Origin of the sequence: Marinomonas sp. FW-1 (genome assembly GCF_005222245.1) — a bacterium.
GTDB lineage: Bacteria > Pseudomonadota > Gammaproteobacteria > Pseudomonadales > Marinomonadaceae > Marinomonas > Marinomonas alcarazii.
The window spans coordinates 3695001-3810343 of the sequence record NZ_CP025987.1 but is presented as its reverse complement, the minus strand read 5'-3'; the positions used below and the strand labels follow the sequence as shown (position 1 = coordinate 3810343).

At 45.1% G+C, this 115343-nt stretch carries 107 protein-coding genes, 5 tRNA genes, 3 rRNA genes and 1 riboswitch (2 of these 116 cut by a window edge); of the genes, 91 read left to right on the top strand and 24 right to left on the bottom strand.

Translation table 11 applies throughout. From position 1 onward, the window contains the following. The 10 genes from C1X04_RS17690 to C1X04_RS17645 form a co-directional block, all read right to left on the bottom strand. Positions 1–402, bottom strand: partial view of a DUF294 nucleotidyltransferase-like domain-containing protein gene (locus C1X04_RS17690; RefSeq protein WP_137170595.1) — the 5' end (the start) only. Its footprint begins 1455 nt before the window's first position; 402 of the gene's 1857 nt are visible here — the first part of the coding sequence; its start codon is at positions 400–402; its stop codon lies off the left edge, out of view. A gap of 26 nt (positions 403–428) precedes the next feature. Then, positions 429–995, bottom strand: coding sequence for a TMEM165/GDT1 family protein (locus C1X04_RS17685; RefSeq protein ID WP_110577048.1), 567 nt, complete (start codon positions 993–995; stop codon positions 429–431). A gap of 7 nt (positions 996–1002) precedes the next feature. Then, positions 1003–1199: riboswitch (yybP-ykoY riboswitch) on the bottom strand. A 69-nt stretch (positions 1200–1268) separates the two neighbouring features. After that, entirely contained in the window at positions 1269–2852 is a 1584-nt protein-coding gene (locus tag C1X04_RS17680) for a BCCT family transporter (RefSeq protein WP_110577047.1), read from the bottom strand. A 414-nt stretch (positions 2853–3266) separates the two neighbouring features. Next, positions 3267–4436: a radical SAM family heme chaperone HemW gene (gene hemW / locus C1X04_RS17675; protein ID WP_137170594.1), complete on the bottom strand. Its 1170-nt coding sequence runs from the start codon at positions 4434–4436 to the stop codon at positions 3267–3269. Next, positions 4433–5056: an RdgB/HAM1 family non-canonical purine NTP pyrophosphatase gene (rdgB, locus tag C1X04_RS17670; protein ID WP_137170593.1), complete on the bottom strand. Its 624-nt coding sequence runs from the start codon at positions 5054–5056 to the stop codon at positions 4433–4435. Before rdgB ends, hemW begins: the two co-directional genes overlap by 4 nt. Positions 5057–5142: 86 nt before the next feature. Continuing rightward, on the bottom strand, positions 5143–5733 hold the full coding sequence (gene metW, locus C1X04_RS17665; protein WP_110577044.1) for a methionine biosynthesis protein MetW: 591 nt from the start codon (positions 5731–5733) through the stop codon (positions 5143–5145). Continuing rightward, complete coding sequence (locus tag C1X04_RS17660) at positions 5733–6890, bottom strand: homoserine O-acetyltransferase (RefSeq protein WP_110577043.1); 1158 nt, start codon at positions 6888–6890, stop codon at positions 5733–5735. Before C1X04_RS17660 ends, metW begins: the two co-directional genes overlap by 1 nt. Positions 6891–7091: 201 nt before the next feature. Continuing rightward, entirely contained in the window at positions 7092–8978 is a 1887-nt protein-coding gene (locus C1X04_RS17655; protein WP_110577042.1) for a methyl-accepting chemotaxis protein, read from the bottom strand. A gap of 229 nt (positions 8979–9207) precedes the next feature. Next, positions 9208–9807, bottom strand: a complete 600-nt coding sequence (gene rsmD, locus C1X04_RS17650; RefSeq protein ID WP_110577041.1) for a 16S rRNA (guanine(966)-N(2))-methyltransferase RsmD — start codon at positions 9805–9807, stop codon at positions 9208–9210. Beyond that, complete coding sequence (locus tag C1X04_RS17645) at positions 9804–11123, bottom strand: insulinase family protein (protein ID WP_137170592.1); 1320 nt, start codon at positions 11121–11123, stop codon at positions 9804–9806. Before C1X04_RS17645 ends, rsmD begins: the two co-directional genes overlap by 4 nt. 161 nt (positions 11124–11284) lie before the next feature. Here C1X04_RS17645 and ftsY point away from each other — a divergent pair, with 161 nt between their 5' ends. The 4 genes from ftsY to rpoH all read left to right on the top strand — a co-directional run bounded on the left by ftsY (position 11285) and on the right by rpoH (position 15221). Then, positions 11285–12505 (top strand): signal recognition particle-docking protein FtsY, encoded by a 1221-nt coding sequence (gene ftsY / locus C1X04_RS17640; protein WP_110577039.1) that lies wholly within the window; start codon positions 11285–11287, stop codon positions 12503–12505. Positions 12506–12545: 40 nt separating this feature from the next. Beyond that, positions 12546–13217, top strand: coding sequence for a cell division ATP-binding protein FtsE (gene ftsE, locus C1X04_RS17635; RefSeq protein WP_110577038.1), 672 nt, complete (start codon positions 12546–12548; stop codon positions 13215–13217). Continuing rightward, entirely contained in the window at positions 13218–14225 is a 1008-nt protein-coding gene (gene ftsX / locus C1X04_RS17630; protein ID WP_110577037.1) for a permease-like cell division protein FtsX, read from the top strand. A 129-nt stretch (positions 14226–14354) separates the two neighbouring features. After that, a complete protein-coding gene (rpoH, locus tag C1X04_RS17625; protein WP_110577036.1) occupies positions 14355–15221 on the top strand; it encodes an RNA polymerase sigma factor RpoH in 867 nt (288 codons plus the stop codon). Positions 15222–15303: 82 nt separating this feature from the next. On the opposite strand, the gene C1X04_RS17620 is transcribed toward rpoH, so the two are convergent. The 5 genes from C1X04_RS17620 to metK all read right to left on the bottom strand — a co-directional run bounded on the left by C1X04_RS17620 (position 15304) and on the right by metK (position 20981). After that, positions 15304–16164 (bottom strand): energy transducer TonB, encoded by an 861-nt coding sequence (locus tag C1X04_RS17620; RefSeq protein WP_110577035.1) that lies wholly within the window; start codon positions 16162–16164, stop codon positions 15304–15306. A 6-nt stretch (positions 16165–16170) separates the two neighbouring features. Beyond that, on the bottom strand, positions 16171–17118 hold the full coding sequence (gene gshB / locus C1X04_RS17615; protein WP_137170591.1) for a glutathione synthase: 948 nt from the start codon (positions 17116–17118) through the stop codon (positions 16171–16173). A 252-nt stretch (positions 17119–17370) separates the two neighbouring features. Beyond that, positions 17371–18876 (bottom strand): TolC family outer membrane protein, encoded by a 1506-nt coding sequence (locus C1X04_RS17610; protein WP_137170590.1) that lies wholly within the window; start codon positions 18874–18876, stop codon positions 17371–17373. 86 nt (positions 18877–18962) lie between these two features. Continuing rightward, the gene (locus C1X04_RS17605; protein WP_137170589.1) at positions 18963–19709 is read right to left on the bottom strand and encodes a 16S rRNA (uracil(1498)-N(3))-methyltransferase; all 747 of its coding nucleotides are present in this window, start codon (positions 19707–19709) and stop codon (positions 18963–18965) included. Positions 19710–19817: 108 nt separating this feature from the next. Beyond that, the gene (gene metK, locus C1X04_RS17600; protein ID WP_137170588.1) at positions 19818–20981 is read right to left on the bottom strand and encodes a methionine adenosyltransferase; all 1164 of its coding nucleotides are present in this window, start codon (positions 20979–20981) and stop codon (positions 19818–19820) included. Between the two features lie 369 nt (positions 20982–21350). Between metK and tkt the strand changes: the two genes are divergently transcribed. The 11 genes from tkt to serA all read left to right on the top strand — a co-directional run bounded on the left by tkt (position 21351) and on the right by serA (position 35515). Continuing rightward, complete coding sequence (gene tkt, locus C1X04_RS17595; RefSeq protein WP_110577031.1) at positions 21351–23351, top strand: transketolase; 2001 nt, start codon at positions 21351–21353, stop codon at positions 23349–23351. A 111-nt stretch (positions 23352–23462) separates the two neighbouring features. Next, positions 23463–24494: a type I glyceraldehyde-3-phosphate dehydrogenase gene (locus tag C1X04_RS17590; protein ID WP_110577030.1), complete on the top strand. Its 1032-nt coding sequence runs from the start codon at positions 23463–23465 to the stop codon at positions 24492–24494. Positions 24495–24528: 34 nt separating this feature from the next. Then, positions 24529–25692: a phosphoglycerate kinase gene (locus C1X04_RS17585; protein WP_110577029.1), complete on the top strand. Its 1164-nt coding sequence runs from the start codon at positions 24529–24531 to the stop codon at positions 25690–25692. Positions 25693–25989: 297 nt separating this feature from the next. Next, a complete protein-coding gene (gene fba / locus C1X04_RS17580; protein ID WP_110577028.1) occupies positions 25990–27057 on the top strand; it encodes a class II fructose-bisphosphate aldolase in 1068 nt (355 codons plus the stop codon). Positions 27058–27197: 140 nt separating this feature from the next. Then, positions 27198–27282: transfer RNA gene (locus tag C1X04_RS17575), tRNA-Leu, on the top strand. A 266-nt stretch (positions 27283–27548) separates the two neighbouring features. Continuing rightward, positions 27549–28580: a substrate-binding domain-containing protein gene (locus C1X04_RS17570; RefSeq protein ID WP_245927075.1), complete on the top strand. Its 1032-nt coding sequence runs from the start codon at positions 27549–27551 to the stop codon at positions 28578–28580. Continuing rightward, entirely contained in the window at positions 28568–31165 is a 2598-nt protein-coding gene (locus tag C1X04_RS17565) for a hypothetical protein (protein ID WP_110577026.1), read from the top strand. Before C1X04_RS17570 ends, C1X04_RS17565 begins: the two co-directional genes overlap by 13 nt. Further along, positions 31162–31857 (top strand): 5'-methylthioadenosine/S-adenosylhomocysteine nucleosidase, encoded by a 696-nt coding sequence (mtnN, locus tag C1X04_RS17560; RefSeq protein WP_110577025.1) that lies wholly within the window; start codon positions 31162–31164, stop codon positions 31855–31857. Before C1X04_RS17565 ends, mtnN begins: the two co-directional genes overlap by 4 nt. Positions 31858–31860: 3 nt before the next feature. Further along, positions 31861–32850: a hypothetical protein gene (locus C1X04_RS17555; protein WP_137170587.1), complete on the top strand. Its 990-nt coding sequence runs from the start codon at positions 31861–31863 to the stop codon at positions 32848–32850. Positions 32851–32962: 112 nt separating this feature from the next. Then, positions 32963–34066, top strand: a complete 1104-nt coding sequence (gene trmA, locus C1X04_RS17550; protein ID WP_110577023.1) for a tRNA (uridine(54)-C5)-methyltransferase TrmA — start codon at positions 32963–32965, stop codon at positions 34064–34066. A 219-nt stretch (positions 34067–34285) separates the two neighbouring features. Next, entirely contained in the window at positions 34286–35515 is a 1230-nt protein-coding gene (serA, locus tag C1X04_RS17545) for a phosphoglycerate dehydrogenase (protein WP_110577022.1), read from the top strand. Between the two features lie 91 nt (positions 35516–35606). Here the strand turns inward: serA and C1X04_RS17540 are convergent, their stop codons facing one another. Next, entirely contained in the window at positions 35607–37580 is a 1974-nt protein-coding gene (locus C1X04_RS17540) for a methyl-accepting chemotaxis protein (RefSeq protein ID WP_254682292.1), read from the bottom strand. Between the two features lie 337 nt (positions 37581–37917). Here C1X04_RS17540 and C1X04_RS17535 point away from each other — a divergent pair, with 337 nt between their 5' ends. The 8 genes from C1X04_RS17535 to C1X04_RS17500 all read left to right on the top strand — a co-directional run bounded on the left by C1X04_RS17535 (position 37918) and on the right by C1X04_RS17500 (position 48989). Then, positions 37918–39027 carry an extracellular solute-binding protein gene (locus C1X04_RS17535; RefSeq protein WP_137170586.1) on the top strand — a complete coding sequence of 370 codons (1110 nt, stop codon included), beginning with the start codon at positions 37918–37920 and terminating at the stop codon, positions 39025–39027. 74 nt (positions 39028–39101) lie between these two features. Next, a complete protein-coding gene (locus C1X04_RS17530; protein ID WP_137170585.1) occupies positions 39102–40184 on the top strand; it encodes an ABC transporter ATP-binding protein in 1083 nt (360 codons plus the stop codon). Continuing rightward, on the top strand, positions 40177–41064 hold the full coding sequence (locus C1X04_RS17525) for an ABC transporter permease (RefSeq protein ID WP_110577018.1): 888 nt from the start codon (positions 40177–40179) through the stop codon (positions 41062–41064). Before C1X04_RS17530 ends, C1X04_RS17525 begins: the two co-directional genes overlap by 8 nt. Next, positions 41061–41861: an ABC transporter permease gene (locus tag C1X04_RS17520; RefSeq protein ID WP_110577017.1), complete on the top strand. Its 801-nt coding sequence runs from the start codon at positions 41061–41063 to the stop codon at positions 41859–41861. Before C1X04_RS17525 ends, C1X04_RS17520 begins: the two co-directional genes overlap by 4 nt. A 457-nt stretch (positions 41862–42318) precedes the next feature. After that, positions 42319–43856: ribosomal RNA gene (locus C1X04_RS17515) — 16S ribosomal RNA — on the top strand. A gap of 302 nt (positions 43857–44158) precedes the next feature. Beyond that, a 23S ribosomal RNA gene (locus tag C1X04_RS17510) occupies positions 44159–47045 on the top strand. A gap of 185 nt (positions 47046–47230) precedes the next feature. After that, positions 47231–47345 (top strand): 5S ribosomal RNA (gene rrf, locus C1X04_RS17505). Together the 16S, 23S and 5S rRNA genes form the textbook arrangement of a ribosomal RNA operon. Before the next feature lie 789 nt (positions 47346–48134). Beyond that, entirely contained in the window at positions 48135–48989 is an 855-nt protein-coding gene (locus C1X04_RS17500) for a CPBP family intramembrane glutamic endopeptidase (RefSeq protein ID WP_137170584.1), read from the top strand. A gap of 91 nt (positions 48990–49080) precedes the next feature. Here the strand turns inward: C1X04_RS17500 and C1X04_RS17495 are convergent, their stop codons facing one another. Beyond that, positions 49081–50316, bottom strand: a complete 1236-nt coding sequence (locus C1X04_RS17495) for a uracil-xanthine permease family protein (RefSeq protein WP_110577345.1) — start codon at positions 50314–50316, stop codon at positions 49081–49083. Between the two features lie 220 nt (positions 50317–50536). Here C1X04_RS17495 and C1X04_RS17490 point away from each other — a divergent pair, with 220 nt between their 5' ends. Then, entirely contained in the window at positions 50537–52252 is a 1716-nt protein-coding gene (locus tag C1X04_RS17490; protein ID WP_137170583.1) for a glucan biosynthesis protein, read from the top strand. Positions 52253–52344: 92 nt separating this feature from the next. Here C1X04_RS17490 and C1X04_RS17485 read toward each other — a convergent pair whose 3' ends face one another. Both C1X04_RS17485 and C1X04_RS17480 read right to left on the bottom strand, forming a co-directional pair. Next, positions 52345–53688 carry a GH1 family beta-glucosidase gene (locus C1X04_RS17485; RefSeq protein ID WP_137170582.1) on the bottom strand — a complete coding sequence of 448 codons (1344 nt, stop codon included), beginning with the start codon at positions 53686–53688 and terminating at the stop codon, positions 52345–52347. Between the two features lie 139 nt (positions 53689–53827). Continuing rightward, on the bottom strand, positions 53828–54262 hold the full coding sequence (locus tag C1X04_RS17480; RefSeq protein WP_137170581.1) for a GNAT family N-acetyltransferase: 435 nt from the start codon (positions 54260–54262) through the stop codon (positions 53828–53830). 99 nt (positions 54263–54361) lie between these two features. On the opposite strand from C1X04_RS17480, the gene C1X04_RS17475 reads away from it, so the two are divergent. The 49 genes from C1X04_RS17475 to rplQ all read left to right on the top strand — a co-directional run bounded on the left by C1X04_RS17475 (position 54362) and on the right by rplQ (position 89635). Beyond that, positions 54362–55558, top strand: coding sequence for a carboxylesterase (locus tag C1X04_RS17475; RefSeq protein WP_137170580.1), 1197 nt, complete (start codon positions 54362–54364; stop codon positions 55556–55558). Positions 55559–55567: 9 nt separating this feature from the next. After that, positions 55568–56455, top strand: coding sequence for a phytanoyl-CoA dioxygenase family protein (locus tag C1X04_RS17470; RefSeq protein WP_137170579.1), 888 nt, complete (start codon positions 55568–55570; stop codon positions 56453–56455). A 22-nt stretch (positions 56456–56477) separates the two neighbouring features. Next, positions 56478–57431, top strand: a complete 954-nt coding sequence (locus tag C1X04_RS17465) for a biotin--[acetyl-CoA-carboxylase] ligase (RefSeq protein WP_137170578.1) — start codon at positions 56478–56480, stop codon at positions 57429–57431. Further along, positions 57415–58149, top strand: a complete 735-nt coding sequence (locus C1X04_RS17460) for a type III pantothenate kinase (RefSeq protein WP_137170577.1) — start codon at positions 57415–57417, stop codon at positions 58147–58149. Before C1X04_RS17465 ends, C1X04_RS17460 begins: the two co-directional genes overlap by 17 nt. Next, a complete protein-coding gene (locus C1X04_RS17455) occupies positions 58146–58844 on the top strand; it encodes an SPOR domain-containing protein (RefSeq protein ID WP_137170576.1) in 699 nt (232 codons plus the stop codon). Before C1X04_RS17460 ends, C1X04_RS17455 begins: the two co-directional genes overlap by 4 nt. A gap of 74 nt (positions 58845–58918) precedes the next feature. Continuing rightward, positions 58919–59002 (top strand) — tRNA-Tyr (locus C1X04_RS17450). Positions 59003–59005: 3 nt separating this feature from the next. Next, positions 59006–59080, top strand: a tRNA-Gly gene (locus C1X04_RS17445). A 2-nt stretch (positions 59081–59082) separates the two neighbouring features. Then, positions 59083–59158, top strand: a tRNA-Thr gene (locus C1X04_RS17440). 115 nt (positions 59159–59273) lie between these two features. Next, positions 59274–59349: transfer RNA gene (locus C1X04_RS17435), tRNA-Trp, on the top strand. A gap of 40 nt (positions 59350–59389) precedes the next feature. Then, on the top strand, positions 59390–59758 hold the full coding sequence (gene secE, locus C1X04_RS17430; protein ID WP_110577353.1) for a preprotein translocase subunit SecE: 369 nt from the start codon (positions 59390–59392) through the stop codon (positions 59756–59758). A gap of 9 nt (positions 59759–59767) precedes the next feature. Then, positions 59768–60301 carry a transcription termination/antitermination protein NusG gene (gene nusG, locus C1X04_RS17425; RefSeq protein ID WP_012071948.1) on the top strand — a complete coding sequence of 178 codons (534 nt, stop codon included), beginning with the start codon at positions 59768–59770 and terminating at the stop codon, positions 60299–60301. Between the two features lie 48 nt (positions 60302–60349). Further along, entirely contained in the window at positions 60350–60784 is a 435-nt protein-coding gene (gene rplK / locus C1X04_RS17420; protein ID WP_110577354.1) for a 50S ribosomal protein L11, read from the top strand. After that, complete coding sequence (rplA, locus tag C1X04_RS17415; protein ID WP_110577355.1) at positions 60784–61485, top strand: 50S ribosomal protein L1; 702 nt, start codon at positions 60784–60786, stop codon at positions 61483–61485. The genes rplK and rplA overlap by 1 nt, the downstream gene beginning before the upstream one ends. Positions 61486–61720: 235 nt before the next feature. Further along, positions 61721–62221: a 50S ribosomal protein L10 gene (gene rplJ, locus C1X04_RS17410; protein WP_110577357.1), complete on the top strand. Its 501-nt coding sequence runs from the start codon at positions 61721–61723 to the stop codon at positions 62219–62221. A gap of 82 nt (positions 62222–62303) precedes the next feature. Next, on the top strand, positions 62304–62675 hold the full coding sequence (gene rplL / locus C1X04_RS17405) for a 50S ribosomal protein L7/L12 (RefSeq protein WP_110577358.1): 372 nt from the start codon (positions 62304–62306) through the stop codon (positions 62673–62675). A gap of 189 nt (positions 62676–62864) precedes the next feature. Continuing rightward, the gene (gene rpoB, locus C1X04_RS17400) at positions 62865–66965 is read left to right on the top strand and encodes a DNA-directed RNA polymerase subunit beta (protein WP_110577359.1); all 4101 of its coding nucleotides are present in this window, start codon (positions 62865–62867) and stop codon (positions 66963–66965) included. Between the two features lie 65 nt (positions 66966–67030). Continuing rightward, positions 67031–71233, top strand: a complete 4203-nt coding sequence (rpoC, locus tag C1X04_RS17395) for a DNA-directed RNA polymerase subunit beta' (protein ID WP_110577360.1) — start codon at positions 67031–67033, stop codon at positions 71231–71233. 137 nt (positions 71234–71370) lie between these two features. Continuing rightward, positions 71371–71742 carry a 30S ribosomal protein S12 gene (gene rpsL, locus C1X04_RS17390; protein WP_013659444.1) on the top strand — a complete coding sequence of 124 codons (372 nt, stop codon included), beginning with the start codon at positions 71371–71373 and terminating at the stop codon, positions 71740–71742. Positions 71743–71841: 99 nt separating this feature from the next. Then, on the top strand, positions 71842–72315 hold the full coding sequence (gene rpsG / locus C1X04_RS17385) for a 30S ribosomal protein S7 (RefSeq protein WP_110577361.1): 474 nt from the start codon (positions 71842–71844) through the stop codon (positions 72313–72315). A 21-nt stretch (positions 72316–72336) separates the two neighbouring features. Then, entirely contained in the window at positions 72337–74430 is a 2094-nt protein-coding gene (fusA, locus tag C1X04_RS17380; RefSeq protein ID WP_110577362.1) for an elongation factor G, read from the top strand. Between the two features lie 35 nt (positions 74431–74465). After that, on the top strand, positions 74466–75689 hold the full coding sequence (gene tuf / locus C1X04_RS17375) for an elongation factor Tu (RefSeq protein WP_110577363.1): 1224 nt from the start codon (positions 74466–74468) through the stop codon (positions 75687–75689). A gap of 209 nt (positions 75690–75898) precedes the next feature. Next, entirely contained in the window at positions 75899–76210 is a 312-nt protein-coding gene (gene rpsJ, locus C1X04_RS17370; protein ID WP_012071937.1) for a 30S ribosomal protein S10, read from the top strand. Between the two features lie 127 nt (positions 76211–76337). Further along, the gene (gene rplC, locus C1X04_RS17365) at positions 76338–76976 is read left to right on the top strand and encodes a 50S ribosomal protein L3 (RefSeq protein WP_110577364.1); all 639 of its coding nucleotides are present in this window, start codon (positions 76338–76340) and stop codon (positions 76974–76976) included. A gap of 12 nt (positions 76977–76988) precedes the next feature. After that, a complete protein-coding gene (gene rplD / locus C1X04_RS17360) occupies positions 76989–77594 on the top strand; it encodes a 50S ribosomal protein L4 (protein WP_110577365.1) in 606 nt (201 codons plus the stop codon). Next, on the top strand, positions 77591–77887 hold the full coding sequence (gene rplW / locus C1X04_RS17355) for a 50S ribosomal protein L23 (RefSeq protein ID WP_012071934.1): 297 nt from the start codon (positions 77591–77593) through the stop codon (positions 77885–77887). Before rplD ends, rplW begins: the two co-directional genes overlap by 4 nt. A 14-nt stretch (positions 77888–77901) precedes the next feature. Next, the gene (gene rplB, locus C1X04_RS17350) at positions 77902–78726 is read left to right on the top strand and encodes a 50S ribosomal protein L2 (RefSeq protein ID WP_110577366.1); all 825 of its coding nucleotides are present in this window, start codon (positions 77902–77904) and stop codon (positions 78724–78726) included. Between the two features lie 15 nt (positions 78727–78741). Continuing rightward, the gene (gene rpsS / locus C1X04_RS17345) at positions 78742–79017 is read left to right on the top strand and encodes a 30S ribosomal protein S19 (RefSeq protein WP_012071932.1); all 276 of its coding nucleotides are present in this window, start codon (positions 78742–78744) and stop codon (positions 79015–79017) included. Positions 79018–79031: 14 nt separating this feature from the next. After that, on the top strand, positions 79032–79364 hold the full coding sequence (gene rplV, locus C1X04_RS17340; RefSeq protein WP_110577367.1) for a 50S ribosomal protein L22: 333 nt from the start codon (positions 79032–79034) through the stop codon (positions 79362–79364). 14 nt (positions 79365–79378) lie between these two features. Further along, entirely contained in the window at positions 79379–80059 is a 681-nt protein-coding gene (rpsC, locus tag C1X04_RS17335; RefSeq protein WP_110577368.1) for a 30S ribosomal protein S3, read from the top strand. Between the two features lie 10 nt (positions 80060–80069). Further along, entirely contained in the window at positions 80070–80483 is a 414-nt protein-coding gene (gene rplP / locus C1X04_RS17330; RefSeq protein ID WP_110577369.1) for a 50S ribosomal protein L16, read from the top strand. Beyond that, entirely contained in the window at positions 80484–80675 is a 192-nt protein-coding gene (gene rpmC / locus C1X04_RS17325; RefSeq protein ID WP_110577370.1) for a 50S ribosomal protein L29, read from the top strand. It begins immediately after the preceding gene. A gap of 1 nt (position 80676) precedes the next feature. Continuing rightward, positions 80677–80937 (top strand): 30S ribosomal protein S17, encoded by a 261-nt coding sequence (gene rpsQ, locus C1X04_RS17320; RefSeq protein ID WP_110577371.1) that lies wholly within the window; start codon positions 80677–80679, stop codon positions 80935–80937. A gap of 51 nt (positions 80938–80988) precedes the next feature. Next, positions 80989–81357, top strand: coding sequence for a 50S ribosomal protein L14 (gene rplN / locus C1X04_RS17315; protein WP_067020125.1), 369 nt, complete (start codon positions 80989–80991; stop codon positions 81355–81357). Positions 81358–81374: 17 nt separating this feature from the next. After that, the gene (gene rplX, locus C1X04_RS17310; RefSeq protein ID WP_110577372.1) at positions 81375–81692 is read left to right on the top strand and encodes a 50S ribosomal protein L24; all 318 of its coding nucleotides are present in this window, start codon (positions 81375–81377) and stop codon (positions 81690–81692) included. Between the two features lie 17 nt (positions 81693–81709). Continuing rightward, the gene (rplE, locus tag C1X04_RS17305; protein ID WP_012071924.1) at positions 81710–82249 is read left to right on the top strand and encodes a 50S ribosomal protein L5; all 540 of its coding nucleotides are present in this window, start codon (positions 81710–81712) and stop codon (positions 82247–82249) included. Between the two features lie 12 nt (positions 82250–82261). Continuing rightward, positions 82262–82567: a 30S ribosomal protein S14 gene (gene rpsN, locus C1X04_RS17300; RefSeq protein ID WP_110577373.1), complete on the top strand. Its 306-nt coding sequence runs from the start codon at positions 82262–82264 to the stop codon at positions 82565–82567. A 130-nt stretch (positions 82568–82697) separates the two neighbouring features. Beyond that, positions 82698–83090 carry a 30S ribosomal protein S8 gene (gene rpsH, locus C1X04_RS17295; RefSeq protein WP_110577374.1) on the top strand — a complete coding sequence of 131 codons (393 nt, stop codon included), beginning with the start codon at positions 82698–82700 and terminating at the stop codon, positions 83088–83090. An 8-nt stretch (positions 83091–83098) separates the two neighbouring features. Then, on the top strand, positions 83099–83632 hold the full coding sequence (gene rplF, locus C1X04_RS17290; RefSeq protein WP_110577375.1) for a 50S ribosomal protein L6: 534 nt from the start codon (positions 83099–83101) through the stop codon (positions 83630–83632). Between the two features lie 10 nt (positions 83633–83642). Then, positions 83643–83993 carry a 50S ribosomal protein L18 gene (rplR, locus tag C1X04_RS17285; RefSeq protein ID WP_110577376.1) on the top strand — a complete coding sequence of 117 codons (351 nt, stop codon included), beginning with the start codon at positions 83643–83645 and terminating at the stop codon, positions 83991–83993. A gap of 10 nt (positions 83994–84003) precedes the next feature. After that, positions 84004–84504: a 30S ribosomal protein S5 gene (rpsE, locus tag C1X04_RS17280; protein ID WP_110577377.1), complete on the top strand. Its 501-nt coding sequence runs from the start codon at positions 84004–84006 to the stop codon at positions 84502–84504. Between the two features lie 6 nt (positions 84505–84510). Continuing rightward, positions 84511–84696 carry a 50S ribosomal protein L30 gene (gene rpmD, locus C1X04_RS17275; protein WP_110577378.1) on the top strand — a complete coding sequence of 62 codons (186 nt, stop codon included), beginning with the start codon at positions 84511–84513 and terminating at the stop codon, positions 84694–84696. A gap of 1 nt (position 84697) precedes the next feature. Then, entirely contained in the window at positions 84698–85132 is a 435-nt protein-coding gene (gene rplO / locus C1X04_RS17270; RefSeq protein WP_072841824.1) for a 50S ribosomal protein L15, read from the top strand. Next, a complete protein-coding gene (gene secY / locus C1X04_RS17265) occupies positions 85133–86464 on the top strand; it encodes a preprotein translocase subunit SecY (RefSeq protein ID WP_114412697.1) in 1332 nt (443 codons plus the stop codon). 19 nt (positions 86465–86483) lie between these two features. Next, positions 86484–86597: a 50S ribosomal protein L36 gene (rpmJ, locus tag C1X04_RS17260; RefSeq protein ID WP_110577380.1), complete on the top strand. Its 114-nt coding sequence runs from the start codon at positions 86484–86486 to the stop codon at positions 86595–86597. A gap of 128 nt (positions 86598–86725) precedes the next feature. Then, a complete protein-coding gene (gene rpsM / locus C1X04_RS17255) occupies positions 86726–87082 on the top strand; it encodes a 30S ribosomal protein S13 (RefSeq protein WP_110577381.1) in 357 nt (118 codons plus the stop codon). Between the two features lie 65 nt (positions 87083–87147). Next, positions 87148–87540: a 30S ribosomal protein S11 gene (gene rpsK / locus C1X04_RS17250; protein WP_009836290.1), complete on the top strand. Its 393-nt coding sequence runs from the start codon at positions 87148–87150 to the stop codon at positions 87538–87540. Positions 87541–87556: 16 nt separating this feature from the next. Further along, positions 87557–88177: a 30S ribosomal protein S4 gene (gene rpsD / locus C1X04_RS17245; RefSeq protein ID WP_110577382.1), complete on the top strand. Its 621-nt coding sequence runs from the start codon at positions 87557–87559 to the stop codon at positions 88175–88177. 33 nt (positions 88178–88210) lie between these two features. Then, positions 88211–89215 (top strand): DNA-directed RNA polymerase subunit alpha, encoded by a 1005-nt coding sequence (gene rpoA, locus C1X04_RS17240; protein WP_110577383.1) that lies wholly within the window; start codon positions 88211–88213, stop codon positions 89213–89215. A gap of 42 nt (positions 89216–89257) precedes the next feature. Next, positions 89258–89635, top strand: a complete 378-nt coding sequence (gene rplQ / locus C1X04_RS17235) for a 50S ribosomal protein L17 (protein WP_110577384.1) — start codon at positions 89258–89260, stop codon at positions 89633–89635. A 131-nt stretch (positions 89636–89766) separates the two neighbouring features. Here rplQ and uvrA read toward each other — a convergent pair whose 3' ends face one another. Continuing rightward, positions 89767–92589: an excinuclease ABC subunit UvrA gene (gene uvrA, locus C1X04_RS17230; RefSeq protein ID WP_110577385.1), complete on the bottom strand. Its 2823-nt coding sequence runs from the start codon at positions 92587–92589 to the stop codon at positions 89767–89769. A gap of 156 nt (positions 92590–92745) precedes the next feature. Here uvrA and C1X04_RS17225 point away from each other — a divergent pair, with 156 nt between their 5' ends. The 6 genes from C1X04_RS17225 to C1X04_RS17200 all read left to right on the top strand — a co-directional run bounded on the left by C1X04_RS17225 (position 92746) and on the right by C1X04_RS17200 (position 100550). Next, positions 92746–94104 carry an MFS transporter gene (locus tag C1X04_RS17225; RefSeq protein ID WP_137170575.1) on the top strand — a complete coding sequence of 453 codons (1359 nt, stop codon included), beginning with the start codon at positions 92746–92748 and terminating at the stop codon, positions 94102–94104. Positions 94105–94140: 36 nt separating this feature from the next. Then, entirely contained in the window at positions 94141–94854 is a 714-nt protein-coding gene (gene ssb, locus C1X04_RS17220; RefSeq protein ID WP_110577387.1) for a single-stranded DNA-binding protein, read from the top strand. A gap of 109 nt (positions 94855–94963) precedes the next feature. Continuing rightward, positions 94964–95545 (top strand): DNA endonuclease SmrA, encoded by a 582-nt coding sequence (gene smrA / locus C1X04_RS17215; RefSeq protein ID WP_137170574.1) that lies wholly within the window; start codon positions 94964–94966, stop codon positions 95543–95545. Between the two features lie 152 nt (positions 95546–95697). Next, complete coding sequence (locus C1X04_RS17210) at positions 95698–98619, top strand: insulinase family protein (RefSeq protein ID WP_137170573.1); 2922 nt, start codon at positions 95698–95700, stop codon at positions 98617–98619. Positions 98620–98670: 51 nt separating this feature from the next. Next, entirely contained in the window at positions 98671–99777 is a 1107-nt protein-coding gene (locus C1X04_RS17205; protein WP_110577390.1) for a 1-acyl-sn-glycerol-3-phosphate acyltransferase, read from the top strand. Positions 99778–99809: 32 nt separating this feature from the next. Then, a complete protein-coding gene (locus C1X04_RS17200) occupies positions 99810–100550 on the top strand; it encodes a 1-acyl-sn-glycerol-3-phosphate acyltransferase (protein ID WP_254682291.1) in 741 nt (246 codons plus the stop codon). A 62-nt stretch (positions 100551–100612) separates the two neighbouring features. On the opposite strand, the gene fabB is transcribed toward C1X04_RS17200, so the two are convergent. Together fabB and fabA are read right to left on the bottom strand one after the other, a co-directional pair. Then, positions 100613–101827, bottom strand: coding sequence for a beta-ketoacyl-ACP synthase I (fabB, locus tag C1X04_RS17195; protein ID WP_110577392.1), 1215 nt, complete (start codon positions 101825–101827; stop codon positions 100613–100615). 26 nt (positions 101828–101853) lie between these two features. Further along, the gene (gene fabA, locus C1X04_RS17190) at positions 101854–102369 is read right to left on the bottom strand and encodes a 3-hydroxyacyl-[acyl-carrier-protein] dehydratase FabA (protein WP_110577393.1); all 516 of its coding nucleotides are present in this window, start codon (positions 102367–102369) and stop codon (positions 101854–101856) included. A 299-nt stretch (positions 102370–102668) separates the two neighbouring features. Between fabA and C1X04_RS17185 the strand changes: the two genes are divergently transcribed. Continuing rightward, entirely contained in the window at positions 102669–103562 is an 894-nt protein-coding gene (locus C1X04_RS17185; RefSeq protein WP_110577394.1) for an alpha/beta fold hydrolase, read from the top strand. A gap of 48 nt (positions 103563–103610) precedes the next feature. Here C1X04_RS17185 and ispB read toward each other — a convergent pair whose 3' ends face one another. Further along, entirely contained in the window at positions 103611–104591 is a 981-nt protein-coding gene (gene ispB / locus C1X04_RS17180; RefSeq protein ID WP_110577395.1) for an octaprenyl diphosphate synthase, read from the bottom strand. 282 nt (positions 104592–104873) lie between these two features. Here ispB and rplU point away from each other — a divergent pair, with 282 nt between their 5' ends. From rplU to C1X04_RS17155, 5 genes are all read left to right on the top strand, one after another. Next, positions 104874–105182 (top strand): 50S ribosomal protein L21, encoded by a 309-nt coding sequence (gene rplU, locus C1X04_RS17175; RefSeq protein WP_110577396.1) that lies wholly within the window; start codon positions 104874–104876, stop codon positions 105180–105182. A 31-nt stretch (positions 105183–105213) separates the two neighbouring features. After that, the gene (gene rpmA, locus C1X04_RS17170) at positions 105214–105471 is read left to right on the top strand and encodes a 50S ribosomal protein L27 (RefSeq protein ID WP_110577397.1); all 258 of its coding nucleotides are present in this window, start codon (positions 105214–105216) and stop codon (positions 105469–105471) included. A 108-nt stretch (positions 105472–105579) separates the two neighbouring features. Then, complete coding sequence (cgtA, locus tag C1X04_RS17165; protein WP_110577398.1) at positions 105580–106770, top strand: Obg family GTPase CgtA; 1191 nt, start codon at positions 105580–105582, stop codon at positions 106768–106770. A 26-nt stretch (positions 106771–106796) separates the two neighbouring features. After that, complete coding sequence (gene proB / locus C1X04_RS17160; protein WP_137170572.1) at positions 106797–107921, top strand: glutamate 5-kinase; 1125 nt, start codon at positions 106797–106799, stop codon at positions 107919–107921. Between the two features lie 10 nt (positions 107922–107931). Next, positions 107932–108294 (top strand): diacylglycerol kinase, encoded by a 363-nt coding sequence (locus C1X04_RS17155; RefSeq protein ID WP_110577400.1) that lies wholly within the window; start codon positions 107932–107934, stop codon positions 108292–108294. Positions 108295–108364: 70 nt separating this feature from the next. Here the strand turns inward: C1X04_RS17155 and rpsT are convergent, their stop codons facing one another. Then, the gene (gene rpsT / locus C1X04_RS17150; RefSeq protein ID WP_012071893.1) at positions 108365–108628 is read right to left on the bottom strand and encodes a 30S ribosomal protein S20; all 264 of its coding nucleotides are present in this window, start codon (positions 108626–108628) and stop codon (positions 108365–108367) included. 230 nt (positions 108629–108858) lie between these two features. On the opposite strand from rpsT, the gene murJ reads away from it, so the two are divergent. The 6 genes from murJ to ispH form a co-directional block, all read left to right on the top strand. Further along, the gene (gene murJ / locus C1X04_RS17145) at positions 108859–110427 is read left to right on the top strand and encodes a murein biosynthesis integral membrane protein MurJ (protein ID WP_110577401.1); all 1569 of its coding nucleotides are present in this window, start codon (positions 108859–108861) and stop codon (positions 110425–110427) included. Positions 110428–110566: 139 nt separating this feature from the next. Further along, positions 110567–111496, top strand: coding sequence for a bifunctional riboflavin kinase/FAD synthetase (gene ribF, locus C1X04_RS17140; protein ID WP_110577402.1), 930 nt, complete (start codon positions 110567–110569; stop codon positions 111494–111496). A gap of 32 nt (positions 111497–111528) precedes the next feature. After that, positions 111529–114351 carry an isoleucine--tRNA ligase gene (ileS, locus tag C1X04_RS17135; RefSeq protein ID WP_137170571.1) on the top strand — a complete coding sequence of 941 codons (2823 nt, stop codon included), beginning with the start codon at positions 111529–111531 and terminating at the stop codon, positions 114349–114351. Next, on the top strand, positions 114351–114857 hold the full coding sequence (lspA, locus tag C1X04_RS17130; RefSeq protein WP_110577404.1) for a signal peptidase II: 507 nt from the start codon (positions 114351–114353) through the stop codon (positions 114855–114857). Before ileS ends, lspA begins: the two co-directional genes overlap by 1 nt. Then, on the top strand, positions 114854–115285 hold the full coding sequence (locus C1X04_RS17125; RefSeq protein WP_137170570.1) for a peptidylprolyl isomerase: 432 nt from the start codon (positions 114854–114856) through the stop codon (positions 115283–115285). Before lspA ends, C1X04_RS17125 begins: the two co-directional genes overlap by 4 nt. Further along, positions 115282–115343 carry the beginning of a 4-hydroxy-3-methylbut-2-enyl diphosphate reductase gene (ispH, locus tag C1X04_RS17120; RefSeq protein ID WP_110577406.1) on the top strand. The gene runs 889 nt beyond the window's last position, so 62 of the gene's 951 nt are visible here — the first part of the coding sequence; it begins with the start codon at positions 115282–115284; its stop codon lies beyond the right edge, outside the window. The genes C1X04_RS17125 and ispH overlap by 4 nt, the downstream gene beginning before the upstream one ends.

Sequence of the window (115343 nt, the reverse complement as noted above, 5' to 3'; positions counted from 1 at the left end):
TCTTGCTTCTCTAGCCAGCTGAAAAAAGTCAGAAAAATTATCATTTTCTTGGTGCAGCTTTAGGAACCAGCGTGCTGGAATACGATACAGCAAGCTGTCTTCTATGGTTCGCATCGCCTGAGAGGATTTACCGCCGCGCAAAATAGAGGCGTAGCCAAACAGCTCGCCTTCGTTCATGCGTCGAATTAACTTTTTATCTTTGCTGAGAATTTCTATTGCACCGCTGCGAATAAAGAACAAGGTGTTGTTTAAGGCACTTTGAGCAATAACCATTTCCCCAGCGCGAACATACTGGATCTCTATTTCTTTTGCCATGTCCTTGAGTTGCGGGTCGTCAGCAATCTCATTGAATGGAGCATGTTGGCAAAGCGCTTCAAGTATTTCTGTTAATTCGACGTCCATAATACATTCCTGTTTATTAGAGCCTTTTAATGAAGTAATGGCGAAGCAATGGTGACCACGCCTAAGATAAGAAACAACAAACAAGCAAGCTGACGAGTTCGATCTGCATTAATTCTATCCATGATCCAGTTGCCAGCAAAGACAACAGGCACATTGGCTAACATCATGCCAATCGTGGAACCGATCAATACCATCCAAACACTACCGTAGTTTGCGCCTAGCAAAACAGTGGCAATTTGAGTTTTATCACCAATTTCCGCAAGGAAAAACAATACAAAAGTGGCACCAAATGCGCCGTATTTCAGCATGCTATTATCATCGCTGTCGTCTTTGTCTGGAATCAATAGCCATAGACCCACTGCTATAAAGCTTAGACCAACTACCCAACTAATGGCACTTTCTGGAATCCATTGTGCGACTTCAACACCGATCCAAGCTGATAACGCATGGTTGAGTAGTGTGGCGGCAAGAATACCAAGAACAATAGATGATTTAGACGCGAAGCGCGTAGCAAGGAATAGAGCGAGAAGTTGGGTTTTATCTCCCATTTCCGCGAGAGCGACAGTGGAGATCGATGTGAGTAGTGCTTCCATTTGATAGGTCCTAGGTGGGCAATAAAACAAAAGACAACGAACCTGTGCCCACCTGAGCCAAGTCATTGTCTTAAGTCTCATCAATCCCAACGATTTATTATCGAGTCAGGACTTCTTTGCCATGAGCTTGAGGCTCAATTATGTTGACAAAGAATCTTTGCAGTTTGCACTACAAAGAAGATTACTCCCCTAAGAGGACGCAGAGAATATAGCATTTATATTAAGAATACAACGCGGACAGACATTGCTGTCCGCGTTGCTTAGCAATATAAGTTATTTATACAAGTGCATATCGCTGTGTAGACCTTTCCATAGACTTACGCACATGATCAACATGAGTAAGGTAAATGGTAGGCCAATGGTGATTGCTGCGGCTTGAATTGCACCAAGTGCTTCAGAACCACCACCAACAAGCAATGCAATCGCAATGATACCTTCTAGGATCGCCCAGAAAACACGTTGGATCATTGGTGCGTCAGTTTTACCACCAGCGGTAATACCATCGATAACCAAAGAACCTGAGTCAGAAGAGGTAACGAAGAATACCAATACCAGAATGATACCAATGAAGGAAATCACAGACGTCATTGGCAAGCTAGCAAACATTTGGAACATAGCCAATGAAGAATCAGAGATACCGTTTGCTAATGCACCAATGCCATTTGCAGACTGATCTAGAGCAGAACCACCGAATACGGACATCCACACAAGAGAAACAACAGTCGGTACTAATAGCACAGCAATAACGAATTCACGAACAGAACGGCCACGAGAAACGCGTGCGATAAACATGCCGACAAATGGTGACCAGGAAATCCACCAAGCCCAGTAGAACACAGTCCAGCCATGGTAGAACGTAGTGTCTTCACGGCCAATCCAATTACTTAATGGGATGATATTTTCAACGTAGCTAAACAAGAAAGCAATCATGGCAGAAAAGATAGCGCCAGTGTTGCCTACAATGACGATGAAAACGGCCAGTACAGCGGCAATAATCATGTTCACGTTAGACAGTAGTTTTACACCACCTTCAAGACCACGGGCTACCGAAATAATCGCTACTGCGGTTACACCAGTAATCACTAAGATTTGCGTTGTTAGGGTATTTGGAATGTCGAACAAGAAGTTCAAGCCACTTGTCGCTTGCATAGCGCCAAAGCCAAGTGATGTTGCCAAACCAAAAATAGTCGCAATAACAGAAATGACGTCAATGACGTGACCAATAGCGCCCCAAACTTTTTCACCGAATAGTGGGTAAAAAGCGGAACGAATGGTAAGAGGAAGACCTTTGTTGTACGCAAAGAACGCCAAAGACAAGCCAACCACAGCATAAATAGCCCATGGATGAAGACCCCAATGGAACATGGTAGCGCCCATTGCTAAATCTCTTGCTTCCGGTGTATTGGCTGCAACATCAAATGGCGTACCGTACCAACCAGTGTAGTAGGCAACAGGTTCAGCCACACTCCAAAACATCAGACCGATACCCATACCTGCTGCGAACAGCATTGAGAACCAAGTGATGGTGGAGTGTTCTGCTTTTGCTTCAGTGCCGCCAAGGCGGATCTTACCGAGAGGAAGAAGAATGAGTAGCAAACAAAAGAGAACGAAAATATTACCTGCAACCATAAAGAACCAATCAAAGTTATTGATTGACCAATTCTTTGCACCAGACAAAATGACACTTGCATCAGAAGGAAATAAGATACTACCGATGATAAATGCAAAGATGATTACAGCGCTCGTACTAAATACTGGGTTCAATACATCGAGGCCAAGGAACTGAACGTTGTCTTGCCCCACTTTATACGATGTATTGTATTCTGCCCGACCATTGTCAGGTACTTTGTTAGTCATAAATCTTCTCCCGAATTAGTGAAAACTTTTCCCGATTTTTTTCTTAATAGCCATGCTATGTGTTCAAAGACTCTTGTTACGTTATTTAAACGAAAACCCACATGAATGTTTTTTGCACAATACCGCTACTCAACATTAAGAGAATTTATTGCATCAAATTGTTCTGATCGCGACGTTTTTGGAACTGTTTTGACAGTTTTCGTCAGCTTCAGCATCATTTGAGTTTTTGTTTAAATCTTTGTCTGGCTGAGCCTTTTTTTGCTAGCAAGGACTGATTATTAAGCTAGCATAACTCAACTGTAAAGTTCTGAAAGACAACAAAAAAGCCATCAAAGATGGCCTTTTTTGTTTGTAACCGGATAAGAGTTACATCAATATGTTTAGATGTCAAATTATAGTAAACAATTTGACGGGTTAAGGAAGGAATAGCTCAAGCAATTCGTTGAGGAATAATTTGCCTTTTTCGGTGGTTTTTATACGCTGTTTGTTCCATTCATCAGCGTCTAATAAGCCTTGTTTTATTGCGACTCCACAGGCCTGAATTAGAGAATCAGGGACACTTTGATAGGTAAATCGTTGGTAATCCTTTAAATCAAAGCTTTCAAACAAACGCAGACGGTTCATCATGAACTCAAGCGGAAGGTCTTCTTGCTCTATGGCTTCTTTAATGACTAAAGCTTCGGGTAGGTTATTTAAGTAATGATTTGGGTGGCGAGTCTTTCGTGTACGAAATATTTGACCATTAACTAATGTGATCTTGCCGTGAGCACCTGCGCCAATCCCTATGTAATCTCCAAAGCGCCAATAGTTTAGGTTGTGTGCCGCGCGACGGTTCTCTTTTGAATTAGCCGACACTTCGTACTGAGCGTAACCATGTTTGGTCAACAGCTCTTGTCCTGCGTCTTGAATTCCCCATAAGGTGTTGTCTTCAGGCAGTGTTGGTGGTCGGCGATAAAATTCAGTATTTGGCTCGATAGTGAGTTGATACCAAGACAAGTGTTCCGGGTTCAGCTCGATAGCAAGAGATAAGTCTTCTAGTGCCATTTCAAGGCTTTGATCGGGTAAACCGTGCATCAAATCCAGATTAATATTGTCGAAGCCAGCGGCTCTGGACTTATCCACAGCGTGTATTGCTTCTTCACGGTTGTGGATTCTTCCTAGGGTTTTCAACAGGTTTGGCTGAAAACTTTGAATGCCAATGGACAAGCGATTAATGCCCGCTTGGCGGAAATGACGAAATTTCTCTTGTTCAAATGTACCTGGGTTGGCTTCCATGGTGATTTCGGCATTGTCTGCCCAAGTCAGTTTTTCACGTAGGGCATTCATGAGCCGATAATAGAAATCTTCACTCATTAAGCTTGGCGTGCCACCGCCAATAAACGCCGTTTGAATGGGGCGTCCTGCGACATAAGGTAAATCGGCTTCTAAATCAGCGAGCAGCTGTGCTAAATAAGCGTCTTCTGGCAGCTTGCCATTGGCTTCAAAGCGATCCGCTTGATGGGAGTTGAAGTCGCAATATGGGCACTTACGCACACACCAAGGTAAATGTATGTATAGACTTAGCGGTGGCAATAGGTTGCTCAAAATGGCGTACCTTGTTGCGCAGCTGATTGCTGTTGGAACGCGCTAACAAGCTGTTTTAATGCTTTGCCGCGATGGCTAATTTGGTTTTTGACTTCTTTTGGCAAGCTGGCGGCACTGCAACCGCATTCTGGTACATAAAACAAAGGGTCATAACCAAAGCCTTCTTGGCCTTCCGTCGAGGTCAAAATACGGCCTTCCCAAACACCGTGGAATACCAGCGGAGTAGGGTCGTCTTTGTGGCGCATATAAGCCAGAACACAATGAAAGCGTGCAGTACGTTCTAACTCAGGTACGCCGTCTAGTTTTTCTAATAGCAGGGCATTGTTAGCGTCGTTATTGCCATGTTCACCAGCAAAGCGGGCGGAGTAAATGCCTGGAGCGCCATTAAGGTAATCGACTTCAATGCCAGAATCATCGGCTAAGGATGGTAAGCCGGTATGAGCGCAAGCATTACGAGCTTTTAAAATCGCATTTTCGATAAAACTTAGGCCCGTTTCTTCAGCTTCTTCGACGTTAAACTCGTTTTGCGGTTTTACATCAATGCCCATGTCACCCAGTAACGCATTGAATTCTTTGATTTTACCGGCGTTGTTGCTGGCGAGTACGATGGTTTTGTTCACGGATTTTTCCTCGATTTCGTAAAACAAAGGCGGCTGGTTCGCCGCCTTGATGTCATCTTAGTTGCTCGACTTCAATGGTTATCTGCTTAGCGACTGATATGAAAGATCGCTGTTTCGCTGAATAAATTCGGCATAGAGCGAATCCACCAGTGGTCTTTTAGCTGTCCATCTACGGCAGCCCAACGTAGCACTTTTATGTTCTTTTCTTCACACAGACGTTCAAAATCTTGGAAGGTAAAAAAGTGAATGTTTGGTGTGTCATACCAGTTGTATGGCAAAAAGTCTGAGACAGGCATGCGACCTTTTAACGCCAAATGCATACGACTGCGCCAATGGCCAAAGTTAGGGAAGGTAATAATGCATTCTTTACCAATACGCAGCATCTCATCGATCAACAAATCTGGACGGCGGAACTGTTGCAAGGCATGAGTCATCAGAACGAGGTCAAAACTTTGGTCGTCGAAATTTTGTAAGCCTTCGTCTATGTTTTGTTCTAAAACTGGAATGCCTTTTTCGATACAGGTGTTTAAATCGTCATGGCCGATTTCCAAGCCATAGCCGTTCACCTGCTTATTTTTAATTAGGTGATGGAGCAATTCACCGGGGCCACATGCTAAATCGAGTACACGAATATTAGGTTGTACCCATTCGTCGATTATCTCTAAATCAGAACGCATTATTTGACCTCCGTGGTTAAGCGATTGGCAACACGGGTTAGAAAGGTATTGAGTACCGACATGTAGCGTGGAATCGGGAACAAAAAGGCATCGTGACCTTCTGCGGCTTCTATTTTGGCGTATGACACCTGCTTACCGGCTTTGACGAGTGCATTAACGATTTCTTCACTGCGCTCTGGAGAGAATCGCCAATCGGTAGTGAAGGAGACCAATAAAAATTCACATTGAGCTCGACTCAGTACTGCCGCGAGGTCGCCATTCGTTTGCGCTGCCGGATCAAAGTAATCTAACGCTTTGGTCATTAGCATGTAGGTGTTGGCGTCAAAGCGCTTGGTAAAGGCTTCGCCTTGATAGCGCAAGTAACTTTCTACTTCGAATTCGATGCCGTAATTGTATTGGTAGCTGTCATGGCGCATTTGACGGCCAAATTTAGCGCCCATGGCGTCGTCCGATAAATAGGTGATATGACCAAGCATGCGTGCCAAACCAAGGCCATTGGTTGGTACAGAGCTGTTTTCTAGGTAGTTGCCATCAAAAAAATCAGGATCACGGCGAATAGATTGACGTGCCACTTCGTTGAAGGCGATATTTTGTGTCGATAACTTTGGTGCTGACGCCACTATTACTGCGGACTGCAAACGCGTCGGGAAGCGAATGCTCCATTCAAGCACCTGCATTCCCCCTAAGCTGCCACCAACGATGGCGGCAAAAGTTTGGATACCTAGCAAGTCCGCTAAACGCGCTTGGCTTTCGACCCAATCTTCTACAGTAACGATTGGAAAGCTGGCTTCCCAACGTTTGCCTGTTTCTGGGTTGATGCTGGTTGGGCCTGTTGAGCCACAGCACCCCCCTAAGTTATTCAGAGCAATAACAAAAAAGTGATTGGTATCAATGGCTTTGCCAGGTCCAATCGCCGAGTCCCACCAGCCTGGTTTTTTGTCAGACATGCTATGGTAGCCCGCTGCGTGATGATCGCCGCTCAATGCATGGCAAATCAAAATGGCATTAGAGGCGGCTTTATTTAGCGTTCCATATGTCTCATAGACCAGTTCATATGATGACAGTGTTTGTCCGCATGAAAGCGTTAATGGCGTGTCGAATTGCGCAATCTGTGGCGTGACAATACCAATAGAGTCGGCTGGAATGACGTCCGGCATAGGTTTGTTTGTATCCTAATGAAAGTGCTCGAATTCCCGTTAAGAAGAGAGGGAAAGTTCATCGATGAATGATGCCGTACAGTCTAGCGTCTGCGCCTAGTGTCATCAAGAGGCGAGAGGAGGAAAACAGGCGTAGACAAAAACGCTTCTATTGCCTTGTATGGCGAACATAGAAGCGTCTTGTGTTGTGTGTTTGGTAGGTTAAGGGAGGGTGAAGACTTGAGTCTTGCTGGCCAGCTGCTCGCAGAGCTGTTGAATCTGCTTGGTTTTATCCGCCATGACATCGATAGAATGCGTATCTTGGTTGAGCTGTTGAGCGATTTGTTCCATCTCTGAACTCATTTGCACCGCAGTGCTGGCAACATCTTGAATGGCGCTTGCCATTGAGTCTGTGGATTTGGAGCCTGTCATCGCATTGCTTTCGATATCACGCATGGCATCTTCTGCCTTGCTGCCATTTTCACCAATGATTTTTAAATTGTCTTGTCCGCTTTCCATGGTGGTGATGGCTGTTTGGGTGGAGTTCTGGATGGTGCCAACGATGTCTGTGATTTTTGAGGTAGCGTCGACGGTTTTCTCTGCCAAGGCTCGCACTTCGTCAGCTACGACAGAAAATCCTCGACCGGCTTCCCCTGCTCGCGCGGCTTCAATGGCTGCGTTTAATGCGAGTAGGTTGGTTTGGCTGGCAAGGTCATTGATCATAGCGATCACGCTATCTATATCCTTGGATAATCGGCCTAGCTCGTTGAGCTGTTGGCTGGTGGTATTAACGATTTCTACCGTATCGCTGATACTGTTTAGTACCATTTTGATGGTATCTGCACCAGATTTTGCCGATTGATAAGTGTCATTGGAGTGACCTTTTAGGGCGTGGGTGGTGTTCGACAATTCCGTTAAGCGGTTTGATATATCGTCCGTGGCCGTTGCTAAAGAGTTGGTACGTTGGTTTACCAAGTGGTTGCTGCCAGCAATGCTGCTTATGGTGTTATTTAAATCTGTCGACATGCCACTGACATTATCTGTTGTCGATACCACATCTTTGAGGACATCGCTCAAGCCCCCCGTCATCTGATTCAATGATTGGCTGAGTTGGTCAAATTCATCATTACGCTTTGTATTGACGATTGCTTTTGAGGACATATCCCCTTTTTTAACCTTGTTCAGGTCGGCAATGATGCCTTGTAGGGTAGTGTTTACACTGCGTCCTATGGCGATCATTAGTAATGCCGCCACTAGAATAATGGCAATACTGACCGTCAATAAGGTGGCGTTTGCTTGAGAGGAGCTTTTCAGAGCCGCTTCTTCGGCTTCTACTAATTTGGTTTCAATCAGTGTGTTGGTCGCTAGCTGGACTTTGGTAAAGTTGTCTTTTTGTTGTGAGAAGGTGTTCTCTGTTTCATTCAGAGCGACATAGGCTTGGCCGTACTGTAAAAGCGCGGCTCGATAGGCGTTGGCTTTAACGCCATGAGTCTCTTGAAAGCCAAAATTCTCGATTCGGTTGTCGAACCGAGTAAAGCTGGTATTGAATTCCTCTAAATTCTCTGCAGTAGGGTCCGATAAATAACTGGCTTCCGCTTTTCGAACGTTGGTGAACTCGCGTCTTAATAGACTGAGCTTTTGAATGTCATCACTGATTTCTGTGCCCATACGGTCAATTTCGCCACGTAAGCCAGAAGACGAATCAAAGCCTATGATGCTTCGCTCTTTAATAAGAGCAATGAGTGATCGGCTATAGAGATTGATGCGTTCCAAGTTTTCTTCTAGTGCCTTCTTGAGGTCTTGGCTATTGGCTTTCTCTATGCTGGCTGTAATGGTGTTTGTATTTTGTTCGATTTGTTGGTTTGTTGTTGCAAGGTATTCTTGAACGGTATCCACCGACACGGATCTTAAGCGGTCGGCTATGTCCAGCATTTGAATGCTGAGGTGGTCATTGGAAGCTTGAATTTTGGATAGGTTTCTTAGTTTATTGTTCGCTTCCTGTTGAGAGGATAATCCGCCAATTGCCACAAAAGTGACGATGACGAGTCCTAAAATTGCAGTGATTAACAGTATTAATAACTTCGTTTTAAAGGATAGGTTTAACAACATAATGACCTTCCAGCTCGGCTGTTTATTGGAATAACATGCACATAGTGGCTATGTGGGTTATTGGTCTATGCAATCATCGTGCTAAAAGTTTAAAAAATGAGCACGTTTGGGGGAGCGGTCGAATAAATGGTCGGTTTTATTTAGATAACGCTTTCAATTGGTGCAGAAAGTAGGGCGAAGGAAACGAAAGAAGCCCTGTTTTGAGCAGGGCTGTTAATAATTAGGTCGATTATTGGGTAATACTAAACAAGCGGTAAACTAGCTGTCCTGCGGTTTTCTCTTTTATTAGCGACCAGTGGCTGGGCAACTCTGGTAAAAGGGCCTCTTTTTCCATTTCTATGTACACCAAGGCGCGATCAGCAAGCCAGCCTTTTTCAAGCAAGGGGATGATTTGTGCTAGCCAACCTTTACGAAATGGTGGATCTAAAAATACGATATCCATTGGCTGAGGCGTGGCTGTATCGAGAAAAACTGCGGTGTTCTGTGCCGTCACTGTCGCATTGGTAGCACCTAATGTGGCTAGGTTCTGCGTCATTTGTTGGGTGACGACTCGGGAGTTATCGACGAAGGTCAGATGCTTTGCTCCCCGAGATAAGGCTTCTAATCCTAGGGCGCCTGATCCACAAAAAAAATCAGCACAAACCGCGCCAGGAATTTCATGGTTAATCCAGTTGAAGAGGGTTTCTCTGACCCTGTCTGGAGTGGGACGTAACCCTTCAATGTTTGGGATTGGCAGCTGGCGGGAGCGCCATTCACCAGCAATTATCCGAAGTTTAGCGGCTTTTGCTTGGCTTTTACTTGAAGCGTTGTTTAGTGGTTTTTTTTTCATTGGTAAACCTGAATCTCTTGATAAGACGATGGTGTTAATAGTTGAGAGAGAGCCGTTTGATAATCTTCTGCGGTAAAGCTATTCACTGCTTCTTGGTAGTTATTAGCGAATTGCTCTAGAGTAAGCGGGCCGTCTAGATGGGCGATTTGTGTGGCGATATAGCTCCACCAAGTTGGCGATAAGGCTTGGGTTTCTAGCTGTGTTTTAAAGGCATCCAGTAAAGCCTGAAATGTTTTTTCATCCTGAACAGAGGGGACTTGCTCAGTAAAAACGAGACTTTTCGCGTTGATCAATTGATCCATTTTTTCGTTTGATGCTGTTGGAGCGATAATCGGATTATTGCTGTATTGAATACTCCACCATGCCCAAGGGTTCTTTGGCGAAAGCGTGAGGGCAAGCTGAACAAAGTCTATGTGCTGTTGCTTATTTAGAGTGGAAACCAAGTCTGCCCCCCAAATCTGTAAGCTAATCCATTCTTTTATTGTGGCAACGGGTTTTAGAGCGATAGCACTGCGAGTTTGCCAAAGGTCGCCTTGGTTCTGCTGAATGGTACTACTGATGGGCTCGTGTTGGATTTTCTCTGCTGGGTCCTTGGCTATTTTGAAGTCTTGGCTGATTGCGTTCAGTGCTGTTTGAAGGCTTTGCTGCGCTTCAAGCGTTAGATCGCCGACCACGTAAATGGCAACGACTGCGTTTTTAAGGCTCTGATAGTAGTCAACAATGTGCTCCAGTGATGCCGGCATGAGGTTTTTGCTGACTTGTTCTTCTGCGCTGTCAAAGAATAAGGCGTCTTCAAGTACGTGTTGTGCGTTTGGGGACTTTGAACGTTGAGTTTGCCAATTATCAAAAGTACGACGTTTGAAGTCGGGATCTTTTAGCCATTTGGTAATCAAAGATAGCGAGGGCAGTAAATAATCGGTTTCATTGTTTAGGGTTAGACCAATGACTTGATTTTCGTGGTCATAATAGCTGTTTGCACTGGCGGCCAATGGTGCAAGTCTTTGGTTGATAGAGGCGGTACTCAATGGAAGAGAGTCGCTCATCAACATCGCCAAGGTCGTTTCTATAAGTGCGGTATTGGTCGTGACAGAACGAAAAACAAAGCGCAGCTCAACTTTGTTGCTGTTTTCCCACGCTTCTTGTTTGAGCCACACTACAGGGATGCCCGATGTGGTCGACCAAGCTTCTACTTTAGGGGTTGGAAGTGTGGTGCTATTACTCGCGGTTAAATTAAGCAACCAAATTGCCAGGGTACAGAACAGCATAATGGCCGCTAAAACAGGTCGACTAAAGAGAGGTTTGTTACTGTCTGACATAATTAACCTTGAAACGGTATGTGTTAGTGTGAAACTAGGCCTGTTTGCACACTAAAATGATGTTAAAATAGTCGTTTTAGTGCTTATCTGCGTGGCACAATGTCCAATCATAGCATTTCACTGATGTGCACTGCATCAGTCAAAATAAAGAGACCGATTTAATGGAAGTTGTTAATCAAATCATTGTTTTTTTCACACCGTATTTTGGTGAATATGCGCGTTATGTTCCGATTGCGATTGGAACACTTTTAGCCATTATAGCCTTTATTATTCGCCGCCGTTTTGTGAATAAAATGAATGCAGATATTAAAGCAGCTAAGAAAAAGGATATAGATGCTTCTAAAGCGGCAGATGGCAATTCAGATACACCGGAAACTGTTGATACAGATTCCACGGTAATAGAAGAAGTCAGTCATACTGACGCAACGGAAAGCTTGCCAGTTGAAGAACAAGCGCCGGCATTATCTTGGTCTCAGCGTATCAAGTCTGGCTTGTCTCGCACGCGAAGCGGCTTAGGGAATGGTTTGTCTTCGGTTGTTCGTGGGCACAAGAAAGTCGACGCAGATGTACTGGAAGAATTAGAAACTCAGTTATTAATGGCAGATGTGGGGATTGATGCAACACAAGCCTTAATGACTGGTTTAACGGAAAAGCTGAATCGCAAAGAATTAAAAGACCCTGAAGCCCTGTTGAGCCAATTGAAAGCGGATATGCAGGGAATTCTTTCTGTCTCTGAAAAAGAGCTAGAGCCAGTAAATCAAGATGGTCCTTTTGTGATCTTAATGGTTGGTGTAAATGGCGTAGGAAAAACGACGACCATTGGTAAGCTGGCGAAAAAATATCAGGCAGAAGGCAAAAGTGTTATGTTGGCAGCGGGCGATACTTTTCGTGCTGCCGCCGTTGAGCAGTTGCAAGTGTGGGGCGAGCGCAATAATGTACCTGTTGTGGCGCAACATACTGGCGCGGATTCAGCCTCAGTCATTTATGATGCTATCGAATCTGCCAAAGCCAAAGGCATTGATGTTGTTATTGCCGATACAGCAGGGCGTTTGCAAAATAAAGCGAATCTGATGAATGAGCTGTCAAAAGTCGTTCGCGTAATGAAAAAACTGGATGTGCACGCGCCTCATGAAGTGATGCTTGTGCTAGATGCCGGTACTGGTCAAAACGCAATTAGTCAGGCGAAGTTGTTTTCGGAAGCGGTTGGTGTAAGCGGCATTACGTTAACTAAGCTAGACGGCACCGCAAAAGGCGGTATTATTTTTGCGATATCGAAACAGTTTGCTTTGCCAATACGCTACATTGGTGTAGGGGAGCAAGCTGATGACTTACGCCCTTTTGTGGCGCAAGAATTTATTGATGCCTTATTCGATGGTGAGTAGAAATACATTAAACCTTTTTACGAAAGGATAGCGGATAAACGTGGAAATTGAATTTCAGCGGGTTGGTAAGAAGTACGAGAGTGGTCAAGAAGCATTATCGCAGGTGAGCTTTCATTTGCGACAAGGTGAAATGGCATTCCTTACTGGGCATTCAGGTGCAGGCAAAAGTACCTTGATGAAACTCATGATGATGATAGAACGTCAGACCTCGGGCCAAATTTTGGTTGACGGGGTTGATCTGCGCACATTAAGCCGACGTGCCGTGCCCCATCATAGGCGTCGTGTTGGTGTGGTTTTCCAGAATCATCAGCTGTTATTAGACCGAAGCGTATTTCATAACGTTGCCTTACCTCTGCAAGTGAGTGGCGCGGATCCGGCGCAAATTGCCAAACGTGTTAGAGCGGCGCTAGATAAAGTCGGCTTATTAGACAAAGAAAAATATAACCCGATGGCATTGTCTGGTGGTGAACAGCAGCGCGTTGGTATTGCCAGAGCAGTAGTGAACAAACCTCAGTTACTGTTAGCGGATGAGCCAACGGGTAACTTAGATCCTAAGTTGTCAGCTGAAATTATGAACCTTTTCCAAGAATTTAATCGGGTTGGTGTGACTGTCCTGGTTGCCAGTCACGATCTTGCCTTGGTGGCGCGCATGCGACATCGTGTCTTGACCCTAAATCAAGGTCGAATGGTTAACGACGGAGGGTTTGGCTAAATGGCACAAAAGCCGAATCAGAGGGGCGCCACTCGAGAGTCTATTAAAGCGACGAAGCATAATTGGCCGACACGGACGACTTTTAGCCCCAAGCAGTACTTGCGTCAGCATCAAGCTACATTGGCTGAAAGCTTTATGCGTTTGGTGAGTTACCCTTTGGCGAGCGTTATGACGGTGATGGTAATCGCCATTGCGTTGTCTTTGCCTGGCGGATTGTATGTATTGTTGAAAAACGTACAGTCGGTAACGGATCAATGGGAACAGCAGTCTGTTATTACTCTGTACCTTTTCCCTAACATGGAAGACACACAAGCCTTGGCTCTGTCTCACCGATTATCCGCACAAGATGACATTGCATCGGTGGAATATATTTCTAAGGAAGAAGGGTTAAGGTATTTCGAGCAATCCAGTGGTTATGAGCAGATTATGTCTGCTCTGCCTGAGAACCCTCTGCCTATCGTGTTGCGGGTGATTCCTAAGCAAGCGGTAGACATTACGACTTTATCGAGCTTGCAAGCATTACGCGATACATTGGCTGCCGAAAAAGAAGTGGATCATGCCGAATTAGATGCACAATGGTTACAGCGTCTTGCGAATATACTGAGTTTTGGGCAACGATTTGTGTATGCTTTGTCGGTATTGTTGGTGGTTGCCGTATTGCTGATTGTGGGAAATACCATTCGTATGGCGGTAGAAAGTCGCCGAGACGAAGTGTTGGTAATGAAATTGGTGGGCGCAACGGACGCTTATATTCGCAGACCCTTTTTATATATGGGGTTTTGGTTCGGTGTGTTGGGTGGTTTTTTCGCAAGCCTATGTATTCTCTTGCTTAGCTGGTGGGTGAGTGCACCTGCAGAACGATTGATAGACCTTTATCAAAGTGGTTTTGAGCTTCAGTCTTTTAATGCAGATGAGATTGTTTTATGTTTAACTATCAGCGCATTTGTTGGGGTGTCCGGTGCATGGATTGCTGTTAACCGACATATTGCGAATATTGAACTGCAGTGACGATAAAGGGCTATAATCAGTATAAAGATAATAGCCATGGTTTATTCACATTTATGTCACACACAGGCAGAATTTACTTGTTAGTATTTTGTCGTACACAGTATGAACAACTAGAAGGTGGAAACAGAGATGGGTAAAGCTCTCCAACCTACAGACATGATGATTCCTGGCCAAAACCTTGAGTCTTATATGCAGGCAGTCGGACGAATTCCGATTCTGACGGCAGACGAAGAAAAAGCGTTAGCCGAGCGTCTATATTATAAAGAGGATCTTGAGGCAGCACGTACGTTAGTAATGTCGCATTTGAGATTTGTTGTACATATTGCAAAAAGTTACTCTGGATACGGTTTAGCCCAAGGCGACCTTATTCAAGAAGGCAACGTTGGACTGATGAAAGCAGTAAAACGCTTCAATCCTGAAGTGGGTGTGCGTCTTGTGTCTTTTGCTGTGCACTGGATCAAAGCTGAGATTCATGAATTTATTCTGAAGAACTGGCGTATTGTGAAAGTTGCGACAACGAAAGCACAACGTAAGATGTTCTTTAATCTGCGCAGCGCGAAAAAGTCATTGTCTTGGTTCAGTAACTCTGAAGTCGAGTCCGTGGCGAGTGATCTTGGTGTTACGCCAGAAGTGGTTCGTCAAATGGAAGGGCGTTTAAGCGCGTCTGATATGGCATTTGATGCTTCTGCGGATGACGATGATGACAGTGCTTTCCAATCGCCTTCTCAATATTTAGAAGATCATCGATATGACCCTGCCACCTTGCTTGAAAACGGCAACTGGGAAGAAGACTCTAACCAGCGTTTGGAAGTGGCCATGTCAGATCTTGACGAGCGTAGCCGAAATATTTTGGTGCAGCGTTGGTTATCGGATGCGAAATCAACATTGCATGAGCTAGCAGATGAGTACGGTGTGTCAGCAGAACGTATTCGACAGCTCGAAAAGAACGCGATGAAGAAAATACGTCTTGCTATGGGTGATGGTCAATTTGATTGATTGCTATCTTTAGCCAGCGAGAAAAAAAGCCCTCTAGCCGAGGGCTTTTTTGTGTCTAGCATGTTCATTGCCAGATTGTTGTTTACCGGCTTTGTAGTTGGTTGCCTGGCACAAATCGCCAAGTACGGATTATTTCCAGCTTATCCACTTCTTTCTTTAATTCGCTTGGAAAGGCCTGAAAAGGCTCGGCAAGGCGCACAATACGCATGGCTGCGTCGTCTAACACTCTAATCCCAGAAGACTGTAATACTTCTATATCATCGACATACCCTGAAGGCTGGATGATCACGGCAAGGCGTAGTTCGCCATATAAGTGATTTCGTTTTGCTTCTTCTGGGTAATGTATATTCCCTATACGCTCAATTTTACGACGCCAGTCATCCAAATATTGCGCATCAATGGCTGATTTTGCTGAGACGGAAGTCAGTCGTCGAATTCTCGGGCGCTTTGCATAGGATTGTCGTTGTTGATCGAGCAGGGCTTCTAGCGTGGCGATGTCGTTCGAAAGGTGGCTGGGGATTTGAGTTTCGCCACGGAACTGCTCTTCAAGTGTTTTAGTGGCTTCATCTGGCTCGTTAATGATTTCAAAAACGGCTTCTTGGTTTTGTGTTGCCAACAAGCTTGGTTCATCTATAGGTTGCTGAGAAGCGAGTTGGGGCTGTACTGGGGGAGAGATTTCTTGGATCGTATCGGATAAAAACTGTGCATTCTCTGTCGTTGTCAGCTTCTGTTTTCGTAGCTCTGTCCCGCTTGCCTCTTGATTGGCTTGGGCGATGAAATCCGCTTCGGTAGGTGCTTTTGTCGTGTGTTGAACAAGTGTCACTTCGAGCGTTTTGGGTTTTGGGGAAGGGAGTTCGAAATCGAAGCCAATAATCATCACCATTAGCACATGCAGGCTAATGGCGATGAAAAGCGCGATAGAAAATTTATCAATTACTCGCATCGGCTATTACGAAAGACGTTTCTCGATGGCTTCAATTAACATCATGGCGATATTGAGATCGAATTGAGTGTCTAATTCACGTACGCACGTTGGGCTGGTGACATTGATTTCAGTGAGATAATCACCGATCACATCTAAGCCAACAAACATTAAATTCTTTTCTTTCAAAGAAGGAATCACTTGTTCACAAATCCAACGATCTCTGTCGCTGAGAGGGCGACCTTCACCACGGCCTCCTGCGGCTAAGTTACCACGAGTTTCACCAGAAGCAGGAATACGGGCTAGGGCGTACGGCACTGGTACACCATCAACTACTAAAATGCGCTTATCACCCTGTTTGATTTCAGGAATGAATTTCTGCGCCATGATCTGCTCTGTGCCCATGTTTGTTAATGTTTCAATAATAACGCTGACGTTGGAATCGTCCGGTTTTAGGCGGAAGATAGACGTGCCACCCATACCATCTAAAGGTTTGAAAATAACGTCGCCATGTTCTTTGTGAAAGTTTTTCAATAAATCGGCGCGACGTGTCACAAGTACGGCTGGGCAGCATTGTGGGAATTGGGTTGCGAAGAGTTTTTCATTACAGTCGCGTAGGCTTTTTGGGTCATTTACAACCATGGCACCATCGCGTTCTGCTTGTTCTAAGATCATCGTACTGTAGACAAATTCACCATCAAACGGTGGGTCTTTACGCATCAAGATCACGTCCAGTTCGCCAAGAGCCATTTTGCTCTCGTCACCTAGGTCATAAAAATGCTCTGGGTCTTTGTATACATTGAGCGGACGAGTCATGGCGTAGGCTTTGCCATTGTCTAGGAATAAGTCCTTTTGCTCCATGTAGATAAGTTGCCAACCTTTTTCTGCGGCGGCCCAGAGCATGGCGAGTGAAGTGTCTTTTTTGTAGTTAATGGATGCAATTGGATCCATAACGATGCCGAGCTTAATAGTCATAGGGTGATTCCTAAAGCGAAAGCGACGTTTTAGCGCTTTAATAAAACGATTAATAGATGTTGATGCTATAGAAATATGGGGACGCTGAGAAGAAAAAACACCCATGATTTTCATATAGTTGATTTGAGAAATAAAAAATTGAACTGAATGCGAGCCGTAGAGATAAGAATTGGTCATCCTGTCGGCGCTTGAAGCCATAAGATGACAGAGTCTTTGGGGGCTATGGGTACTCAAAGACTCTGTGTTGATTGCTTACCAGCTGCCGCTTTCGCCTGCATCAAGAAACAGTTCATTCTCTGCTGGTGTTTCTGCTTTGCTAGCGGATGGCTTGGCTTGAGGGCTGGCAGATTCTTTTTCTGTTATTGTACTTTCTGCTGCTTGCAATTCTTCAGTGGCCGTAGCGGGAATATCCGTTGGCGCTTTGGCAGGCTCAAATTGGTCATTGAACCCAAGTACTTGCGGACGATAAATACGGAACGCGCGCATTAACTCGCCTTTTGCATTAAATAGTCTGAATTCAGAAAAAAGCTGATCGTAGTCCGCATTCACGTAATCCTGACGTGCCTGGAACAATTCATTTTCACTGTCCAGTACATCGAGCAATGTACGTCGACCTAAACGAAATTGTTTTTCATAGGCAATCTGAGATTCTTTCGTGGCAATAACGTATTGACGAATATGCTCTTTTTGACCTGATGTTGCTTCAAAGGCGGCCCATGCCAAACGGACTGTTAATTCAGTATCTCTAATTGTATTACGTCGAATTTCAGTGGCTTGTATATTTTGCTGAGACGCTACCTCTGCTTGGCGTTTTTGTGTGTTGCCACTGTAGAGGTTGTAATTTAAGCGCACCATTGCGAGTAGATCTTCGCTTGGCCCTTCGGTTCCATCAATATTGTTATTCCAAGTGCGCTCTAAAACAAAATTAACCGTTGGGTATTTGCCAGCATCGGTAATCTTTTGTGCGCTCTCAGTGGCTGCAACGTCCCATTTAGCGCCTTCAATTGCTGGGTTTTGTTTTAACGCAGCGTTAAGCGCAGAGTCGAGATCTTTTGGAAGTAAGTCGTTATCTGGAATTGGATAAATCAGCTCTTTTGGTGGCATTTCGCCAACAATATTGTTGTAGTTGCTTTCTGCGTCTCTTAAGTTATTCACAGCAGCAAGATAGTTTGCGTGAGCCTTGGATAATCGTGCGGTAATTTGACTGAGGTCGGATTGCCTACCTATGCCTGAATCGCTTTTAAGCTTTATTTGGCCATAAATGCGTTGGTGAGTCTCCAGGTTCAGTTTTGCTAAGTTTACCAGCTCGCGGTAGCGCAAAATATTGGCGTAAACTTGAGCGACTTCAAGAGCGGTATTTTCGACGGAAATGAGAGCGCTCCAGCGATCAGCCTCTGCTTCACTTTGTAAACGTTCTACCTCATTGACCGTAGAGAAACCATTAAAAATAGGTTGATTCAGAGATAAAGTGAGCTCTCGACGAGCAAGGTCAACGTCTGCGGAACCTGGGTTGTCGTCAGCGTAGGTGGTTTCTTGGCCTATTCCCGCAGAAAGGTCGATGCTAGGGTAGTAACCTGAACGTCGCGCAATATCTGCGCTCTCTTTGGTTTCTCGGTATTTTGCAATAGCTTGTCGTACTGTTGGGCTGTTTTCTATTGCGGTATAAGTAGCTTCTTCAAGAGAGATAGCGTGCGATATTGCAGGTACAAAAGCGGCGCCAATATAGACCGTGCAAGTTAACACTATTCGGTAAAACATGTGATTCCCTATCCTTTAAATTTTCTACTTGAATGATAGATCCATTGATTCTATGAATATGTTGCTATTCTGTTATGACGTACAGTTTAAATATCGCCCCATAGAGCGTTGATTACGCTGAGCGCGACAATGGGAGCTGTTTCTGTTCTTAGCACTCTTGGTCCAAGTGAAATGGCATTAAATCCTGATTTTTCAGACAGTTGCACTTCTTTTTCACTAAGTCCACCTTCAGGCCCAATCAATAAAGCGATGCGATTGTTACTGGGTTTTTCGAATTGTCGGATAGGTTTTGCGCTATGGTGATGCAATGTAAGCTTTAACATTTCGTTACAATTCGTGATCCACTCCGTTAATTCTATCGGTGGATACACAGTCGGGACAATACCACGACCACATTGTTCAGCCGCACTGATGGCAACTTGTTGCCAATGTTGCAGGCGCTTTTCCGCACGGCTGTCTTGTAGCTTTACTTCGCAGCGTTCACTAAAAAGCGGCTGAATAGCAAAGACACCCGCTTCGACAGATTTTTGAATGGCGTAATCCATGCGCTCACCCCTAGACAGCGTTTGTCCAACGGTAACTTGAATTGGAGATTCGTTCTCTAACTCTTCGAAATCCGCTATTTGAATACTGGCAGAGCGTTTTTCGACGTCACTTAGTGTCGCATTATATTGACGACTTTTACCATTAAACTCTTGGCCATTAAATACGCGAAGAGGGTGGCCTGACTTTAGGCGCAGAACTTTGCAGAGATGCTGAAACGCTGAGTCTGGTAGGGCAAGGGTGCTATTCTCGTTTAGTTCTGTGTCGATAAAAATTCGTGGAATGCGCATGCTTTGCCTTATGTTTTCGAAAGTATTAAGGATAGAAATAAAAAAGCCTTCTTCTGCCCCATAATGATAGTAGGACAGAAGAAGGCTTTATAGCGGAAATTCAGGGAATTATAAACCCGCAGCTTTACGCAATGCGTCTGCTTTGTCTGTTTTTTCCCAAGTGAAATTTTCGCCTTCACGACCAAAGTGACCGTAAGCCGCTGTTGGTAGATAAATTGGGCGTTTTAGATCCAGCATTTTAATTAAACCAGCTGGGCGTAATTCGAAATGCTCACGAACCAATTGTGAAATCACCGCGTCGCTGACTTTGCCAGTACCGAAGGTGTTGATACTGATAGATGTTGGCTCAGCCACACCGATAGCGTACGAGATTTGAATCTCACATTTGTCAGCAAGACCCGCTGCGACAATGTTTTTCGCCACATAGCGACCAGCGTAAGCTGCAGAGCGGTCAACTTTAGATGGATCTTTACCAGAGAAAGCACCGCCGCCGTGACGAGCCATGCCGCCGTAGGTATCAACGATGATTTTACGGCCAGTTAGGCCACAATCGCCAACCGGACCGCCGATGATGAACTGACCTGTTGGGTTGATGAAGTATTTGGTTTCTTTTGATAGCCATTCCGCAGGAAGCACGGGTTTAATGATTTCTTCCATTACTGCTTCACGAAGATCGGCTTGTTTCACTGATGCACTGTGCTGTGTTGAAAGAACAACCGCATCAATAGCGCATGGCTTGCCGTTTTCGTCGTAGCGGAAAGTAACTTGGCTTTTCGCATCTGGGCGAAGGAAGTCTAGCGTACCGTTTTTGCGAACTTCTGCTTGGCGTTGAACCAAACGATGCGCGTAAGTGATCGGCGCAGGCATTAGTACGTCCGTTTCGTTTGTGGCAAAACCAAACATCAAACCTTGGTCGCCAGCGCCTTGTTCTTTTTCATTGGCTTCATCGACACCGACGGCAATGTCAGAGGACTGTTTACCAATGGCATTCATGACGGCACAAGATTCCCAGTCGAAACCCATGTCTGAGCTGTTGTAGCCAATTTCACGGATAACGCCACGAGATATTTCTTCGATGTCGACCCATGCGTTGGTACGAACTTCACCAGCGACTAATACCATGCCGGTTTTGACGAGGGTTTCACACGCCACGCGGGCTTCTGGATCTTCTGCCAAAATGGCATCAAGAATGGCATCGGACACTTGGTCCGCGATTTTATCGGGATGACCTTCAGAAACGGATTCTGAGGTAAATAAAGAATATTCTGACATATTGAGCTTTCCTCTTTAGCTGAGTTAGTCGCTAAACAGGCATAAAAAAACCTGCTTCGCATCAAAAGTGCTAAACAGGTTCTTGCGTATCTGTTTAGCTGAGTTTATATAGCGCCCGCAAGCCGAGACAAATCGACGCTGTATTAATAGTGCGAATCATGAACTAGCGTTGTTTAAATATCAACCCAGTATGTGGATTTTAATGAGGCAAAAGGCGGTTTTTTTGTTACGATGGTGCAGATTTCTATGTGATTTCATTTTCTTTGCCCTGTGTTTGGGCGTTACGAAGGTGCCAACCTTGTATCGTGGTTCTATCCCGTAGAGAATGTTACTTCTATTGTTCGTTAAGCTATCAGGAGTGGAATAACCATGCCGTCTCGTAAACAACTTGCTAACGCCATACGTGCATTGAGTATGGATGCCGTACAAAAAGCTAACTCTGGTCACCCAGGTGCACCAATGGGTATGGCGGATATCGCTGAAGTGCTATGGAATGATTTTCTAAAGCACAACCCAAACAATTCAAAATGGGTTGATCGCGACCGCTTTGTGTTGTCAAACGGCCATGGCTCTATGTTGATTTATTCTTTACTGCATCTTTCTGGCTATAAATTGGCTATCGAAGATTTAAAACAGTTCCGTCAACTTCATTCTAAAACACCAGGACACCCAGAATACGGCTATACCGATGGTGTAGAAACGACTACTGGCCCATTGGGTGCCGGTATCAGTAATGCTGTTGGTATGGCGATTGCTGAGAAAACGCTCGCTGCGCAGTTTAACCGTGAAGGCCATACGATTGTTGACCACAATACTTACTGTTTCCTAGGCGACGGTTGTTTGATGGAAGGTATTTCTCACGAAGCGGCGTCTCTTGCTGGCACGTTGGGCTTGGGTAAATTGGTTGCTTTCTGGGATGACAACGGTATCTCTATCGATGGTCATGTTGAGGGCTGGTTTACTGATAATACGCCACAGCGTTTTGAAGCGTATGGTTGGCACGTAATTGCAGACGTAGATGGACATGATCCAGAAGCGATCAAAGCGGCGATTGAAGCGGCGAAAGCAGAAACGACTAAACCGACACTAATTTGTTGCAAAACCATTATCGGTTTTGGCTCGCCAAATAAATCTGGTAGCCATGACTGTCACGGTGCGCCTTTGGGCGATGCTGAAATTGCGGCAGCTCGTGAATTCCTTGGCTGGCCATATGCACCGTTCGAGATCCCTGCTGATGTATATTCTGGTTGGGATGCGAAAGAAGCAGGTTCTGCTCGAGAAGCTCAGTGGAACTCTCAATTTGAAGCCTATAAGGCCGCTTACCCAGAATTGGCAGCAGAATTTGAGCGTCGTGTGATTAAAGGCGAATTGCCTGCGGATTTTGAAGCCAAAGCACAAGCTTTCATTCAAGAAAGCCAAGAGAAAGGCGAGAGCATTGCCAGCCGTAAAGCGTCACAAAATGCGATTGGTTTCTTTGGCTCTATGTTGCCAGAGCTGCTAGGTGGTTCTGCTGACCTTGCCGGTTCTAACTTGACTCTATGGTCTGGTTCTAAAGGCATTCAAGACGACCCAGCGGGCAACTATGTGTTCTACGGTGTTCGTGAATTTGGTATGAGTGGCATTATGAATGGTGCTTCTTTGCACGGTGGTTTCATTAACTACGGTGCGACTTTCATGATGTTTATGGAGTACGCGCGTAATGCCGTACGCATGTCTGCTCTTATGGGCATTCAAAACGTATTTGTTTACACGCACGATTCTATTGGTCAAGGCGAAGACGGCCCAACTCACCAGCCTATCGAGCAATTGGCGAATTTGCGCATGACGCCAAATATGTCTGTATGGCGTCCTTGTGATGCAGCAGAAACGGCGATTGCTTGGAAAGCAGGTATCGAACGTCGTACTGGCCCAACCTCTTTGGTTTTCTCTCGCCAAGGTTTGCCTGCGCAAGCGCGTGATGCACAACAATTAGCGAATGCTGCGAAAGGTGGTTACGTTCTGAAAGATTGCGCTGGGACACCTGAGCTTATCTTGATTGCTACGGGTTCTGAAGTGGGTTTAGCAATGGATTCTGCGGAAGCACTAACAGCGAAGGGTACGAAAGTGCGTGTGGTTTCTATGCCATCTACGGATGTCTTTGAAGCGCAAGATGCTGCTTATAAAGAGTCTGTGTTACCAAGTAGTGTGACGAAGCGTGTTGCTATCGAAGCGGCTCACACGGATTACTGGTACAAGTACGTTGGTTTCGAAGGCGCTATGGTAGGCATGACAACGTTCGGTGAGTCTGCTCCTGGTGGCGATCTTATGAAACACTTCGGCTTTACAGTAGACAATGTGGTTGCGACTGCTGAGAAAATACTCGCTGCGTAATCTGGTTGCTTGATAAGTAAAGAGGCGTACGGATGTATGCCTCTTTTTCCTTTTATTAAGGCGGAAGGTGATGATTTTCGGTCACTTTCTTTGCGATGAAGTAGTAGGAATATGTTGCGAGTCGCTATCAATGGTTATGGTCGTGTCGGACGCTCGGTATTACGGGCTCTGTATGAAAGCGGCTACCGCGACCACATTCAAGTGGTTGCTATTAATGAATTGTCCGATATTGAGACAATCAGTTACCTTACTCGCTATGACACCACTCATGGCCGTTTCCCTAAGCCTGTCTCGATCCAAGGCAATGCATTGCTGATCGGAGATGACAGTATTTTATGTTTTTCTTGTGCCACTCCTGAGGCGTTGGATTGGTCTTCTCTTGAGCTTGATATGGTGTTGGAGTGTTCTGGCAGTTTCTCCAGCCGAGAAAGTGCACAAGCGTATTTAAATGCCGGTGTTCCACGAATGTTGCTTTCCCAACCTGCTGCTGCGGATGTGGATGCGACGATTGTCTATGGTTTTAATCACCAAGATATTCAAGCGGATCAGAAAATTGTGTCGGCGGCATCGTGTACGACGAATTGTTTGATTCCTGTTTTGGACGTCGTGAAGCAATTTTCTGGCGTGGCGCATGGTATGACGCAGACGATTCACTCGGCTATGAATGATCAGCCTGTGATTGATGGTTATCATACCAATGATTTACGCCTAACCCGTGCGGCCTTGAGCTCTATTATTCCTGTTGATACCGGTTTGGCGAAGGGTATTACACGGATGATGCCAGAACTTGACGGAAAAATGGGTTGTAATGCGGTGCGTGTGCCAACATTGAATGTCTCAGTGATTGATTTGGTTTTGCGGACTGAACGGGACGTGACAGTTGAGCAAATAAACTCTCAGCTAGAGCAAGCGGCTAGCACAAAATACGCTGGGCTAATGGGGTTCACTAAAGAAGCGCATGCGTCTGTGGATTTTAATCATGATCCACGCTCAGTAATTATAGATAGTACACAAACCCAAGTGATTGATCAGCGAATGGTGAAGTTGCTATGTTGGTTTGATAATGAATGGGGCTACGCTAACCGAATGTTAGACGTGGCTAAGCATTGGGCAGGTGTGATTGAACAATCAAATTTGGATTGAGATATCAGAAGTTTAAACGACGAGGACATCGTACATGACTGTAATTAATATGAAAGACGTGGATCTGACGAACAAAAGAGTATTGATTCGCGAAGATCTGAATGTACCGGTAAAAGATGGCAAAGTAACCAGCGATGCACGTATTCGTGCGGCTTTGCCAACCATTAAATTGGCGTTAGACGCGGGCGCTAAAGTTATGGTGATGTCGCACCTTGGTCGTCCTACAGAGGGGCAGTACGAAGAAGAGTTTTCACTTCAACCTGTTGCGACACATCTTGCTAGTCTGTTAGGACAAGATGTGCCATTAGTTAAAGATTGGTTGGATGGTGTTGAGGTTGAATCTGGTCAGCTTGTTTTGGTTGAAAACGTGCGCTTTAACCTTGGCGAGAAAAAAGATGATGAAACGCTGTCTAAAAAAATGGCTGCCTTATGTGATGTGTTTGTCATGGATGCATTTGGAACGGCTCACCGTGCCCATGCATCAACGCATGGTGTCGCTAAATATGCGCCGGTAGCTTGTGCTGGCCCATTATTGGCAGCAGAGTTGGAAGCATTAGGTAAAGCGCTTGATAATCCTGCTCGCCCTTTGGTGGCGGTTGTTGGTGGTTCAAAAGTATCGACTAAATTAACCGTATTAGAGTCGTTATCTAAAGTGTGTGATCAGCTGATCGTGGGCGGCGGTATCTCTAATACGTTTGTTGCCGCTCGTGGCTACAATGTTGGTAAGTCATTGCATGAAAAAGACTTAATCCCACAGGCTCAAAAATTGATGGCCGATTTAGACATTCCTGAGTTGACGGACGTGCGTGTCGGAACAGAGTTTTCAGAAACAGCGGTTGCAACGATTAAGCCTGTTGATCAAGTGGCGGATAATGAAGAAATTATGGACTTAGGTCCGGATTCTGCTCAAGTGCTTGCTGAAATTCTAAAAAATGCCAAAACCATTCTATGGAATGGGCCATGTGGTGTGTTTGAGTTTGATAACTTTTCTAAGGGCACAGAAGTCGTTGCTCAAGCCATTGCAGACAGTGAAGCTTTCTCTGTTGCTGGTGGCGGAGATACGTTAGCAGCGATCGATAAATATGGCTTAGCCGATAAAATTTCTTATATTTCTACAGGTGGCGGGGCGTTTTTAGAATTTGTTGAAGGAAAAGTGTTGCCAGCGGTTGCGATGTTAGAGTCTCGCGCGCAAAATTAGTATCAAAGAATGACAAAGATCGTTCTAAAAAATTTATAAGTAATAAAAAAGGCGTAAAGCCTATTTCGTTAACATCGGTGTAAGCTTAGTGTGAGTTGTGCTGAAAGCGGTGTTAACGAAAAACAAAACTAGAGAGTGACCTACTCAGCGTAAGCTAAGTATGACAATAACGATAAGGCGTAAGCCACATAGCTTGTGATAAGCAATGCTGTGATTACAAATAATGCGAGTTATCTAACACCGTAACTCCAAACGTTATAAATACAAAACAAGACAAATTGTCAGAGGAAACCTTTTATGCCTTTAATTAGTATGCGTCAACTGCTCGACCATGCAGCGGAACACAGCTATGGTTTGCCAGCGTTCAATGTGAATAACATGGAACAAGTTAAGGCAATTATGGAAGCAGCCCATGAAGTGAACTCGCCAGTTATCATGCAAGCATCCGCTGGTGCTCGCAAATACGCTGGTTCACACTTTTTACGTCACTTGATTGCGGCTGCGATTGAAGACTATCCACATATTCCTGTTGTTATGCACCAAGACCACGGCACATCGCCAGCGATTTGCCAGCGTTCTATCCAGCTTGGCTTTTCTTCTGTCATGATGGACGGTTCTTTGATGGCCGATGGTAAAACCCCGGCAAGCTATGAGTATAACGTCGATGTAACTCGTCGCACGGTTGAGTTTGCGCATGCCTGTGGTGTGTCTGTAGAAGGTGAGCTGGGTGTATTGGGTTCTCTAGAGACAGGTCAAGCTGGCGAAGAAGACGGCGTGGGTGCAGAAGGCATTCTTTCTCATGATCAAATGCTGACGGATCCGCAAGAAGCGGTAGACTTCGTTAATGCGACTGGTATTGATGCATTGGCTGTAGCGATTGGTACAAGCCACGGTGCTTACAAATTTACGCGTCCACCGACTGGCGATATTCTTGATATCGAACGTATTGCGAAAATTGTCGCACTACTACCAAATACGCATATTGTACTGCATGGCTCGTCTTCTGTTCCTCAAGATTGGTTATCTATTATCAATGAGTTTGGTGGTGATATCCCAGAAACTTATGGTGTGCCAGTAGAAGAGATTGTTAAGGCGATTCGTTACGGTGTTCGTAAAGTGAATATCGATACGGATTTGCGTTTGGCGGCAACGGGCGCGATTCGTCGCAGCTTAGCGGAACACAAAGGTAACTTTGATCCGCGTAAATACTTAACAGAAAGTATTAAAGCGATGAAAGCGGTTTGTATCGATCGCTATGAAGCGTTTGGTTGTGCAGGTCAGGCTTCTCGTATTCATACTATGGATCTGGAAGAGATGGCTGTACGTTACGAACACGGTGAATATTCTAGTGGTCGAGTTTTTTAAATCTTGCTCTAAATTGAGTGAGGTTTGATCAAAAATGGCGAGTAGGTGGGGTGAAGAGTAATTTTTTTAGTTTTTTTCATGAAAAAGAAAAAAAACTATTGACCGAGAAATTCAATTACCTATAATGCTCGCCATTCCTTGCGGGAGTGGTGGAATTGGTAGACACGCTGGATTTAGGTTCCAGTGCTTCACGGCGTGAGAGTTCGAGTCTCTCCTTCCGCACCAAATTTTAAAAAAAGCTGACTTTATGTCGGCTTTTTTTATGTCTGAAATTTGTACTCGCCTATCGTATTTCTATTTTTGATTACTCTTTCTACCTTTTTAGGTGTCTGCTGGTATTTTCTTGTTCCTGTTGTCACGAAAGTTCGTTAATTTAGATAGAATATTTCTTTCTGTGGATGGGTATATCAGGTTTGATAATGCATAGGCTTCGTATTTTTTTGGTATTTCTCTTTCTTGGGAGTACTTGCCTGACGGTGCAAGCTGCAAACATGGCTTTAAACCTAATGGATAGCCATGACTATTATCAGCTAAGCCCTAGGCAGGGTCCTTTAGCCGAGCAGTTTACAACCATTATTAATTCTCCTCCTAGCCCGATTCGGATAACGCAAAAAAATGCGATACGTATTGCGTTGTTTCTTTTTGGCGATGAAGACGCTATTGAAAACAAAGCACTGCAAATGACGCTCCGAAAACGCATGCGTGAATTGGGTATTGATTATCGACTGGATGTTTATCTGGGGCGAAACCACAATGAAACGGACTTCTCAGCGTACCTTAAAATAGCAGCAACGCCTCCTGATTATATTGTGATGACGAAACTGGGTTTTGTGCAGCGCCGCTTTTTAGAGCGCTTTTTGCGAGCGGGGAAGACCAAGGTTATTTTGTACGATTTTGCATCACCGTTAACGCATTGGATGAATCATTCTCCGCTAATGTATATCGGTTTTGATCAGAAAAGGGCAACGACTAGATTGGCAAGTTACCTTGACCGTCAGTTCCCCCCCGAGACCACTATTTCAGCGCTGGTGTTGCCAGAAGGATATCTTGGTCATTCACGATGTGATTTATTTTTAGATGAAATGCTTAAGTACAATCGCCACGTTAGCCGTATTCGCGTTGTCGCTGATGACAAGCAACAAGCCTTTGAGGCTGCGAAAGTGTTTTTAAAAGAGACGCCAACGGATTTTATTTTTAGTTGCTCTCAAAATATTTCAGAAGGCGTTGTGGCTGCGTTGGAGGAAAGCGTTGCTGGTTCTAAGACTCAGACTAATGCATGGGGCTTGTCTCCTAATGGAATTGAAGATTTAGTTAATCGGAACGTAAAAGTGACCGTGCTGTTTATGAAAGATAATTTATCCATCGCGGTCGCTGAGGCGATTAAGCTCGATCTCGAAGGCAAGAATATGCCTACTCTCTATGTGGCAAATTCAACATTGATGCCTGCTGAATTAGACTCTGAGAGTTTGCGTTTGATGGTTCAACAAGCTTATCAATATTCGGTGGATTTATGGCGGCAGTAACGGTGAGTTTACAGCGTCGATTACGGCAAAAAGCGTTAATGCTGATGGTCGCTATTTTTTTAGTGGTCGTATTATTAAGTGTCTTTTTTATTGATACTTTGACGCAGGCGGCGAAACAGAAAAACTTGGCGTTGAAGCACCAAGTGGTGGAGCAGGCCTTTAATGCTTATTTGGCGCGTGCTGAAGACGAGATGAAGTTCATAGGACAAGATCTTTCTTCGAGCGATTCTATTGCTGGTCGTGAGTTGGACTTATTATTTAGTCATCATGAAGTATTATTTTTTGGCGGGTTAGATTTTTTCTATATTGAATGGGCAAATGGCAACTACTCCATGGACCCAAGAGCGCGTTTATTTACTAAGGCGGACTTTAAAACGGTTATTGGGGCAGGGCTTCTAAATCGATGGGCGTCGGTTAAGACTGAGGATGGCGCAACCTTATTGGTGCTTAAAACAAAATTGTTATCTGAAGAGCAGGACAGTACTGGCTTTTTGTATGGTTTCATTTCCTTAAATGACAATTTAACCCTAGCCAATGAACTGTTGGATAGTGCTGTGGTTAGCGCTGTTCGTATCTACGATGTGTCGCATAATCGTGTTTTGTTGGAAGAGCACAAAGCGGGAGTGGATTTGTCTGCTAATTCATTGCGCTCGAGTTTACCTTTGATTTCACCTATTCAGGACAATTTACAATTAGATGTGATCGAGGCGAACTCCATCTCCTCGGCAATATTTACAAATGCTTTGCCACTGATTCTATCCGTGGGCGTTGCGTTGTTGGTGTTCTATTTCTTGCTTGTTCGACAGATGAAGGTATTAATTTTTCAACCGATCGAAACGGTTGTGTACAAGCAAGAAGAAGAACTCATCCCTTATATTGAGTTACAGCCGATCCAACGTCAAAGTCGTCAGTTGATGGCTGAGATAGAAGCGAAGGATAAGCGTTTCCTGTTGCTATCAGACTCGGTACACAGTGCAGTTATCTTCTGCAATGAGGTGGCTGAAGTTGAGTTAGTGAATGTCGAAGCTCGTCATATTTTTCCTAATTCAGTTAAAGCTCGAACGCTTTTTGATTTTATGCCTATTACCAGTCATCGCTCTATTCAGGATGCATTAAAGGGGAATATTGGTATTACCTTTGACTTAACATTGACTGAGTTAGGGCGGATATATCAATGGCATGCTTATACATTCAGAAATGAAAGCGACTACCGTGGCTTGTTATTAGTAGGTAAGGATATTACTCAAGAAACTAGTCTCACTTGGCAGCTAGAGCAGTTAAGCCCATTGTCTTCTTTGATCGAGAGGAAAGTGGATACGGATGCCATACTGAACGAGTTAAGTTATCTATCACAATTACCAAGCCATATAGAGTCAAGCCATTTGAAAGGTTGGATTACCTTGTTGCTGTCTGTGCTAGACGGCATTGGTCAGCAGGACCAGGATGTATCTTATCTCCCTCTTGGGGATGTTTTTCGTCAGGAAAGTGATTGTGTCATGGCAGCGATGGGAATCGAAGCAACGCGGGCTTTGGTTGATTGCTCTGTCGAAACGGGTAGCAAAGTCGTGGCGGTTGGCGTGCATTTTCGAGGTTTGGTGCGTACCTTGCTCATGATGGTTATGTCGAATGATATGGCCGAGCGTCGTTTGAGTATTCGATTTAACAGCGATATGGAGCTGGAGATCATTGCGATGAACGACATGGCTTTTCGACCGCTGTTCTTTTGGATGATTAAAATGTTGTCAGAAAGCCTTGGCGGGCATAAAAAAACACTTCAAAACAATGCTCTACAGTTAAATATAATGATGGATGTTAACGAGGCTGGCGAGGATGCTTTATCGTTACAAGCAAACCAAGTAATTGCTTGGATAGCCAATGATTATCCTTATGCTTGCGTTGTAACTGAGGCATTACAGCGGTTTGGTTTGAAGGTAGAGGAGTACGCTTCGACTGACAGCTTTTTCACTCAGTCCAATGTATTAACCAAGTTTGACGCGGTATTGATTGGTTGTGATAAAGACGTCCAATCTCAAATCGATATGACACTGGCTCTGAAGCTGAAACATAAGCGGGACCACCTTCCCATCATTTGGCTTAATAGCCAAACCCCTTCACAAATTGATGATAGCGTTTATACCTTGCAAGGCTGTTTCTTTGATTACAATTTGTATCAGGTATTGCTTAAAGCATGCGAAGAGGATGGGATCTCTATAGCGAACCACAATGAACAGGAAGTATGTTGGGTGATGGTGGGCGGAAGCCGGGTCACTAAGGCTATTTGGTATAATGAATTAGAGCAATGTACTATCGCCACTCAGTGGCTGTCAGATTTGGCGGATTATGATCTGGTGTTATCGTATCAACCTAATGCCATTATCGTGTTATTGGAGCCCCAGTCATCGGCTGTTATATTGGCCGCACAAACTGCTTTTCCTAATGTACGCTTCTATTCTGTGCAAAAGTGGCCGGACATGCCGGATAATGTGATTTTGTTTGATTTGGTTTCACCTAACTCTGGTGAGCAAATACGGTTTTTTACACAAGACGTTATGCAACACAATACAAATTCTAGGAGTAATGAATGAGCGTAATTGGATTAATCGGCGCCATGGATGAAGAAGTAGCTGTTATCAAAGCTTGGATGACAGACGTTCGTGAGCAGTCTATTGCTGGATGTGATTTTTTTATTGGTCATTTTGAAGGTAAAGACGTTGTTTTGCTGAAATCGGGTATTGGGAAAGTAAACGCGGCCGTGTCAACTACCTTGCTATTGTCTGAATTCAACCCTGAATATGTCATAAACATTGGCTCTGCAGGAGGGTTTGATCCTGAGCTACAGGTTGGTGATGTGGTGATTTCTGATCAGGTTGTTCATCATGATGTGGATGTGACAGCCTTTGGTTATGTGATGGGCCAAGTCCCTAATATGCCAGCGACTTATCCTGCTGATGTTGCTTTAATGAACAAGGCGAAAAATGCGTTGCAAGCTGTGACTCAGGTGCAAGCGAAAGTAGGTTTGATCGGCACTGGTGATAGTTTCATGAACGATCCTGTCCGTGTTGAAGCTGTGCGCACAACATTTCCAGACCTTGTTGCAGTTGAAATGGAAGCGGCGGCTGTTGCACAAGTGTGCTTCAAATTTGGAACGCCGTTTGTGGTTGTCCGCTCTTTATCTGATATCGCAGGCAAAGAATCACCTAAGAGTTTTGAAGAGTATCTAAAGGTAGCCGCTGAGAATTCTTCTTTGATGATTCAGCAAATGCTGAAAGGCGCTTAATACATGAGGTCGAAAGGTCGCATCGCGGCTTACTTAGTCGCATGCTGTCCCTTTTATTTAGAGGCTGCAGAAGAGGCGCCTAGCATAACGGAGGCTCAGCCAGTAGAGGTGCAGGCGTCCGATGAGACTGATGAGGCTCCGTGGTGGTTTAGTTCCCATGAAACCGTGTCCAGGACCATCGGTAATTGGTCAACAAACATAGACTCGTTTTTGTCTGGTGAACAAAGTCAGCAGTACAATGATAGTTATGTGGAGATTCGATTTGGTTCCGTCTTAGAAAAGGATGAAAGCTCAGGCTTTTTTGATTTTAGTGCCAAACTAAGACTACCAAATACCCAAGACCGGTTGCGCCTTGTGGTTGAATCAGAAAGTGACTCTTTAGCCCCAGAAAGTCTACGAGGCGAATCCTCTCAGCAAGACAGTGTGGTCAATTCGGCCCTAAAAACCACTATTTCCGCTGCGGTTCGTTACATCAAAGAAGATATCGGCTTAGATGTTGATGCAGGGGTAAAGGTGGATTTCCCTTTAGACCCTTTTTTACGTTTTCGCTTGAAGCAGGGTGAGGTGATCGGTTCGTTTGAATGGTGGCAAAAGCAAGAGGCGTTTGCCTATTACTCTAAAGGTGTAGGAGCGCGTTATGGGATTGGTGTTGGCTACGCGACGAGCCCAACACTGAATTTCGGAATGGATTTTGGTACCACTTGGTTGGATAAAGAAGGGCTATTTTATGTGCGAGAAAACTTTTCTATACAACATCGCGTCAACGATAAAAATCGCCTAGGCTACCAATTGAGCTTTCTGCAATCTGGGGAACATAGTATCGAACCGGACAGCTATTTGTATAATGTTCAATACGAAAGGTTGCTTTATAAAGATTGGCTAATTGGGCAAATTAAACCGCAAATGACGCATGAGGCTGAAGACGATTATGACGGCGTTTTGTCATTAACTTTATCCTTGGCTATTTTGCTAGGGCCAGAGTATCTGCATTAGTTGGTGGATCAATGTTGAATTTTCTCGCGTGTTATTAGATTTGCATTCCGGTAACTCGTATAATGCCGCGCTCTACGATAATTAGTACTTACCGCTTCCAAGAGAGTCAGCTATGAGACCGGATCAAATTCAACCAGAAATGTACCAAGAACAGCTGCAAAAAAAGCAGTCTGATCTCGCTTCTTTAATGGCAACATTGTCATTGCCTGAGATGGAGGTCTATGAAAGTGCATCTTCTCATTATCGTATGAGAGCTGAATTTCGGATTTGGCACGATGGTGATGATTTGTTTTACGCCATGTTTGATTCTGCTGATCCGAGAACTCCCATTCGCACCGATCAGTTTTTGGCGGCGTCGAGCCTTATTAATGAACTAATGCCAAAGCTTTTGGATGCCGTTCGTGACGTTCCAGTCTTGCGCTACAAATTATTCCAAGTGGATTTTCTAACCACGACAACAGGCGAAGCCTTGATCAGTTTGCTCTACCATAAGCCAATTGATGATGAGTGGAATCTTGCCGCTCAGCAGCTCAACAAGTTGTTCCCTGCGTGTCACTTTATTGGTCGAAGCCGTAAGAAAAAACAAATTTTGACTCGTGACTTTGTAATGGAAACCCTCACTGTTGGCGGACAAAAGTTTCACTACCAACAAGTGGAAAACAGCTTCACTCAGCCGAATGCGGGTATTAATGAAAAAATGCTGGAATGGGCTTTAGATGTGACCAAAGAGGCGTCTGGTGACTTGCTAGAGATGTACTGCGGTAATGGTAACTTCTCTATCCCTCTGGCTCGTCAGTTTAAGCGCGTGGTCGCGACAGAGATATCCAAAGTCTCGGTAAACTCAGCACAGCTGAATATCGCAATTAATGGTATGGATAATGTTCAAGTGGTTAAAATGGCCAGTGAAGATGTGTCTGCTGCCTTGAATGGCGATGCTGAATTGCCTAAAAGTTTGCTTCAAGCTGGTGTGAGTGAATTATCGCCTTCTGTTGTGTTAGTTGACCCTCCACGCGCGGGTTTAGATGATGCGACGGTAGAACTTATTCGTAAAATAGATTCTATCCTGTATATCTCCTGTAACCCCGAAACGCTTAAAGCCAATTTAGAAGCGCTTTCTAGTACCCATAATGTTGTTCGATATGCGATGTTCGATCAGTTTCCCTACACCCATCACGTGGAAACAGGCGTTTACTTGGAGCGTAAGACGAATTCCTAATTATAGAAAAAGGCGGCGAAGCCTTTTTCTATATTGAGCGCAACATGACTCATACTTTGTATTGACGATATTTAGATAGTGTTAGCATCAATACTTTGTATGAGTTTCGCTCTTATCATAATGAAAGACATTCTTGTATCTTGAATACGACACAGAATGTTCTGTGGTAACATATGCGCATACATTTTCCCCCACCATAATAGAGAAGTCGAACGAGCCATGAGCAACAACTCACTAGACAAAGGCAAAATCAAAATTTTGTTATTAGAAGGCGTTCATCAATCTGCATTGGACGCATTGAATGACGCTGGTTATACCAACATTGAATACCATAAGACAGCATTAGCGGAAGATGAGCTGATTGAAAAAATCTCAGAAGCGCACTTCATTGGTATTCGTTCCCGCACTCAGCTGACTGAAAAAGTCTTAGCGCATGCTAATAAGCTGGTCGCTATTGGCTGTTTCTGCATCGGTACAAACCAAGTTGATCTAGATGCGGCAAGCGAAAAAGGCATTGTGGTATTTAATGCGCCTTACTCTAATACTCGTAGTGTTGCTGAGTTGGTGTTGGGTCAATTAATCCTATTGCTGCGCGGCATCCCTGAGAAGAACGCAGCATGTCATCGCGGTGGCTGGATTAAGTCTGCTGTGGGTTCTTTCGAAACCCGTGGTAAGCGTCTAGGTATTATTGGTTACGGAAGCATCGGTACTCAATTGAGTGTTTTGGCTGAATCCTTGGGTATGGAAGTCTGCTTTTACGATATCGTCACCAAGCTACCTTTAGGTAATGCTCGCCAGATTAAGAGCCTGAAAGAGCTGCTGTCAACCAGCGACATTATTAGCTTGCATGTACCAGAAACCAGCTCCACTAAGATGATGATTGGTGCGAAAGAAGTGTCACAGATGAAGCAAGGCGCTATCTTTATTAACGCCTCTCGCGGCACAGTAGCGGATCTTGACGCCGTGGCAGAAGCGATTAAAACTGGCGCTTTAGGTGGGGCTGCCATTGATGTGTTCCCTGTTGAGCCTAAAGGCAATGACGAAGAGTTTGTTTCTCCGCTTCGTGGCTTAGACAATGTGATTCTAACGCCTCACATCGGTGGTAGCACAATGGAAGCGCAAGAGAACATCGGTATTGAAGTGGCTGATAAGCTGGTTAAATACTCTGATGTTGGTACGACAATCGCTGCGGTTAACTTCCCTGAAGTGGCGCTACCAGCTCAAGCGAATAATCATCGTATTCTTCATATTCATGAAAACCGCCCTGGTGTGCTGTCTAAGATCAATGCGATCTTCTCTGAGAACAACATCAACATTACGGGTCAGTACCTTCGTACTACGGAGAAGCTTGGCTACATGGTAATGGATGTGGATGCAGAAGAAGGTGAATTAGCGCTTGAGAAAGTGAAAGAAGTAGAAGGCACAGTGAAAGCACGCGTTTTGTTTTAAGCTTGAACGCTAGGTTTTAACAAAGAATCCAGCTTAGGCTGGATTTTTTGTTTCTGGCGTTGAATTCTTTTAGACGGAAAGTGCTTTTTCCCTAGCTAATACCTAGCGTTGTCGTAATGTCTTGAATCTTTTGTTTAATATTATCGGTCACACCCGCCATAAACACTTCAGATTCATTTGCTTGTTCTCTGACTTTTATCACTGCGCTATTAAGCTTATTCATTCCCTGTTTTTGCTCTGCGGCATAGCCAGTCGCTTTTTTCGCTAAATGGGACGACTGCTTGGATTTCTCAAGAATGTCTTGGGCTGATTGACCAAGTGCATGGGTCAGGTTGATCTGTTCTGTCGATGCGCTTTCGATGAGGTCTAGATTCTTCGTCAGCTTATCGGTTGCTGAAGTGAGAAGGGAGAAAATTTTCGTTATTTCTTCTAAAGATTGTTGGGTTCGAGTAGATAAAGTGCGAACTTCCGAAGCGACAACCGCGAAACCTCGCCCGTGCTCTCCGGCTCTCGCTGCTTCAATCGCCGCATTGAGTGCCAGTAGGTTCGTTTGCTCAGAAATGTCTCTAATTCCACCGACAATGGAAGAGGCGCTAGCGACCGAACTGCCTAAGCTGGATAGCGCATTTTTACTGCTGTTAAGGCGCTCAACAGTCGTTTGGTTGGCCTGAGCCAACGAGGCCGCTTGATCAACACTATAGGTCATCGCGGTATTGGTTTCTGCTGCGTAATTCGCGACTTCTTGAGCTCTTACCTCTGCTTTATTCGCTAATGTTTCGACTTGAGTCGACATGCTTAGTGTGCCATCTAACTCTTGTCGTGACGCCATGCTCAGATTATGCACTTGTGCAAAGGAGTTGAGCATGTCATTAAGTGATACGGATATGTTGTTTAGTTCGGTATCTCTTTGCTGCCGCTGTACGGCTATTTGCTCTAAATAGCGATTTAAATAGTGTGCAACATCGGTGAGTTCATTTTTATTTTTTCCGACTGTGAGTGTATTGATATTTTGATGTTCAACTAAGTCCTTAACGGCGACATACAAATCTCTGGCACTTTTGACGACCACTTTGTTTTGGAAAATATGCACGGCTATAGTGGTAAATATCATCAAAAGTACAAAAACAGAAAACGCCATTAATGTCTGCTCTTGCGTTTCTTCCGCGCTTTCTTGAATGTCTTTGGTGCCTTGCCCCAAAATGTCCTCAAGCTGTTTTATCTGATTGCGGATCTTGTTTTGTGCGGTTAGGGCTTGCTGGATATTGATAAGACTGGAATCAACGTCTTTTAAATAACGACTAGACCAAGTATGCAGCTCACTTTTGGTTTCTTCTAATGGGTCTATTTCTTCGTTGCTCTCTTCGGACTCTGTTGCCCAGCCCATTAGTGAAGATAAATCGTCGACGCTTGTTTCCTCTGAACTTTCATCTAATGACAAGATCGGTAGGCTATTGAATTCTGCAATATGAGACTGAAATACCTCAAGGTTTTGCGCTAGACGTTGATGATTCTCTTTTGTTTGGTTTGCTAAGTACTCATCTTTAGCACTGCTCACGTGAGCTAAATCTGCATATAAGATAGCTTGGCTGGCTAGATAGATAGCCGCTGATTGCAGGCCGTTCTGATTTTGGAAGCGTTGAACTTTGTCCGCAAGAGCGTCCAAAGAAAGTAAAGTTTGTCGTTCATTGTTTTCAATTAAGGCAAACGGATTGCCTGAAAGTTTTCCCGCGGCTCTTACATCAGATTGCAGACTTGTTTCAATTTCAATCAATTGTTCGTTGATTGGTTTTTTAATGTTTGACGGCAAAGGATTAAGGGCTGGGCGAATTTTTGTTTCGATGAATTCTTGGGCTGCTTGTAATGCTGATGCCTCTCCAGAGGATAAGTAACCTTCTATTTGTTGCTTTAGTTCAATGGATGAGTACTTCCAAACTTGAGTATATCTATCGCTTTGCTCAAAAGCGCCACGGAACTTCATTAAGCTCCAAAGAAGCAGGGCAATAAGCATGGCCGCAATAACTAGATAGCTCACGGTTGTAGTGCGGGTGACATGGGATATTTTCAATTCAGAACCTGCTTTAATCTACATAAATCGATGAATGCGACTACCTTAATATGAATATGTGACAAAAATGTGACGATCATTGTGTGAGCTATATGGGACAAAAAATTCAAAACTTTATAATTTTGACCAAAAGCGACAAATATATGCCATTTAGCGACAAACGTGACACCAATCCTGACTAATTGGCAAAAAAACCTTCCATGGTCACTTTTTCGTCATTATTTTGTATTAGTTTTATAAGGTTATTGAATAAGCATTTAATTAAAGTGAGTTTTAGCTGAAGAGATGCTTGCGGAATGAAATATCCATTAATTGTATAAATCAAAGGAGCTCAAGAATGACCCTTTCTCGTCGCCAATTCGTGAAAGGCGCCTCTATTGCAGGTGCTGTTGCCGCTACCCCGTTTTCGATCAATAAAGCTATTGCGGCTAACAAAGAGCTGCGCATTTATGCGTGGGCAGGTTATATCACCGATGAAATGTTAGCGGACTTCAAGGCAAAAACAGGTATTAATGCGACGTTTACACCGTATGGAACGAACGATGAGTTAATGAACTCGTTGCGTGCTACGGATGGAACCGGGTTTGATATTATTATGCCAACGGTCGACCGTGTACCTGGATACGTTGATTACGATTTAGTGCAGCCTCTTGATGTGAAAAGAATTAATTGGGATGGTTGTTTAGAAAGTGCCTTATCTGGATCGGATGTCGGTGGGATCGTTAATGGCAAGCGTTACTTCGCTCCATCTGATTGGGGAACCGAGGCGATTGCTTACAATAAAAATGATGCAAAAATCAGTAAAGAGCTAAGCTACGGTGACCTTTGGTTGCCAGAAAACGCAGGTGGCGTAACGGTTCGTGGCCACTCGGCTCTTGTCGGCATTGGTTTGTGGCTAGAAAAAGCGGGCAAACTTCCTTTCCCTTTATTGGATTCGTACAAAAACGAAAAAGCCATGCGTGCTAACTTCGATGTTATCTTAAAAGTCGCTGCCGAACATAAGGGCGCACTTGCTCAGTTCTGGTCGACAGAAAACGAGGCGCAAGGTGCATTCCGTACCAATGGTGCGATTATTGGTCAAACTTGGGACAGTACTGCCTTCAAGTTGCAATCAGAAGGTGAGCCAATTGCCTATGGTGCACCAAAAGAAGGTGCGTTGGCATGGATGGAAGGTTTTGTTATTCCGAAAAATGCCAATAACGTCGACTCTGTCTACGAATTCATTAACTGGTATTACACGCCGGAAGCGGGCGCGATGTTCGTTAAATCTACCGGTTATAACTCTACATCAAAAGGTGCGGATGCTTTATTGCCAGCTGAGACGAAGCAGTTCTTCCAAGACTCTTACAGCGAGCAAGATTTAGCCAACCTTTGGTGGTGGCCTATTCAAGAACCATGGTACGTCGCACTACGTAACGAATACCAAGACCGTTACTTGTCTGCATAACCTCGAAAGCCCCTTGCGACAAATAGGTCGTAAGGGGCTTTTTGTATCGAGAAAAAATAACCAGCGAGAGAAATATGGATAGCAGTGTTCACCTAGATAATACCGTCATGCAATTTGGCGACTTTACCGCCATACAGAAAACCGATTTAACCATACAGTCCGGCGAATTTTTTAGTTTCTTAGGTCCTTCAGGTTGTGGCAAAACGACCATCTTGAATATGATCAGTGGTTTTATCGACCCGACACAAGGCGATATTAAGATTGGTGGTAAGAGCATGCGTGGTGTGCCGGCCAATAAAAGACCAACCTCGATGATTTTTCAAAACCTCGCCCTTTTTCCTCTGATGACAGTGGCCGAAAACATAGAGTTCGGTTTAGAGGTTCGCGGTGTTTCGAAAAGTGAGCGCAAAAAAGCCTCCGATCGCTTGCTCGAATTGGTGGCTCTAGAAGGCAGTGGAACAAAAAAAGTTTCTGAGTTATCAGGTGGTCAAAGGCAGCGTATTGCTATTGCTCGAGCTTTAGCGGTTGAGCCTCAAGTTTTGTTATTGGATGAGCCATTATCTGCATTGGACTTAAAGTTGCGCCAACATATGCGCACCGAATTGAAAGCCATTCAACGTAAAACAGGCATTACTTTCATCTATATCACCCATGATCAAGGCGAAGCGCTGACTATGTCGGATCGAGTCGCGGTTATGTCAGCGGGGCGCATTCAGCAAGTTGCTGATCCCATTACTCTTTATAAAGATCCACATACGGCATTTGTTGCCTCTTTTGTGGGAGAAAATAATGGCGTTTCTGGCAAAGTCGTTGCCGCCAACCCGGATCTTGTTGTGTTGGATTGTGGGCCGCTTGGCAAACTGTCTGGACGCTCGCATGGTAATGTCGCAGTAGGTGCAGACGCTACGCTTTTTATTCGACCTGAACATTTTAGATTGCAGGCTGAAGATGGCATGCACACATTAGGCGCGACTATTGACGAAGTAAACTTCGAAGGCGCCTATCTGACATTGAATGCCAAAACCCCTGCAGATCAAGCTTTGTCTATCCAGCTTGGAACGCATCAATTCTCTGAATCTCTGAAAAAAGGCGCGCCTGTTAGCCTGTCTTATAATGAGCAAGATGCCATTGTGATTGCAGGAGAGGGCCATGTTTAGTCAGCTAAAGTCGCGATTTGGTAGCGGATTAGCGGTTGGCATTATAGGGATGATCGCAATCTGGTTGATTGGTATGGTGATACTGCCTCAGCTTTTGATGGTGGATTACTCGTTTCGACCAAATCTATTGCCGGCCGATATCGGTGGGCCAAAAGATACTTATTCCTTAGTTAATTATGAAACGCTGTTCAGCAATAAAATACATTTGGCGATTTTCTTCAAAACGATCTGGTCAAGCGTGCTGGTGACGGGGTTAACATTAGTTGTTAGTTATCCGATTGCTTTTTACCTTGCTAAAGTCGCAACACCTCAAAAAGCCGCACTGTGTTTATTGTTATTGATCATTCCGTTTTGGATCAATGAAATTCTACGTACGTTTTCTTGGTACATCATTCTCGCCTATAAAGGGCCGCTGAATGCATTGTTACTAGGATTGGGGCTTATCGATCGGCCTATTCGATTTTTGTCCGGCGATGGTGGTGTACTCATTGGTATGGTTTACGCCTATATCTTGTTTATGATTTTTCCTATTTACAACGCTATCGAGAGTTTGGATACCAATCAAATTAAAGCAGCGCGTAATTTAGGTGCTGGCTGGATTCGTACACATTGGCGTGTAGTGATTCCCCATGCCAAGCCTGGGATTGCAACGGGCTGCATTATGACCTTTATGTTAGCAGCGGGAAGTTACGCTGTTCCGGCGTTATTAGGGTCTCCCGGCAGCCGTTGGTTTACTCAAATTATTTACAATTGGTTTTTTGAGGGGGGGGATTGGAACCAAGGGGCAGCGTACGCATTTTTATTGCTAGTCATTTGTATCGGTTTTATTGCCTTGGTGATGCGTGTCTTTAAAGTTGGTTTGGGGGACATTGCAAAATGAAGTCTGAAACAATCATGCGCTTTGCGATACGTTTTTATATTGGTGTGTTTTTTATCTACCTATTTACGCCGCTAATTATTATGGGTTTGGCAACGTTCAATGATAGCCGGTTCCCAACGGTGTCTCCTTGGAAAGGGGCAACGCTAAAATGGTTTGAGGCGCTGGCTCAAGATGGCGCTATGTGGACAGCGCTATGGACCAGCGTACTAGTAGCGGCTGGTGTACTGGTGGTTGCTGTGCCGATTGGTATTTGTTGTGCGTTGTTTTTATCGACGGTTCAGGGTAGGGGGAAAACTTTCCTATACTCGTTGATGATGTCACCATTATTAACACCAGGTGTTATTGTGGGTATTTCAACGCTCATTTTCTGGAAAGGGTTGTCAGTGAGTGGCGGAGTATTCTTAACAGTTGTTGCTCAAACGACCTTTATTGCAGCTTATGTCATGCTCATGGTATTAGCTCGGTTACAGCGGTTTGATCGTACGCTTGAAAATGCAGCGTTGAGTTTGGGGGCTACTCAGTGGCAAGCGTTCCGACGTATTCTTTTGCCTTATTTAAAGCCTGCTATATTTTCTGCGGCAGCGATTGCCTTTTTGCAATCGTTTGAAAACTACAACACGACTTTGTTTGTTAAAGGCTATGACACGACATTAACCGTTTATATTGCTTCCAAAGTAAGAACAGGGTTAACACCTGCGGTAAATGCCCTTGGTTTAGTGATGATTTCTGTCACTATTTTGTTGGCCATTGTTTATGAAGTAAAACGTCGTCGGGAGCTTTCTAGCCGTTCATCATAAATAGATAGTTATAATTGAAATCGAAAAAGGCCATTATTTGTTCAAATAATGGCCTTTTTTACGCTTATTGATTGTTTATTAATCGGCTTTTGCGGCTTAAGCAAATAAATATGACAAAATGATAAAAAACCTCAAAAAAAGGTTGCACAAAATCTGTAGATCCTTAATATACGCCCTCGCTGACACGGACAAGGCTTCAGAGCAACGAAGACCAAGTTCAACTAACTAAATACGATTTGGTTAGCCATTCAAGTCAGCACGCTCTTTAAAATAGATAATCAGATAATTTGTGTGGGCGCTCGCTGGAGGCTTCAGAAGATCCTTTTAGGATCAAAAAAATTGAAGTCTTGCGAAACGTCTAACACGTCAATTCGCTTTATGTTGTTTTGTTGTTCTTCGGGATGATGAAATGATTAAGTTATTGTTAGTGTAATAGATTTTGAGTAAGCAAACTTTTTAACTGAAGAGTTTGATCATGGCTCAGATTGAACGCTGGCGGCAGGCTTAACACATGCAAGTCGAGCGGTAACAGGGGAGCTTGCTCCTGCTGACGAGCGGCGGACGGGTGAGTAACGCGTAGGAATCTGCCTAGTAGAGGGGGACAACATGTGGAAACGCATGCTAATACCGCATACGCCCTGAGGGGGAAAGGAGGGGACTTTTCGGAGCCTTCCGCTATTAGATGAGCCTGCGTGAGATTAGCTAGTTGGTAGGGTAAAGGCCTACCAAGGCGACGATCTCTAACTGGTCTGAGAGGATGACCAGTCACACTGGGACTGAGACACGGCCCAGACTCCTACGGGAGGCAGCAGTGGGGAATATTGGACAATGGGCGGAAGCCTGATCCAGCCATGCCGCGTGTGTGAAGAAGGCCTTAGGGTTGTAAAGCACTTTCAGGAGTGAGGAAGGGCGTTTGGTTAATACCCAAACGTTTTGACGTTAGCTCCAGAAGAAGCACCGGCTAACTCTGTGCCAGCAGCCGCGGTAATACAGAGGGTGCAAGCGTTAATCGGAATTACTGGGCGTAAAGCGCGCGTAGGTGGTTTGTTAAGTCGGATGTGAAATCCCAGGGCTCAACCTTGGAATGGCACCCGATACTGGCATGCTAGAGTACGGTAGAGGGGTGTGGAATTTCCTGTGTAGCGGTGAAATGCGTAGATATAGGAAGGAACATCAGTGGCGAAGGCGACACCCTGGACTGATACTGACACTGAGGTGCGAAAGCGTGGGGAGCAAACAGGATTAGATACCCTGGTAGTCCACGCCGTAAACGATGTCTACTAGCCGTTGGGTTGTAATGACTTAGTGGCGCAGCTAACGCAATAAGTAGACCGCCTGGGGAGTACGGCCGCAAGGTTAAAACTCAAATGAATTGACGGGGGCCCGCACAAGCGGTGGAGCATGTGGTTTAATTCGAAGCAACGCGAAGAACCTTACCTACTCTTGACATCCAGTGAACTTAGCAGAGATGCTTTGGTGCCTTCGGGAACACTGAGACAGGTGCTGCATGGCTGTCGTCAGCTCGTGTTGTGAAATGTTGGGTTAAGTCCCGTAACGAGCGCAACCCTTATCCTTATTTGCCAGCACTTCGGGTGGGAACTTTAAGGAGACTGCCGGTGACAAACCGGAGGAAGGTGGGGACGACGTCAAGTCATCATGGCCCTTACGAGTAGGGCTACACACGTGCTACAATGGCGTATACAGAGGGCTGCGAACTTGCGAGAGTAAGCGAATCCCAGAAAGTACGTCGTAGTCCGGATTGGAGTCTGCAACTCGACTCCATGAAGTCGGAATCGCTAGTAATCGTGAATCAGAATGTCACGGTGAATACGTTCCCGGGCCTTGTACACACCGCCCGTCACACCATGGGAGTTGATTGCTCCAGAAGTAGCTAGCTTAACCTTCGGGATGGCGGTTACCACGGAGTGGTCAATGACTGGGGTGAAGTCGTAACAAGGTAGCCCTAGGGGAACCTGGGGCTGGATCACCTCCTTAAACGATAGAAACCTCTGGTGAGCGTTCACACAAATTATCTGATGGTGTTTTAAATAACACGATATCTCTTTAAAGATTAGGATAAAGTCCTAAGCAAGACGTTTGAATGAGTGATCATATCAAGCTTCTGACTTAGTGCTTTGCACTAAACTTGCTCTTTAACAATTCAAATTTTGAAATAGACGATAATCAAGCGTCAAACCGGTGGAAAGCACCTTTAACCTAGGTGACTTTCTAAATCGTAAATCCAGAGGGGTACAAAAGCCCTTTGGTATGTGATCCGAAACTATTTTGGGTTATATGGTCAAGTGACCAAGCGTGCACGGTGGATGCCTTGGCAGTCAGAGGCGATGAAGGACGTGGTAATCTGCGAAAAGGTTCGGGGAGTTGATAAACAAGCTTTGATCCGAACATGTCCGAATGGGGAAACCCACCCGCTTGCGGGTATCGTATGGTGAATACATAGCTATACGAGGCGAACCCGGGGAACTGAAACATCTAAGTACCCGGAGGAAAAGAAATCAACCGAGATTCCCTAAGTAGCGGCGAGCGAAAGGGGATTAGCCCTTAAGTGGTTTTGGTGTTAGTAGAAGGCTCTGGAAAGGGCCGCCGTAGAGGGTGATAGCCCCGTATACGAAAACACCTTAATCATGAAAACGAGTAGGACGGGACACGTGTTATCCTGTCTGAATATGGGGGGACCATCCTCCAAGGCTAAATACTCCTGACTGACCGATAGTGAACCAGTACCGTGAGGGAAAGGCGAAAAGAACCCCTGTGAGGGGAGTGAAATAGATCCTGAAACCGTGTACGTACAAGCAGTGGGAGCGGACTTGTTCCGTGACTGCGTACCTTTTGTATAATGGGTCAACGACTTATTTTCAGTAGCAAGGTTAAGCACATAGTGGAGCCGTAGGGAAACCGAGTCTTAATAGGGCGTTTAGTTGCTGGGAATAGACCCGAAACCGGGCGATCTATCCATGAGCAGGTTGAAGGTTGAGTAACATCAACTGGAGGACCGAACCCACATCCGTTGAAAAGGCTGGGGATGACTTGTGGATAGGAGTGAAAGGCTAATCAAGCTCGGAGATAGCTGGTTCTCCTCGAAAGCTATTTAGGTAGCGCCTCGTATCTCACCATTGGGGGTAGAGCACTGTTTGGGCTAGGGGGTCATCCCGACTTACCAACCCCATGCAAACTCCGAATACCAATGAGTGCAATTACGGGAGACACACGGCGGGTGCTAACGTCCGTCGTGGAAAGGGAAACAACCCAGACCGTCAGCTAAGGTCCCAAAGTTACAGTTAAGTGGGAAACGATGTGGGAAGGCTTAGACAGCTAGGAGGTTGGCTTAGAAGCAGCCATCCTTTAAAGAAAGCGTAATAGCTCACTAGTCGAGTCGGCCTGCGCGGAAGATATAACGGGGCTCAAACTGTACACCGAAGCTACGGATGCTTAGTTTACTAGGCATGGTAGAGGAGCGTTCTGTAAGCCGTTGAAGGTCAAGCTGTAAGGCAGGCTGGAGGTATCAGAAGTGCGAATGTTGACATGAGTAACGATAAGGGGAGTGAAAAACTCCCCCGCCGGAAGACCAAGGTTTCCTGTCCCATGTTAATCAGGGCAGGGTGAGTCGGCCCCTAAGGCGAGGCAGAAATGCGTAGTCGATGGGAAACAGGTTAATATTCCTGTACTCGTGCATATTGCGATGGAGAGACGGAGAAGGCTAGGCCAGCACAGCGATGGTTGTCTGTGTTTAAGGCGGTAGGTTTAGGGCTTAGGCAAATCCGGGCCCTTTTAAGACCGAGAACTGATGACGAGCCCTCTTTTGGGCGAAGTGGTTGATGCCATGCTTCCAGGAAAAACTTCTAAGCTTCAGATATGCAGGAACCGTACCCCAAACCGACACAGGTGGTCAGGTAGAGAATACCAAGGCGCTTGAGAGAACTCGGGTGAAGGAACTAGGCAAAATGGTACCGTAACTTCGGGAGAAGGTACGCCGGCCGGTGTGAAGGACTTGCTCCGTAAGCACTAGTCGGTCGAAGATACCAGGTGGCTGCGACTGTTTATTAAAAACACAGCACTCTGCAAACACGAAAGTGGACGTATAGGGTGTGACGCCTGCCCGGTGCTTGAAGGTTAATTGATGGGGTTAGCGCAAGCGAAGCTCTTGATCGAAGCCCAAGTAAACGGCGGCCGTAACTATAACGGTCCTAAGGTAGCGAAATTCCTTGTCGGGTAAGTTCCGACCTGCACGAATGGCGTAACGATGGCCACACTGTCTCCACCCGAGACTCAGTGAAATTGAAATCGCAGTGAAGATGCTGTGTATCCGCGGCTAGACGGAAAGACCCCGTGAACCTTTACTATAGCTTCACAGTGAACTTTGAACCTACTTGTGTAGGATAGGTGGGAGGCTTTGAAGCGGTGACGCCAGTTACCGTGGAGCCACTCTTGAAATACCACCCTGGTATGTTTGAGGTTCTAACTCAGGTCCGTAATCCGGATCGAGGACACTGTGTGGTGGGTAGTTTGACTGGGGCGGTCTCCTCCCAAAGAGTAACGGAGGAGCACGAAGGTGTGCTCAGCATGGTCGGAAATCATGCATAGAGTGTAAAGGCAAAAGCACGCTTAACTGCGAGACAGACACGTCGAGCAGGTACGAAAGTAGGTCTTAGTGATCCGGTGGTTCTGTATGGAAGGGCCATCGCTCAACGGATAAAAGGTACTCCGGGGATAACAGGCTGATACCGCCCAAGAGTTCACATCGACGGCGGTGTTTGGCACCTCGATGTCGGCTCATCACATCCTGGGGCTGAAGCCGGTCCCAAGGGTATGGCTGTTCGCCATTTAAAGTGGTACGCGAGCTGGGTTTAGAACGTCGTGAGACAGTTCGGTCCCTATCTGCCGTGGACGTTTGAGATTTGAGAGGAGCTGCTCCTAGTACGAGAGGACCGGAGTGGACGAACCTCTGGTGTTCCGGTTGTCACGCCAGTGGCATTGCCGGGTAGCTATGTTCGGACGGGATAACCGCTGAAAGCATCTAAGCGGGAAGCCTCCCTTAAGATAAGATCTCACTGGGACCTAAGTCCCCTAAAGAGCCGTTCGAGACTAGGACGTTGATAGGTTGGGTGTGTAAGTGCTGTGAGGCATTGAGCTAACCAATACTAATTGCTCGTGAGGCTTGACCATATAACACCAAAGTGGTTTTAGAAACACAAAAGACACAGATTACGATAAAGCATCAGCAATGATGAGCATCGGTTTGATACTTGGTTATCACTATTTCAAAATGAATTGTTAAAGATCCAAGCACGTATTCGCGTGTTGTGGTGAGACGAAAAAAGTCCAGCCAGAACAAAACGCAAAACGAATTGCTTGACGATCATAGAGGCGTTGAACCACCTGATCCCATCCCGAACTCAGAAGTGAAAAGCGCCATCGCCGATGGTAGTGTGGGAGATCCCATGTGAGAGTAGGTCGTCGTCAAGCTTTAAAATGAAAAGAACCTCGTCCTGCGAAGCAGGGCGGGGTTTTTTCGTTTTGGAATATCGTCATCTATCTCTTTACTACTTTTGGATACATGTGATTACACGATGCACCGAAGGTGCTAGTGGAAGACATCCGCAGGATGCCCGAAGGGGATGAAGCACCGCTTCAGATCATTGTGGTCGTCGTATCGTGCTCCAAAGTCAGGTTTTTTTCGTTATGGGGAATCAATAAGCTAAGCTGTATTGGCTTGCTCTTTTGTGCCCCGCTTGCGCCTGTCTCATTCTTCGACGCGTCTGCGCGGGTCATCAAAAGAGAACGCCTTATATCGTTTATCTGAGCGCGTCATCAAAAGAGAACGCTTTATATCGTCTATCTGATTTGCCCGAGCTATGAGCTACGCAGCAATGGCTTACCCTCTCGTACTCAGTTTGCGGTTGTCTCATCCTTTGATGTGCTAGTGCGCGTCATTAAAAGAGTGCGCCTTGTATCGTCTATCTGGGCGCTACTTGTGTCATTCGTTTGCGCCAGTTCTGCGTTAGCGTGAATCCACTACGAATATTGTTTAACCTGCTTTACATTATGAACGATCTAATTGCTAATATTGTTAGGTCTTAGATTTGATGAAAAGTTTGTCTAGTCACTAAAGGCTTTTAGCTTTTAGGAAGGGAATGTCGCAATGACATATCGCTACTGTTATTTCAGCGAAGGCGGGAAGCCATTAAAGATGGGAAGTATGCGAAAGCAGTCTATCTTCTGGTATTTCTTAATTGATCTTCTGCTGAGGTTGTTGTGGCATTTTATTTACTTGGTTTATCTATTTTACTGGTTTTTTTACCATTTAAACCTTCCATTATAAAAATCCCTGTATGGTGTGCATCCTTCTTAATCGCTGTGCTTTTGGGAGTCATTGAGGGGATTTTGAGTATCCAAGGGTTAGCGGTGATCTTTGTTTATTCAGTATTGTTATTGGCTTCTTTAGGGCTGCGCGTGGTTTGGCTCCGCAGAGTCGCTGTAGGCATTTTTGGGGTGTTCTCTCTTGCATTAGCGATGCATCTACTGCCGGGCTTCAGCAACTATGCCGTGCTGGTTAGAGAGCCAGTGAGTAGTGATGGAATCCCCTTTAGCTTGTATGCCAACTTTGATAAAGGCTTGGTTGGCTTATTCCTACTAGGCTACTTTTTTAGAGGACAAGCTAGAGTAGGTTACTTTATGGCTTTGCAGAATCCCAAGAAAGCGTTAGTGATATTCTTTGCTACGCCGTGTTTGGCTTTGGGGTTGGCTCTGTTATTCGGTTTGATTCACCTTGATGTTAAGCTGCCTCACTTTTGGTTGGCTTTTCTTGGTATTAATTTGCTTTTCACTTGTGTGGCCGAAGAAGCTTTCTTTCGTGGCTTTATTCAAAGAGGGTTATCTAATTGGTTGGAGGGGAAGCTATCTTTGTTTGTTGCCCCACTGATTACCGCTTTGCTTTTTGGTGTTGCCCATATTGGAGGAGGCGTTGAATATGCCGTCGTAGCGGGGGTGGCAGGTTTAGGTTATGGCTATCTATATTATCTGACCAAAAGAATTGAGTGGTCTATCCTGTGTCACTTTATCGTGAATATTTTGCATTTATTATTATTCACTTATCCCATGCTGGCTTAAAAAGCACTCCGGTGTCGTTAGCTTGATCATTAGTATAAAAAACGGTCCCAATAGGGACCGTTTTAGTTTGAAGCGTTTCTATTATCTAGAGTTATTCTTCCATTTGAGCGTTATCAACAATGTGGTTGTCGCCGATGTCTTTTGGCAGAATAAGGTTGAGAGTAATCGCTACGATACCGCATAGACTGATACCTTGAAGGCTGAACTCACCAATACCAAATGCCATGCCTCCGATGCCAAATACTAAGGTTACTCCGACAATGATTAGGTTGCGTGATTTGTGCAGGTCGACCTGATTTTTGATGAGAGTGTTTAGACCCACAGCAGCAATAGAGCCAAATAGTAAGATCATGATCCCGCCCATAACGGGTAATGGAATAGTTTGTAAAGCGGCGCCTAATTTACCAACCCAAGCGAGGATAATTGCAGCCACGGCGGCCCAAGTCATGATGACTGGGTTAAATGCTTTGGTCAGCATAACAGCGCCGGTAACTTCACTGTAAGTTGTATTTGGTGGTGCGCCGACCATAGCGGCTGCCATTGTGGCGACACCATCACCAGTGATTGTGCGGTGCAGGCCTGGTTTCTTAAGGTAATTTTTACCGGTGACATTGGAGATAGAAAGAATATCACCTACGTGCTCGACGGCAGGCGCGATAGCAACAGGCAGCATAAACAAGATGGCATTAATGTTGAATTCTGGTGCGGTGAAGTTAGGCATAGAAAACCATGCGGCACTGTATACCGGATCAAAATTGACGATGCCAAAGAATAGGCTCAAAACATAACCAACCAGAATACCACCCAATACTGGGAGAAGTTTGAACAAGCCTTTTGCGAAAACGCTTATTAATATGGTTGTTAATAAAGAGGCGATCGCAATGATGATCGAAATGTTCGGGTCAACAGCCTGTACATCGCCCGCTTTTCCAAGAGCCATATTCACTGCTGTTGGTGCTAAGCCTAGTCCGATAACCATGATGATGGGGCCAATAACGACGGGCGGTAAAAGCGTGTGGATGAAGCCTGCTCCTTTTAGTCTGATGGCACCACCTAAGATGACGTAAACAAATCCTGCTGCCATCAATCCACCCATCGTGGCGGGAATGCCCCATGTTTGCACGCCAAACATAATAGGTGCGATAAAGGCAAAGGAAGAAGCAAGAAAAATAGGTACAGTGCGGCGTGTAGTCAGCTGAAATAAAAGTGTACCGACACCTGCACCAAAGAGAGCAACGCTAGGATCAAGTCCTGTTAATAGTGGTACGAGTACCAAAGCGCCAAATGCAACAAATAGCATTTGAATGCCTACAATGGCATTTTTCATATTGTGAGTCCTATTAGGTGGGTTAGTAGATGGAATTTTATAGAGAACCGGTTTCAAGTACCAGACTTTGCTATTTTCGAGGCTAGAATGGGTAAAATCGTTAAGTTAGAAGCAAATGTTGTCTGTTTAAATGTTAAATGTTTACTCTATCTGAACACTCGCTGACATTGTTATTCGATAAGATAAGACGTAATTGTTCATAACTAGTAGAGTCGATAATATGCATCATCATTGTTTTTCAGAATCCATGACGGATTCAAACTTGGTCGGGGCGCAGGCTATGCGGAAATCCCGAAAAACAAAGGCATCTAGTCATTTTCAACGTTTAGCAAGTCGTTCTTTATTGGCCGTTGGCGTATTGTTCAGTCTTACTGCGTGTGCGGCTCCGTCATCTGACCTGGCATCCTCGTCTTCTGCGGCTCAACCGCAAAAGGGTGAAAAGTTTAGCTATGCCTGGTTAAAGGGTTACGCGCGCCAATTAGCGACTAAGCCTTATGAAAGCCACCAAGGCGAAATGCCAGAAAGCCTAAAAGGTTTGGACTGGGACGATTATCAGGAAATTCAATTTAATAAAGATGCCGCGCTATGGAAAGACGAAAAGTCGGAATTCCGTACAGGGCTTTTCCATCTTGGTTTAGGGTTTGATACGCCTATCCATATGAATGAATTGGAGAATGGTCAATCTACTCCGATTCCTTATATGCCATCTGAATTTAATTACGGTAAGTCTAAGGTAAAAGGTGAAGACCTACCTAAAGACCTTGGCTTTGCTGGCTTTAGAATGCAGTTCGCAACAGATTGGCAGCGTGATGTTGTTGCGTTTTTAGGTGCGAGTTATTTCCGAGCAGTGGGTAGTGAGATGCAATATGGTCTTTCTGCGCGTGGCTTGGCTATTGATACGGCGATGCCTCATCCAGAAGAGTTTCCTGTATTTACAGATTTTTGGTTAGAGAAACCTAAGCCAGGTTCTGATGTGGTAACTGTTTACGCTTTAATGGATTCGCCTAGTGTAACAGGGGCTTATCGTTTTGATATGTCACCAGGCGAACCGTTCAAGATGAAAGTGGATTCTGCTATTTATCCACGTAAATCGGTTGAGCGTTTAGGGGTTGCACCAATGACGAGTATGTTTATGGTGGGTGAAAATGATCGCCGAACAAACTATGACTGGCGTGCAGAAATCCACGACTCTGATGGTCTAGCAATGCAAACAGGTAATGGCGAATGGATTTGGCGCCCGCTGAGTAATCCTGCCAATTTGCAGTTTAATGCTTACAGCGACGAAAATCCAAAAGGCTTTGGTTTGCTACAACGTGACCGTAATTTCGATCATTATCAAGATGACGGTGTCTTTTATGAGAAGCGTCCAAGTTTATGGATCGAGCCAATCGGTAATTGGGGTAAAGGTTCTGTGCAGTTGGTAGAGATTCCAACTTTGGATGAAACTTTCGATAACATCGTGGCATTCTGGAACCCAGAAGCGCCAGTTAAAGCCGGCCAAGAGCTGCTTTATAGCTATAACATGTATTGGGGAAGTCATCCTCCTGTGCAGTCTAACCGCGCTCGAGTGGTTGATACCTTCACAGGTATTGGCGGAGTAATTGGTAAGAAACGTCAATATTACAGCAAGCGCTTTGTGGTTGATTTTGCTGGAGGTTCCTTAGCTATGCTAGGTCAGGATACGAAAGTAAAAGCGGTAATTACTTCCTCAGACGGGCGAGTGGAGATTGAATCTGCACGACCACTTCATTCGATTGATGGCTATCGTGCGATGTTTGATTTAGTTCCGCCAAGTGGGAAAGATGCCACTAAGCCAATTAATCTACGCGTCTATTTGGAAGCGAACGGACAGCCTCTGAGTGAGACTTGGCAGTACCAATGGACGCCGCCAGCAGAAAAAGATAGAGAGCTTCACAATGCAGGTCACTTAAAGTAATTCGTAAAGTGATTTGTTTGCCAAGCTAACAAAAAACGCCTGATGTTATGCATCAGGCGTTTTTTTTTGCTTTATTAATATGACGTACAATATTAGCTTTTGCGGCTGTTCAAAAAGTCGCGGTAGGCATAACCACTACGTTTAATGGTTCTTTCCTGAGTTTGATAGTCTACGTAAGTTAGACCAAAACGTTTGCTGTAGCCTTCCGCCCATTCAAAGTTATCCATTAGGCTCCAGGCAAAGTAGCCACGAATATCCACGCCTTCCTCAATGGCTTGATGTAGGGCATTTAGGTGGTCATTTAAATACCGTACGCGTTGATCATCGTTTATGCCCCCATCAATAATATTATCGGCGCAGGCAATGCCGTTCTCAGTGATGTACATTGGCGGTAGGGTGTATTGTTTGTGTAGATTCACTAATAGTTCGGTAAAGGCGTGTGGCGCAACTTCCCAACCAATATCAGTGTATTCGACGGTTTTGCTGTTCTTTACATCTTTGAACATCTTTTCAGAGTCGAAGGCGTTGTGGTTGCAGGTATAGAAATTCATACCTAAGAAGTCCATCTGCTGACATATGATCTCCATATCACCCGGCAAAATGGTCGGCAAATACTGTGGCGCTACGGTTTTTAGAATCTGTGGGTACTGGCCTTTCATCAATGGCTCAATGAAAAATTGGTTGTCTAACGTTTCGCGCATTAAACCAGCAAATTGATCTTCGGCTTTTTCGCTGGCTGCGTAGGAGCGATTCATATTAAGCACAATACCCACTTGAGATTGTGGCGCGTTTTTACGAATTATCGGCAGTGCTAAACCATGTGCGAGTAAAATGTGGTGGGCGGCTTGCCTGCCATATTCTGGCTTGGTTAGCCCAGGTGCATGAATCCCTAATTCATAACCGAGTATGGCGGCACAAAAAGGTTCGTTAAAGGTTGCCCAGCTATCGACCCATTCGGACAACTCTTTAGTCACTAAGTCTGCATATTGCTTAAATTGATACGCCGTTTCTCGATTAAGCCAGCCACCTTTGTCCTCTAGATGCTGTGGTAGATCCCAATGATACAGGGTGACAAATACTGTTAGGCCTTCCGCTTTGAGTGTTTTGAGTAAGTTGCGGTAAAAATCCAATCCGGCTTGATTGGCTTCACCTTTCTCATTCATGACACGAGGCCATGCAATAGATAGTCGATAAGCGTCTACACTAAGGTCTTTGATGAGTTTGATGTCTTGTTCCCATAGATGATAATGGTCACAAGCGATTTCGCCATTGTCGGCGCCTTTCACTTTGCCTGGCGTGGCGCAGAACGTATCCCAAATGGAAGGGAGGCGGTTATCTGCCGTTGTTGCTCCTTCTATTTGAAAGGAGGCCGTTGCCACACCAAAGATAAAATCTGAGGTAAGCATTTTTGAATGTGGTGGTAAGGTAATTGACATGATGTCCTCAGTCTTTTTATTTATTGTCTTCACAAAGATAGGTAAGGTGATCAAAGGTACTGGAGGAAGCGGAAAAGCGTCAATAAAGGCGTGTCAGTTTTAGTAATTTAAGTGTTTTTAAGTGCATTTTAAGTGCATTTTAGCTGCGGATGTAACGCATTGGCGTCAGCTCTCGACCTTGTGCGGTATAAGCACGAAAGCGACTTGCGAGTTCTTCTGGTAACATTTCTGCTTCAATGGTCGTAAAATGATTCGCATTATAAAAGGGCACTAGGTGAGTAAAGGCGAAGCAGTAGGTCGGCATTGCATTAAGTGCTGGGTGTATGTTGTTGATAAGGTGGCTGCCGAGACCAAGGTTGCGGTGATTCGGCTCGGTGACCATGCTGGTGAGTAGCTGATCGTCGGCAATACGTTTGAGTCTAACCGCACAAAGAATAATGCCATTGTCTTTTATTACCCAAATAGGGTCTGCTTTGTTTGGTTTTCCACTTGGGTAATGAGCTTGATAAAACTTTTTTACCAAGGGAAACCAAAGAGAAGGAACTTGTTCTGCGTCGGGGTAAGGCTTTTTCATGATGGCGTATCAGACAAGGGAAGTGTTTAATAATAACATGATCTTGGGGGCTCCTAGGATGTTAGTTCAATTCAATTACTTACAACGAGAGGATTTATTGTGCAGCAGAAAATAGCGTTGTGGTGTTTTTTGGTATTGTCCTTACCTTTGTCTGAGACAGTCAATGCTATGCAGGATCAGATAGAGTTAATCTATGAGCCAGACGAGCCTTTTGCCCAATATATCGCTCGTGCTGAGCAGTATGTCAGTGAGAGAAAGGTATGGGTTAATGCCGATGATCAAGCGAGAGAGCTGTCTGCCGTTTTGCCTTTTGAGTTATTACCCGATGCGAAAAACTGTACTGGAGAAGCTCGTATCGGTGTGTTGTTATCGCATGGTTTGTCGGATTCTCCTTTTTCGATGCGAGACCCAGCCACAGCAATGCAAGCGGCTTGCTATCAAGTAAGGGTCGTTTTATTGCCTGGCCATGGTACGAAAGCAGAAGACCTGATTGATGTCTCCCGAGAGGATTGGCGTACCACGTTCCAAAATGCGGCGGATACATTCAGTAAAGAAGTGGATGTGATGTATGTTGGGGGCTTTTCTACTGGTGGCGCTTTAGCAGCGGAGTACGCATGGCAGCATTCAGATAGTGTCGCTGGTGCGGTATTGTTCTCGCCTGTCTTTAAAGTGAACAGTAGTATCGACTGGCTTTCTCCGTGGTTGGCGATGTTCAAAGATTGGTTGGATAACTACCCAAGTGACGACTTCGCTAAATATGCCTCGATTCCTGTGCCAGCTATCGCTGAGGTGTATAAGCTTTCGAAAGAAGTGCGTAACTTAATTCTTGAAACCCCGAAAACATTACCGGTATTCATGGCGTTATCGGAAGATGATGGGACTGTTGATTCTACAGTGTCAGAAAAAGTATTTGATGCGGGTATGATTGGGTCAAAAAGTCAGATGGTGTTGTATAGCAAAGATCAAATGAGTGCCAATACGGATCGAATTAAAGTTTATAATACCCACTGGCCAGAGGATAGAATATTAGGTTTGTCGCACATGGCGGTTCACGGAAACCCAGAGAACCCTTATTACGGGGTGTCTGGGGAGTATAGGATTTGCGGCTGGCACCAAGCAGATGAGTCCTTGTATGAAGCGTGCCGAACGGATGATGAAAATTGGTATGGTGAAAATTTATCTGCCTTAACGGAAAGTAGCCCTCATGCGGCGCGCGTGTCTTGGAATCCAAACTTCAATGCATTGATGCAGGAAGTGGCTTATTTCATGAAGGCGAATGCAAACAGTAATAGATAAGGAAAGTGCATGTCAGAAAATATAGAGCTTAGTCTTGGGTCGATTAAAATCACGCAATCACAAATAGACCAGTATCATAATGATGGCTATTTGGTATTGGAGTCGATTGTTCCGGAGGCTACCTGTGATGCTCTTAAGTCGAGAATGACAGAGCTAATGGCGACCTTCGATCCCGCCTCTGTACGTTCAATTTTTACCACCAACGAGCAGTCTCGTCATACTGATAGTTACTTCATTGAGTCAGCTAACAAAGTGTCTTTCTTCTTTGAGGAGGAAGCCTTTAATGAGGTGGGTGATCTTAAACAACCACTAGAGCTGTCTATTAACAAGGTAGGGCACAGTCTTCATTTTCAGGATGCGGTCTTTGAGGCTTTTTCGTTGTCTCCTGCATGGGGAGAGTTATTGCAGCAGTTAGGTATGGTTGAGCCACGGGCTGCACAATCTATGTATATTTTTAAACAGCCTGGCATTGGAGGAGAGGTGAATTGTCATCAAGACAGTACTTTTCTTTACACCACGCCAATGAGCGTTATCGGTTTGTGGTTTGCTATTGAGGATGCAACGCTTGAAAATGGTTGTCTTTGGGGGGTGCCAGAAGGGCATCGTCATGGCTTGCTAAAGCGTTTTGAGCGTCATGCACCAGGCTCGATAGAAACAAGAATGGTGACATTAAAAGAGCATGCTTGGCACCAAAGTGAGCTGGTGGCTATGCCTGTGCCGAAAGGTTCTTTAGTTATCTTGAATGGTGAGTTCCCCCACCTTAGTTATGCTAATCGCTCTGCGCACTCGCGTCATGCGTATGCCATTCACGCTGTAGACAATACTTGTGATTACCCTGAATTAAATTGGCTTCAAGCGGCGAAAGGTCAATCCTTTGTGCCGTTTCGGGCAAAGTGAAAAATGAAATTGGAGAGCGTTGATGCAAGCTGTTTTGGCCCTGCTTAGTGATAATGAATTTCACTCTGGTGAAGAGTTAGGAGCCGCACTGGGGGTGACCCGCGCAGCGGTCTGGAAAAAGCTTAAGAAACTAGAGTCCATTGGTATGACTGTGCACTCTGTTAAAGGTCGTGGCTATCGTTTACCAACGCCTATTGAATTGTTATCGGAAGAGAAGCTACGTGACAGTGGTGTGCCAAGTGATGTGACGGTCAAATTGGCGTTCGAGACGGAGTCGACTAATGGTGACGCAAAGCAATATATATCCGCTTGCCAGCCTTTGCCTGTATTGATTGCTACTGAACGCCAGACTAAGGGGAAAGGACGTCGGGGACGTCAGTGGGAGTCCGGCGTTGCGAAAAACCTTACTTTCTCATTCGCTTGGCGTTTTGATAATGGGCCGAGTGTAGTGGAAGGGTTGAGTCTTGCTGTGGGGGTTGCCGTCGCCCGTGTTTTGAAAAATGCAGGTATTCCTAATCCAGGTCTGAAGTGGCCCAATGATGTTCAAATTGATGGGCAAAAGGTGTGTGGCATTTTATTAGAAATGGTGGCGGATCAGGATGTTTGTCATGTGATTATTGGCGTGGGGCTAAATGTCGAGATGGATGATGGCTTTATGACCCATGTCGATCAGCCATGGACTGATTTGGTTTCACGTCTTCAATCTCGTCCGAGCCGAAATGTTATCTTGGCTGAATTAACCAAAGAGTTAATTGATATTTGTCAATTATTTGAAGATGGCAACGGTATGAAGCATTTCCAGCACCAGTGGCAAGCTTATGATGTGCTGTTTAATCAATCCGTTACCGTTAGTACGGTTTCCCAGCAACGCCAAGGGGTTGCCCGAGGCATTGATCAAAAAGGCGCTTTGTTGCTAGAAGAAAATGGAGAGCTGGTGGCTCTGCATGGGGGGGAGATAAGTGTCCGTCGCAACTAAGGTTTTGGTGGTTGATGCTGGTAATACCAGTATCAAGTTCACAGCATTCGAAGACGAGTCTGTGTTGTGGGTTCATCGTGGTGATCATTGCCCAACGGATAACGGGTTTGTGCCTGATGTGATTTACTTTGCTAGCGTGCGCTCTAAAGAGCAAAGTGCATTGATGCATGCGGATATTCAAGCCGAGTACCCGAATAGCAGATGGATGACGCTAACAAGTCAAGCGACAGCTTGTGGGGTTCATAACGCCTATTTTGAGCCAGAGAGATTGGGTGTGGATCGATGGCTTGGTGTCATTGCAGCGCATCATATCGAAGGGGGTGGTGTTGTTGTGGTGGATGCGGGTACCGCTATTAAGGTTGATGTGGTTGATAAGGCTGGGGTTCACCTTGGCGGATATATCACTCCAGGGCTTGCAATGATGGAAGAGTCATTACTTGTTAATACGGCGCGTATTCGTTATGACTCGAATGAAGTGGTTGTTGGGGAAGGTCTGCCTAACTCGACGGCGCGAGCTGTTACAGAAGGGTGTTATGAAATGGCTTTGGGCTTTTTGGAACGCATTTATCAGCAATACAAAGAGTACAAGTGGATTGCCACAGGTGGCGATGCTGAATCTTTGCTAAAGCGTTTGGGCGTACCAGTTGAGCGACAGCCGAATTTAGTGGCGATAGGTGCAAAGTTAGTGGGTGACGAGCAGTTAAGAGGCAATAAATGAAGTGGCTTTTTCTTTTTGTTGTGTTGTTAAATGCTGCCTTTTTAAGTTGGCATAGTTTTGTCCAAGATACGCCGGAAAAAAGCCGAGAGTCTATTTATGGACCGCCTGTCAGTGAAAAAATTTATCTTTTGTCTGAGGCGCCAATTGAGCAATACCCTCAGGTCGATGAGGTCTCTAACGAAAGTCTTGAAAACGCACTTAACAAAGTGATTGAGCAAGCGACAGTCGATGCGCCGGAGTTGTTTTGTCCACGTCTTGAGACAGAGCGCAGTGAAGACAAGAAGCAAATTGTTCGAGTGTTGAAAGATTTCGGTTGGGATTACCAAGATAGAGAGGTGACGGGTAAAAGACCTAAGTTCTGGCTTTATATAGCCGCGCCAGAAACGCCTGCGATAGCTGCGCGTATTGTAAAAGAGCTTGCCGCCAAGTCGATCGACAGCTTTGTAATCAATCGAGCTGAAATGAAGAACAGAATATCCTTGGGTTTGTATTCTTCCCAGGAGAGGGCGGATCAGGCAAGGCAGCGCATTCAAAGCGCCTCGGGCTATCCTGTTGATGTTTATGAACATATGCGAAATGTTCCACTCCAGCAGTTAGATATAGCCCAACCTGTTGATGAAAAAGACTGGGAACAGTTTATGTCACGTTTCGATCTGACAAAGATGATGATAAAAGTCGAAAAAAATCCTTGCTAGTGCTTGCAATTGGCAAGACGATTCATATAATGGCTCCCACCTTTTGGGGTGATGCGTTGTAGCGCTGAGTACGTGGAGGGGTTCCCGAGTGGCCAAAGGGAGCAGATTGTAAATCTGCCACGAAAGTTTCGGTGGTTCGAATCCACCTCCCTCCACCAATTGCGGGTATGGTATAGTGGCTATTACCTCAGCCTTCCAAGCTGAAGAGGCGGGTTCGATTCCCGCTACCCGCTCCAATGCTCATGTAGCTCAGTTGGTAGAGCACACCCTTGGTAAGGGTGAGGTCGGCAGTTCAAATCTGCTCATGAGCTCCAGCTTTCCAATGCAAAAGATAGGTGGTTAAGCCGCCTTTTTTATTGTCTGTTTTTTGGGCAGATACCCTTGCTAAACTTAGCTTGTTTAGGTATCATCCTCCGCCCATACGATTGTAGGCCAATAGTTCAATTGGTAGAGCACCGGTTTCCAAAACCGGCTGTTGGGGGTTCGAGTCCCTCTTGGCCTGCCATATTTCGTATCCTATTTCTTAGTTAGGGATTACCTAAAGTATGAGTTCGAGTACTGAAGCTCAAGCGTCTCGCGGAGACGTGTTTAAGTGGGCAATTGTTGTTCTACTAGTTGCGGTAGGCGTGATTGGTAATAACTTTTATTCTGCTGAGTCACCATTGTATCGCTTGATTGCTATTTTGGTGTTAGCTGGTGTTGCTGGCTTTGTTGCGTTGCAAACTGCGAAAGGTAAAGCTTTTTTCACTTTGGCAAAAGAGGCCAAAACTGAAATTCGTAGAGTTGTATGGCCAACTAGGCAAGAAACCACGCAAACAACTTTGATAGTGTTAGCGGTTGTTGTTTTTATGTCTCTCGTGCTATGGGGGGTGGATTCGTTCCTTGGTTGGATCGTTTCCTCGGTAATTAGTTAGGAGTTGCTCGTGACCAAACGATGGTATGTAGTACAGGCGTACTCAGGGTACGAAAAGCACGTAATGCGTTCGCTTATTGAGCGAGTGCAGGTTATGGGGCAGGAAGAGAATTTTGGTGACATCTTGGTTCCAACTGAAGAAGTGGTTGAAATCCGAGATGGCAAAAAGCGCAAGAGTGAAAGAAAGTTCTATCCAGGCTATGTATTGGTTCAAATGGATATGAATGACGCCTCTTGGCATTTGGTTAAAGGCACTTCTCGTGTATTAGGTTTTATCGGTGGTACGGCTGACAAGCCTTCTCCGATCACGAGTCGTGAAGCTGACGCTATTTTGCAACGTGTTAGTGATGGGGTTGATAAGCCGCGTCCTAAGACTTTATTTGAAGTGGGTGAAGTGGTTCGTGTTAACGAAGGTCCATTTGCTGACTTTAATGGCGTTGTAGAAGAAGTTGACTACGATAAAAGTCGAATCAAAGTGGCGGTGCTTATTTTTGGGCGCTCGACACCAGTTGATTTGGAATTTAGTCAGGTTGAGAAAGCCTGATTTTGTTGAACGGGTAGCCTTCGGGCGGTGACCCATTTGGAGTTGAAAATGGCTAAGAAAGTCCAAGCTTATATCAAGCTACAAGTTAAAGCGGGTCAAGCGAACCCAAGTCCACCAGTTGGTCCAGCACTTGGTCAACACGGTGTGAACATCATGGAATTCTGTAAAGCGTTTAATGCGAAAACTCAAGGCGTAGAGCCTGGTCTTCCAACGCCAGTAATCATTACTGTATACAGTGACCGTAGTTTTACATTTGAAACTAAATCTACTCCTGCCTCTGTTTTGCTTAAAAAAGCAGCTGGTTTGAAGAGTGGTTCTCCACGTCCAAACACTCAGAAAGTTGGTACGGTTACTCGTGCACAGCTAGAAGAGATTGTTGTTGCGAAGCAAGCTGATTTGACTGCTTCTGACATGGATGCAGCAGTTCGTACGATTGCTGGTAGCGCACGCGCTATGGGTCTAGAAGTTGAGGGTGTAAACTAATGGCTAAATTAACTAAACGCGCTCGTTTGATCGCTGAAAAAGTAGAAGCAACTAAGTTGTACACTGTAGAAGAAGCAGTTGCTCTATTGTCTGAGCTTTCTACTGTTAAGTTCAAAGAGTCTGTTGATGTATCTGTTAACCTAGGCGTTGACCCACGTAAATCTGATCAGGTTGTTCGTGGTTCTACTGTATTGCCTCACGGTGCTGGTAAAGATGTTCGCGTTGCTGTATTCGCACAAGGTGCAAATGCTGAAGCGGCGAAAGAAGCTGGTGCAGATGTTGTTGGTTTCGAAGATTTGGCTGAACAAGTTAAAGCTGGTAACCTAGATTTTGACGTTGTTATCGCATCTCCTGATGCAATGCGCATCGTTGGTCAACTAGGTCAGGTTCTAGGTCCTCGTGGTCTAATGCCTAACCCTAAAGTTGGCACAGTAACACCTGACGTTGCAACTGCAGTTAAAAATGCAAAAGCAGGTCAAGCTCGTTACCGTACAGATAAAAATGGTATCATCCACGCGGCTGTAGGCTCTATTGAGTTCGCTGCTGATGCTATCAAAGGAAACGTTGAAGCGCTTTTGGCTGACTTGCGTCGTGCTAAACCAGCATCTTCAAAAGGCGTTTACCTTAAGAAAGTGACTTTGTCCTCTACAATGGGACCTGGTCTACAAATTGATCTAGGCGCGCTTAACGCTACTAAGTAAGCATGTTTAGATCATGAGCTTTGGGGTCTGCCTTCATTTATTTGTTGAGCAGGCCGTCAAAGACCGCAGGAACCCAGAGGGTTTAATAATAACGTTGAAAAATGTTTGTCCTGCGCAGATGGTGTGGCCCGATTCAGATATACTGGATCTAACTCACCAGCAAGTACTTCGAGTAATCGAAGAGTTGGTAAAAATAAGAGAGTGATTCACTCTCTGCTAATCCAGGAGAAAACCAGTGGCATTAGGTCTAGAAGACAAAAAAGCCATTGTCGCCGAAGTTAGCGAAGTTGCTAAAACTGCATTGTCTGCAGTAGTTGCTGATTCTCGCGGTGTTACCGTGGGTAATATGACAGCACTACGTAAAGAAGCGCGTGAAGCAGGTGTTTATGTACGTGTAGTACGTAATACATTGGCTCGCCGTGCAGTTGAAGGTACTGACTTCGAGTGTCTAACTGAGAGCTTTGTTGGTCCTACGTTAATTGCTTTTTCTAACGAACACCCGGGTGCGGCTGCTCGTTTGTTGAAAGCTTTTGCTAAAACTAACACTAAGTTTGAAGTGAAGGCGTTGGCGTTCAACGGTGAGTTGATCCCAGCTGGCGACATTGATCGTTTGGCAACACTGCCTACATACGAAGAAGCGATTGCGAAACTGATGAGTGTTATTCAGGGCGCAACAAGCAAGTTTGTACGTACTCTTGCAGCGGTTCGCGATCAAAAAGAGCAAGAAGCGGCTTAATACGGTTTACCGTGTCCCTTCTTGATAAATATTTTGTTTTATTACCTTCGGGTAATTATAAAGAATGCTAGGAATCTGAGTCATGGCTCTAACTAAAGAAGATATCATCAATGCAGTAGCAGAAATGTCTGTGATGGACGTTGTTGAACTAATTTCTGCAATGGAAGAAAAATTCGGCGTATCTGCAGCTGCTGCTGTAGCTGCAGGTCCTGCTGCTGAAGCTGGCGCTGCTGCTGAAGAACAAACTGAATTTGACGTTGTTCTTACTGCTGCTGGCGATAAGAAAGTAAACGTAATCAAAGCTGTACGTGCAGCGACTGGCCTAGGCTTGAAAGAAGCTAAAGCTATCGTTGACGGCGCTCCAATGACTGTTAAAGAAGGCGCTTCTAAAGATGACGCTGCCGCTCTTAAAGCAGCTCTTGAAGAAGCTGGTGCATCTGTCGAAATCAAGTAATGATACTTGTATTTCCAGATTTCGGCCAATAGTCGAAATGGCTGGTGACATTATTGTCACCGGCCTTTTTGGGTTTCTAAAACTCAAATAAAACCTTAGAAGAATTTTCAAATGGGAGATAATGCTCCCATATATGGTAAGGCCTGATTTGGGCCTTTTGCGTCAATGTGCACAAGCTGGGGAATGCTGATGGCTTACTCATACACTGAGAAAAAACGTATCCGTAAGGATTTCGGTAAACTGCCGCCCGTTTTGGATGTGCCATACTTGCTGGCAATTCAGCTTGAATCCTACCGTAATTTTCTGCAAGAAGGTAAAAGCCTTGCGGAGCGTGGGGAATTAGGTCTGCATGGGGCCTTTAAATCTGTCTTTCCAATGGTCAGCTTTTCCGGCAATGCGGCGCTAGAATACGTCGATTACCGTTTAGGCAAACCAGTCTTTGATGTTAAAGAGTGTCAGTTGCGTGGTGTTACTTACGCGGCACCTTTACGTGTTCGTGTGCGACTTATCATTTACGATAAAGAGTCATCGAATAAAGCAATCAAAGACATTCGCGAGCAAGAAGTCTACATGGGTGAAATTCCACTCATGACAGACAATGGTACCTTTGTAATTAACGGGACAGAGCGTGTTATCGTCTCTCAATTACACCGTTCTCCTGGTGTGTTTTTTGATCACGATCGTGGCAAAACTCACTCTTCAGGTAAATTACTGCATTCTGCTCGAGTTATTCCTTACCGTGGTTCTTGGTTGGACTTCGAGTTTGATCCAAAGGATTGCGTATTTGTTCGTATCGACCGTCGTCGTAAGCTGCCAGCAACGATTTTGCTGCGTGCTTTGGGTTATGGTACAGAACAAATTTTAGATACTTTCTTTGAAACGACACGTTTCTATTTGAAGCGCGATGGTTTTGAGATGGATCTAGTTGCTAATCGCCTACGTGGTGATACAGCGCTATTTAATATTGCTGATGCGAATGGCGAACTTATCGTTGAAGAAGGTCGTCGTATTACCGCTAAGCATATTCGTGTAATGGAAAAAGCAGGTCTAGAGCGTCTATCTGTGCCGCTTGAATACATGCTTGGTAAAGTGACTGCTAAGAATTTGGTTCACCCTTCAACGGGCGAATTGATTGCGGAAGCAAACACTGAGTTGTCTGTTGATTTGTTAGAGGCGCTAGTTGCTTCAGGCATCACTGAAGTGGATACGCTTTACACGAATGATCTGGACCATGGTCCATTTATTTCTGACACACTTCGTATTGATCCGACCAGCAACCAGTTGGAAGCATTGGTTGAGATCTACCGCATGATGCGTCCTGGCGAGCCACCAACCAAAGAATCAGCAGAAGGCTTGTTCCAAGGTTTGTTCTTCTCAGAAGATCGTTATGACTTGTCTGGTGTTGGTCGAATGAAATTCAACCGCCGCTTGGGTCGTGAAGAAGATACAGGTGCTGGCGTTCTTGATCATGATGACATTGTTGATGTTCTAAAAACTTTGCTTGATATCCGTAACGGTAACGGCATGGTTGATGATATCGATCACTTGGGTAACCGTCGAGTTCGTTCTGTTGGTGAAATGGCCGAGAACCAATTCCGTGTTGGCCTTGTTCGTGTAGAACGAGCTGTAAAAGAACGTTTGTCAATGGCGGAAGCCGATGGCCTTATGCCACAAGATCTTTTGAATGCGAAGCCTGTTGCTGCCGCAATCAAAGAGTTCTTTGGCTCAAGCCAATTGTCTCAGTTCATGGACCAAAACAACCCGCTATCTGAAGTAACGCATAAGCGTCGTGTTTCAGCGTTAGGGCCTGGTGGTCTTACTCGTGAGCGTGCAGGCTTTGAAGTACGTGACGTACACGCTACTCACTATGGCCGTGTTTGTCCTATCGAAACGCCTGAGGGACCAAACATCGGTTTGATCAACTCGCTATCTACTTACGCGCGTACTAACAGCTACGGCTTCTTAGAAACGCCATATCGTAAGATTATCGATGGCAAGATGACTGATGAAACAGTTTATATCTCTGCTATTGATGAAGCGAAATATGTTATTGCCCAGGCGTCAGCAAACGTTGATGCGGAAGGCCGTTTGGTTGATGAGTTGGTTCAGGTGCGTCATATGCACGAAACCACTTTGATTCCAAAAGAAAAAGTAAACCTAATGGACGTGTCACCTCGTCAGGTTGTTTCTGTTGCGGCATCTTTGATCCCGTTCCTAGAGCACGATGACGCTAACCGTGCATTGATGGGTTCCAACATGCAACGTCAAGCGGTACCTACGCTTAAGGCTGATAAGCCTGTAGTTGGTACTGGTATGGAAAAAAATGTAGCAAAAGACTCTGGTGTTTGTATCGTTGCGAATCGTGGCGGTGTGATTGAGTCTGTTGATGCAAGCCGTATCGTTGTACGTGTGAATTCAGAAGAGACTATTGCTGGTGAAGCGGGTGTGGATATCTACAACCTGACTAAATACGTACGTTCTAACCAGAACACATGTATTAACCAGCGTACATTGGTAATGAAAGGTGAGAGAGTTGCTTCTGGCGACATTATGGCCGATGGCCCTTCTGTTGATATGGGTGATTTGGCGCTTGGCCAAAACATGCGTATTGCTTTCATGCCTTGGAATGGTTTCAACTTCGAAGACTCGATTTTGGTTTCAGAGCGTGTTGTAGAGGAAGATCGATTTACTTCTATCCACATTCAAGAGTTAACGTGTGTTGCACGTGATACTAAGCTTGGGCCTGAAGAGATCACTGCCGATATCCCTAACGTGGGTGAAGGTGCACTTTCTAAGTTGGATCAATCCGGTATCGTTTATATCGGTGCAGAAGTTGAGCCGGGCGATATTCTAGTTGGTAAAGTGACACCAAAAGGTGAAACACAACTTACGCCTGAAGAGAAACTTTTGCGCGCTATTTTCGGTGAGAAAGCGTCTGACGTAAAAGATACGTCTCAACGTGTTAAAACTGGCACACGCGGTACTGTTATCGATGTGCAAGTGTTCACTCGTGATGGTATCGAAAAAGATGACCGTGCTAAGTTCATCGAGAAATCGCAGCTTGATCAAGTTCGTAAAGACTTGAACGAAGAGTTCCGTATTGTTGAGAAGGCAACGTTTGAACGTCTAGCTGAGGCCTTAATTGGTCAGCAAGCAGAAGGCGGTCCGGGCCTAGCTCGTAATGCGATTATTACGGAAGAATACTTGGCAAATCTGGATCACCCAGAATGGTTCAAGATTCGTGTTGCTAATGAAGAAGCCAGTGAGCAGCTTGAGAAAGCGCAAGCGGCTTTGATTGAGCGCCGTAAAGAGCTTGATGCGAAATTTGAAGATAAGAAACGTAAGTTACAAACAGGTGATGATCTAGCGCCTGGCGTTCTTAAAATCGTTAAGGTTTATGTTGCCATCAAACGTCGTATCCAGCCAGGTGATAAAATGGCCGGTCGTCATGGTAACAAGGGTGTAATTTCTAAAATTATGCCAGTTGAAGACATGCCGTACGATGAAAACGGTGATCCAGTTGATATCGTATTGAACCCGCTAGGTGTTCCTTCGCGTATGAACGTTGGTCAGGTTTTGGAGACTCACTTAGGTGCAGCATCTAAAGGCTTGGGTCGTAAGATCAACGAAATGCTTGTTGCAGAGCGTGAGAAAGCTGAAGCGGTTGCAGAACTGCGTAGCTTCCTTGATGAAATCTACAACGGCTACGAAGGCGACTTGCGTTGTGCTCGTACAGAAGATCTAGACAGCTTTACAGACGAAGAAATTTTAACCTTGGCATCCAACCTAACGGGTGGTGTTCCAATGGCGTCTGGTGCCTTTGATGGTGCGAAAGAAGCTGAGATCAAACGTATGTTGCGCCTAGCTGGAATCAACGAAAGCGGTCAAGTTAAATTGTTTAACGGCCGTACTGGTGATGCTTTTGAACGTCCTGTAACCGTTGGTTACATGTACATGCTTAAGTTGAACCACTTGGTTGATGACAAAATGCACGCACGTTCTACCGGCTCGTACAGCTTGGTTACTCAGCAGCCGCTGGGTGGTAAAGCTCAGTTCGGTGGTCAGCGTTTCGGGGAGATGGAGGTATGGGCACTAGAAGCATACGGTGCTGCTTACACACTTCAAGAAATGTTGACTGTGAAGTCCGATGACGTGAATGGCCGTACTAAGATGTATAAAAACATCGTAGACGGTGACCACCGTATGGAACCTGGCATGCCTGAGTCCTTCAACGTGTTGGTGAAAGAGATTCGTTCTCTTGGTATCGATATCGAGCTGGAAAACGAATAAGCACGAATCACATTTGACCTGCTGGGGAGCAAGACTCCCCGGCCTTACGAGTGGGGCGAATATCCATGAAAGACTTATTAGGTCTTCTAAAATCACAGGGACAATCTGACGAGTTTGATGCGATCCGCATTGGCTTGGCATCACCAGATATGATTCGTTCATGGTCTTATGGTGAAGTTAAAAAGCCAGAGACCATCAACTACCGTACGTTCAAACCAGAACGTGACGGTTTGTTCTGTGCAAAAATCTTTGGTCCTATCAAGGACTACGAATGCTTGTGTGGTAAATACAAGCGTTTGAAACACCGCGGTGTTATCTGTGAGAAGTGTGGCGTTGAAGTGGCTCTGTCTAAAGTGCGCCGTGAACGCATGGGTCACATTGAGCTTGCATCGCCTGTTGCTCATATTTGGTTCTTGAAATCTCTACCATCACGTATCGGTCTTATCATGGATATGACACTGCGTGATATTGAGCGTGTTTTGTATTTTGAATCTTTCATCGTGATTGATCCAGGTATGACGACGCTTGAAAAGGGACAGTTGCTAAATGACGAGCAGTATTTTGAAGCGCTAGAAGAATTCGGTGACGAGTTTGATGCCCGCATGGGCGCGGAAGCGGTTCAGATGTTGCTTCGCGATTTAGACATGCCTGTAGAAATTAACAGCATGCGTGAAGAGCTAAACAGCACGAATTCTGAAACTCGTATTAAGAAGCTTTCTAAGCGTCTTAAGCTTGTTGAGGCATTCTATCATTCTGGCAACAACCCAGAGTGGATGGTGCTAGATGTGTTGCCAGTTCTTCCGCCAGATCTTCGTCCATTGGTGCCTCTTGAAGGTGGCCGTTTTGCGACGTCTGATTTGAACGACCTTTACCGTCGTGTGATTAACCGTAACAACCGTCTGAAACGACTGCTAGAGCTGTCTGCTCCAGATATCATCGTACGCAACGAAAAGCGTATGTTGCAAGAATCTGTTGATGCTTTGCTTGATAATGGCCGTCGTGGTCGCGCTATTACGGGTTCTAACAAGCGTCCTCTGAAATCTTTGGCTGACATGATCAAAGGTAAGCAGGGTCGTTTCCGTCAGAACTTGCTAGGTAAGCGTGTTGACTATTCTGGTCGTTCTGTAATCACAGTAGGTCCATCACTGCGTCTACATCAGTGTGGTCTGCCTAAGAAAATGGCACTTGAGCTATTCAAGCCATTCATTTTCTCTAAGCTTGAACTTCGTGGCATGGCGACGACGATCAAAGCTGCTAAGAAAATGGTTGAGCGTGAAACGCCTGAAGTGTGGGATATCCTTGATGAGGTTATCCGCGAACATCCTGTGATGTTGAACCGTGCACCAACACTTCACCGTTTGGGTATCCAAGCGTTTGAGCCAATGTTGATCGAAGGTAAAGCGATTCAGTTGCACCCATTAGTGTGTGCGGCATACAACGCCGACTTCGACGGTGACCAAATGGCGGTTCACGTTCCGTTGACGATTGAAGCTCAGCTTGAAGCTCGTGCTTTGATGATGTCTACGAACAACATCCTATCGCCTGCAAATGGTGAGCCTATCATCGTTCCTTCTCAGGACGTTGTATTGGGTCTGTACTACATGACTCGTGAGAAAATTAATGCCAAGGGTGAAGGCATGGCATTTTCTGACATCAAAGAAGTACACCGTGCGTATGGCGCTAAACAAGTTGAATTGCATGCGAAAGTAAAAGTGCGTATTAGCCAAGTTGATACGACGCTTGAAGGCGAAAAGGTCCCTTCTACTTTTATTGCAGACACAACCGTTGGTCGCGCTTTGTTGTTTGATATTGTTCCTGATGGCCTACCGTTCTCAGTGGTTAACCAAACCATGAAGAAGAAGGCGATCTCTAACTTGATCAACGAGTGTTACCGTAAAGTAGGCTTGAAAGAGAGCTGTATCTTTGCTGACCAATTGATGTACACAGGTTTTGCTTATGCAACTGCGTCTGGTTCTTCTGTTGGTGTTGATGACTTTGTTATCCCACCAGAGAAAGCCGCGATCATTGCGAAAGCGGAAGCGGAAGTTAAAGAAATCGAATACCAATACGCTGATGGTCTTGTAACCCAAGGCGAGAAGTACAACAAAGTAATCGATTTATGGTCTCGTACTAACGAAACTGTTACTGAAGCCATGATGAAAAACTTGGCAAAAGAGATGACAATCAATAAAGCGGGCGAAGAGGTTGAACAGCAATCTTTTAACTCGGTTTACATGATGGCTGACTCTGGTGCCCGTGGTAGTGTGGCTCAGATGCGTCAGTTGGGTGGTATGCGTGGTCTGATGGCGAAACCAGATGGTTCCATCATCGAGACACCGATCACTGCGAACTTCCGTGAAGGTCTATCAGTACTTCAGTACTTTACCTCTACACACGGTGCTCGTAAGGGTCTAGCCGATACGGCATTGAAAACAGCAAACTCTGGTTACTTGACTCGTCGTCTAGTAGACGTAGCGCAGGATTTGGTTATCACTGAAGTGGATTGTGGTTCTACAAATGGTATTTCCGTTGCGGCCATGATTGAAGGTGGTGACGTGGTTGTACCTCTTGGTCATCGTGTATTGGGTCGTGTTGTAGCTCAAGATGTGATTGATGCGAAAGGCAATCAAGTTCTAGCAGCGGGTACTTTGATCGATGAGCACGATGTTCGTACTATCGAAGCCGCTGGTGTGGATGAGATGATTATTCGCTCTGTTATCACTTGTAATACGCGTCATGGTGTATGTGCTAAGTGTTACGGACGTGATCTTGCTCGTGGTCATCAGGTTAATATTGGTGAAGCCATTGGTGTTGTGGCAGCGCAATCTATCGGTGAGCCAGGTACACAGTTAACAATGCGTACTTTCCACATCGGTGGTGCAGCATCTCGAGCATCGGCAATTGACAGTGTTCAGGTGAAGAGTGCAGGTACGGTACGTTTCAATAAGATGAAGAGTATCGAGCGCCACACTGGACATCTAGTTGTTGCATCGCGTTCTTCTGAGTTGGCAATTGCTGATGAAGCGGGTCGTGAGAAAGAACGTTATAAGCTTCCTTACGGTGCTGTATTGAGCGTGCGTGAAGGTGATCAGGTTACGGCAGGTCAAATCGTTGCTAACTGGGATCCACATACACACCCAATCGTATCGGAAATGGAAGGTCGCCTTGAATTTAGTGGTATGGAAGAGAACGTTACTATTCGTCGCCAATCTGACGAAATGACGGGTCTTACTACTATTGAGGTTATGGAAATTCGTGATCGTCCAGCGGCAGGTAAAGACCTTCGTCCGATGATTTCTGTTGTTGATGCAGAGGGTAACCCTGTGTTGATTCCAGGTACCGAATCGCCAGTACAGTATATGCTTCCTGAGAAAGCTTTGTTGAGCTTGGATCATGGTGCAACTGTGAAATCTGGTGAGGTTCTTGCGCGTATCCCACAAGAATCTATTGGTAACAAAGATATTACCGGTGGTTTGCCACGAGTGGCTGACCTATTTGAAGCGCGTCGCCCGAAAGATCCAGCTGTTATGGCTGAAACTAGCGGTGTGGTTAGCTTTGGTAAAGAGACAAAAGGTAAGATCCGTCTGGTTATCACACCACAAAATGGTGATGATCCAGTTGAGACTTTGATTCCTAAATGGCGTCAGATCAACATCTTTGATGGTGAAGAAGTGGCTAAAGGCGAGATTATCGCCGATGGTCCTTTAAGCCCTCATGACATTTTGCGTCTTCAAGGTGTAGAGGCTTTGGCTGATTACATCACTAACGAAGTGCAAGAAGTTTACCGCTTACAAGGCGTTGTGATTAACGATAAGCATATCGAAGTTATCGTTAACCAAATGTTGCGTAAAGTAGAGGTTGGTGAGTCTGGTGATACAGATCTTATCCAAGGTGATCAGGTTGAGTATACTCAACTTCTAGATGCTAACGAAAAAGCGGAAGCAGAAGGTAAATTCCCTGCTAAGTTTGAGCGTGTGCTACTAGGTATCACGAAGGCTTCCTTGGCTACTGAGTCCTTTATATCAGCAGCATCTTTCCAAGAGACTACTCGAGTTCTTACGGAAGGTGCGGTAACTGGTAAAAAAGATCACTTGCGTGGCTTGAAGGAAAACGTTGTTGTAGGTCGCTTGATACCAGCTGGTACAGGTTTGGCATACCACAATGAACGTAAGCGTAAGAAAGAGCTTGCGTTAGCAGCAAAAGAAGGAAGTTCTTCAGTAAGTGCCTCAGATGTTGAAGAAGCATTGAGTGCAGCACTGAAAGACTAGTTATTTGCTGTAAAATCGCGAGGGAGGTGATTTTTTAGTCGCCTCCCTATTGACTGTTTTATAGGCGCAAATTAAACTTGCGCCTCCTTAATTTTGGCGATTTCCGCCATAAGAATTGGATTTGTGGAGCTTGTCTAATGGCAACCGTTAACCAGTTGGTTCGTAAACCACGTAAACGTAAAGTGGCAAAGAGTGACGTTCCTGCGTTACAAGCTTGTCCGCAACGCCGCGGTGTCTGCACTCGCGTATATACTACTACACCTAAAAAGCCTAACTCGGCTTTGCGTAAAGTATGTCGTGTTCGCTTGACTAACGGCTTCGAAGTTACTTCCTACATCGGTGGTGAAGGTCACAACCTGCAAGAACACAGCGTAGTGCTGATTCGCGGCGGTCGTGTAAAAGACCTTCCAGGTGTTCGTTACCACACAGTACGTGGTAGCTTGGATACTTCAGGCGTACAAAATCGTAAGCAAGGCCGTTCTAAGTACGGTACTAAACGTCCTAAGTAAGCTAACGCTACTTAATTCATCGTTTAGACATAATTTTTTAATACAGTAAGGCCGAGCGATAATTATATTGTCTCGGACGAACCTGAAGAGGATATAGATATGCCTAGAAGACGCGTCGTCGCTAAGCGTGAGATCCTTCCGGATCCTAAACACGGAAGCCAACTTCTTGCGAAATTCATTAACCACGTAATGGTTAGTGGTAAAAAATCTGTAGCAGAAAGCATTGTTTACAATGCGCTAAACACTGTAGCAGCGCGTGCTAAAACTGAAGAGCCAATGGCTATCTTTGAAAAAGCACTAGAATCAATCCAACCAATGGTTGAGGTTAAATCTCGCCGTGTTGGTGGTGCGACTTACCAAGTACCTGTTGAAGTTCGTCCAGCTCGCCGCGCAGCACTATCTATGCGTTGGTTGGTTGATGCTTCTCGTAAGCGTGGTGAAAAATCCATGGCTTTGCGTCTAGCAGGTGAAATTCTAGATGCTGCTGAAAATAAAGGTTCTGCTGTTAAGAAACGTGAAGACGTTCATCGCATGGCAGAAGCTAACAAAGCATTCTCTCACTACCGTTTCTAATCATCCGGAGAAGGATACACAGTGGCACGTAAAACACCTATCAACCGCTACCGTAACATCGGTATTTGTGCGCATGTTGATGCAGGTAAGACAACGACAACTGAGCGCGTTCTTTTCTATACTGGTCTGTCTCACAAAATAGGGGAGGTGCACGATGGTGCTGCCACTATGGATTGGATGGAGCAAGAGCAAGAGCGTGGTATTACCATCACTTCAGCAGCGACAACATGCTTCTGGAGTGGGATGAATAAACAGTTTGACGAGCATCGTGTCAATATTATTGATACGCCTGGACACGTAGATTTTACTATTGAAGTAGAGCGTTCTCTGCGTGTTCTGGATGGTGCCGTTGTTGTGCTTTGTGGTTCTTCGGGTGTGCAGCCTCAGACTGAAACAGTTTGGCGTCAAGCAAATAAATATGAAGTTCCTCGTATGGTGTTCGTCAATAAGATGGACCGTACAGGGGCGGATTACTTTTCTGTTGTACGTCAGCTGAAAACGCGACTAGGTGCTAATGCTGTGCCGATTCAAATCAATGTTGGCGCTGAAGAAGATTTCAGAGGCGTAGTAGACTTGGTTTTGATGAAAGTCATAATGTGGAATGAAGAAGATCAAGGTATGACATTCTCTTTGGAGGATATTCCTGCTGATCTACTTGATGACGCATTAGAGTGGCGTGAACTAATGGTTGAGGCGGCCGCTGAAGCGAGTGAGGAGTTGATGGACAAGTACCTTGAAGAAGGTGAGTTGTCTATTGAGGATATAAAAAGCGGTCTGCGAGCCCGTACGCTTTCAAATGAAATAGTTTTGGTGACGTGTGGTTCTGCCTTTAAAAATAAAGGTGTGCAGGCTGTTTTGGATGCTGTTGTTGAATATTTACCTTCACCGCTTGAAGTTAAAGCGATAGAGGGTACGCTTGAAGATGGTGAGACTGTTGTGACACGAACAGCTGATGATGAGGCTAAGTTCTCTTCGTTGGCGTTTAAGATAGCGACAGACCCATTTGTAGGTACCTTGACGTTCATTCGTGTGTATTCTGGTGTGTTGCGTTCAGGTGATGCCGTTTATAATTCTGTTAAGCAGAAGCGTGAACGTGTTGGTCGAATGGTTCAGATGCACGCTAACAATCGCGAAGAGATCAAAGAAGTCTTGGCGGGTGATATTGCCGCCATCGTGGGTATGAAGTATGTAACCACGGGAGATACGCTTTGCGATATGAATGATGTTGTTGTGCTGGAGCGTATGGAGTTTCCAGAGCCTGTTATATCTGTTGCAGTGGAGCCTAAGTCTCAAGCTGATCAGGATAAAATGGCTGTTGCGCTGGGTAAATTGGCGCAAGAAGATCCATCTTTTCGAGTGGAGACGCATGAAGAGACGGGTCAAACAATTATTTCCGGTATGGGTGAGTTACACCTTGATATTCTTGTTGACCGTATGCGTCGCGAGTTTAAGGTGGAGGCAAACATTGGTAAGCCTCAAGTGTCCTACCGGGAGAAAATTCGCAAAGAAGTGGTGGTTAATCACAAATTTGTGCGTCAATCCGGTGGTCGTGGTCAATACGGTCACGTCGTAATGAAGTTAATCCCTACTGATAAAGATGGGCTTGAGTTTGTTAACGAGATTGTTGGTGGTGCTATTCCTAAAGAATACATCCCTGCGGTAGAAAAGGGCATTTCAGAGCAAATGAAGAATGGTGTGATCGGCGGCTTCCCTTTGTTGGGGCTGAAGGTTGTGTTGTTTGATGGTTCATTCCATGATGTTGACTCTAATGAAATGGCCTTTAAAATTGCAGCTTCTCAGGGATTAAGAAAAGGGGCAGTTGATGCTGATCCTTGTATTCTTGAACCTGTAATGAAAGTGGAAGTTGTGACTCCTGAGGAGTACATGGGTGACGTGATGGGAGACTTGAATCGTCGTCGTGGACTTGTTCAGGGGATGGACGATTCCCCGTCAGGGAAAATTATTCGTGCTGAAGTTCCTCTTGGGGAGATGTTCGGATATGCAACTGACGTGCGTAGCTTGTCGCAAGGGCGTGCAAGTTATGCGATGGAGTTTGAGAAATACGCTGAAGCACCGGCTAGTGTGGCAGACGCGATCATCAAAAATGAAGATTAATCATCATACTTACTAATTCTTAAGGTGTATGTATCATGGCAAAGAGTAAATTTGAACGTAGTAAACCGCACGTTAACGTTGGCACAATCGGTCACGTTGACCATGGTAAAACAACTTTAACTGCAGCATTGACTCGTGTATGTGCAGAAGTATTTGGCGGTACTGCCGTTGCTTTTGACGGTATCGATAACGCTCCTGAAGAGCGTGAGCGTGGTATCACTATCTCTACTTCTCACGTAGAGTATGATTCTCCAACTCGTCACTACGCACACGTAGACTGTCCTGGACACGCCGATTATGTTAAAAACATGATCACTGGTGCTGCTCAAATGGATGGCGCGATCCTTGTTTGTGGTGCAACTGACGGCCCTATGCCTCAGACTCGTGAGCACATCCTTCTTTCTCGTCAAGTAGGTGTACCTTACATCGTAGTTTTCCTAAACAAAGCTGACTTGTTGGCTGAAGACTGTGGCGGTGCGGATTCTGAAGAATACGCAGAAATGCTAGAGTTGGTTGAAATGGAATTGCGTGACCTTCTTTCTGAATACGACTTCCCAGGTGATGATACTCCAATCATCCCAGGTTCTGCTTTGATGGCATTGAACGGCGAAGACGACAACGAAATGGGTACTACAGCTGTTAAGAAGCTTGTAGAGACTCTTGATGCCTACATTCCTGAGCCAGAGCGTGCTATCGATGGTGCATTCTTGATGCCTATCGAGGACGTATTCTCTATCCAAGGTCGTGGTACGGTTGTTACTGGTCGTGTTGAGCGCGGTATCATCAAAATCCAGGAAGAAGTTGAGATCGTTGGTATCGTTGATACTACTAAAACAACTTGTACTGGTGTAGAGATGTTCCGTAAGCTTCTAGACGAAGGTCGTGCTGGTGAGAACTGTGGTATCCTTCTACGTGGTACTAAGCGTGAAGACGTACAGCGTGGTCAAGTATTGGCTAAGCCTGGTACTATCACTCCTCACACTGAGTTCGAAGCAGAAGTATATGTTCTAGGTAAAGATGAAGGTGGTCGTCACACTCCATTCTTCAAAGGCTACCGTCCACAGTTCTACTTCCGTACAACTGACGTGACTGGTGCTTGTTCTTTGCCTGAAGGCGTAGAAATGGTTATGCCTGGCGACAATGTTCAAATGACTGTTGAACTAATTCACCCAATCGCGATGGACGAAGGTCTACGTTTCGCGATCCGTGAAGGTGGTCGTACAGTTGGTGCTGGTGTTGTAGCTAAAATCCTTAAGTAATTAGATAGTAATATCTGATTGCTTTTGATTTAGAGAAAGGCCACTCGCATATCGGGTGGCCTTTTTATTTTATGGTTTATTTTGTTTGTTCAGAAATTGGTTACTTGACAACCAGTTTTTGAATGGCTAATATTCGCCGTCCTTAAAAAAGGATTGTGGCTTAATAAATGTACAGTTAAGTCATTACAACATTGTATTTGGAGTTGGAAATGCAAAGCCAAAAAATCCGTATTCGTCTGAAAGCATTTGATCATCGTCTGATTGATGCTTCAACACAAGAAATTGTGGATACAGCGAAACGTACAGGTGCGCAAGTGCGTGGACCGATTCCACTTCCTACTCGCAAAGAGCGTTATACAGTATTGATTTCTCCACACGTAAACAAAGATGCGCGTGATCAGTATGAAATCCGTACACACAAACGTGTTCTAGACATCGTTGAGCCAACTGAGAAAACTGTTGATGCTCTAATGAAGCTAGATCTTGCGGCAGGCGTGGAAGTACAAATTTCTTTGGGTTAATAGCTCAAAGTTTGGGGTGCGAGAACCGACTGGTTATCAGTCGGCTTATGCACATTAGTGGAATGATCTGGAATGGTCAGCCGTAGCGGGTGATAGCCCCATACACAACTGGCAAATGAGGTAAAAAATGGCTATTCAATTAGTCGGACGCAAAGCCGGAATGACACGTATCTTTAATGAAGATGGTGTATCCGTGCCAGTAACCGTCATCGAGGTTGAACCGAACCGCGTTACTCAGGTGAAAACAGCAGAAACTGACGGCTACCAAGCTGTTCAAGTAACTGTAGGTTCTCGCCGTTCGAGCCGCGTTAACAAAGCTGCTGCGGGTCATTATGCAAAAGCGAACGTTGAAGCAGGTCGTGGTTTGTGGGAGTTCCGCCTGGCAGGTGACGAAAAAGAAATCAATGTTGGTGATGAGCTAACTGTTGCTGATTTCGAATCTATCCAAATGGTTGATGTAACTGGTCAATCAAAGGGTAAAGGGTTTCAAGGTGCCATCAAGCGTCATAATTTCCGTACGCAAGATGCTACGCATGGTAACTCATTGTCTCACCGTGCACCTGGCTCCATCGGCCAATGTCAAACACCTGGTCGTGTTTGGAAAGGCAAGAAGATGGCTGGCCATATGGGTGCTGCACAAGTCACTACACAATCACTAGAAGTGGTTCGCGTAGATGCAGAACGTAACCTTATCCTTGTGAAAGGTGCCGTACCTGGTGCAGTAAATGGTGATGTTATTCTTCAATCAGCTGTTAAAGCTCGCTAAGAGGGGTAGACAATGAACTTGAATCTTACAGGCGCAGAAGGAACGGTAGAAGTTTCTGATGTAGCCTTTGCTCGTGAATACAACGAAGCGTTGGTACACCAAGTAGTTACATCTTACTTGGCTGGCGCTCGTCAAGGCTCACGCGCTCAAAAAACTCGCTCTGAAGTAGCAGGTGGTGGACGCAAACCTTGGAAACAAAAAGGTTCTGGTCGTGCACGCGCAGGTACTATCCGTAGCCCTCTATGGCGCTCTGGTGGTGTTACTTTCGCTGCGAAACCACAAGATCACTCTCAGAAAGTGAACAAGAAGATGTATCGTGCAGCAATGCGCACCATCTGGTCTGAATTAGTACGTCAAGACCGTCTTGTTGTGGTTGAAGATCTTAAATTGGAAGCTCCAAAAACTAAGCTCTTCATAGCAAAAATGACAGAATTGAATATTGAGAACGCTTTGATTGTTTCCGATAACTTGGATGACAATCTGTTTTTAGCAGCTCGTAATATTCCTAACGTAGATGTGCGTGATGCAGCGTCTATCGACCCTGTTAGCTTGATTGCTTACGACAAAGTGTTGGTGACAGTTGGTGCTCTGAAACAAGTTGAGGAGGCACTAGCATGATCGGCGAACGTATTTATAAAGTTCTGTTGGGTCCACACATTTCCGAAAAAGCTACTATCGTTGCCGAAGGTAATGGTCAGTACGTATTTCGTGTAACTGGTGATGCAACTAAACCTGAAATCAAACAAGCTATCGAAGCGCTTTTTGAAGTCAAAGTTGAGTCTGTTCGCACGTTGAACCATAAAGGTAAAACTAAGCGTACAGTTCGTGGTCTAGGTAAGCGTAAAGACGTGAAAAAAGCGTACGTACGTTTGGCTGAAGGTCAAGACATTGATTTCATGGTCGCTGAATAAGGGGAGATAGGTCAATGGCTGTTGTAAAAAGTAAGCCAACGTCTGCAGGCCGTCGTCACGTTGTTAAAGTTACTAACAACGATTTGCACAAAGGCGCACCATATGCACCTTTGCTTGATAAGAAAAGCAAATCGGGTGGACGTAATAATAACGGACGCATCACTACGCGTCACGTAGGTGGTGGTCATAAGCAGCATTATCGTATGGTTGATTTTCGTCGCAATAAAGATGGAATCCCAGCGGTAGTTGAGCGTTTGGAATATGATCCAAACCGTTCTGCAAATATTGCACTGATTAAATTTGCTGATGGTGAGCGTCGTTACATTATCGCTTCCAAAGGTATGGCTGCAGGCAATGTTGTTTTAAGTGGTGCAGATGCGCCTATCAAAGCGGGTAATACTTTGCCTCTGCAAAATATCCCAGTTGGTAGTACCGTACACTGTGTCGAGCTTAAGCCAGGTAAAGGTGCACAAGTTGCACGTTCAGCCGGTGCTTCTGCTCAGCTAGTTGCTCGTGAAGGTCGCTACGTTACTCTTCGCCTACGTTCAGGTGAAATGCGTAAAGTATTGACAGAATGTCGCGCTACTTTAGGTGAAGTATCAAACTCTGAGCACAGCTTACGAGTTCTTGGTAAAGCTGGTGCTACGCGTTGGCGTGGTGTTCGTCCTACCGTTCGCGGTGCGGCGATGAACCCAGTGGATCACCCACATGGTGGTGGTGAAGGTCGTAGCAAAGGTGGTCGTCACCCAGTTACACCATGGGGTGTGCCTACTAAAGGTTACAAAACGCGCAGCAACAAGCGTACTGATAAACTTATTGTACGTCGCCGTACTAAGTAATAAGAGGAAACGACTGTGCCACGTTCACTAAAAAAAGGTCCTTTTATCGACCTTCATTTGTTGAAAAAGGTAGAGGCTGCGGTAGAGAAAAACGATCGTCGTCCAATTAAAACTTGGTCGCGCCGTTCTACTATCTTCCCTGATTTTGTAGGGTTGACTATCGCTGTCCATAATGGTCGCCAGCATGTTCCAGTTCTAGTAACTGAAGATATGGTCGGTCATAAATTGGGTGAGTTCGCTCCGACCCGTACATATCGTGGTCATGCTGCGGACAAGAAAGCCAAACGGTAATAAGGGGTATTAACATGAGTGAAGTAAGCGCTTCATTGAAGGGTGCTCGCCTCTCAGCGCAGAAGGCCCGTTTGGTTGTAGATCAAATCCGCGGCAAATCTGTTAGCGAAGCACTGAACATTTTAACGTTCAGTCCTAAAAAGGCGGCAGTAATTGTCAAGAAAGTACTAGAGTCTGCTATAGCTAACGCTGAGCATAACGAAGGTGCTGATGTAGATGACTTGCGTGTGTCTACGGCTTACGTTGATGAGGCTATGACTCTGAAACGTATTATGCCACGTGCCAAAGGCCGTGCTGACCGTATTCTAAAACGCGGTTGCCATATTACAGTTAAAGTCGCTGACTAATTAGGAGAAACCCAATGGGTCAGAAGGTTCATCCAACTGGTATACGCCTAGGGATAGTTAAAGATCATACTTCTACTTGGTATGCTAATAATCAAAACTACTCTAAGCTGTTATTAAACGATCTTCAGGTTCGTGAGTACTTGGAGAAAAAATTGGTCCAGGCTTCTGTTTCTCGTATCGAGATTCAGCGTCCTGCTCAGACAGCCCGTATTACAATTCACACTGCCCGTCCGGGTATCGTGATCGGTAAGAAAGGTGAAGATGTTGAGAAACTACGTAACGCAGTTTCTGAAATGATGGGCGTACCTGTCCACATTAACATCGAAGAAATTCGTAAGCCTGAAATGGATGCGAAATTGGTTGCGCAAAATATTGCAAGCCAACTTGAGCGTCGTGTTATGTTCCGTCGTGCTATGAAGCGCGCAGTACAGAATGCTATGCGTGCAGGCGCGAAAGGTATCAAGGTTCAGGTAAGTGGTCGTTTGGGCGGTGCAGAAATTGCACGTGCTGAGTGGTACCGTGAAGGTCGTGTACCTCTACACACTCTACGCGCTGACATTGACTACGCTACTTATGAAGCAGCTACAACTTACGGCATCATTGGCGTAAAAGTGTGGATCTTCAAAGGCGAAATCTTGGGCGGTATTGAACAAGTGCGAGCTGATAAAGGCGCACAAAAGAAGAAGTCTAAGTAGGGGGTAAGTCATGTTACAACCGAAACGTACTAAGTTCCGCAAAATGCAGAAAGGCCGTAACCGCGGTCTTGCTCTTCGCGGAAACCAAGTTAGCTTTGGTGAATTCGGATTGAAGTCCACTGAACGTGGTCGTCTTACTGCTCGTCAAATTGAAGCGGCGCGTCGTGCAATGACTCGTCACATCAAACGTGGTGGTAAAATCTGGATTCGTGTGTTCCCTGATAAGCCGATTACCCAAAAACCTCTTGAGGTTCGTCAGGGTAAAGGTAAGGGTAGCGTAGAATACTGGGTTGCACAGATTCAACCTGGAAAAATGCTTTATGAAGTTGAGGGTGTATCAGAGCAGCTAGCTCGCGAAGCGTTCGCGTTGGCTGCTGCTAAGCTTCCTCTGTCCACAACTTTCGTAACGCGTACGGTGATGTAGATGAAAGCAAAAGAACTGCAAGAAAAGTCTGTAGCAGAGCTACAAGCGACCTTGATTGAACTACTACGTGAGCAATTTACTCTGCGCATGCAGAAAGCCACTGGTCAGTTAGCGCAAACTCATTTGCTCTCGCAAGTTCGCCGCAATATCGCACGTGTTAAAACCGTGCTAAATGATAAGGCAGGTAACTAAGATGGCAGAAACAAAAGCGCGTACAGCTACTGGTAAAGTAGTCAGCGATAAGATGGATAAAACCATCACGGTACTAGTTGAGCGTACAGAGAAACATCCGCTATACGGTAAGTTCATTCGTCGTTCTACTAAACTACACGCTCACGATGAAAACAATGAGTGTCAGATCGGTGATACCGTTAAGGTCGTAGAAACACGTCCTTACTCTAAGTCTAAGACTTGGAATCTGGTTCAAGTTGTCGAGAAAGCTGCAGCTGTATAAGCTGCACCTTCCTTCGTGAGACTTGTTATCTAATTTGATTGGAGAGCAGTAATGATTCAAACAGAATCGATGCTTGATGTTGCAGATAACAGCGGCGCAAAGCGTGTTCAGTGTATTAAAGTACTGGGTGGCTCACATCGTCGTTATGCTGCTATCGGTGACATTATTAAGGTCACAGTGAAAGAAGCGATCCCACGTGGTCGTGTTAAAAAAGGGCAGGTTCTAAACGCAGTAGTTGTTAGAACTAAGAAAGGTGTTCGTCGTTCTGATGGCTCAGTGATCCGTTTTGATGTAAACTCAGCGGTTCTATTGAATGCTTCAGGACAGCCTATTGGTACTCGTATCTTTGGCCCTGTAACACGTGAGTTGCGTACTGAGCAATTCATGAAAATTGTTTCTCTTGCACCTGAAGTGCTGTAAGAGAGAGAGGGGACATTATGCGTAAAATCAAACGTAACGACGAAATTATCGTGATTGCTGGGAAAGACAAAGGCAAGCGCGGCAAAGTTGTTAAGGTAGTAGACGAAAACCGAGTTCTAGTTTCTGGCATTAATACTGTTAAGAAACACGAGAAACCAAACCCTATGAAGGGTTCAACTGGCGGTATCGTTGAACAAGAAGCACCTATCCAGGTTTCTAATGTAGCCATTTTTAACAGTGCTACGGGTAAAGCGGATCGCGTCGGCTTTAAATTGAATGAAGATGGTACGAAAGTACGTATCTTTAAATCAAATAGTGAAGCGATCGACGCCTAAGAGCGAGAATTATAGCCATGGCGAGACTTAAGCAAGTTTATAAAGATCAAGTTGTAGCAAAACTTACTGAAGAGTTTAGTTACAAAAACGTGATGGAAGTGCCGAAAATCACTAAAATCACACTAAATATGGGTGTTGGTGAAGCTATCGCAGACAAGAAACTTCTTGAGCATGCGGTAAATGATCTTGAAGCACTTAGCGGCCAAAAAGTTGTAGTGACTAAGGCTCGTAAATCAGTAGCAGGCTTTAAAATCCGTGACGGTTACCCGATCGGTTGTAAAGTAACTCTACGTGGTGAGCGTATGTGGGATTTCTTCGACCGTTTGGTTGATGTTGCTATTCCACGTATCCGTGACTTCCGTGGACTTAATCCTAAGTCTTTCGACGGTCGTGGTAACTACAGCATGGGTGTTAAAGAGCAGATTATCTTCCCTGAAATCGATTACGATAAAGTTGATCGTGTACGTGGTATGGATATTACCATCACAACGACAGCTCGTACCGACGAAGAAGGTCGTGCTTTGCTAGCCGCCTTTAGTTTCCCTTTCAAGAAATAAGAGGTAGGAATCATGGCTAAAATATCAATGATTCAGCGCGAAGCAAAACGCACCAAATTAGTAGCTAAGTTCGCTGAAAAGCGTGCTGCTCTAAAGGCGATCATTAGTGACGTTAATGCATCGGACGATGAAAAGTGGGAAGCAACGCTTAAATTGCAAGCGCTTCCACGCGATTCATCTTCTTCACGCCAGCGTAACCGTTGCCAAATCACAGGTCGTCCGCACGGTGTATACCGTCGCTTCGGTCTGTCTCGTATCAAACTGCGTGAAGCAGCGATGCGTGGTGACGTACCAGGCTTGAAGAAAGCTAGTTGGTAAGCAAGTAGAGCGCGATCATAATACATGGCAGTGAGTGGGGTGTCTAAATACTGGACATTCTGCTCGCTGCTGTGTACTATGCGCGAGCTCTATTTGCTGCACAATGGTTTTTTAAATTAGGAGCTCTTAAATGAGTATGCAAGATACCCTTGCGGATATGTTTACACGTATTCGTAATGCACAGATGGCCTCTAAGACATCTGTGAGTATGCCTTCATCTAAAATGAAAGCATCGATTGCTGCTGTACTACGCGAAGAAGGTTACGTAGGTGACTTTTCTGTAGACGAAGCAGTAAAACCAACGCTTACTATCGAGTTGAAATACTACGAAGGTAAGCCAGTTATCGAACAAATCAAACGCGCATCTCGCCCAAGCTTGCGTCAATACAAAGGCACTAGTGCTCTACCTAAAGTAGAAGCTGGCCTTGGTGTTGCTATCATCTCTACCTCTAAAGGTGTGATGACAGACCGTGCAGCTCGTGCTGCTGGTATCGGTGGCGAAGTAATCTGCACAGTATTCTAGGAGTTAGTATGTCTCGAGTTGCTAATAGTCCCGTGACGCTTCCTAGTGGTGTAGATTTGACCCTAAATGGCCAAAATGTTGTTGTAAAAGGCGGCAAAGGTTCTTTAGAGTTTAATGTTCACTCAAGCGTTCAAGTGTCTAAAGAAGAAAATGTTATTACCTTCGCTGCGCGCGATGGTGCAAAACAAAGCCGTGCCTTAGCTGGTACTACTCGTGCTTTGATCAACAACATGGTTGTTGGTGTTAGTCAGGGCTTCGAGAAAAGATTATATCTTCAAGGTGTTGGTTACCGTGCTGTGCTTAAAGGCAACGTACTTAACCTATCTCTGGGTTTCTCTCACCCAGTAGATTACGAATTACCTGAAGGTATAACAGCTGAATGCGCTTCTCAAACAGAAGTTGTGATCCGTGGCATTGATAAGCAAGCCGTGGGACAAGTTGCTGCAGAAGTTCGCGGTTTCCGTCCACCAGAGCCATACAAAGGCAAGGGTGTTCGCTATTCTGACGAAGTAATTCGCCGTAAAGAAGCTAAGAAGAAGTAGGTAGGCATTCATGAACACTAAAAAACAATCTCGGATTCGTCGTGCACGTCGTGCTCGTTTGCATATTCGTGACTTAGGTGCGAATCGTCTTACTGTACATCGCACACCACGCCATATGTATGCTCAAGTGATTTCTCCTTGTGGTAGCAAAGTACTAGCTAGTGCTTCTACTCTTGAAGAGGCTCTTCGTGGCACAGCGACTGGCAACAAAGCAGCGGCTAAAGAAGTCGGTACTTTGATTGCTGCACGCGCTAAAGAAGCAGGTGTCACTTCGGTCGCTTTCGACCGTTCTGGCTTCAAATACCATGGCCGCGTTCAGGTTCTTGCTGACGCTGCACGTGAAGCCGGTCTAGAGTTCTAAGGGGTAGCAAATGGCAGTTAATGATCAACAAACTAGCGACCTCCAAGAGAAGCTAGTTCAAGTAAACCGCGTTGCTAAAGTTGTAAAGGGTGGTCGTATCTTCTCTTTCACAGCTTTGACAGTCGTTGGTGATGGTAATGGTAAAGTTGGCTTCGGTCGTGGTAAAGCGCGTGAAGTTCCTCAAGCTATTCAAAAAGCAATGGAACAAGCTCGTCGCAACATGGTTTCTGTGAAGCTTGATGGCGATACTCTTCAGTATCCAGTTAAAGCTAACCACGGTGCGTCTAAAGTTTACATGCAGCCTGCGTCTCAAGGTACTGGTATCATCGCCGGTGGTGCAATGCGTGCGGTTCTAGAAATCGCTGGCGTTCACAACGTATTGGCTAAATGTTACGGTTCTACAAACCCAGTAAACGTAGTTCGCGCTACGATCAAAGGTTTGCAGGATATGAAAGCACCTGAACAAATCGCAGCTAAACGCGGTAAGTCAGTCGATCAAATTTTGGGGTAATGTGTTATGGCGAATAATACCATCACAGTTCAACTAACCCGCAGCCCGATCGGTCGTCTTCCAAAGCACCGTGAAACTGTAAAAGGCTTGGGTTTGCGTAAAGTTGGCCAAACTCGTCAGTTGGAAGATACTCCAGCTGTACGTGGCATGGTTAATAAAGTTTATTATATGGTTAAAGTGGTAGGGGAATAACATGTTCTTAAATACACTTCGTCCTGGCGAAGGTAGCAAACATGCTCCTAAACGTGTTGGTCGCGGCATTGGTAGCGGCTTGGGTAAAACTGGCGGACGTGGCCATAAAGGTCTTAAGTCTCGTTCCGGTGGCTCAGTAAAACCTGGTTTTGAAGGTGGTCAAATGCCTTTGCAGCGTCGTCTGCCAAAATTCGGTTTTACTTCACGTCAGGCAAAGTATGTTGCTGAAGTTCGTTTAAACGAGCTTGCTGCTGTAAATGCTGAAGTTGTAGATTTGGCTGCTTTGAAAGGCGCCGACATTCTAGGTCATCAAATTAAGACTGCACGTGTAATCTTGTCTGGTTCTATCGACAAAGCGATTACTGTACGTGGTCTTAAAGTGACTAAAGGTGCTCGTGCTGCTATCGAAGCTGCTGGCGGAAAAGTCGAGGAATAAATGGCAAAGCGTGGCTCACTACCTGCTGGTATGCAAAACGGATTAAGCGAGCTTTGGTCTCGTATTCGTTTTGTGTTCCTAGCAATTATTGTATATCGAATTGGTGCACACATTCCTGTTCCAGGTATTAACCCTGATAGGTTGTCTGCTTTATTTGATCAAAATGAAGGCACTATTCTGAGTTTATTTAACGTATTCTCAGGGGGCGCGCTTGAGCGCATGAGTATTTTTGCGCTTGGGATTTTGCCCTATATTTCTGCCTCTATTATTATGCAGTTATTGACGGTTGTGAGTCCTCAGCTAGAGCAGCTAAAGAAAGAGGGTGAGGCGGGGCGTCGTAAGATTACCCAATACACTCGTTACGGCACTGTTTTACTTGCTTTGGTTCAGTCTGCCAGTATGGCAGTTGGCTTAGCAAGCCAAGGGATTTCTTTCAGTAGTGGCATAGAATTCTATGCGGTTGCTGTTGTTACTCTTGTTGCTGGTACTGTTTTCTTGATGTGGTTGGGTGAGCAGGTAACAGAGAAAGGTATTGGTAATGGTATTTCCATTCTTATCTTCGCTGGTATCGTTGCAGGCCTTCCATCTGCTCTAGGCCGTTCGTTTGAGTCGGCTCGTCAAGGCGATATAAATATTTTGGCTTTGTTGCTGATTGGTATTTTGGCCATTGCGACTATCGCGTTCGTTGTTTTTATCGAGCGTGGTCAGCGTCGTATTACGGTTAATTATGCTAAGCGTCAACAAGGCAAAAAGGTGTTTGCCGCACAAAAGAGTCATTTGCCTCTTAAAGTGAATATGGCTGGTGTAATACCACCTATCTTTGCTTCAAGTATCCTTCTGTTCCCTGCTTCGATCGGCCAATGGTTTGGTCAAGGTGAAGGAATGGAATGGTTGCAAAATATCTCTTTGGCTCTAGCTCCTGGGCAACCGCTCTATGTGTTGTTATTTGCGATAGCAATTGTTTTCTTTTGCTTCTTCTATACAGCACTAGTGTTCAACCCTAAAGATGTGGCAGATAACTTGAAAAAATCCGGTGCTTTTTTGCCGGGTATTCGTCCAGGCGATCATACAGCTCGATATATTGATGGTGTAATGACCCGTTTGACATTGTTTGGTGCTTTATACATCACTCTAGTGTCTTTGATGCCTCAATTCTTTGTTGTTGCGTGGAATGTTCCATTCTACTTTGGCGGTACTTCTATGTTGATCGTAGTAGTGGTTGTCATGGACTTTATGTCGCAAGTTCAAAGTCATTTGATGAGTCAGCAATACGAGTCATTAATGAAGAAATCTAATCTGACTGGTTATGGTCCAAATGGCCTAATGCGTTAAGCGTAGGTTGGAGTTGAACATGAAAGTACGTGCATCTGTAAAGAAAATCTGTCGTAACTGCAAAATCGTTCGTCGTAACGGTTCAGTTCGAGTGATTTGCATTGAGCCTCGTCACAAACAGCGTCAAGGTTAATCGCGAGTTCGCTCGATGATGGGTAAGGGTGGTTGATTTATGTCCTAAAGATAGGCATAATCAGCCGCCCTCATGAAAGTAAAATGATGAATTAACATTTAATCATCAATAACAACGGAGTAAAGTGAATGGCTCGTATAGCCGGTGTCAATATTCCTGACAATAAACATGCGGTCATTTCTCTGACTTACATCTTCGGAATTGGTCGCACTCGTTCGCGCGCTATTTGCGCTGCTACAGGTGTTGCAGAAACTGCGAAAATCGGTTCATTAAGTGATGAAATCCTTGATGAACTTCGTGGCGAAGTTGCTAAGTATACTGTAGAGGGTGACTTGCGTCGTGAAGTCAGTATGTCTATCAAACGCTTGATGGACTTGGGTTGCAACCGCGGGATTCGTCATCGCCGCAGCCTACCAGTTCGTGGTCAACGTACCAAAACGAACGCTCGTACACGAAAAGGTCCTCGTAAACCTATTCGTAAGTAATTTAAACGCGTTTCGCTCTAGCCACTAAGTTTGCTAGAGCTGAGCATTAAATAGGAAAGTGCAATATGGCTAAGCCAGCTACGCGCAACACCAAGAAGAAAGTCAAAAAGACGGTCGTCGACGGTGTTGCTCATGTACACGCGTCATTTAATAACACGATCGTGACTATCACTGACCGCCAAGGCAACGCTTTGTCTTGGGCTACTGCCGGTGGTTCTGGTTTTCGCGGTTCTCGTAAAAGTACTCCTTTCGCAGCTCAAGTAGCAGCGGAACGTGCCGGTGCTGTCGCACAAGAGTTCGGCCTTAAAAACGTTGACGTAATGATCAAGGGCCCAGGTCCTGGTCGTGAGTCCGCAGTTCGTGCATTGAATGCATTGGGCTTGCGTATCAATAACATCACAGATGTGACGCCAATCCCGCACAACGGTTGCCGTCCACCTAAGAAACGTCGCGTTTAATTGAGGAGACAGATACATGGCTCGTTATATAGGTCCAACTTGTAAGTTGTCTCGTCGTGAAGGTACCGACTTGCAATTGAAGAGCGGTTCACGCGCTCTTGAGTCGAAATGTAAAGTAGAGACAGTTCCTGGTGTGCATGGCGCACGTCGCGGACGTCTTTCTGACTACGGCTTGCAGTTACGTGAGAAACAAAAAGTACGTCGTATGTACGGCGTTCTTGAAAAGCAATTTCGTAATTACTACAAATCTGCTGCTCGTCTAAAAGGTGCTACTGGTGAAAACCTTCTGCAACTTTTGGAATCACGTTTAGATAACGTTGTATACCGCGCAGGTTTTGGTTCTACACGTGCAGAAGCTCGCCAGTTAGTAGGCCATAAAGGCATTCTAGTAAATGGCGCAACGGTTAACATTCCGTCTTACCAAGTTAAAGCTGGTGACGTTGTGTCTATCCGTGAAAAAGCTAAGAAGCAATTGCGTGTACAAAACGCACTAGAGCTATCTAAAGGTCGTGCACCGATCCATTGGATCGAAGTTGATTCAACTAAACTGGAAGCAACTTACAAAGCTGTTCCAGAGCGTGCCGATTTATCAGCTGAAATTAATGAGAACCTAATTGTCGAACTTTACTCTAAGTAAGTCGGTAATTAGGATTAAGAAATAGGTGGATCTATGCAGCGTTCAGTGAGCGAATTGTTAACCCCACGCAACATTGAAGTACAGGAACTAGGCAAAACTCGTGCTAAAGTGACACTGCAACCGCTAGAACGTGGTTTTGGTCACACTTTGGGTAACGCGTTACGCCGCATTCTTCTATCTTCAATGCCAGGTTGTGCGATTGTTGAAGTTGAAATCGACGGTGTATTACACGAATACAGCGCAATCGAAGGGGTTAAAGAAGATGTAATTGAAATTCTTCTTAACCTGAAAGGAGTTGCGATCGCTCTACACGGGCAAGATGAGGCAACTCTTACTTTAAGTAAAAAAGGTCCTGGTATCGTAACAGCTGGTGATATCCAGTTGGTTGCTGATGCAGAGATCGCTAACCCAGATCATGTTATTGCGCACTTAGATGATACTGCTGAGTTAACTATGCAGATCAAAGTCGCTCGTGGTCGTGGTTATGAGCCTGCTGATGCTCGTGTTGCTGGCGACGATGAGACTCGTCCAATTGGTCGCTTGCAACTGGATGCCTCATTCAGCCCTGTTCGTCGTGTGGCTTACAGTGTCGATAATGCTCGTGTAGAGCAGCGTACAGATTTGGATAAACTTGTCATTGACATCGAATCCAATGGTACGATCGATCCTGAAGAAGCAATACGTCGCGCAGCGACTATTCTACAACAACAAATTGCTGTATTCGTCGCCCTTGAAAGCGAGAGTGAAGCACCAGTTGTAGAAGAAGAGGATGAGATTGATCCAATTTTGCTACGCCCGGTTGATGATCTTGAATTGACCGTTCGCAGTGCTAACTGTTTAAAAGCAGAGAACATTTATTACATCGGTGATTTGATTCAACGTACTGAGGTTGAGCTTCTTAAGACGCCTAACCTAGGTAAGAAGTCGTTAACTGAAATCAAAGATGTTTTAGCACAGCGTGGTTTGTCTTTGGGAATGCGTCTAGAAAACTGGCCACCAGCTAGTTTGAAAGACGATAGCAAAGTTCTAGCTCGCTAGGTCATTGTTCCCTGACCACCGTAGTTTGGTAAGGAATGTAAAATGCGTCATCGTAAGAGTGGACGTCACTTAAACCGTACTAGCTCACATCGTAAAGCGATGTTTAAAAACATGGCAGCTTCTTTGTTCGAACACGAAGTTATTAAAACTACGTTGCCGAAAGCGAAAGAATTGCGTCGTGTTGCTGAGCCGTTAATCACATTGGCGAAAGTTGATTCTGTTGCGAATCGTCGCCTTGCCTTTGCTCGTACTCGTAGCAAAGATGCAGTAGGTAAATTGTTCTCTGAACTTGGTCCTCGTTACCAAGCTCGTCCTGGCGGTTATGTTCGCATTCTAAAATGTGGCTTCCGTGCAGGTGACAACGCACCTATGGCTTATGTTGAATTGGTCGATCGTCCAGTTGCAGAAGCTGCTGAGTAATATCAGTTTGTAATAAAAAGCCGAGCTAATAGCTCGGCTTTTTTTTGCGAAAAATAAATGAAAAGGCAGTTATAAAAAAACACCTGTAAAGCTGGCCTCTACAGGTGTTTTTTTGTTTCTATCTAAACCGGCTATTTAAGCATGTCTTTAAGAAATCGTCCGGTATGTGATTTATCTGCCTTACTAATTTCTTCAGGTGTCCCTTCGGCGATGATATAGCCTCCACCACTACCGCCTTCTGGGCCTAAGTCGACAATCCAATCAGCTGTCTTTATAACGTCTAGGTTATGTTCGATGACCACGACGGTGTTGCCATGGTCTCTTAGTCGATGAAGAACTTTCAGTAGCTGCTCAATATCAGCAAAGTGTAGACCCGTTGTTGGTTCGTCCAAAATGTACAGAGTGGTACCTGTGTCACGTTTAGACAGTTCTTTTGCCAGTTTGACACGTTGTGCTTCACCACCTGAAAGTGTTGTTGCAGCTTGCCCAAGGCGTATATAGCCTAAGCCAACATCCATTAATGTTTGCAGCTTTCTGGCAATAGAGGGTACAGGATCAAAAAATTCTCGCGCATCCTCAATAGTCATTTCTAGGCATTCGTGAATATTCTTACCCTTGTAATTTATTTCTAACGTTTCACGATTGTAGCGCTTACCTTTACAGGTATCACATGGCACATAGATGTCGGGTAAGAAGTGCATTTCAACCTTGATTACGCCATCGCCTTGGCAAGCTTCGCAGCGACCACCTTTGACGTTAAAGCTAAATCGACCAGGCTTATAACCTCGAGAACGGGATTCTTGAGTGGCCGAGAATAATTCTCTCATTGGCGTGAAGATCCCAGTGTATGTCGCAGGGTTTGATCTTGGCGTTCGACCTATTGGGCTTTGATCGATGTCGACACATTTATCGAATAAATCTAAACCTTCTATACGTTCGTGTGGTGCCGCTTTTAATGTGGTTGCACCGTTCAGAGCTGTCGCCGCAAGTGGATACAAAGTGCCATTAATTAGAGTTGATTTGCCCGAACCCGAAACACCAGTAATGCAAGTCATAACGCCAACAGGAATACTTAGATCAACCGTATTTAGGTTGTTTCCTGTCGCGCCAATCAGTTTAAGAAATTGTTTATCTTTAGCTTGATGGCGTATAGCTGGGATGTCAATTTTACGTTTTCCGGTTAAAAACTGCCCGGTTACTGATTCCGGACAATTCATAATATCTTGAGGCGTTCCACTGGCAATAATTTGACCTCCGTGAACGCCTGCACCAGGCCCAATATCAACAACAAAATCAGCTACGCGGATCGCATCTTCATCGTGTTCAACCACAATGACTGTGTTGCCTAGGTCACGTAAGCGAGTTAGCGTGGCTATTAAGCGTTCATTGTCACGCTGATGTAAGCCGATTGATGGTTCATCAAGAATGTACATTACACCAACTAAACCTGCGCCAATTTGGCTGGCTAGGCGAATACGCTGTGCTTCACCGCCTGACAAAGAGTCGGCTTTGCGATCAAGTGTCAGATATTCAAGTCCAACATTGACTAGGAAGGTTAATCGATCGCGGATTTCTTTTAGAATCTTTGAAGCGATTTCGCCTCTGGCTCCTGGCAGTTCAAGTGTCTCGAAATACTTCAAGCAATCTATGATTGGGTAGGTGACTACTTCTGGTAGAGTCTCGTTGGCAATAAAGACATTCCGTGCAGATCGGTTTAGTCGTGAGCCATGGCAATCAGGGCAAGGCTGAATGCTGATGTACTGTGAAAGGTCATCACGTACGCTATCAGATTCGGTTTCATGGTAGCGGCGCTGTAGGTTAGGGATAACGCCTTCAAACGCATGGGACCGTGTCATCTTGTCGCCGCGTTCATTTATATAGATGAAGTCTATTTTGTCTTTGCCTGATCCTTGCAGAATGCGCTTCTTGAATTCGTTCGGGATATCTTTGTATTTGGCTTCAATGTCAAAGCCATAGTGTTTTGCTAAGGCGTTGAGTTGTTGGTAGTAAAAAATGCTGCGTCTACCCCAGCCGCGTATGGCACCTTCAGCAAGAGTCAGTGTCTCATCTTGAATAATTCGATCTGGATCAAACATTTGATGAGTGCCTAAACCATCACAGGTTTGGCAGGCGCCATTCGGGTTATTAAAAGAAAATAGCCGAGGTTCTAGTTCGGTTAAGCTGTATCCGCAAACAGGGCAGGCGAATTTACTAGAAAAAATATATTCTTCTTTTTCGTCATCCATGTTGATGACTTTGGCGATACCATCGGATAAGCCTAGGCAAGTTTCAAATGACTCAGCCAAACGAAGTTGTAGGTCAGAACGCACCTTAAAACGGTCAATGACAACTTCGATGGTATGTTTCTTATTTTTTTCTAATATTGGTGCATCGTCCAAATCGACAACAATGCCATCGATTCGTGCACGAATAAAACCTTTAGATAGCAAGTCGCTAATGGTGTGTAAGTGCTCACCTTTGCGATCCTTAATGATGGGAGCAAGTAGCATCATTTTAGATTCTTCAGGCAGCGATATAACTTTATCAACCATTTGTGATATGGTTTGCGCCTCTAATGGCTCACCATGATCGGGGCAGCGAGGCTGACCTGCTCGAGCAAATAACAATCGTAGGTAATCGTAGATTTCTGTTATTGTACCCACTGTTGATCGTGGGTTATGAGAAGTGGACTTTTGTTCGATAGAGATGGCAGGAGAGAGACCTTCAATGTGGTCTATGTCTGGTTTTTCCATCATGGACAAAAACTGTCTAGCGTACGTTGAAAGTGATTCTACATAGCGACGTTGTCCTTCAGCGTATAGAGTATCGAACGCGAGGGAGGATTTACCTGAGCCGGATAGGCCAGTAATCACCACAAGTTTGTCTCTTGGGATGTCTAGGTCCACATTTTTTAAATTGTGAGTGCGGGCCCCGCGTATGGTAATGGTATCCATGTGTCTCCAATGTGAAGTCGATCAACAGAAGAAATCTGCCAGTAAATTAAATAACTGTCTATTTTTACAGTAGTTGAAATGGAGCTTCAACGGTATTTTTTGTAAAATTGACATCTTTTTTCCTAACCTTCAAAGTTAAACGGTTAAAACCTCTTTATGGATCTACTTGAACGCCGCTCTGTTTCTGCTTTAGCGCTGATCTATTTATTCAGAATGTTAGGCCTGTTCCTGATTATGCCCGTTATCAGCGTTGCAGCTGATGGACTGGACGGAGCCGACGCCGCTCTGATAGGAACCGCCATTGGTATTTATGGCCTCACGCAAGCCAGTTTACAAATTCCGATGGGCATGTGGTCCGACAAAATCGGCCGTAAGCGCGTCATCGTAATTGGTCTTTTGTTGTTTGCTGTAGGGAGCTTGATTTGCGCCAATGCCCATGACATTACGACCTTAATTGTTGGGCGAGCAGTGCAAGGGGCAGGGGCTATTGCGAGTACTTTGATGGCCCTATTGAGTGATGTAACAAGAGAGCAAAACCGCACTAAGGCTATGGCGCTGGTCGGTGTGAGTATTGGCGCGTCTTTTATGTTGTCCTTGGTTTTAGGGCCATGGTTATTTGCTCTGATAGGCCTTTCTGGCCTGTTTTATTTGTCTTTTGCACTATCTTTACTGGGCATACTCTTGATCCTTTTTGCTGTGCCGAATATCGTCCAACATACTTTTCGACGTGATACGACACCAAGTCTTACCGCTTTGGGTTTGGTATTAAAAGATTCCAAGCTGCGCTTTCTTAATGTGAGTGTCTTGTTGCTGCATGCAAGCTTGACGGCGATGTTTGTGACGGTGCCCAACTTATTAATTGAGCAGTTTGGTTTACCCTTATCTGAACACAGTTTGTTATACTTGGCGATCATGGGTTTTGCCTTTGTTGGTATGCTACCATTAGTGATTATTGGCGAATCAAAAGGCAAAATGAAAGGCGTCTTAATCGCTGTATTCATTTTGTTAGGGGTAAGTGCAATAGCGTTGCAATGGACGCCTTATTTGTGGGCTTTTTCAGTCTTACTGTGCGTCTATTTTGTTGGTTTTAATTCACTAGAAGCGATTTTACCATCCCTAGTGAGTAAACTGGCTCCAGTAGGTTATCGTGGAACGGCCATGGGTGTGTTTTCTACTCACCAATTTATGGGGTCGTTTCTAGGCGGTATTGGTGGCGGCTGGTTGTTACAACACCATTCTAATGATGGTGTTTTTTGGGTAGTGGGTGTTGTATTTTTGGCTTGGTCTCTCGTTTGTTTGACTCAGCCAGCGCCTCGTCAATTGAGTGGTTTGGCGTTTAGCTTACCTAATATGAATAATGAAGAAATAGCAAAGTTAGCGGATCAACTTGCGGAAATCCAAGGAGTGGAAGGCATGCAAATTTTTAAAGATGAGCAAACGGCTTATCTGAAAGTCGATAAAAAATTATTAGACAAAGATGCGTTGAGGCGAATAGCACCTCAGGTTCATCTTTAATAACACCTATTTATCTTTTAGTTGGAGAAAAGCCTCATGGCACGTGGAATTAACAAAGTCATCTTAATCGGTAACGCAGGCAATGATGCTGAAGTGCGTTTTATGCCTTCAGGTGCAGCCGTTGCTAATGTTAACTTAGCAACAACAGAAAGCTGGCGTGACAAGCAAACAGGGCAAATGCAAGAACGTACAGAATGGCACCGAGTGTCTTTTATGGATCGTGGTAATTTTCGTCTTGGTCAAATTGCTGGCGACTTCATCAAAAAAGGTTCTAAAGTCTATGTAGAAGGCTCTTTGCGTACCCGCGAGTGGGAAAAAGATGGCATCAAACGTTATACGACTGAAATCATAGCGAATGAAATGCAATTGCTAGATGGTCGTGGTGATAATGCCGGCCAACAGCAGCAAGGTGGTTACGATTCTATGCAGGGCGGCGGCTATGGCCAAGCGCCACAGCAATCTGCGCCACAACAAGGTGGCTACAATCAAGCGCCAGCTCAGCAACCTGCTGCGCCAGGCGGATTCAATCAGCCGCAAGGTGGATACGGTCAAGCGCCACAGCAAGCCGCGCCGCAACAAGCGGCCCCTCAGCAAGCAGCGCCACAGTCTTTTGGTAGCTGGGGCAATGCGCCACAGCAGGCGCCTGCTCAACCAGCACCACAGCAGCGCGCGCCACAGCAACCAGCGCAACAGCCAAAGCCACAACAAGCGCCAAACTTTGATGACTTTGATGATGATATTCCATTCTAAAACAGGAATGTTTTACCACCATTAAAGTGATAAAGGCTCCTTTCAGGGGCCTTTATTGCTCTATAGTGGTGTGCTAAATATGATGGTTAAATCAAAGAGGGTATAAGTTGTGAACGACGAAGATGAAACGTCTTTGTTCGCGCAAGAAGTGGCGGGTATTAAGCCACTTAAAAAAAGCGAAGTGTATCTGGGTAAGAAAGGCCCTCAGGTCGACTTCTCCGCTCGCCAAAAGGCAGCGTTGATCGCTAAAGAGGCGGACAGGAATCATTTGTCGCAAGACTATGTTGAACGAGTTGAGCCCAATGATGTGCTTGAATATAAGCGTTCTGGTGTGCAAGACGGGGTGTTCAAGCGTCTTAGGCAAGGAAAATACGGTATTGAGGCGCGCTTAGATTTGCATCGACATACCGTTGCTCAGGCACGAGAGCAGGTGTTTCAGTTTGTAGATGACTGTATGCGCAATGATATTCGTGTTGCGATTATTGTGCATGGGAAAGGAGATCGTACGCCAGATCCTGATGGTCGTGCCATGATTAAAAGCCATATTAACAAGTGGTTGCAAGAGCTTGATGCTGTGATGGCGTTTCATAGTGCACAACGTCACCACGGAGGTTTGGGGGCGGTGTATGTACTTTTTAAAAAGACGGAAAAAGCACGTCTAGATGACTGGGAAAAACATCAAAAACGCTAAGGTCTTATTTCGTTTTACAAAGGGCGGCCTACGTTAGTTCGTGCAGTAAATGCCATATTTTTGCTATAATCCCGCCACTTTGCTGTCTTGAGTTTATCCAAGCTGCCCTAAAATAATGTAATTATCGTATTCTGATTCTATCGAGGTAGAGAATGGCAAATAGCACCGCGCACCATCCTGCATTTACGTTTCTTCGCAGTGAGTTTATCGATGCTCTGAACGTTACCGTTCAAGAGTTTGAGCACACAGTTACGGGAGCTAAACATTTTCACATCGCGTCTGAGAATGACGAAAACGTATTTCTAGTTGGTCTAAAAACCGTACCAACAGATTCTTGCGGCGTCGCACATATTCTTGAGCACACGGTGTTGTGTGGCTCTGAGCGTTTTCCGGTTCGCGATCCATTCTTTATGATGATTCGACGTTCATTGAATACCTTCATGAATGCTTTTACTTCTTCTGATTGGACGGCTTATCCGTTTGCCAGTAAGAATAAAAAAGACTTCCATAACCTGTTGGGTGTGTATCTGGATGCGGTGTTTTTTTCCCGCTTAGATGAATTGGATTTTTCTCAGGAAGGTCACCGTTTAGAATTTGCTGAACCCGATAATGCAGAGTCTGAATTGACGTTCAAAGGCGTTGTGTTTAATGAAATGAAAGGCGCGATGAGTTCCACCACATCCGTCTTGTGGCAAACGCTAACCAAATACTTATTCCCGAATAATACTTACCATTTCAACTCTGGTGGTGAGCCATCTGATATCCCGGATTTATCTTACCAAGATTTGTTGGCGTTTTATCGCAAGCACTACCATCCTTCGAATGCAGTCTTCATGACATTTGGTGATATTCCAGCGCAAACACTACAAGCTGAGTTCGAAGAAAAGGTATTGAGCCGCTTTGAGCGTTTAGACGAGCAAGTCAGTGTGCCGAATGTGAAGCGTTATTTCTCTCCTGTACGAGTGGAAGAAGGTTACGCTGCCGATGAAGTGAAAGAAGACGGCAGCCACGTGGTTGTTGGTTGGCTGTTGGGCGAAAGCACCGATCTAAATCAGCAGTTCGAAGCGCAACTTTTGTCTAGCGTCTTGCTAGATAACAGTGCGTCGCCTTTGATGCGCGTATTAGAAAATAGCGAGCTTGGTCGTGCGCCATCGCCTTTGTGTGGTCTTGAAGACAGCAACAAAGAAATGAGCTTTATGTGTGGGTTGGAAGGTGTAAAACGCGAAGATGCGCCAAAAGTAGAAGCTTTGGTCTTATCGACACTGGAGTCCATTGCAGAGACTGGTATCCCACAAGATATGGTTGATGCCATGCTGCACCAATTGGAACTCAGCCAGCGGGAAATCGGTGGTGGTAGCTATCCATATGGTTTGCAATTGATTCTGGCAGGTTTGTCGACTGCGGTTCATGCTGGTGATGTGATTGCGCAGCTTGATCTTGACCCTGTTATCACTGCGATGCGAGAGAAAGTGCAAGATCCACAGTACATCCCGAATTTAATCAAACACTTGCTGCTGAATAATGCACACCGAGTCACGATCACATTAAGCCCTGATGATGCTTTAGAAGCGCGTCGAAATCAGGCAGAGAAAGATCGCCTTAGCCAAATTAAAGCGGCTTTGTCTGATGCTGATAAACAACAAATTATTGACCGCAGTGCGGCCTTAAAAGCACGTCAGTCACAGGTTGATGACATGAGTATTCTGCCAAAAGTAGGTCTAGAAGATGTGCCTGCGCGCTTGCCTGAATACGAAAATGAGAAGGTGGAGGGGGATTTACCTATCACCTTTTACCCTCAAGGGACAAACGGCTTGGTTTACCAGCAATTAGTGATTGATCTGCCTGAATTGGACGAAGAAGAAACGGAATATTTGCCTTTGTTCTCTTCAATGATGACAGAACTGGGGATTGGAGAAGACGATTATCTTGCTGTTCAAGAGCGTCAAGCTCAAGTGTGTGGCGGTTTAGGCGCTTCTAATTCGATTCGCGCCACCATCAAAGACCGTCAGGACTTGAACGGTTACTTCATCTTGTCATCGAAAGCCTTGGTTCCCAATGTTAAGGCGATGAGTGATTTGTTGAAAGATACTATACTTAATGTGCGCTTTGATGAGGCAAGCCGAGTGAAAGAGCTGGTGGCTCAACGTCGTGCTCGTCGCGAACAGTCTATTACGGGCCAAGGTCATTCATTGGCGATGGCGGCAGCGTCCAGTGGTATTTCTGGCTTAGCTGCGCAGCAAGAGAAGTGGAGCGGCATGTCTGGTATTCGTTCGGCGATTGCGCTAGATGATGCGATGAAAGCCGACAGCAGCACTGTTGAAAATGTTTTGGCGATTTTCAAGCGTTTGCATACTAAGTTGTTGCAAGCGAAGAAACAGCTTTTACTGGTTGCAGAGCCACAGCATGAAGCGAATGTCTTGAGCGAAGTGCAGGCTGTTTTTGCTGATCTACCTATGGGGAATGGGCAGACAGCATTCTCAATAGCCCCAGTAGACTCTAAAGTAAATGTCGCTTGGTTGACATCGACGCAAGTGAACTTCTGTAGTAAGGCGTTCCGCACGGTGTTTGGAGAGCATCCTGATGTTGCAGCACTGACTGTATTGGGTGGCTTCTTGCGTAACGGTTTTTTGCATCGAGTGATTCGAGAGCAGGGTGGTGCTTATGGCGGTGGCGCAACGTTTGATGGAAGTACAGGGTCGTTCCGCTTCTATTCATACCGTGATCCACGTTTGACTGAAACCTTGTCAGATTTTGATGCCTCTATTGAATGGATGATAAATGAAGAGCACACAGAAGATGCGCTTGAAGAGGCGATTTTAGGTGTGATTGGTTCCATGGACAAGCCTAGTTCGCCTGCGGGAGAAGCGCAAAGCGACTTCTATGTGCAATTGCATGGCCGCAGTTTGGCTTACAGAGAAGCGTTCCGAGCCAAGGTCTTGGCGGTCACGGTTGAGCAGCTACAGCAAGTTGCCAAGAAATATTTGATTAAAGAAAATGAAAGTGTCGCGGTAGTAACGTCCACATCAAAACGTGCGGAACTCGAAGCGTTAGGGTTTGATATCCAAACCCTTTAAAAATAATTTAATAACAAAAATATAAAGCAGTTTTTACTGACGGAAAATTAAATGGATCAGTTTCACGATATACGCCCCTACAACGACGATGAGGTCGCCGAGGTGTTGAATAATCTGGTTAACACTCCAGATTTTATTAATACAATTATTGGTTTTCGCTTTGCGCAATGGCCTAAGTTTTTGAAGGCGCCTTTGGCCTTTGCTGTTAAATTGGCTTTAAAGCGTCAAATTGCCAATATCTCAAATGTTCATGAATTCCAAATGCGCGTTGCAAGCTATATGGAGCGCATGATCAAAACGACAACAACGAATGTCGAGTATCGAGGTATTGAAAAACTAGAGAAAGGCGTAGGCTATTTGTTCTTATCGAACCACAGAGACATTGCTATGGATCCGGCTTTTGTCAATTATGGTCTTTACTTAGCAGGTTTGGACACAGTGCGTATTGCTATAGGTGATAACTTATTGCGTCGTCCTTTTGTGTCCGATCTCATGCGTCTAAATAAAAGCTTCATCGTGAAGCGTTCTGCGAATGGTATCCGAGAAATGATGGCGGCGTTTGGCCAGCTGTCTGCTTATATCACTGAGTCGTTAATGAAAGATCAGGCCAATATTTGGATTGCTCAAAAAGAAGGGCGCGCCAAAGATGGCTTGGACCAAACGGACCCTGCGATCATAAAAATGTTTTTCATGGGGCAGAAAAAAGAGAAAGTGCCTTTCCCTGAAGCGATGGCAAATCTGAAGGTGGTTCCAGTATCGATTGCTTATGAATATGACCCATGTGCGTTTGATAAAGCGCGTGAATTGCATCAGAAATCCACTACTGGGAATTACGAAAAGGCAGAATTTGAAGATATCGATAGTATCAAAAACGGCATTGTCGGGCAAAAAGGCAAAGTAGTCGTCACTTTTGGCGATGTTATAAAAGATGGCTTTGAAACGCCTGAAGAGTTTGTTGCCGAGGTGGATCGTCAGATTATTACTAATTACGCGATTCAGTCTTCAAATGAGGCCGCGTTGGCGTTACAGCAAGGCTTACCCACAACAGACAGTGCATTCAAGAGTTACCTTGAGCGTTGCCCTGAGAACCTAAGAGAGACTGTGTTAGCAATGTATGCAAATCCATTGAAGCAACAGCAAAGATATCTGAATAAATAAACATAGGGAGTAAGCTGTCAATGAGTGCATGCGTGTCGGTAAGGTCTTGGATCGGCTCAACAATATTTGCCATTTATTACATGATGTCCACCGTTCTATTTGGTGTGCTTGCGCCTTTGGCAACGATTTTGTTGCCAAAGAATTACCGCCAGCCAGTATTGAATCTGCATAACAAAGGTCTGTTGTTTGTTTTTCGGATTTTTTGCGGTGTGAAAGTCGAGATTATTGGTCTAGAGAACATTAATAAAGATCGTCCTGTTGTGCTGGTGGCGAACCATCAAAGTGAATGGGAAACCTATGTGCTGCAAGTGCTAATGGCTCCCGTATCAACGGTTTTGAAAAAAGAGCTTTTATCCGTGCCTTTCTTTGGTTGGGGGTTGCGTATGGTTCAGCCCATTGCCATTGATCGTTCTCAACGCACTAATGCGTTGAAGCAAATTATCAGTCAGGGTAAAGAGCGTTTAGATGATGGTCGCTCTGTGCTGATTTTTCCGGAAGGAACGCGTATTGCACCAAATAAAGAGCAGGCATTTAATAAAGGAGCGGCTATGCTTGCTACTTCTGCCGGCGTGCCAATTCTTCCGGTTGTGCATAATGCTGGTTACACTTGGCCTGGAAAGAAGTGGCGTAAGTATCCAGGTTCCATTCGAGTGGTTATTGGTCCTATTATTGAATCTGAAGGGAAGAAAACGTCTGCGTTGCATGATGAGATGGATGTGTGGATGAGAGCTGAAATGGCGAAGCTTCCACGCGGAAATGATTTTTTGTATTAGCCGAATAGACGTCATAAAAAAGCCGCATCATTTGATGCGGCTTTTTTTTGTTTAGGTTTTATTTATGCAGAGTATTTTTTGAATACTAGGCTGGCGTTAGTGCCGCCAAAACCAAAGCTGTTAGACATGATTAGGTTCAAGTCTGCATTATCTTTGCGAGTTGTAACAACAGGGATGTTGCCTGCTGCTGGATCCAGCTCATCTACGTTTGCTGACGCTGTGATGAAGTTGTTTTCCATCATTAGTAAGCAGTAGATAGCTTCATGAACGCCTGCAGCACCCAAAGAGTGACCAGACAAAGACTTAGTAGAGCTAATCAGTGGGATCTTATCACCGAATGTTTCGTTGACAGCTTGAAGCTCTTTCATGTCGCCAGCAGGTGTACTTGTGCCGTGAGTGTTGATGTAATCAATATCGCCATCAATTGTGCTCATTGCCATCTGCATGCAGCGTACAGCGCCTTCGCCTGAAGGGGCAACCATGTCGTAGCCATCAGAAGTAGCGCCGTAGCCTACTAGTTCAGCGTAGATTTTTGCACCGCGTGCTTTGGCGTGTTCTAGCTCTTCAATAACAAGCATACCGCCACCGCCAGCAATAACGAAACCATCACGGTTTGCATCATAAGCGCGTGACGCTTTTTCTGGTGTATCGTTGTACTTTGAAGATAAGGCGCCCATGGCGTCAAACATACAAGTTTGAGTCCAGCTCTCTTCTTCGCCACCACCAGCAAACACGATGTCTTGTTTGCCAAGTTGAATCAGCTCCATAGCGTTACCAATACAGTGAGCACTAGTAGAGCAAGCTGAAGTGATTGAGTAGTTAACGCCTTTGATCTTGAATGGTGTTGCCAAACAAGCAGAGACAGTGCTTCCCATAGTTTGGGTTACACGGTATGGACCTACGCGCTTAACACCTTTCTCGCGAAGTGTGTCAGCAGAGTCAACAAGGTTTTTAGCGGAAGCGCCGCCAGACCCTGCTACTAAGCCTGTGCGAATATTGGACACTTGGTCTTCTGTTAAGCCCGCATCTAAAATAGCTTGTTGCATAGAAACGTAAGCGTACGTTGCTGCGTCGCCCATGAAACGGCGTACTTTGCGGTCAATGCTTTCAGCATCTAAGTCAATGCGACCACAAACGTGGCTGCGAAAGCCATGTTCTTTATAGTCCTCAGCAAAACGAATGCCGGAACGGCCTTCGCGCAAGGAGTTTAGAACGCTATCTTTGTCATTGCCTAGGCAGCTGACAATGCCAAGACCTGTTACTACTACACGACGCATAAATGTGCCTCTTTCATTCTTAATCTTTAGAAGTTATCAGTTGAAGTAAATAAGCCTACACGCAAGTCTTTTGCAGTGTAAATTTCACGACCATCAACTTTAACGCTTCCGTCTGCAATTCCCATCACTAGTTTGCGTTCAATAACACGCTTCAAGTGAATGTGAAAGGTAACCTTTTTTGCTGTTGGAAGGATTTGTCCAGTGAATTTCACTTCGCCAGAACCTAGTGCGCGCCCGCGCCCTTTATTACCTTTCCAGCCAAGAAAGAATCCTACTAGCTGCCACATCGCATCTAAGCCAAGGCAGCCAGGCATAACTGGGTCGCCAGGGAAGTGGCATGCAAAAAACCATAAGTCAGGGTGTATATCTAACTCAGCAATGATTTCGCCTTTGCCGTGTTCCCCGCCTTCAGTTGAGATGTGAGTAATGCGATCCATCATTAGCATATTGCCGACAGGAAGCTGGGCATTACCTGCACCAAACATTTCACCGTGGCCGCATTTTAATAGTTCGTCTTTTTCAAAAGATGAAGCTGTAGTCATTATAGTCCTATATCCACATCCAGCCGGTGACTCAAAATAGTCTGGTGGATTGTCGTGGTCCAGTTTGCAGTAGAAAATCCAGCTGATTATATCGGTTTGGAGCTGTAATATGAATGTTTGAACGGAAAAAAACCAAATTACCTGCATGAAAAATGATCATATTTACGTTCTTTAGAGGGTTTGGCTAGGATAAAGCTGACAAAAGGCGACTTTTTAAAGTGGTTTGTTGTTTCCTGTTAGGAGGCTTTTTTCTGCTAATATGCTTCTGCTTATTCTATTTTGGTTGTCTGGGTGCCTTTATGAGTTCGAAAAGAAATATAGATCTGTCTGTTTGGCGCTACGAATTTGATGGTGGCCATATTCAGGGGTATGTGGGGGAGGTTGATGAAAGTAGGCCAACGCTGCATTTTTTGCATGGTAATGGTTTCTCGGTAAGAACCTACCAGTCTTTTTTGGCTAAGCTCGAAGGCTATAACCTTATTATGCAGGATGCTGCTGGTCATGGTGGGTCGACAGCTGGGCATAAATTTATTGGCTGGAATAAGACCGCATCGCGCTTTGTTGACTCATTAAACGCACAGCGACCATTGTTACCGAAAAAGGAAGTGATTGGCATCGGACATAGCTTCGGTGGCTGTATGACAGCATTAATGAGTAATCAGGAACCTTCACTTTTTGATCGATTGGTTTTGTTGGATCCGGCTTTGTTTCCTCCTCGCTTAATTTGGATGATGCGCGGTGTAACGCTTTCAGGACTGAAAAGCCAAATACCGTTGGCGCGACAAGCCCGTCGTCGTCGAACTCAGTGGGAAAGTCTTGCTCAGGTAAAAAGCAGTTTTTATGAAAGAGGGACATTTAAAGGTTGGGAGCCAGATTGTTTAGAAGATTATATTGCTTCGTCTATTAAGTGTGATGAAAAAGGGCACTATCAACTGGGTTGTCCTTCTTGGATGGAGGCGGAAATTTTCTCTAGTTATCCTAAAAAACTGTGGAGCTCAATTTCGAACATTTCTGTGCCTACCTATATTATTCAAGGCAAGGATACCTTTGATTATTTTAAAGAGGCATATCGGCTAGCGGCCAGACTCAACCCAAACATTCAGGTGATTGAGGTGGAGGGCGGTCATTGCTTTATGCAGCAGCATTCTGCGAAGGCAGCATTGGCTGTAATGGATGTTTTAAGACAAAAATGACAGAAGACCAAGCTCGAGGTGAGCGGGCTTGGTCTTTTTTGATAAAGGCTAGTTTCGGCGTTTAACGGAAGCATTGGCCAAGGCAATAAGTGCTGCCTTGTAGTCTGATTCTGGCAGTGACTCGATTGCTGAAATTGCTAGGTCGGCTTGTTCCTGAGCTTGTTGTTGAGTGTATTCAATCGCACCGCAGCTCTGCACGTCCCCGATAATGGTCTCTAATTGCTCAAGCCCACCGGTTAAAATGGCTTGTCTTACTCGTGCTACCGCTTCTGGCGAGCCGTGCTTCATCGTGAAGATAAGTGGCAGGGTAGGTTTGCCTTCGGCAAGATCATCGCCAACGCTTTTGCCCATTTCTTCGGCTGTGCTGGTGTAATCCATTACATCATCTATTAGCTGAAAAGCTGTGCCAACGTGCATGCCAAACTGTCTCAACGCTTCTTGATGCTCTTGAGTAGCGCCAGCAATTACGGCTCCACAAAGTGCCGCGCCCTCAAACAGTTTTGCTGTTTTATACTGAATAACTTTTAGATAGCTTTCTTCTGTTGTGTCAGGATCGCCACAATTTATCAACTGCTGAACTTCGCCTTCAGCGATGATGTTGGTGGTCTTGGCCAAGATACTCATACATTGCATGCTGCCCACGTCGACCATGATCTGGAAGGCACGAGAGTAAAGGAAGTCGCCAACCAAAACGCTTGGTGCATTTCCCCACTCCTCATTAGCGGTCTTTTTGCCTCGGCGCATATCTGATTCATCCACTACATCGTCGTGCAAAAGTGTTGAAGTGTGGATAAATTCAATGATAGTTGCCATTTGAATGGCTTGCTCGAGTTGTGTTTTATCTAGCTCTGTACTGGCCCGTGCTGCCAATAAAACCAGCAGTGGTCTTAGGCGTTTCCCGCCATTACTAATAATGTAGTAGCCGATTTGTTCGATTAGGGGGATGTCACTACTAAGTTGTGACACAATATAATCATTAACTTGGCCAAACTCGTTGGCCACAACATCGTGTATTTGTATAGGTTGCATGCAATTTCCGAAGCTAAATAGTCTCAAGCTGATCAGCAAGTGTGCCTCATGCTAGGTAAGGCTTGTGTCAGGGTCAACCCAAATTGCGAAAAATGTATAAAGACGTTGCTTTTAGCTTGTATTGGTTGGTGTGATTTTGTACAATCTCGCGTCCGATTTACCCACATTTTGCTCCCTATCATATGGTTAGCGATTTTTGTCCGATTCGGATAAAAAGTGACTGCCACTAGAAGTAGGTCAAATTCAAATTCAGTAGCCGGGTAAATCTCATTGGAGAAGAACATGTTTGCAGTGATCAAAACTGGCGGTAAGCAATACCGTGTAGAAGAAGGCCAAACCCTTAAGGTTGAGAAATTAGCTGTTGAAGAAGGTGGCGCGATTCAGTTCGACGACGTTCTTCTTGTAAGCAACGGCGACGACGTTAAAGTTGGTGCACCAGTTGTAGAAGGCGCTAAAGTAACAGCTGAAGTTGTTGCTCATGGTCGCGGAGATAAAGTTAAAATCTTGAAATTCCGTCGTCGTAAGCATTCTATGAAGCGTATGGGTCATCGTCAGTGGTTCACGGAAGTGAAAATTACTGGTATTAACTAAGCGCTAACTATTCAAATTTAAGGAGTAAGTCATGGCTCATAAAAAGGCGGGTGGTAGTACTCGTAACGGTCGCGATTCCGAGTCGAAACGATTAGGTGTCAAACGTTTTGGTGGTCAAGTTGTGATCCCAGGTAACATCCTTGTTCGTCAGCGTGGTACACAGTTCCACCCTGGTGCTGGTGTTCAAATTGGTAAAGATCACACTTTGTTCGCTGTTGTTGAAGGCCAAGTGAAGTTTGAAGTAAAAGGTAAGTTTAAGCGTCGTACAGTTTCTGTCGTAGCTGCTTAATCACTTGCTAAAAACTTAAAAAAAGCTCCGCGACGCGGGGCTTTTTTTTTGGAAGAATTCTATAATCAGCTTTATTGAAACTGATTAAACCACCGAAGAGGTGTTACTGTGAAATTTGTTGATGAAGCCAGTATCTATGTAAGAGCAGGTAAAGGCGGAAATGGTGCGTTAAGCTTTTGGCGAGAAAAGTTTGTTGCTAAAGGTGGCCCTGATGGCGGTGATGGTGGCAACGGCGGCAGCGTTGTGTTGGTTGCTGATGAAGCTCTAAATACCTTGATTGATTTTCGTTTTACGAAAAAATACATCGCGGAAAGTGGCGAAGGCGGTCAGGGGCGAGACATGACTGGCTCCAAAGGGGCGGACTTAGAGATTAAAGTGCCTGTTGGTACGACTGTCATTGATGATGATACAGGCGAAACGCTTGGCGATCTTGTACGTGATGGGCAAAAGTTAAAAGTGGCTCAAGGTGGTCATCACGGTCTAGGTAATACTCGATTTAAGTCTAGTACTAACCGTGCACCTCGCCAAACAACCAAAGGAACGGTTGGTGAAGAGCGGACGCTGAAGTTGGAGATGAAAGTCTTGGCAGATGTGGGATTGCTAGGTCTTCCTAATGCGGGCAAATCGACGTTTATTCGCGCGGTTTCCTCTGCTAAGCCGAAAGTGGCGGATTATCCTTTTACGACCTTGGTGCCGAACCTTGGTGTGGTAAAAGTTAAAAAGCATCAGAGCTTTGTTGTTGCCGATATTCCAGGAATTATTGAAGGGGCATCCGAAGGTGCGGGCCTTGGTATTCGTTTCTTGAAACATTTGGTACGTAACCGTATTTTACTGCATATCGTTGATTTAGCGCCTTGGGATGAGATTACTCCTGCAGAAGCGGCGGTTATTGCGGTAAATGAATTGCATCAGTTCAGTCCTACTTTGGCGGAACGTGATCGTTGGTTGGTGTTGAATAAAACGGACATGGTTCCAGAAGATGAGCTGGAAGAGCGTTGCCAGAGTGTTATTGATGCGCTTGGCTGGGAAGGTAAAACTTACCGCGTTTCGGCAATATCTGGTGAAGGCACAGAAGTATTGTGTTTGGATCTGATGACAGCCCTTGATGAGCAGCGTGAATTGCTAATGGATAACCCAGAAGCACGTGAAAAAGAAGACGCGGTTCGAGCATTGATTGATGAAGAAGGCCGAAATCGTATTATGTCGTTGCGTGAGAAACGCCGTTTGGAAGGCAAAATGCTGGACGACGATGACTTTGATGATGACGATTACGATGTAGAAGTAGAGTACGTTAGCTAATCTGGTGAGTGGGAAAAAGTAGTATCATGGATATGCGAGAGAAAATAGCGAAGGCGCAGCGTGTTGTTATCAAGATCGGTAGTGCGTTATTGACCAATGATGGGCAGGGTTTAGATGTTGCTAGGATTGGTCTTTGGGTTGCTCAGATAGCTGAGTTGCGAGCGCAAGGTAAGGAAGTTGTTCTTGTTTCTTCTGGTTCTATTGCTGCTGGTATGAAACGCCTTGGTTTTTCTTCTCGCCCCACTCAGGTGAATGAGCTTCAGGCTGCGGCTGCAGTAGGGCAAATGGAGCTGGTGGGGGTCTATGAATCTCATTTCGAAAAACATGGTTTGTGCACGGCGCAAATTTTGCTGACTCATGATGACTTATCTAATCGTCGACGCTATTTGAACGCTCGATCTTCGTTGCGAACTTTGCTTGGCTTTGGCGTTGTACCCATAGTTAATGAAAATGACACAGTTGTAACTGACGAAATACGTTTCGGAGATAATGATACCTTGGGCGCTTTGGTTGCGAACTTGGTAGAGGCGGATGTATTAATTATTTTAACGGATCAGCATGGTTTATTTGATAAAAATCCTCGAGATCATAAAGATGCAACATTAATCGCTCATATTTCAGCATCGGATGATCGTCTTGAATCAATGGCAAGCGGTGGTGCTGGTTTGTTGGGTAGCGGTGGTATGTTAACGAAAGTTCGAGCGGCTCGTTTAGCGGCTCGCTCTGGCGCGGATACCTTGATTGCGTCTGGTCGCGAAGAAAATGTCATTATTCGTGTCGCCTCCGGCGAGGTGCTGGGGACTTGGCTGCAGCCTGAGCATGGTCGTGTTGCTGCTCGAAAACAGTGGTTGGCTGGACACCTTAAGAGTCGTGGTGCCTTGGTTTTAGATGATGGTGCGGTTAAAGCGCTGCGCAAAGAAGGTACCAGTCTTTTGTCTGTGGGCGTAAAAGATGCTCAAGGTACTTTTTCGCGTGGTGATATGGTGATTTGCGTTGATCAGCAAGGTGAACTGGTGGCTCGAGGTCTGGTGAATTACAGTGTGGCTGAAACGTTGAAGTTGTTGGGTCAGCCCTCTTCTTGTATTGGTGATATTTTAGGTTACAAGGGTGAGCCAGAATTAATCCATCGCGACGATTTGGTGATTATTTAAAGAGGTGGTCATGGCAAAACCGGGTAAAGTGGGATTAGAGCGCATCTTGAGTGCGTCCAAATATTCCTATCAAGGTTTACGTGCTCAGTGGAAGCATGAAGCGGCTTTTCGCCAAGAGGCGTTTTTGTTTTTGATTTCTTTGCCTTTTGCTATTTGGCTTGGTGATTCCGGTCTTGAACGCGCTGTGCTGATTTTTTCGGTAGGTATGGTGTTGATTGTTGAAACGTTTAATTCTAGCGTTGAGGCTGTAGTAGACCGTATTAGTCATGAGCATCATGAGTTGTCTGGTCGTGCCAAAGATTTGGGTTCGGCGGCTGTGATGCTGGCTTTAGTGTTGGCGGCGATTGTGTGGCTGGTGATTTTGCTCGGGTGAGGTTGTGCTTGGGCAAGTCGATAAAATTTAGATATAAAAAAACCGGCATTTGCCGGTTTTTTTATAGGTATTAGGCCAGTGCTTTGATTTTAGCACTCAAGCGGCTCTTATGACGAGCTGCTTTGTTTTTGTGATATAGGCCTTTGTCAGCGGCTTTGTCTAGCTTTGAAGTTGCTAGAACGTAAGCTGCTTGTGCGTCAGCTTGATTGCCTGCTTCGATAGCCGCATCTACTTTTTTCAAGTATGTGCGAACCATTGAACGAAGGCTACCATTGTGAGCGCGGCTTTTTACTGCTTGGCGCGCGCGTTTTTTTGAACCGGCGGAATTTGCCACGGTCTGGCTCCTTTAATTTGGAATTAGTTATGACCCAGCACTGTGCTGTGTCATGAAATGAATGTCAAGTTTTAACTTTGAAATCTCGCGGCGGATTTTACCAGTTTTTAGCGCAGTCACAACCCTATTATACAAATTTTAATCAAATGAGCTTATATATTTGGCTGCGCTCTTGCTATCGCTGGTGTTATTCTTGGCAGACCTGTCTATTGTCTAAGTCGTATTTTCTTATGTCTGAAAAAAATATCGCTACCAATAAAGCGTCTAAGTCTTTGTCTTTATTGCGTTCTGGTGTCCTAGTTTCTATTTGTACTTTTCTTTCTCGTATTCTTGGATTGGTAAGAGATGCGGCTTTAGCTTATGTTTTGGGGGCGAGCGGCAGTGCTGATGCTTTTTATGTCGCTTTTAAAATTCCTAACTTTTTTCGCCGCTTATTTGCGGAAGGGGCGTTTGCTCAAGCGTTTGTTCCTGTTTTAAGTGATTATCGAGTTAAAGAAGGCAAGGCCGAGGTGCGGGCGCTGATTTCAGCCGTATCAGGATCGCTGGCTTTGGTGTTGCTGTGTGTTACTGTGCTTTTTATGGTGTGCGCGCCTTGGGTGGTTTATGTTTTTGCTCCCGGCTTTGCCGGTGATGATGGGCAGGCTGCATTGGCATCAGATCTGTTGGTCATTACTTTTCCATATCTGTTATTTATTTCGTTAACCGCCTTGGCGGGCGGCATTTTAAATTCTCATGGTGAATACGCTGTTCCAGCGATCACACCGATTTTCTTGAATATCTCTCTTATTATTGCAACTGTGTTCTTTGCCCGCACCGCAGCGCAGGCGGAAACGGCTGTCGCTTGGGGAGTGTTTTTTGCGGGACTGATTCAGTTGATGTTTCAGGTGCCGTTTTTGGCGAGATTACGATTGCTGCCCATGCCGACGTTAGGCTTTCGTCATCCAGGTGTGAAACGAATTTTGCTTTTGATGGGGCCGGCGTTGTTTGGTGTGTCTGTCAGTCAGATTAATTTGTTGCTAGACACTGTATTGGCGTCTTTTTTACAGACAGGCAGCATTACTTGGCTGTATTTGTCTGATCGTTTGTATGAGTTGCCGTTGGGTATTTTTGCTATTGCTATCAGTACGGTGATTTTGCCTTCGTTATCACGCAGTTTTGCGGGGGGTGAAGCATCGAAGTTTTCAGAAACGCTGGATTGGGCGCTGCGAATTTTATTGCTGATTGCGATTCCATCATCGCTTGCCTTGTTTATGTTGGCTGAGCCCTTGATTGCGACAATCTTTTATCGGGGAGAGTTAACGGTAAATGATGTTCAGATGGCTGCGCAAAGCTTGCAAGCATATTCATTGGGTTTAGTGTTTATGATGTTGATTAAGGTGTTGGCTCCCGGTTACTACGCCAGACAAGACACTAAGACGCCTGTGCGTATCGGTATTATTGCGATGGTGTCGAATATGGTGCTGAATTTAATACTGGTCTGGCCGCTTGGGCATGTTGGGTTGGCTTTGGCGACGAGCTTGTCGGCTGGCTTGAATGCGTTCTTGTTATGGCGTGGCCTGTATAAAAAACAATATCATGTGTTTTCTGCTCAATGGGGGCGTTTACTGCGCATATTGTTGAGTGCTACGTTGGCACTTGGTGTGTGTTTGTACTTGTTTCTTCAACAGGGTTGGCAGTGGACGCAAATGGAAGACTTGTATCGAGTAGGCTGCACCTTGTTGGTGGTTGTTTGTGGTGTGCTGGTGTACGCTCTGGTTGCTGTGATGGCCGGATTGCGTCCTTCTACTTTAAAGCATTAGATGTCTATGATGTGTTTTTTGCTTTGATTGTGAGTTTGCACAGCTTGTTCAAGTTCTGGCCTACCTTCATTTGGTTAACTGCTATATAATCCGTGGTATTTTTTTCGACGCTGGATTTAATTGTTTTGTACGGGGTTCTATGGAGTTAATTCGCGGTATTCATAATATCCGTTCAAAGCATAAAGAATGCGTGCTGACGATAGGGAATTTTGACGGTGTTCATTTGGGGCATGGTGCAATTTTGGCACGTGCTAAAGCATTGGCTAAGCAATATGATGCTCCAGCCGTAATTATGATCTTTGAGCCTCAACCCAGAGAGTTCTTTGCGCCGGATACAGCGCCAGGTCGTATTGGCCGTCTGCGAGATAAGGTTAAGTTGTTGGAGGGTCAAGGGATTGATTATGTCCTTTGCATGCCGTTCAACCCTAAGCTTCAGCAGTTAGACGCACAAGCATTTTGTCAGCAAATCTTATTGGACGGTTTGTCGGTAAAGCATTTGGTGGTGGGTGACGATTTCCGTTTCGGATGTGATCGACAGGGCGATTTTTACTACCTGCAAGAGTTTGGTAGTCAGCATGGCTTTGATGTTGAAAATACACCATCGGTGTTAAATGCTCTGAATGAGCGAGTGAGTAGTACTTTAGTTCGAAATGCTCTAGAGCGTGGTGATATTTCCGCTGCGCAAATGAACATGGGGCACACGGTTTCGCTAAGTGGTCGTGTGATACATGGGCAGCAGTTGGGACGAAAGTTAGGTTTTCCGACAGCAAATGTACATCTTAAAGGAATTAAGGCTGCATTGTCTGGAGTGTACGCTGTGATCTTTATGGTTGATGGCGTTTCTCACAATGGTGTAGCGAATGTCGGTGTACGTCCTACTGTTCAGGGCAAAACGCCGATACTGGAAGTGCATTTACTAGATTTTACTGGTGACTTGTACGACAAATATGTGCAAGTGACTTTCTGTCATTTTATTAGGGCAGAGCGAAAAATGGCCAGCCTAGATGCGCTGGAAAAACAAATTCAATGTGATAAAGAAGAAGCGTTACGCTTTTTTGCTAATCAGTGAAAAGATGATCTTTGAGGATGAATCGATAAACCATGAGTGATTATAAACCGACACTGAATTTGCCAGATACAGACTTCCCAATGCGCGGAGATTTGGCAAAACGTGAACCTGCAATGCTTAAGCGTTGGCAGGATATGGACCTGTACCAGAAAGTACGTGATGTAAGTAAAGGCCGTAAATCTTTTATTCTTCATGATGGCCCTCCGTACGCAAATGGCAGCATTCACATTGGTCACGCGGTTAACAAAATCCTCAAAGATATTATTGTTAAGTCAAAAACTGTTAGTGGCTTTGATGCACCTTATATCCCAGGCTGGGACTGTCATGGTTTGCCAATTGAGCACAAAGTTGAGCAATTGATCGGTAAGGCTGGAACAAAAGTTTCTTATAAGGAATTTCGTGCTAAATGCCGCGAATACGCCTATACGCAAATTGAAGAGCAGAAAAAAGACTTTATCCGCTTGGGTGTGATGGGGGATTGGGAAAACCCTTATCTGACAATGAACTTTGTTACCGAAGCAAATATCGTTCGTGCTTTAGGTAAAATTGCGGAAAATGGCCATTTGGTAAAAGGTTTTAAACCTGTTTACTGGAGTGTGGTTGGTGGTTCAGCTTTGGCGGAAGCGGAAGTGGAATATCAAGATAAAACGTCTTTGTCTTTGGATGTGCGTTATGCGCCGCAAGATGAAGCCGCGTTGCTTGCTAAATTCGCAGATGTTGAGGGCGAAGGTAAGGTTTCTGTTGTGATCTGGACGACGACACCATGGACACTGCCTGCCAGCCAAGCGGTTTCTATTCATCCAGAGTTCAATTACGCCTTGGTTGAAGTGGATATGGGCTTGGGCAAAGAGCGTCTTATCCTTGCTGAAGACATGGTTGAAGGTGTGATGTCTCGCTACGGCGTCACTGACTTCCGCATAGTGGGTCGCACTGTTGGTGCGGAACTGGCTGGTACTGAGTTGAATCATCCGTTCCTAGAGCGTGATATTCCCGTTATTTTGGGTGAGCACGTCACCACTGAAGCGGGTACGGGTTGTGTACATACCGCACCTGACCACGGCGTAGATGACTTTAACGTCGGTCGTGAAAATGGCATCGGTACGATCAATCTTGTGCAAGACAATGGTGTTTATTCCGATGCGGCTGGTGAATTTGCTGGTTTGCACGTCTATAAAGTAGATGGTGCTGTGCTTGAAGCGCTAAATCGTAATAACGCCTTGGTATTTGAATCTAAGATCTTCCACAGTTATCCACACTGCTGGCGTACTAAAACGCCACTGATTTTCCGTGCAACACCTCAGTGGTTTATCAGCATGACCAAAGAAGGTTTGCTAGATGCTGCTAAGCATGCTGTCGAAGGTGTGAAGTGGGTCCCAAGCTGGGGGCAAAACCGTATGGAAGGAATGTTGAATAACAGTCCTGACTGGTGTGTGTCTCGTCAGCGTACTTGGGGTGTGCCAATTGCTTTGTTTATCAACAAAGAGACTCAAGAGCTTCATCCTGAGACGCCTCGTTTGATTGAGGAAGTCGCTAAGCGCATCGAAGTGGAAGGCATTGACGCTTGGTTTGAAATGGATGCAGAAGAGTTGTTGGGTGCTGAAGCTGAAAAATACAGCAAGGTAACTGATACCTTGGATGTATGGTTCGATTCTGGTGTGACTCACTACTCTGTTATTGATCAGCGTGATGAATTGAGCTTCCCTGCCGATTTATACCTAGAAGGTTCAGATCAGCATCGTGGTTGGTTTCAATCATCTTTAAAAACATCGATTGCAGTGCGTGGTGTGCCGCCATACAAGCAAGTTTTGACGCACGGTTTTACTGTGGATGGCGACGGCCGCAAAATGTCCAAGTCTCTGGGTAACGTATTGTCACCTCAGAAAGTGATGGACACGCTAGGCGCAGATATCATCCGTTTGTGGGTGGCGGCAACGGATTACACCACGGAAATGACGGTGTCTGATGAAATTCTTAAGCGAGTAGCAGACTCTTATCGTCGAATCCGTAATACCGCGCGCTTCATGATGGCAAACTTGAATGGCTTCAATCCTGCTACCGATATGGTGTCTTCTAAAGACATGATTGCATTGGATCGCTGGATTGTAGACCGTGCGGCTTTATTGCAAAAAGAGTTGAATACGGCCTACAACGAATACCAATTCCATACTGTGAACCAGAAAATCCAGAACTTCTGTTCTGTGGATTTAGGTGGCTTCTATTTGGATGTCATCAAAGACCGTCAGTACACGACACAAAAAGACAGCTTGGCACGTCGTTCTGCGCAAACGGCGCTTTATCATGTGATGGAAGCGTTCTCTCGTTGGATTGCGCCTATTTTGAGCTTTACGGCTGATGAAATTTGGCAAACATTGCCAGGTGAGCGTGGCGAGTCTGTTTTCTTAGAAACATGGTATGAAGGCCTTGAAGAGCTTTCAGGTGAAGAGCCTATGGGGCGTGAATTCTGGAAGCAAGTTCTTGAGGCTAAAGTAGCGACCAATAAAGTGTTAGAAGCCGCTCGTAGCGAAGGTAAGATGAAGGCGAGTTTAAGCGCGAATATCACACTTTATTGTGATGATGCTTTACAAGCAACATTGAACCGTCTTGGTGAAGAATTGCGCTTCGTCTTGATCGCCTCTGACGTTAAGGTGTTGCCTTTGTCTGAAGCTGGTGATGGTGCTGTCGCGACAGATCTTGATAGCCTGAAAGTACATGTAGAATTGAGTAAATACACTAAATGTGTGCGTTGCTGGCACCATCGTGAAGAAGTGGGCAAACGAGAAGCGCACCCTGAATTGTGTGATCGTTGTATCTCTAACTTGCCAGATGGAGAAGGTGAACAACGCCTTTACGCTTAATGACAGCTTTAATTGTGTGGCAACGAGTTCAGCGCTGGTGGGCGCTGGCTCTTATCCTTTTTGCTTTGGACTGGATGACAAAGCAGTTAATTTCGTCCAATTTGTTTTATGGACAAGAGATTGCTGTTTTTCCATTCTTTGACCTGACCTTGAGGTACAACACTGGTGCTGCGTTCAGCTTTCTCGCGCAAGCGGGAGGGTGGCAGCGTTGGTTCTTCTCGTTGATCGCATTGGCTGTAGCTGTTGGTATCAGTTGGCGATTGGTTAAAATCGCAGAGACAAATCGCCTAGAATCACTGGCCCTGACATTTGTGCTGGGCGGTGCCATTGGTAATCTTTACGACAGATTGGTGTATGGCCATGTTGTAGATTTTCTACAATTCCATTGGCAGCAGTCATGGTATTTCCCTGCGTTTAATCTAGCGGATACTGCTATTACTATAGGTGTTATTTTAATGTTGCTTGAAGGCTTCGTGACGAAAAAGCAGGAAGGTACAAACAAATGAACGTAATTACGGCAACAAGCCGAGTCACTCTGCATTTTGAGTTGTCACTTGAAGATGGCCAAATCGTTGATTCAAATTTTTCTAAGGCGCCAGCCAGCTTCGTGTTTGGCGATGGCAGTTTGTTGCCAGACTTTGAAGCGGCTTTATTAGGAATGTCTGCAGGACAAGAGGCCTCTTTTGTTATGCCCCCAGAAAAAGCTTTCGGTGCGCATAACGAAAGCAATATCCAGCGTATGCCTCGGTCTCAGTTTTCAATGGACCTAGAAGAAGGCATGGTTGTGTCTTTTGCCGATATGAGTAAAAACGAGCTACCAGGTGTTATCGCTGAAATTGGTGAGCAGGAAGTGATCGTTGATTTTAATCATCCTCTTGCTGGGCGCTCGCTAACATTTCGAGCTCAGATTGTTGATGTAGAGGAGGTCGCATGAGCTTTGCTATTCAATTAGCGAACCCACGCGGCTTTTGTGCTGGCGTTGATAGAGCAAT

Excerpts from the sequence above, each read along its gene's own strand:
- C1X04_RS17685 (WP_110577048.1), bottom strand. The coding sequence starts at position 995 with ATGGAAGCACTACTCACATCGATCTCCACTGTCGCTCTCGCGGAAATG.
- C1X04_RS17680 (WP_110577047.1), bottom strand. The coding sequence starts at position 2,852 with ATGACTAACAAAGTACCTGACAATGGTCGGGCAGAATACAATACATCG.
- metW (WP_110577044.1), bottom strand. The coding sequence starts at position 5,733 with ATGCGTTCTGATTTAGAGATAATCGACGAATGGGTACAACCTAATATT.
- C1X04_RS17660 (WP_110577043.1), bottom strand. The coding sequence starts at position 6,890 with ATGCCGGACGTCATTCCAGCCGACTCTATTGGTATTGTCACGCCACAG.
- C1X04_RS17655 (WP_110577042.1), bottom strand. The coding sequence starts at position 8,978 with ATGTTGTTAAACCTATCCTTTAAAACGAAGTTATTAATACTGTTAATC.
- rsmD (WP_110577041.1), bottom strand. The coding sequence starts at position 9,807 with ATGAAAAAAAAACCACTAAACAACGCTTCAAGTAAAAGCCAAGCAAAA.
- C1X04_RS17645 (WP_137170592.1), bottom strand. The coding sequence starts at position 11,123 with ATGTCAGACAGTAACAAACCTCTCTTTAGTCGACCTGTTTTAGCGGCC.
- ftsY (WP_110577039.1), top strand. The coding sequence starts at position 11,285 with ATGGAAGTTGTTAATCAAATCATTGTTTTTTTCACACCGTATTTTGGT.
- ftsX (WP_110577037.1), top strand. The coding sequence starts at position 13,218 with ATGGCACAAAAGCCGAATCAGAGGGGCGCCACTCGAGAGTCTATTAAA.
- rpoH (WP_110577036.1), top strand. The coding sequence starts at position 14,355 with ATGGGTAAAGCTCTCCAACCTACAGACATGATGATTCCTGGCCAAAAC.
- C1X04_RS17620 (WP_110577035.1), bottom strand. The coding sequence starts at position 16,164 with ATGCGAGTAATTGATAAATTTTCTATCGCGCTTTTCATCGCCATTAGC.
- gshB (WP_137170591.1), bottom strand. The coding sequence starts at position 17,118 with ATGACTATTAAGCTCGGCATCGTTATGGATCCAATTGCATCCATTAAC.
- C1X04_RS17610 (WP_137170590.1), bottom strand. The coding sequence starts at position 18,876 with ATGTTTTACCGAATAGTGTTAACTTGCACGGTCTATATTGGCGCCGCT.
- C1X04_RS17605 (WP_137170589.1), bottom strand. The coding sequence starts at position 19,709 with ATGCGCATTCCACGAATTTTTATCGACACAGAACTAAACGAGAATAGC.
- metK (WP_137170588.1), bottom strand. The coding sequence starts at position 20,981 with ATGTCAGAATATTCTTTATTTACCTCAGAATCCGTTTCTGAAGGTCAT.
- tkt (WP_110577031.1), top strand. The coding sequence starts at position 21,351 with ATGCCGTCTCGTAAACAACTTGCTAACGCCATACGTGCATTGAGTATG.
- C1X04_RS17590 (WP_110577030.1), top strand. The coding sequence starts at position 23,463 with ATGTTGCGAGTCGCTATCAATGGTTATGGTCGTGTCGGACGCTCGGTA.
- C1X04_RS17585 (WP_110577029.1), top strand. The coding sequence starts at position 24,529 with ATGACTGTAATTAATATGAAAGACGTGGATCTGACGAACAAAAGAGTA.
- fba (WP_110577028.1), top strand. The coding sequence starts at position 25,990 with ATGCCTTTAATTAGTATGCGTCAACTGCTCGACCATGCAGCGGAACAC.
- C1X04_RS17570 (WP_245927075.1), top strand. The coding sequence starts at position 27,549 with ATGGCTTTAAACCTAATGGATAGCCATGACTATTATCAGCTAAGCCCT.
- C1X04_RS17565 (WP_110577026.1), top strand. The coding sequence starts at position 28,568 with ATGGCGGCAGTAACGGTGAGTTTACAGCGTCGATTACGGCAAAAAGCG.
- mtnN (WP_110577025.1), top strand. The coding sequence starts at position 31,162 with ATGAGCGTAATTGGATTAATCGGCGCCATGGATGAAGAAGTAGCTGTT.
- C1X04_RS17555 (WP_137170587.1), top strand. The coding sequence starts at position 31,861 with ATGAGGTCGAAAGGTCGCATCGCGGCTTACTTAGTCGCATGCTGTCCC.
- trmA (WP_110577023.1), top strand. The coding sequence starts at position 32,963 with ATGAGACCGGATCAAATTCAACCAGAAATGTACCAAGAACAGCTGCAA.
- serA (WP_110577022.1), top strand. The coding sequence starts at position 34,286 with ATGAGCAACAACTCACTAGACAAAGGCAAAATCAAAATTTTGTTATTA.
- C1X04_RS17535 (WP_137170586.1), top strand. The coding sequence starts at position 37,918 with ATGACCCTTTCTCGTCGCCAATTCGTGAAAGGCGCCTCTATTGCAGGT.
- C1X04_RS17530 (WP_137170585.1), top strand. The coding sequence starts at position 39,102 with ATGGATAGCAGTGTTCACCTAGATAATACCGTCATGCAATTTGGCGAC.
- C1X04_RS17525 (WP_110577018.1), top strand. The coding sequence starts at position 40,177 with ATGTTTAGTCAGCTAAAGTCGCGATTTGGTAGCGGATTAGCGGTTGGC.
- C1X04_RS17520 (WP_110577017.1), top strand. The coding sequence starts at position 41,061 with ATGAAGTCTGAAACAATCATGCGCTTTGCGATACGTTTTTATATTGGT.
- C1X04_RS17495 (WP_110577345.1), bottom strand. The coding sequence starts at position 50,316 with ATGAAAAATGCCATTGTAGGCATTCAAATGCTATTTGTTGCATTTGGC.
- C1X04_RS17490 (WP_137170583.1), top strand. The coding sequence starts at position 50,537 with ATGCATCATCATTGTTTTTCAGAATCCATGACGGATTCAAACTTGGTC.
- C1X04_RS17485 (WP_137170582.1), bottom strand. The coding sequence starts at position 53,688 with ATGTCAATTACCTTACCACCACATTCAAAAATGCTTACCTCAGATTTT.
- C1X04_RS17480 (WP_137170581.1), bottom strand. The coding sequence starts at position 54,262 with ATGAAAAAGCCTTACCCCGACGCAGAACAAGTTCCTTCTCTTTGGTTT.
- C1X04_RS17470 (WP_137170579.1), top strand. The coding sequence starts at position 55,568 with ATGTCAGAAAATATAGAGCTTAGTCTTGGGTCGATTAAAATCACGCAA.
- C1X04_RS17465 (WP_137170578.1), top strand. The coding sequence starts at position 56,478 with ATGCAAGCTGTTTTGGCCCTGCTTAGTGATAATGAATTTCACTCTGGT.
- C1X04_RS17455 (WP_137170576.1), top strand. The coding sequence starts at position 58,146 with ATGAAGTGGCTTTTTCTTTTTGTTGTGTTGTTAAATGCTGCCTTTTTA.
- secE (WP_110577353.1), top strand. The coding sequence starts at position 59,390 with ATGAGTTCGAGTACTGAAGCTCAAGCGTCTCGCGGAGACGTGTTTAAG.
- rplK (WP_110577354.1), top strand. The coding sequence starts at position 60,350 with ATGGCTAAGAAAGTCCAAGCTTATATCAAGCTACAAGTTAAAGCGGGT.
- rplA (WP_110577355.1), top strand. The coding sequence starts at position 60,784 with ATGGCTAAATTAACTAAACGCGCTCGTTTGATCGCTGAAAAAGTAGAA.
- rplL (WP_110577358.1), top strand. The coding sequence starts at position 62,304 with ATGGCTCTAACTAAAGAAGATATCATCAATGCAGTAGCAGAAATGTCT.
- rpoB (WP_110577359.1), top strand. The coding sequence starts at position 62,865 with ATGGCTTACTCATACACTGAGAAAAAACGTATCCGTAAGGATTTCGGT.
- rpoC (WP_110577360.1), top strand. The coding sequence starts at position 67,031 with ATGAAAGACTTATTAGGTCTTCTAAAATCACAGGGACAATCTGACGAG.
- rpsL (WP_013659444.1), top strand. The coding sequence starts at position 71,371 with ATGGCAACCGTTAACCAGTTGGTTCGTAAACCACGTAAACGTAAAGTG.
- rpsG (WP_110577361.1), top strand. The coding sequence starts at position 71,842 with ATGCCTAGAAGACGCGTCGTCGCTAAGCGTGAGATCCTTCCGGATCCT.
- tuf (WP_110577363.1), top strand. The coding sequence starts at position 74,466 with ATGGCAAAGAGTAAATTTGAACGTAGTAAACCGCACGTTAACGTTGGC.
- rpsJ (WP_012071937.1), top strand. The coding sequence starts at position 75,899 with ATGCAAAGCCAAAAAATCCGTATTCGTCTGAAAGCATTTGATCATCGT.
- rplC (WP_110577364.1), top strand. The coding sequence starts at position 76,338 with ATGGCTATTCAATTAGTCGGACGCAAAGCCGGAATGACACGTATCTTT.
- rplD (WP_110577365.1), top strand. The coding sequence starts at position 76,989 with ATGAACTTGAATCTTACAGGCGCAGAAGGAACGGTAGAAGTTTCTGAT.
- rplW (WP_012071934.1), top strand. The coding sequence starts at position 77,591 with ATGATCGGCGAACGTATTTATAAAGTTCTGTTGGGTCCACACATTTCC.
- rplB (WP_110577366.1), top strand. The coding sequence starts at position 77,902 with ATGGCTGTTGTAAAAAGTAAGCCAACGTCTGCAGGCCGTCGTCACGTT.
- rplV (WP_110577367.1), top strand. The coding sequence starts at position 79,032 with ATGAGTGAAGTAAGCGCTTCATTGAAGGGTGCTCGCCTCTCAGCGCAG.
- rpsC (WP_110577368.1), top strand. The coding sequence starts at position 79,379 with ATGGGTCAGAAGGTTCATCCAACTGGTATACGCCTAGGGATAGTTAAA.
- rplP (WP_110577369.1), top strand. The coding sequence starts at position 80,070 with ATGTTACAACCGAAACGTACTAAGTTCCGCAAAATGCAGAAAGGCCGT.
- rpmC (WP_110577370.1), top strand. The coding sequence starts at position 80,484 with ATGAAAGCAAAAGAACTGCAAGAAAAGTCTGTAGCAGAGCTACAAGCG.
- rpsQ (WP_110577371.1), top strand. The coding sequence starts at position 80,677 with ATGGCAGAAACAAAAGCGCGTACAGCTACTGGTAAAGTAGTCAGCGAT.
- rplN (WP_067020125.1), top strand. The coding sequence starts at position 80,989 with ATGATTCAAACAGAATCGATGCTTGATGTTGCAGATAACAGCGGCGCA.
- rplX (WP_110577372.1), top strand. The coding sequence starts at position 81,375 with ATGCGTAAAATCAAACGTAACGACGAAATTATCGTGATTGCTGGGAAA.
- rplE (WP_012071924.1), top strand. The coding sequence starts at position 81,710 with ATGGCGAGACTTAAGCAAGTTTATAAAGATCAAGTTGTAGCAAAACTT.
- rpsN (WP_110577373.1), top strand. The coding sequence starts at position 82,262 with ATGGCTAAAATATCAATGATTCAGCGCGAAGCAAAACGCACCAAATTA.
- rpsH (WP_110577374.1), top strand. The coding sequence starts at position 82,698 with ATGAGTATGCAAGATACCCTTGCGGATATGTTTACACGTATTCGTAAT.
- rplF (WP_110577375.1), top strand. The coding sequence starts at position 83,099 with ATGTCTCGAGTTGCTAATAGTCCCGTGACGCTTCCTAGTGGTGTAGAT.
- rplR (WP_110577376.1), top strand. The coding sequence starts at position 83,643 with ATGAACACTAAAAAACAATCTCGGATTCGTCGTGCACGTCGTGCTCGT.
- rpsE (WP_110577377.1), top strand. The coding sequence starts at position 84,004 with ATGGCAGTTAATGATCAACAAACTAGCGACCTCCAAGAGAAGCTAGTT.
- rpmD (WP_110577378.1), top strand. The coding sequence starts at position 84,511 with ATGGCGAATAATACCATCACAGTTCAACTAACCCGCAGCCCGATCGGT.
- rplO (WP_072841824.1), top strand. The coding sequence starts at position 84,698 with ATGTTCTTAAATACACTTCGTCCTGGCGAAGGTAGCAAACATGCTCCT.
- secY (WP_114412697.1), top strand. The coding sequence starts at position 85,133 with ATGGCAAAGCGTGGCTCACTACCTGCTGGTATGCAAAACGGATTAAGC.
- rpmJ (WP_110577380.1), top strand. The coding sequence starts at position 86,484 with ATGAAAGTACGTGCATCTGTAAAGAAAATCTGTCGTAACTGCAAAATC.
- rpsM (WP_110577381.1), top strand. The coding sequence starts at position 86,726 with ATGGCTCGTATAGCCGGTGTCAATATTCCTGACAATAAACATGCGGTC.
- rpsK (WP_009836290.1), top strand. The coding sequence starts at position 87,148 with ATGGCTAAGCCAGCTACGCGCAACACCAAGAAGAAAGTCAAAAAGACG.
- rpsD (WP_110577382.1), top strand. The coding sequence starts at position 87,557 with ATGGCTCGTTATATAGGTCCAACTTGTAAGTTGTCTCGTCGTGAAGGT.
- rpoA (WP_110577383.1), top strand. The coding sequence starts at position 88,211 with ATGCAGCGTTCAGTGAGCGAATTGTTAACCCCACGCAACATTGAAGTA.
- rplQ (WP_110577384.1), top strand. The coding sequence starts at position 89,258 with ATGCGTCATCGTAAGAGTGGACGTCACTTAAACCGTACTAGCTCACAT.
- uvrA (WP_110577385.1), bottom strand. The coding sequence starts at position 92,589 with ATGGATACCATTACCATACGCGGGGCCCGCACTCACAATTTAAAAAAT.
- C1X04_RS17225 (WP_137170575.1), top strand. The coding sequence starts at position 92,746 with ATGGATCTACTTGAACGCCGCTCTGTTTCTGCTTTAGCGCTGATCTAT.
- ssb (WP_110577387.1), top strand. The coding sequence starts at position 94,141 with ATGGCACGTGGAATTAACAAAGTCATCTTAATCGGTAACGCAGGCAAT.
- C1X04_RS17210 (WP_137170573.1), top strand. The coding sequence starts at position 95,698 with ATGGCAAATAGCACCGCGCACCATCCTGCATTTACGTTTCTTCGCAGT.
- C1X04_RS17205 (WP_110577390.1), top strand. The coding sequence starts at position 98,671 with ATGGATCAGTTTCACGATATACGCCCCTACAACGACGATGAGGTCGCC.
- fabB (WP_110577392.1), bottom strand. The coding sequence starts at position 101,827 with ATGCGTCGTGTAGTAGTAACAGGTCTTGGCATTGTCAGCTGCCTAGGC.
- fabA (WP_110577393.1), bottom strand. The coding sequence starts at position 102,369 with ATGACTACAGCTTCATCTTTTGAAAAAGACGAACTATTAAAATGCGGC.
- C1X04_RS17185 (WP_110577394.1), top strand. The coding sequence starts at position 102,669 with ATGAGTTCGAAAAGAAATATAGATCTGTCTGTTTGGCGCTACGAATTT.
- ispB (WP_110577395.1), bottom strand. The coding sequence starts at position 104,591 with ATGCAACCTATACAAATACACGATGTTGTGGCCAACGAGTTTGGCCAA.
- rplU (WP_110577396.1), top strand. The coding sequence starts at position 104,874 with ATGTTTGCAGTGATCAAAACTGGCGGTAAGCAATACCGTGTAGAAGAA.
- rpmA (WP_110577397.1), top strand. The coding sequence starts at position 105,214 with ATGGCTCATAAAAAGGCGGGTGGTAGTACTCGTAACGGTCGCGATTCC.
- proB (WP_137170572.1), top strand. The coding sequence starts at position 106,797 with ATGGATATGCGAGAGAAAATAGCGAAGGCGCAGCGTGTTGTTATCAAG.
- C1X04_RS17155 (WP_110577400.1), top strand. The coding sequence starts at position 107,932 with ATGGCAAAACCGGGTAAAGTGGGATTAGAGCGCATCTTGAGTGCGTCC.
- murJ (WP_110577401.1), top strand. The coding sequence starts at position 108,859 with ATGTCTGAAAAAAATATCGCTACCAATAAAGCGTCTAAGTCTTTGTCT.
- ribF (WP_110577402.1), top strand. The coding sequence starts at position 110,567 with ATGGAGTTAATTCGCGGTATTCATAATATCCGTTCAAAGCATAAAGAA.
- ileS (WP_137170571.1), top strand. The coding sequence starts at position 111,529 with ATGAGTGATTATAAACCGACACTGAATTTGCCAGATACAGACTTCCCA.
- lspA (WP_110577404.1), top strand. The coding sequence starts at position 114,351 with ATGACAGCTTTAATTGTGTGGCAACGAGTTCAGCGCTGGTGGGCGCTG.
- C1X04_RS17125 (WP_137170570.1), top strand. The coding sequence starts at position 114,854 with ATGAACGTAATTACGGCAACAAGCCGAGTCACTCTGCATTTTGAGTTG.